We start from the raw sequence: 101,073 nt of genomic DNA, 5'->3' as shown, positions 1-101,073 counted from the left end.
ACCCCCCCCCCCCCCCCAACCCCCCCCCCCCCGGGTTTGGGGGGGGGGGGGGGGGGGGGGCCGCCCCCCGCGACGGGTCCGGGCGGAGCCCGGGGAACGGGCGAAGGGCGGGTAGGGGACCTTGCCCCGCAGGGCCGACCCAGCCGCACCCGCCCACCGGACCCCGCACCGGGACGGCAGTGGCAGCAGCCACGACCGGCCACCGCCGGACGGAGTCCGGCGCAGCGAAGCGAAGCCCGCGCAGCGGTGCGAGCGGAGCGTCACATTAGAAAACGCTCAGGCCCGTCAGGGTCGTGAAGCGGTCCAGCGCGGCGACCGCGGCGACGGAGTTGCCCTGGGGGTCCAGGCCGGGGCTCCACGCGGCCAGCGTGCACGCGCCGGGCACGACCGCGACGATCCCCCCGCCGACACCGCTCTTGCCGGGCAGGCCGACCCGGTAGGCGAACTCCCCCGCCGCGTCGTACGTCCCACAGGTCAGCATCACCGCGTTGACCTGCTTCGCCTCGCTGCGCGTCAGCAGCCGTGAGCCGTCGGCGCGCAGTCCGTGCCGGGCCAGGAAGCGGCCCGCGCGGGCCAGGTCGGCGCAGCTCATCTCGATGGAGCACTGCCAGAAGTAGTGGTCCAGCAGCATCGGGACCGGGTTGTCTATGTTCCCGTAGGCGGCCATGAAGTGGGCGAGGGCGGCGTTGCGGTCCCCGTGCTGCTGTTCGGAGGCGGCGACCTCCGGGTCGAAGGAGACCTCCGGGTTCCGGCTCTCCTCGCGGAGGAACCGCAGCAGTTCGCTGCTCGCGTCGCCCGTCAGGGTCTGGAGCCGGTCGGTGACGACGAGCGCGCCCGCGTTGATGAAGGGGTTGCGCGGGATGCCGTTCTCGTACTCCAGCTGCACGAGGGAGTTGAACGGGTTGCCGGAGGGTTCCCGGCCGACCCGCTCCCAGAGGCTGTCGCCGCCTTCGGCGAGGGCGAGGGCCAGTGCGAAGACCTTGGTGATGGACTGCGTGGAGAATGGCGTCCGCCAGTCCCCCACTCCGAACACGTTGCCGTCGAGGTCGGCGATGGCCATCCCGAACTGCCGGGGGTCGACGGACGCCAGCGCCGGGATGTACTCGGCGGTGGTGCCGCTGCCGATCAGCGGGGCGATGTCGGTGGCGACCTGCTCCAGCAGTGCCTGGTAGTCCATCTCCGGTGCCCCGTACTACGCGTGCTTCGTGCCGCGGTGCAGGGCCACGATGCCGCCGCTCAGGTTGCGCCAGGCCACCGTGGACCAGCCGGCCTTCTGCAGCAGCGCGGCGAGCGCGGGCTGGTCGGGCCAGGCGCGGATGGAGTCGGCGAGGTAGACGTAGGCGTCGGGGTTGGAGGAGACGGCGCGGGCCACCGGGGGCATCGCGCGCATCAGGTACTCGGTGTAGACCGTCCGGAAGGGGGCCCAGGTGGGCTGCGAGAACTCGCAGATCACGACCTGGCCGCCGGGCTTCGTGACCCGGAACAGCTCGCGCAGGGCGGCGTCGGTGTCCTGGACGTTGCGCAGGCCGAAGGAGATGGTGACGGTGTCGAAGACGTCGTCCTTGAAGGGGAGCTTCGTCGCGTCGCCGGCCGTCAGCGGGAGCCAGGGGTTGCGCTTCTTGCCCTCGCGGAGCATCCCGAGGGAGAAGTCGCAGGGGACGACGTACGCACCGGTCGCGGCGAAGGGCAGCGAGGACGTGGCCGTGCCGGCGGCGAGGTCGAGGACCAGCTGTCCGGGGCGCGCGCCGACCGCCTTGGCGACCTCCTTGCGCCACAGGCGGGCCTGCCCGAGGGAGAGGACGTCGTTGGTGAGGTCGTAGTTCGCCGCCACGCCGTCGAACATGGAGGCGACTTCGTGCGGCTGCTTGTCCAGGGAAGCGCTGGTCACTGGCGTTGGCCCCTCGGGTACGGGTACGGGTGCTGCGGACCGCCGACCGGACAGACGGACGGTCCGGCGGGTGCACCGTCATTCTCGCAGGCCCGCCCTCCCCCGCGCCCGCCCGCCCCGGCCGCCCGGGCCCGCCGGGGGCCGGCCCGGGCGGGTACGAGGGGGGGCTGGGCAGGTACGAGGGGTGGCCGAGGAGCGTCGGCGCCGCGTGGCGCCCGTCACACCGGGCAACGATCCGGGGCCGCGGACGTCTGGAAGGGCGAAGAGGCCGCCCACTTCCGCATGATCTTGGACCCCGTCATGACGAAACACCGCACCGCCCGCACAACCGTACGTCCCGCCCCCCGTGCGTCCCCCCGCGCAGCCGCCCGGGGCCGCCGCCGACGGGGCCGCCGCCGGACCGCCCGGTTCGTGCTCCCGTTACTGCTGTGCTCGGGCGCCGTCGCCGTGGTGGCTCTGGTGGCGGGGCTGCTGCCCCGGGGCGCCGGCCCGCGTGCGAACCTTTCCGCCCCGTCGGCGCCGGAGTCCGGGCCGCCCGGGCCCTCCGCGCCGGTGGCCGTTCCCGCGCCGTCACCTCCGGTGGCGCCGTCGGCGTCGCCCGCGGTGGTGTCCCCGCCCGCCCCGGTCACGGTCCCCGAGACGGGCCCCGGCACCTTCCGGGCCTCCACCGTCTCGGGTCCCGTGCACGGTTCCGGCACCGTACGGCGCTACCGCGTCGAGGCCGAGGACGGCACGGGCGTCGATCCGGACGAGGCCGCGCGCGCCGTCGACGCCGTCCTGGGCGACCGGCGCGGCTGGACCGCCGATCCCCAGGTCGCGTTCCGCCTGACGGGGTCCGGGCCGGTGGAGTTCACCGTACGGATCGCCACGCCGGCCACCACGGACCGGATGTGCGAGGTGGTGACCGCGGAGCTGAAGGGCGAGACGAACTGCCGCGCCGGGCACGAGGTGATCGTCAACCTCCGTCGCTGGCTGCTCGGTTCGCCGCAGTTCGACGGGCCGCCCGCCGACTACCGGGCACTGATCATCAATCACGAGGTGGGCCACGAACTGGGCCACGGACACGAGACCTGCCCCGGACCGGGGCTTCCCGCACCGGCGATGATGCAGCAGATCAGGGGCCTGCTGGGCTGCCGGTCCAATGCCTGGCCGTTCGACGCGCAGGGCAACTACACGAGGGGCCCCAGCGTCCTCTGAGCCGCGCCCGGACCTCCCTGACCTGGCGGACCTTCCTGACCTCGCGGACCTTCCCGACCTCCCGGCCGTCCCGGCCGTCCCGCTCAGCGACGGCGGTGGAGCAGCCTGCCGCCGATGACCGTGGCCACGCAGCTGGTCGGGCCCTCCACCAGCAGCTCCGCCGGACCGGCGACGGCGAAGACCGCGAACCGGGCCGGGGCGCCCGGCTCCAGGACTCCGTGGAAGGCCTCCTCGGCCGCGGTCAGGCCGGCGAGCGGGTTCAGGGAGGCCGGGCCCTCGTACGGGGCCGGCGGCACGACGGTGAGCCCGGAGCGGACGACGGCCGTCCGGACGGCCGGGCTGGTGAAGCGGCCGGCCACCGCGACCACCCCGCGGGCGAGCAGCTTCTGCGTGCCGCGCCGCGCGCTGTTGCCCCAGCGCGGCTCGGTCATCTTCAGGTCGGCCAGCGCCTCGGCGCCGCTGATCGGTTCGGCCCCGAGCTCGGTGATCTCGTACGGGTCGTCCGGGTAGTACGTGCGCTCCAGCAGCTCGTCGCCGCCGCGCACCAGCAGCCCCGGGGTCAGCACCCCGGGCCAGCTGCGGGCGCGGGCGTGCGGATAGGCCGCGGCGAGTTCCTCGTACGGGCCCACCCGGGCGATGCGGTCGCCCTCGACCAGGACCGCGCCGCGGGGCAGCGGCGGGGCACCGGTACCGGATCCGGTACCCGATGCGGTTCCGGTACCGGAACCGGTCGGTCCGGTGACGAGGAGTTCGGCGGTGTGGATGGTCAGCACGGGCGCGTCAGTTCGAGGAGATGAGCTTCAGCTCGGGGTGCGCCGTGCCGCCCTCGATGGCGGTGGAGGAGATGTGCGAGACCACGCGGTCGTCGACCGGGTCGTTCGCCGGGTCGTCGTGGACCAGGAGGTGCTCGTACGTCGTGGCGCGCTGCGCGGGGACCCGGCCGGCCTTGCGGATGAGGTCGATGATCTCCATCCGGTTCGAGCGGTGCTTGGCACCGGCCGAGGAGACCACGTTCTCCTCCAGCATGATCGAACCGAGGTCGTCGGCGCCGTAGTGGAGGGAGAGCTGGCCCGCCTCCTTGCCCACGGTGAGCCAGGAGCCCTGGATGTGGGCGATGTTGTCGAGGAAGAGCCGCGCGATGGCGATCATGCGCAGGTACTCGAAGACGGTCGCCTGGGTCCGGCCCTTGAGGTGGTTGTTCTCGGGCTGGTAGGTGTACGGGATGAAGGCGCGGAAGCCGCCCGTACGGTCCTGGGTGTCGCGGATCATCGCGATGTGCTCGATGCGCTCGGCGTTGGTCTCGCCGGTGCCCATCAGCATGGTGGAGGTGGACTCGACGCCCAGCTTGTGGGCGATCTCCATGATCTCCAGCCAGCGCTCGCCGGACTCCTTGAGCGGGGCGATCGCCTTGCGCGGCCGCTCCGGGAGCAGCTCGGCGCCGGCGCCCGCGAAGGAGTCGAGGCCGGCGGCGTGGATGCGCTGGATGGCCTCCTCCGCCGACACCTTGGAGATCCGGGCCATGTGCTCGACCTCGGAGGCGCCGAGGGAGTGGATGACCAGCTGCGGGAAGGCCTGCTTGATGGCGGAGAAGTGGTGCTCGTAATACTCGACGCCGTAGTCGGGGTGGTGGCCGCCCTGGAACATGATCTGGGTGCCGCCCAGCTCGACGGTCTCCGCGCAGCGGCGCAGGATGTCGTCGAGGTCCCGGGACCAGCCCTTCTTCGTGTCCTTGGGGGCCGCGTAGAAGGCGCAGAACTTGCACGCCGTCACGCACACGTTCGTGTAGTTGATGTTGCGCTCGATGATGTACGTCGCGATGTGCTCGGTACCCGCGTAGCGCAGCCGGCGGGCCGCGTCGGCGGCCTGGCCGAGGGCGTGCAGCGGAGCGTGGCGGTAGAGGTCGAGCGCCTCTTCCTGGGTGATCCGGCCCCCAGTGGCGGCTCGGTCGAGGACTGACTGGAGAGCGGCCTGGTCGGTCACCGGTGCGTCACCTTTCGGCTGTGTCGTTCGGCTGGCGCCCGGCTGCGGTCGAGATCCCGGACCGATCCAGCCTACGCCAGCCCCTCCGGCTCCCGGCCTCAGGGGACCGGGGTCCAGGGGACCGGGGTCCAGGGGGCCGGGGTCAGAGGACCGGGCTCAGGGGACCGGGCTCGGGGAACCGACCTCAGGGGACCAGGCCTGCGCCCAGGACGGGACCGGACCCGAGGTCGAGCCCCATCCCCAGGCCCAGGCCCGCGTAGAGCACGCCCGCCAGGGCGCCGCCGGCCATGAACGGGCCGAAGGCGATCGAGGTCCCGGGCTCCGCCCGGCGCAGGGCGGTCCGGACGAACCCGTACAGGGAGGCCGCGGCGGACCCGGCGAGGGAGCCCGCGAACAGCACGAACCACCCGTACCAGCCCAGGACCTGCCCCACGGTCAGGGCCAGGGTGACGTCGCCGAATCCCATGCCGGGCGGGTAGATCAGGTGGAACACGAAGTACACGGCGCCGAGGACGAGGCCCCCGAGCAGGGCGCGCGTCCAGGATCCGCCGGTGCCGGTGAACAGGGCGGCCACGCCGAGCGCGGCCGCGGTGGTGGCGGCGAGGGGCAGGGTCAGTACGTCGGGCAGCCGGTGCACGGCCCGGTCGACGAAGCAGAGCAGGACGGTGAAGGGTGCCAGCAGCAGCCAGGCGGCCAGCTCGGGCCGCGCCCCGACCCCGGCGCCGAGCGCGAGGCACACCAGCACGGAGGCGAGCACGGCCCCGCCGACGGGCGCGTAGCCGCCGCGCCACCGGCCCGCGGGCCCGCACCCCGGGCACACCGGGAGACCCAGCCAGCCTCCGGCCGGGCCGGTCAGCTCGTGGCCGGCCGGGCAGGCCGAGCGCCGGGGCAGCCCCACGTCGACGGAGAGCCGGTAGGCGGCGCGGGGCAGCAGCAGGCCCGTCAGCGCGCCCCAGAGCGTGACCCCGGCCACGAATCCCGCGATGCCCATGCCAGCCCCCGCCCGCCGCGTCTTGGCGATGGACGGTAGCAGGGGTGCCGGGACCCGGGGAGGTTGTCCCCAGCCACCCGTACGGCACTCCCGCACGGCACTCCCGGACGGCACTCCCGGAGGGTGCGATCGCAGGGACGCACGCACGGGACGCCCGCAGGGGACGCACGCACGGGACGCCCGCACGGACGGTGAAAGGGGAACGCATTCCCGGTAAACGCCGGGCATTGACATTCCCCTTTCCGCCGCATTCCGCTCTGCGGAAAGACGAATGCCGCCCTGCCGTCATAAGCCGCGCTAATGACCCGGTACGGCCACCGGCAGGAGCTCCACGTTCACATCGGGCGCATAGCCCGTCGTGAGTCCCGTCCGCCGCGCGAATTCGCGTACGCCGGCCAGCTGGTCGGGGCCGAAGCGGAAGTCGAGCGTCGTGAAGTAGCGCTCCAGGAGTTCCGCGTCGAAGGCCTCCCAGCGGGCCGCCTGCTCGGCGACCTTGCCGACCTCCTCCAGGGAGACGTCCCGGGAGGCGAGGAAAGCCTCGTGGACCTTCCGCACGACCTCCGGTTCACGCTCCAGGTAGTCCTTGCGGGCGGCCCAGACGGCGAAGACGAACGGCAGCCCCGTCCACTCCTTCCACATCGCCCCCAGGTCGTGGACGGCGAGCCCGAGCCGGGGCGCGTCGTGCAGCGAGGCGCGCAGCGCGGCGTCGCCGATCAGCACCGCCGCGTCGGCCTCCTGCATCATCACCCCCAGGTCGGGCGGGCAGGTGTAGTAGTCGGGCCGGACCTCGTACTTCTCCGCGAGCAGCAGCTGGGCCAGGCGTACGGACGTTCGCGAGGTGGATCCCAGCGCGACGCGGGCGCCGTCCAGCTGGTCCAGGGGGACCTGCGAAACGATCACGCAGGACATGACGGGGCCGTCGCAGCCGACCGCCAGGTCGGGGAAGGCGACGAGCTCGTCCGCGTTGCGAAGGAACTCCACGAGGGTGATGGGACCGATGTCCAGGCCGCCCTGGACGAGGCTCGCGCTGAGCTTCTCTGGGGTGTCCTTGGTCAGCTCCAGGTCCAGCAGCGTGCCGGTTCTGGCCAGCCCCCAGTAGAGGGGCAGGCAGTTCAGGAACTGAATGTGGCCGACGCGGGGCCGGCTGCGATAGACGTCCACATCGCGAGACTAGCCCCCGTGTCACCGTCAGCCGTCTGGCGGGTCTCAAACGTCCGAGTGACGTGATCTTTCCCTCTGGTCTCGGCCGGGAGGTGCGTGCTAGGCTCGACGCAAGTTGCAGTTTGGTTTCCCTTGCAGTACGAGGCCTGCGGAGAATGTGACCCGCAGGCTTTTGTAGTTTTCAGACTTCTTAGCAGGTTCTGGAGCAGGGCGACCCTTTGGCCCATAGGAGGGCTCATGGCTACCGGAACCGTCAAGTGGTTCAACGCTGAAAAGGGCTTCGGCTTCATCGCCCAGGACGGCGGCGGCCCGGATGTCTTCGTCCACTACTCCGCGATCAACGCCGCCGGCTTCCGCTCCCTTGAGGAGAACCAGCTGGTGAACTTCGACGTCACCCAGGGTCCGAAGGGCCCGCAGGCGGAGAACGTCACCCCGGCCTAGTCGCCTGGGCCAACCAGTCGCGGTTGGATATGCAGTACCCAAGGAGCCCTGTCTTCTCTGCGCGAGCAGAGTCGACGGGGCTCCTGCCTTTTTCCCGTCCGGGACGAGCGGGGCGGGCCACCGGGTCGTGCGGGGGCGGCGGGCAGGGGGACGGCTGCGGTCCAGACCAGAAACTAGGGTTCCTAGTCTTGTGCCTAGTGATCCACGTTGTAGCCTAGGCACCCTAGGGACAGCGGGGAGGATCCGTGGTGCGCGTACGGGTAGGGCTGACGGCCGAGAAGGTCACCGCCGTGGGGGCCGAGGTCGCGGACGACGTCGGACTGCACCGGGTGACCATGGCCCAGGTCGCGCGGCGGCTCGGCGTCAAGGACGCCAGCCTCTACGCGCACGTCCGCAGCCTGGAGGACCTCCGCGGGAGGATCGCCCTGCTGGCGGCGGACGAGAAGACGCTGCTCATCGCCGAGGCGACCGCCGGGCTCGCGGGACGGGACGCGCTCATCGCGTTCGCCAACGCCTGGCGGGAGTACGCCCACGAGTTCCCCGGCCGCTACGCCGCCACCCAGGCCCCGGTCAAGATCGACCCCGAGCTGGCCGCGAAGGCCGCCGGGCCCCGCCGCGCGGTCGCGCTGACCTACGGCATGCTGCGCGGCTACGGACTGGCGGAGCCCGATCTGACCGACGCCGCCCGGCTGCTGCGCAGCACGTTCCACGGGTTCGTCGCCCTGGAGGCCTCGGGCGGTTTCGCCCACGCCCGGGCTCCGCAGGCCTCCTGGGTCCGCTCCCTCGACGCCCTGCACATCCTGCTCCAGCACTGGCCCGCGCCCCGCGAGGCGGGCTCCGCATGAGCTCCCCGGCGACGGGCCGTCTGCGCGTGCCCGGAGCGAGCCTCCACTACGAAGTGCGCGGACGCGGCCCGCTCCTGCTGCTGATCCCCGGCGGCACCGGCGGCGCGGCCGCCTTCGACGGGGTCGCCGAGGCCCTGGCCACCGAGTACACCGTCGCCTCCTACGATCCGCGCGGCCTGTCCCGCAGCCCGCTGGACGCACCGGAGGCCGGGCGGGGCGCGGCCGGGCAGAGCGTGGCCGAGCAGAGCGTGGCCGAGCACGCCGAGGACGCGCTGCGGCTGCTGGATCTGCTGTCGCCCGCGGAGCCGGCCCGGGTCTTCGGCTCCAGTTCGGGCGCGATAGCGGCCCTGCACCTGCTGACCGCCCGGCCCGAACGCCTCGTACGCCTCGTCGCGCACGAGCCCCCGGTGGTGGAGGTGCTGCCGGACGCCGCCGTGCACCGCGCGCTCCTCGCCCGCGTACGGGACACCCTCGACGCGGAGGGACTCATGCCGGCGATGGCCGTGTTCGCGGCTGGACTCAAGAAAGAAGGGGAGGAGGGAGAAGAGGAGGACGGGGACGGGCAGCCGGCCACGGCCCCTCGGCCCCCGCTACCGCCCGCCGACCTTCCGCCCGCCGCGGCCGCCCGGGCTGCGCGGACGAGGGCCGACCTGCCCTATTTCCTCGGGCGCATCGTGCCGGCCTTCATGGCCTACGCTCCGGATCTCGCGCGGCTGCGGGCGGTCTCGGAACGGCTCGTGCTCGCCGGCGGCGACGAGTCCCGGGGCGAGCTGCCCTACCGTACGGCCGCGTTCCTCGCGGAGCGGTTCGGCAGGGAGCTGCTGCACTTCCCCGGCGGGCACACCGGCCTGACCACGCACCCCGCCGAGTTCGGCGAGGTGCTCGGGCGGGCCCTGCGGAAGTAGGGGACAACTCGGGGGTCGGTACCCGATGCGACTCAGGGTGTGGCGTCCGTAACGTCTTGTGCATGACCGCACCCCGAACCGCCTTCGTCGCCGCCCCCGTTCTGATGGGCGCCTATGGCGTCATCCGCATGCTCGACGGCCTGGACGGCAGTCGCGGCCCGGGCTTCGCATGGAGCCTGGGCCACCTCTGCTTCCTCGCCTCGCTGGTCCTCTTCGTCCAGGGATTCGCCGCGATGCGGGCGATGGCCGGCGGCGGCAGGGTGGCCGGCGTGGGCCTGTGGACCGGCGCGGCGGGAGCGGTGGCGCTGGCGGGGCAGTTCGCGATCGACCTCGTGGTCGGCTTCATGTCGGCGGACCGGGGCGCCATGGATGAGATGTTCAGCAGGATCCAGGACATACCCGGCATGCTTCCGGTGGTCTACGAGTTCGGTCCGCTGCTGTTCTTCGTGGGCCAGCTGATTCTGGTCTCCCAGCTCGCGGCCCGCCGCGTCCTGAAGCCGTGGGCGCCCGTACTGGTCCTCGTCAGCGCATGCGTGCCCCTGATCGGCAAGGACTTCATACCCCTCGGAGCCGCACTGCTCCTGGTCGCCTTCGCCCCACTGCGCCCGGACCGCGAGACCGTCACGGCCGACCCGAAGGTGCCCGTCGCCTGACCGGGCGGAGCCACGAGGGCCGGCCGGCTGCCGAGCCCCGTTGTGACGGGGCCCGGCGGCGTCCGGGCCTGGCGGTGCTAGGCCTTGTGAGCCGGGGGCTCGGTGGCCGGGGGCTCGGTGGCGGGCGGCTCGGTAACGGTGACGTCCAGGAAGAGGACCACCGTGTCCGAGATCCGCACGCGCAGCGTGTACGTGCCCGCGGCGACGCCCGTGGTGGACAGTTCCGGCAGGGCGATCGTGCCGTCGGCCGCGGTGACCGGGAGCGCCAGCTCCGTGAGCTTCTTGGCGTCCTTGTCCAGGAAGTACGGGGTCTCCCCCGCCTTGGCCGGGTCCGCCGGGACCCACGTGCCGTCCTTGTCCTTGGTCCCGAACCCGGCCGTGGCCTTGGCTCCGGCGACCGGCTTGCCCTTCGCCGTCACCAGGAACTGCACGCCCTTGATCCCGGTGCCGGCCTCCGCCGTGAGCGGCTTGCCGGCGTTCGCGTCGCTGCGGACCAGCTGGTCCGCCTCCGGGACGGGTACCGGCTTGGCCGGGGTGACCTTGCCGCCGATCCGCAGGGAGACCTCGACCGAGACGGCGTAGCCCGTGGCGCGCAGGGAGAAGGTGCCCGCCTTGGCGCCCGCCTTCAGCTTCGGCACCCTGACCAGGCCGTTGGCGTTGGTGCGCACGACCGCGAAGTCCTTGCCGTCGGCCGCGAAGGTGGTGCGGCCGGTGGTGTCGTCGTCGACCGAGATCACGATGGCCTGGTCGACGGCCGGCATGCCGTCGCTCAGCAGCGCCTTGATGAGCGGGGTGCGCGCGAACTCGGTACCGGCCTCGGCGGTGAGCGTGGGGGAACCGGCCAGGATCAGCTTGTCCAGGGTCGGGACCGGCGTCGGCGTCGGGGTCGGAGTGGGGGTCGGCGTCGGAGTCGGAGTCGGTGTGGGCGTGGGGGTCGGCGTCGGGACCGGCGCGGGCGGCGGCGGCAGCTGCGGCGGGTTCGGCGTCGGGTAGTTGCCGGAGGGCGGGTTCGGCACGGGGGTGGCGCCCTGGCCGGCCTGGTACTGCCGCATGTAGCCGAGCACGGTGTTCACGTACTCGCGCGACCTGTTGTAGCTGAGGATCGCCTTGTCGATGTCGCCCGCGTCGGTGAGGTTGCGCTGCCCCGCGCAGAGGTAGAGGCCGGCGCCCAGCGCGGCGTCGTACATGTTGTTCGGGTCGCGCTTGCCGTCGGCGTTGCCGTCGGCGCCCCAGGTGGACCAGGTGGAGGGGATGAACTGCATCGGGCCGACCGCGCGGTCGTACTCCGGGTCCGCGTCCCACTCGCCCTTGTCGGTGTCCTTGATCTCGGCGAAGCCGTTGCCGTCCAGGCGCGGCCCGCGGATCGGCTTCTCGGTGTAGCCGTCGGCCTTGAGCCCGTAGCCGGAGGCGTGCACGGACTCCACCCGGCCGATGCCCGCGAGGAGTTCCCAGGGCAGGTGGCAGCCGGGGAGCGCCGCGGCCACCGATATCCCGGCACGCTTGTAGGCGTCGAGGGCGGTCGCGGGTATGCCGGCGGCGGCCCCGCCGGGGGCGGCGGCACCGGGGGGCGCGGGCGGCGGGTCGGCAACCAGGTCCGGGAGCTCCAGCCGGGCGTCACCGCGATCGGTGGCCTGGGGGCTGTCGGGGGTCGGTTCGGCTTCCCCCGCGCCCGCGATCGGTGTGTTGGTCACGACCGCGGCAGTGGTCAGGCTGGCCGCGAGGGCGGCCGTGCACATGACTTTGCGCGAGGTGTTGACGAGGTGACGGTGAAGTGGCTTCACAGTGCGGCGATCCCCCCAGAGCGGCAGCCCCTCCGGACCACCGTAAAACGTTCAAAAAAGTCAGATATCGCTCCGCACGCCCCGACATCTTCGTGCGGACGGCCGCGAACGGGCCGTGGAGGTTAACTGTCTATCAGTTCTTCGCACGCGACTCACCGTCGCCCAGGGAGATGTGCCCCACCATTCTCCCGACCTTCACGGGACCTTGGCCGAACGCGAACCAAGGGACTTAGGTCCCTGCCCGATTCGCACCAATGGCACCTACTTGAGCGCTCTACGATCTTTATCCTTGGGGAATGGCAACCAGCAAGAAGGACCAGCGGCGCGAGGCCCGCGAGCGCATGCGTGAGGAGCGCGAGGCCCAGGCCCGCCGCGACAAGCTGCGCGGGCGCGCGATGATCGGCGGCGCGCTGGTCGCCGTACTGGCCCTCGCGGTCGGCATCGGCGTGTACGCGGCGAACTCCTCGGGCTCCGACGACGAGGCCGCGGGCAAGCCCTTCGTCCAGCCGGCCAACACCACCGGCAAGGACGGGATCGTGATCCCGTACGGCAAGGCCGACGCGAAGAACGTCCTCTCCGTCTGGCTCGACCCGCGCTGCCCCTACTGCGCGGGCGTCGAGATCGGCCTCGGTAAGACCATCAAGGAGCAGGCGGACGCGGGCACGTACCGCGTCGAGTACCACTTCGCCACGTTCCTGGACAAGGCGCTCGGCGGCGGCAAGGGCTCCAAGCGGGCGGTCAACGCCCTGGGCGCGGCGGTGAACGAGAGCCCCGAGAAGTTCATGGAGTACCTCCAGGTGCTCTACCAGAACCACCCGGAGAAGGAATCGGACGACAAGTTCGGCTCCACGGCCACCCTGCTGGACCTCGCGAACCAGGTCCCGGGGCTGCGCACGCCCGCCTTCAACAAGGCGGTCAAGGAACTCACCTACATGCCGTGGACCGAAAAGGCCGGCCAGGCCTTCTACGACCAGAACATGCAGGGCACCCCGGACGTCTCCATCAACGGCACGAAGCTCACGGTGAACTCCGGCAAGGGCATCGACTCGATCACCCCGGACGAGTTCAAGAAGCTGATCGCCGCGAACCTGAAGTAGCGGGCCGGGCGGCCGGGTCGGATCTAGACCTGCTCCTCCGCGGCAGCCTTGGCCTTCTCGTCCAGCTGGTCCCCGTAGCCGCCGGCCGTCCAGACGTGGTGGCGGAACCGCTCGGGCGTCGCCACACCCGCCCAAGGTCCGCCGGAGGGGAAGAACACCCCGTCGCACTCGGAGCAGAACCGGGCCCCCGCGGCGGCCCCGGCAGCCCGGTCGGCGCCGGCCCGCACCCGCCGCTTGTCCTTGCCCTCGCTCCGGATCACGGCAACCGTCCCGACCATCACGAGCAGCGCGGCGACGATCCCGGCCGGCAGCAGCCACGGCCAGCCCCGGTCGTCGGCGTAGTACGCACCCCCGCAGGCGACCAGCCCGGCGATCACGGTGCCCTCGACGAAGTTCGCACAGCCGTCACCCGTCGTGTTCGGAGCCAGGGCCAGCCGTATCTGGTCCTTGCCCCGCCGCACCTCGGCCACCGGGACGGTGTCCCCCGTCCCACAGCCGGGGCACATCACCGGACCGCCGTGCGCTTCCCCGTTGTTCGTCATGGGCCCCATCATGACGTTCCCCTGGCCAACGGCCGCGGCCAGGCGTCTCCTCCGGCCCTGATCGGCCGGTCGCGGAAGCGCGGGACGAGGGGGCCACTGCCCGTGGCCCCCTCGCATTCCGTTTGCGCTTCGGCCTGCTTCAGCCCAGCAGGGCTCTGACCGCCGTGATGACCGGGACTCCGGCTTCTCCGATCAGCGTCGCAATTCCGGAGAAGGTCGCGAGGATCCTACGGAATCTCGCCTCGGGGGGATTCCCCCCGAGTTCCTCCACCGCCGCGTCGACTTCCGCCCGGTCGCTTTCGCCCAGGTGCTGCCTCATCGCCCGGACTTCTTCGAGGAGCCTTTCCAGCGCGGAGGCCTCCGGCGCGCCTCCGCCGACGTATTTGCCTCCGGCCACGATGTCCCCGGATCCCGAGTGCGTGGCCTTTCCGATGCCTCCGGCACCGGTCACCGTGTACTGGTCGCCGGCCATCATCGACCGCCTCCCCGGATGTCGCCGGAGCCGCTGTGCTGGGCCTGCCCGATGGCCCCGGCTCCGTAGACCTTGAACTGGTCGCCCATCACCGCTTCCTTGATGTTGATCGTCACCGGGGCGGCGTCCGGCCGGCCGATGGCCTTGGTGATCTCGTAGACGAGGTTCTCGATCTCGGCGCGGTCCAGGGACCACACGGCCTCGCGCTGGATGCCCGAGGTGTTGAGGACGAGGCCGTACACCGGAGGCGTCCCGATCACCTTCACGAGCTGCCACACCAGCAGCCCGAGGACGGCGACCACAATGATTCCGGCCACGTTCCCGAAGACGGCCACCGCAATGGCTCCCAGGACGATGCAGAGCAACGCCCGGCGGATGAACGTGCGCCAGGCCGCTCCCTTGTCCACCTCCAATACGCGCTGCCCCACGTGGGAGATGTTGTGCAACGGATAAGCCTCACCGTCGACCCACAGCACCCCCTCTTGCACACGCACTTGCACCGTCGTATTACTACCCGCCATTTCGCGCCCCCCTGGCTCTTTTTGGCGTTGACGGCTCGAAGTGTAGGACGGGTCCGACCGGCCAAGTAGGGATTGGACCATTTCGACGTAGTCATGATCCATTCGGCATTCCGCTTGACCCGGAGACCGACTGGATGCTCGTCGCCCGCGTACGGAGATCCGCTGCGGGTAGTGAGGGGTGGACCCGTAGCCTCCGGGGATGCCTCTCCACCAGAGCGGGGTCTCGAAGCAAGGCTGGAGGTCGTGCGCTACTTCAACGACGACCGGCAGGACGAGGCCGGGCAGCCGCAGGAGAGGGACCGGCACAACCTCTTCGGCTGGGCACTCGACCGCGAAGCGATCGCGTTTCTCGCCGCTACCGGCGCTTATCTGGACGTCGATGAGTACGACATGACCCCTTCCCCGCCATCGGCCTGAGCACCGGTGCGGTGCTCGGCACCTTCGGTGCGGGTCGCGGCCCGGGTACCGGGCCAGGTCGGCCGGCGGGGTCTCGGTCCCGAAGACCTTGAAGGCGACGGCGCACGACTCGGCCGCGGCCGCCTCGCTCGTACGGAGGTAGTCCGGGTCGTCGCTCCGGCGCGCCCGCAGCTGCGGCGGAGCCGTCGAGGTCCGTACGGACGGCCTCCCTGGTCAGTGGCGCCCGCGGTGGGGCCGTTTGTGCAGGTCGGCGTGGGTTTTGGTGGGGGCCAACCGCCGTGACAGTCCGGTGACATGGAGCAGACACTTCGCCTACACAGGCTCCGTAATTTTCTTCTTGCAGCCCCGCCAAGCCCCGACAGTCGAAAGTCCGTCCGGCAGAGGAGGTGCCGTGCCTCTTCCCTCATCCGCCCTTTGCCATCACGGAGTACTCCATGTCGATCCGCACCCGCTCCCGCCGTCAGACCCTCCTCCGCTCCGCCGTCGCCACCGCCGCCCTCGCGGGGGCCCTGTTCGCGCCGGGCACCGCCTTCGCGGCCGACGCACCGAAGGCCGACGCCCCCAAGGCGGACGCCCCCAAGACCGTGGCTCCCAAGGCCGATGCGGCGGGGCAGGGGCTGGGCGGGGAGCTCGTCAAGCACCTGGTCCTGGCCAACGGCACCAAGGCGGACCTGTGGCAGCGGGGCAAGGGCTCGTACTGGCTGGACGTCTACAACGAGAACAGCAGCCAGCTCGGCAGCCTCCGCGTCGGCGGTCAGGGTGAGCAGGCGGAGGACGGCGACCAGATCGCCGGCATGTGGGTCGTCCTGAACGGCAAGGGCCAGGTCCAGTCCTGGAAGAACCCGGGGTCCGGGCGCTTCGCGCAGGGCGGCAGCGAGACCCGGCAGGGCTGCACGGTGACCCGGCACATGTCCACCCCCCTCGTCGGCGTCAGCCTGGAGATCTCCAACGGCCCCGCGGGCCCGGTCGCGAAGCTCATCGACGCGAAGGGGTCCCGGACCCTCGCCACGCTCACCCCGGCCAACCCGGTCGGCCTGGCCGGCGGCGTCCGCATCAAGGAGGCCTGGGAGCCGACGGCGCGTCAGCTTCAGGTGCACGTCGCCGACGGCGTGGTCCCGTGGCTGGGCGTCAGCTTCCCGGCCCCCCTCAAGGACTGCGGCGTCAAGCCCTCCACCCCGGCGGCCAAGCCCTCCGCCGCCCCGAAGCCCGCGGTCTCCGCCCACGGGGGCGCGCAGACCGTCGTGGTCCCCAAGGGCGGCGTGGCGGCCGGTGCCGAGGTGGCCGGCTCCACCAACAGCACGTCCGCGTGGATCGCGGCCGGAGCGGGTTCCGCGGTGCTCGGCGCCGGCGGTTTCCTCCTGCTCCGCCGCCGCTCGGCCCAGCAGCGCTGAGCTCCCGCTCGGCCCGGCAGCGCCGGGCCCAACCTGCCGCCCCCGTGAGGCCCCCCGGCCTCACGGGGGCTTCCGGGGTGCTCCGGGGGCTCCTGGCGGCTTCCGGGGGCTTCGGCCCGTCCGTAAGCCGGCTGGGAGGGATGCCACGGGGGTGCGACCCTCGCAGCCACCGGCCGGACCGGCCGGCCAGCGGCCCCCGGAGCACCCTGGCCCGCCCGGCTCCGCTACCCGCCCGGCTCCGCTACCCGCCCAGCTCCGCTCCCCGTACGGCCCGCTCCCCGTACAGCTCCTCGATCTCGTGCGCGTACCGCTCCGCCACCGCCCGGCGGCGGAGCTTCAGGGTCGGGGTGAGGGTGCCCGCCTCCACGGTGAACTCCCCGGGCAGGACGCGGAAGGCGCGGACGCGGGCCGGGCGGGAGACCGTGGCGTTGGCCGCCTCGACCGCTTCCGCGACGAGGGCCCGTACGGCGGGGTGCTCGCCGGGGGCGGCCGGGTCCAGGGTCACCGCTTCGCGGGCCGCCCAGGCGGCGATCTCCTCCGCGTCCAGGGTGATCAGGGCGACCGGGTGCGGGCGGCGGTCGCCGATCATGACCGCGCGCGAGACGTAGCGGGAGCGCTGGACGGCGAACTCCAGCTCGGTGGGGGTGATGTTCTTGCCCGCCGAGGTGATGATCAGCTCCTTCTTGCGGCCGGTGATGGAGAGGTAGCCGTCCTGGTCGAACTCCCCCAGGTCACCGGTGTGCAGCCAGCCGTCCGGGTCGAGCGCCTCGGCCGTGGCCGTGTCGTTGGCGTGGTACCCGGGGAAGATCATCGGGCCGCGGGCCAGGACCTCCCCGTCCTCCGCGATGCGGACCTCGCAGCCGGCGATCGGGCGGCCCACCGATCCGTAGCGGATCCCGTCCGGGTGGTTGAGGCTGATGACCCCGCCCGACTCCGTCATGCCGTAGCCCTCGAAGACCGTGATCCCGCAGGCCCGCAGGAAGTCGAGGGTGGCCGGGGCGATCGGGGCGCCGCCCGTCAGCGCCCATTTCAGGCGCCCCCCGAAGGCACCCCTGACCAGGGAGTACAAAGTCTTCTCGGCAGCCTCGTACGCGGGGCGGTCCGCGTCCGGAAGGCGTCCCTCCGAGGCCAGCACCCCGAGGCGGACCGCCTCGGCGAAGCGGCCGGTGCCGCCCTCCTGGGACTCGGCGAGGGACAGGACCACGGAGTGCAGCTTCTCGAACAGCCGCGGTACGGACGGCAGATGGGTCGGCCGGGCCTCGGCGAGCTCCCCGATGACGTCCTCGATGCGGCCGCCGAAGTAGCAGAGCTCCCCGCCCTCCAGGAGAGTGGTGAACTGGATCAGCTGGGCCAGCAAGTGGGCGAGGGGGAGGTAGAGGTACGTGGAATCCCCGGGACCGCCCTTGATCAGGGGGAGGGTGGCGTCCTGGATGGCGCCGAGGTTGGCGTGCGTGAGGCGGCACCCCTTGGGCAGGCCGGTGGTGCCCGAGGTGTAGACGATGGAGGCGTCGGCCGAAGGGTCCACCGCCGCGGCCCGGGCGAGGAGTTCGGCTTCCGGCGCCGGGCCGGGGAGGGCGCGCAGCCCGTCCATCTCCACCACCGCGCGCAGCCCCGGGAGCTTCGGGCGCAGCGCCTCCACCCGCGCCGCCTGCGCGGGGTCGTCGCAGACGGCCACCACGGCGGCGGAGTCCGACAGCACCCAGGCGAGCTCCTCCTCCCCCGCCGTCGGGTACACCGGCACGAGGACGGCCCCCGCGGCGAGGACCCCGAAGTGGGTGTACGTCCACTCCGGGCGGGTCTCCGCGAGCACCGCGACGCGCTCACCGGGGGCGACCCCGAGCCCCAGCAGTGCGCACCCGGACTCCCGTACCCGGGCGCGCAGTTGACCGTAGGAGACGGTGTCCCAGCCGCCGGGGCCTGCGCCCTTGTGGCGCAGGGCGGTCTCGGCCGCGTACCGCTCGCCCGTCCACTCGGTGAACACCGCCAGCGTGCGCGGCCGCACCGCGCCGCCGGCCTCGCTCCCGCTCATCGGGCCCATCGGGCTCACCGGGTCCATCGGGTCCATCGGGCTCATCGCGCTCGCCTCCCCCTCGGGTCGTACCGATGACGCTAGGCACCGCAGAGGCGTCCGCGGCATGACCGGAAGCGTCACCCCCGCTGACCTCAGCGCTCATTGCGGCTACCGTCGGACCCATGGGGAGGCGGACGGTCACCGTGCACCACGTGCGTGCCGTGCTCGCGGGGGCGCGCGGCAGCGGGCTCGACACCGTGCCCCTGCTCCAGGAGGCGCAGATTCCGCCGCTGCTGCTGGGCGACGACCGGGCCCGGGTCACGCCCGCGCAGTTCGCCCGGCTGTTCCGGGCGCTGTACCGGGCCACGCAGGACGAGTTCCTGGGCCTGTCGACCGTCCCCAGCCGGCCCGGGACCTTCGCGATGATGTGCAGGGCCGCGCTGGGCTGCCGCGATCTCGGGGCGGCGGTGGAACGCTCCGCGACCTTCTACGGGCTGTTCCCGGGCGGGCCGGAGCTGGCGCTCGAAGTCGAGGGCGGGCAGGCGTGGTTCGCGGTGCGCAACGAGTTCGCGCGGGACGAGGAGCGCTTCCTCACCGAGTGCGTGCTCGCCATCTGGCACCGGCTGAGCAGCTGGCTGATCGGCCGGCGCATCCCCCTGGCCCACGCCTCCTTCGCGTATCCGGCGCCCCCGCACGAGGAGGAGTACGAGCTGCTCTTCGACTGCCCGGTCCGCTTCGGCGAGGCGCGCACGGGCGCGGCCGTGGCCTTCGACGCGCACTGGCTGACGGCACCGCTCGTACGGGACGAGGCCGCGCTCGACGCGATGCTGCGGCGGGCCCCCTTCGACCTGCTGTCCCGGCCGGCGTACGGGACCACGGTCGCGGAGCAGGTCCGCCGGACCCTGACCCAGGCCCTGCACGGCTCGCCGCGGCTGCCGGAACTGGGCGAGGTGGCGGCGCGCCTGGCGGTGTCCCCGGCGACGCTGCGGCGGCGGCTCCAGCAGGAGGGCACGTCCTTCCAGCAGCTGAAGGACCACGTGCGGCGTGATGCGGCGATCGCCGGCCTGGCGGAGAGCCGCGAACCCATCGCGGAGCTGGCGGCCCGGCTGGGCTTCTCGGAGGACACGGCCTTCCACCGCGCCTTCCGCCGCTGGACGGGCACCACCCCGGGGGCGTACCGCATCGCGTCGGGCGGCTGAGGCGCGCGCCGGCGCCGGCGGGCCGGGCCTCTCCAGCCGGGCGCGCCGGGACTAGCGAGTCGCGCCCGGGACCTGGAGGGCCGCGCCCGGGACTAGCGGGTCGCGCCCGGGACCTGGAGGGTGAACAGGCCGCATTCGCAGCCGCCGTTGCCGGTGGCGCAGGAGCCCTTCGGCGTCGTGGTGACCGGCGCCTGGGCGGCCGGGGCCGGGGCGGAGCAGCCCGTGGGGGCGGCTTCGGCGCAGGTGTTGCCGGCGCAGGAGCGGCAGGCGTTCATCTCGCAGCTGCGGCAGGCGGAGGCCGGGGCGTTGCAGCCGCGGCAGGCGCTGACGGCGCACGTGGCGCAGGCCGCGCCGGCCACGTCGCAGGAGGTGCAGGCGTTCATCTCGCACGCGGTGCAGGCGGTGGCGGGGGCGGTGCAGCCGCGGCAGGCACTGACCCCGCAGGACACGCAGAGCTGCGTACCGCTGCCGCAGCCGCCGCGTTCGGTCCGCTCGCCGCAGGCGCAGGCACGGGCTCCGCGGGTGCCCGGGGCGGACCGGCCGTCGCGGCGGACCGTGCCGGTGTCGGCGACGCGCAGGGCGGTGCGCAGGGTGGGGGCGGGACCCCGGTGGATGACCCGACGCTTGGCCGTCTGTCGCACTGCCGCGTTCATCTGGTGCCTCCTGGGCGGGGTGGGAATCGCTTTCCGAGGCGGACTCTAACAATTAACTCGTATATGAATGCAAATCGGTACGATAGAAGAAAGGCTTGCCTTCCCTAAGAAGGCAAGCTTTTCTTGGCGATTGGGCGAGCCATTACCCACTCTGGATCCATTCGATTAGCAAATGGATGGTGCGACTAGGCCCAGCCCAGCAGCTCCAGGAGCCGGCCCACCGCCTCGATGATCGGCCGCCCGACCTCGCCCGCGAGGGTGGCCAGGCCCAGGACGGCCATCAGGGCTCCGTGCCGCGCCTCCGGACCGCTGTCCGGGGAGACGATCACCGGCAGGTTGGTGTCGATGGTGCCCGCACCGGCCGGGGTGACCTGCGGGCGGAGCTCCAGGAGCAGCCGCTCCAGCTGCTGGATCGCCTCCTGCGGGGTAGTGGGTGCCACCGGCTGGCCTCCGATGGTCGGGGACTGGTTCTTGACGATCCCGATGTTGCGCTCGCCGTTCACGGTGACGTTGTCGCCGTAGTGGTACGAGGTGCTGCTGCCCTGGCCGCCGGCACTGTCCGTCGTCATTTCTTCACCACTCCGATGTTTCCCGAGCCGTTGATGTTCGCGGTGTCGCCGACGTGGACGTAGTGCCCGATGTTCACCGTCGGCTGGGCCACGTAGAGGGAGAACTCCCTCTCCGGGTGTTCGATGGCGTCGACGATCCGCGCGACCAGCCTCCGCAGCTCGGCCCGGTCCCCCAGGGTCACCACCGCGCTGGGCGCACCGGAGGTTTCCACGCTCATGACGTACAGGTCGGGCTTGTTCAGCCGGCGCACGAGGGCCGAGACGAGAAAGGCCACCGGGACGGCGGCGGCGAGCATGCCGGGCGGGTTGCCGGCCCTGCTGAACGCCACGAAGAGCACCACCAGCAGCAGGATCCACGGCAGGAAGGTGGCGACGGCCTTCTTGCGGTCCGGACTGAGCACGAAGGTGTGCACCCGGACGACGTTGTGCAGCGGATAGACCGCCTCCCCCACCCACAACAGGCGGTTGCTGACCCGCAGTACGAGGTCGGGTGCGGCGAACTCCTCCGTACGCGACTTCGGTTGGGGGGGTCGGATCCGGCACCCACAGCGGGGTCAGCGGCGGCGGAGGCTGGAAGGACGCCTGCTGCGACGCCTGCTGCGACGGCTGGGGCGGTGGCTGCTGCGGCGGTGGCTGCGACGACTGGGACGGAGGCTGGTGGGACGGAGGGTGGTGGGGTTGCTGCTGCGGGAGCGGCGGTACCGTCACGTCCTCACCACCCCGGTGTTGCCCACGCCGCCGTAGACGTTCACGTTGTCGCCGAGGTGGTAGCTCTTCAGGTTGATGTCCACCCGGTCCATGCGGAGGGAGAACTCCGTCTCCGGGTGGTCGATGGCGTGCACCACGTGCTGGACGACCGCGTCCAGCTGGCTCGCGTCCGGCATCGTCACCAGCGCGAGCGACGCACTGGCCACCTCCACGACCATGACGTGCAGGTCCGGCCTGCTCAGCCGGTAGACGAGCAGGACCACGAGGGCGATCCCCCCGATGAACCCGACGCCCCACAGCGCCTCGGCGGTGGAGCCCGCGCCGTCCTCGTAGCCGTAGTCGCCGTACGAGGAACTCGGGCCGTCGTCGCTGAACTGCGCCAGCAGGGCGCAGAACACGGCCAGGACGGCCCCCCAGATCAGGAACCGGACGACGGCCTTCGCCCGGTCGGGCGTCAGGACGGCGGTCTGCACGCGCACGATGTTGTGCAGCGGATAGGCGGCGGGCCCCACCCACAGCAGCCGCCTGCTGATCCGCAGCTGGACGCCGCGCGCCCCCGCGCTCGGCGGCAGGGGCGGGAGGGGCGGCAGGGCCGCCTGCCGCGGTGGGTGTGCGGGTGGTGGTGGCGGTGGTGGTGCTGCGACCCCGTTGGATTCCATGGCTCCCCCAGTCGAACGCGCAGCCGACGGAGACTGCGCGGGGAACCATTAAGCACCCGGACCCCCGACTGCGTAAGCGTCAATTACTCGTCAACTCATCATTGGGCAAAGTGAGTTGAGATCATTCGACCTTCCGGCGGGATCGTCGCCGCCCCGGCATCGCCGCCGCGATCGCCACAACTCCCCCACATGGCGCGTCCATGCCCAGCCCGCTGGTCCGCATGGCTGAAATCCGCCCGGCGCGGCGCGCGTTCGTCCCGCATCCGCGGTCACGGCGACAAGGTGAGCGGCGCGGCAGGGATGCGGCCCCGGGTCAGGAAAGCTGAGCTGTGCGGTCAGCGACGTTCCTACCGGTCGGTCACTACCTTCTCCTCACCTACCACCCCCACCCGGACCCTTGGGAGAGCCGCCCCATGCGCATCCGAAGCTCAGCACTCGCCGCAGTGGCCGCCCTGGCCCTCTCGGCCGCGATCCCCACCACCGCCACCGCCCAGGCCGCCACGCAGGCCGCCGCCCAGGCCACCACGCAGGCCGCCGCACGAGAAGGGGCCGCAGCCCGCCCCGGCGACATCGTCAGCAGTGCGCCGTCCGCGTTCCACCCGCTGCCGGGCCAGCCCACGAACACCAAGGCCTGGAAGATCCACTACAACTCGACCACCGCCGACGGAGCCCCGAACGTGGTCTCCGGCACCGTCATCGTCCCGCAGGACGGCCGCACCGGCCCGCGCCCCCTGATCACGTACGCCGTCGGCACCGTCGGCATGGGCGACTCCTGCGCGCCGAGCAACAACCTCCCGTACGGCACCGCCCTGGAGGCCAACCTCATCCAGCAGCTCACCCTGCGCGGCTGGGCCGTCGTCGTCACCGACTACGAGGGCCTCGGCACCCCCGGCGTGCACACCTACACCGTCGGCCCCTCCGCCGGCCACGCCGTCCTCGACGCCGCCCGCGCGGCCACCCGCCTCCCCGAGGCCGGGCTGTCCGCCACGACGCCCGTCGGCATCATGGGGTACTCCCAGGGTGGCCAGGCCAGCAGCTGGGCGGCCGAGCTGCAGGGCTCGTACGCACCGGAGTTGCAGGTCAAGGGCACCGCGACGGGCGGCGTTCCGGCCGACCTGCTGAAGGTGGCCGACTTCAACAACGGCTCCTACGGCTCCGGCCTCATCTTCATGGCCGCCGCCGGCCAGGACGCGGCCTTCCCGGAACTGAAGCTCGACTCCTACCTCAACCCCGCGGGCAAGCTCCTGGTCGGCGCCATGAAGGACAACTGCGTCGCGATCGACTCCATCGCCGGCTCCTTCAAGCGGATCTCCGACCTGACCACCCGCAACCCGCTCGCGCAGCCCGACTGGCAGGCCCGGCTGAACCAGAGCAAGCTCGGGCGCACCGCCCCGGCCGCGCCCGTGTACCAGTACCACGCGCTCGGCGACGAGCTCATCCCGTACGCCGTCGGCAGCCGGCTGCGCTCCGACTGGTGCGCGCGGGGCGCGAACGTCGAGTTCGACACCATCTGGATCGGTGAGCACGTCAGCGGGGTCATCACCCAGTCCCTGGCGGCGGGCAACTGGCTCGCGGACCGCTTCGCGGGCCGCTCCGCACGCCCCAACTGCTGACCACCCGGCCATCCGGCCTGGCGGGCGGCTACTTGCCGGCCAGGCCGAGGTTGGCGCCGGAGCGCAGGTCCGGGAAGCCCTGGGCGAGGACGGCCCCCGCCGCCAGGCACGCCTGGCGGTCCGGTGCGTCCGCCGGGTTCTTCGCGCAGCCCAGCTCCTGATACCTGACGGCGGCCTTCTGGACCTTCTGCGCCGCCGAGGTCAGCGTGGCGAACCCCGGACGGCCGCCGATCGTGGTCAGGGCAAAGGCCGCGTCCTCGTCCGTCGCCCCGGCCGCGTCCGCGCACTCCTGGGTGAACAGCCTGGCCGAACCCGCCGAGCAGGGCGATCCGCTGCCGGAGCCGAACCGGTCCTCGTCCAGGGTGAGTCGCGCCCCCAGAAGGGATTTGACCTCCTCGGCGACGGCCGCCTTCCCGGACGCCGGGGCTCCGGAGGCGCCCGCCGAAGGGGCGGCCTCCACGCTCATACCGCTGCCCCCGGCACTGCCGTCGATGCCGTCACCGCCACCCGCAGCGGCGTCACCGCCACCGCCGCCGCCACTGCTGCACCCGGCGAACAGTGCGATCCCGGCCACGGCGCCGCAGGCTGCCCACCACACCTTTTTCCGCACCACGCGTCGTTCCCCCCACCGTCGGACATCGAGCGCGTCACCCTAACCCCGCACCGATCAGGAGTCCCCGGCGGGGCAGGAGCGCGTCCCGGAGGGCAGCCGGCCGTCGATCAGGAAGTGGTCCACGTACCCCTGTACGCAGCGCGAGGCGACGTACCCGGTGTGCCCGTCGCCCTTGTAGTCCACGATCACGGTGTTGCCGAGCCGCTTCGCCGTCTCCTCCGTCCACTCGTACGGGGTGGCCGGATCCCCGCGGGTACCGACGAGCAGGATCCGCGGGATCCCTGCGGGGCGGTCGATGCCGCGGATGAAATCGGTGCCGGCCGGGCGCCCGTAGCAGGCCAGCGCCGTCATCAGCTGACGCGGCCCGAAGATCGGCGAGGCGGCCAGGAAGACCGGCTGGAGCGCCTCCAGCTCCTGCGCGACGGCCACCGGGGAGGCCTTGGCGTCGCCGCGGTCCGGGTCGTCGGCGCAGTTCACGGCGACGAGCGCGGCGGAGGCGTTGTCGGGGGGCACGGCGACGGCCCCGGCGACCTCCTCGCGGGGCGGCGGCGGCTCCTGCGGACCGCCGAGCTGCATCAGCCCCACCGGGTCCCCGTTGCGCACGACCAGGGCGAGCGCGTCCGCGAGGTCGGGCCACGCCTTCTGCGAGTACAGGGCGACCCCGATGGCGTCGGCCACGTCCTGCCCGGTGAAGCGCAGTCCGCCCTCGCCGGTCAGCGGGGTTGCGTCCAAGCGGGTGACGAGGGCCCGGACCTTCTCCTTGGCGGTACGGGTGTTCGTGCCGTAGACGCAGTCCTGCCGGTGGGCGCACCAGACGAGGAAGTTGTCCAGGGCCCGCTGCTGGCCGACCGCCGACAGCAGGGCCTGCTCGGCGAGCGGCTCGGTGAGGGTGTCGACCCCGTCGAGGACCATGCGGCCGGTGCGGTGCGGGAACAGGGCGGCGTAGACCGCGCCGAGGCGGGTGCCGTAGGAGAACCCGAGGTAGTCGAGCCGGTCCTCGCCGAGGGCCTGGCGCAGCAGGTCCATGTCGCGGGCCACGCTGACGGTGCCGACGTACGGGAGCACCTGCCCGGAGTCGAGCGCGCAGCGCTGGGCGACGGCGCGGAGGGCGGCGAGCTCGGCGGCGGGCCCCGCGGGGGCCGCGCCTCCCTCCGGGGCGCTTCCGCCGCAGGTGACGGGGGCGCTGCGGCCGACGCCGCGGGGGTCGAAGGCGACGAGGTCGTAGCGCTTGTTGAGCTCCGCGAAGGCGTTGGGGTCGGTGGCGAGGGTGGAGACGCCGGGGGCGCCGGGGCCGCCGAAGTTCAGGACGAGGGAGCCGATGCGTTTGGCGCGGGGGCCGGTGGCGGGGAGCTGCGCGAGGGCGATGCGGACCGTGCCCTTGGCGGCGGCCCTGCCCTTGGCTTCGTAGTCGAGCGGCACGGTGAGGGTGCCGCAGCGCATGCCGTCGGGCACGGGCTTCTCGGGGCACGTGCCCCACTCGATCCCCGTGGGCGCGGGGGCCCGCCCGGGTGCCGGGCCCGGCGCAGCGGCGAGCAGGGCGCCGGCGGCCAGGGCGGTGCCGAGGGCTCCGGCGGCTATTCGGGTACGAGCCCGCGCAGCCGAGCGGGCTCCGGAACGGGAACGGTGCACTGCACCCTCCTGGAGCGGCCCCCCGGACCAGTGAGCCCCACCCTAAGCGCGCCCCCCGCCCCCCCGCCCCGCGAGCCGCTCACCCATCCGGCCCCTTGACGCCCGAGCCCGACACCGCTGCGCGGGGCCTGTCCCCTACCCGCCCTTCGCCCGTTCCCCGGGCTCCGCCCGGACCCCTTCTGGGGCTCCGCCCCGGACCCCGCTCCTCAAACGCCGGAGGGGCTGGATTGTGCCGCTGCGCGGCACACCCCCCCGCCCCGCCCACCCCCCCCCCACCCCCCCCAACCCCCCCCCCCCCCGGCGTTTGAGGCGCGGGGGCCCGGGGGCTGGCCCCCGGCAACGGCGCCGCACCCGGCAACGGGTCCGGGCGCAGCCCGGGGAACGGTGGAAGGGCGGGTAGGGGACCCAGCCCCGCAGGGCCCACCACGCCGGCGGCCGGGGCCGGGGGGCCGGAGGGCTCAGGCCCCCCGGTACAGGGAGTCGATCTCCCGTGCGTAGTCCCGCGCGACCGCCCCCCTCTTCAGCTTCAGCGAAGGCGTCAAGTGCCCCCGCTCCTCCGAAAAGTCACCCTCCAGCACCACGAACCGCCGGATCGACTCCGCCCTCGACACGAGCCGGTTCGCCTCGTCCACCGCCCGCTGGAGGTCCGCCCGCAGTTCCTCGTCGGCCACCAGCTCCCTGATCGGCACGCCCACCTTCTTGTGCATCTGCCGCCAGTGCTGGAGCCCTTCCGGTTCCAGGGTGATCAGCGCGGTGACGTAGGGCCGGTTGTCGCCGACGACCATGCACTGGCCGACCAGCGGGTGGGCCCGTAGCCAGTCCTCCAGGGGGGCGGGGGCCACGTTCTTGCCGCCGGAGGTGATGATCAGGTCCTTCTTCCGGCCGGTGATCGTCAGGTACCCGTCCTCGTCGAGCTCCCCGATGTCCCCCGTGGACAGCCAGTGCTCGCCGCCCACCGCCACCCCGCTGTTCCAGTACCCCGCGAACACGTGCGGCCCCCGCAACAGCACCTCCCCGTCGTCGGCGATCCGTACCGCCGTCCCGGGCAGCGGCCACCCGACCGTGCCCAGCCGGGGCCTCAGCGGCGGGGTGACGGTCGCGGCCGCGGTCGTCTCGGTGAGCCCGTAGCCCTCGAAGACCTCGATGCCCGCGCCCGTGTAGAACGCGGCGAGGCGCCGGCCGAGCGGGGAGCCGCCGCTGAGGATGTACCGCACGCGCCCGCCCAGCGCCGCGCGGATCCGCCGGTACACGAGCGGTTCGTACAGGGCCCGGGCCAGCCGCAGGCCCAGCCCGGGCCGCTTGCCCTCGGCCAGCTCGCCGAAGCTGCGGGCGATGCGCGCCGCCCGGTCGAAGGAGGAGGCCCGGCCCATCGTCTCGGCGGTCGCCCGGGCGGTGTTGTAGACCTTTTCCAGGACGTACGGGATCGCCAGCAGGAACGTCGGCCGGAAGGCGGCCAGGTCGGCGAGGAGGTCCTCGCCGCGGATGCTCGGCGCGTGTCCAAGCTTCACCCGCGCCCGCATGCAGCCGACGGCCACCATCCGGCCGAAGACGTGCGACAGCGGCAGGAAGAGCAGGGTCGAGGCCGGGTCCTTGCTGACCGACTTGAAGACGGGGTGCAGCAGCTCCACCGAATTGTCCACCTCGGCGAAGAAGTTGGCGTGCGTCAGCACGCACCCCTTGGGCCGGCCCGTGGTCCCGGAGGTGTAGATCAGCGTCGCGACGGACTCCGGCGCGCATCCGGCCCGCCGGGCCGCCACGACCTCGTCGGGCACGTGCTCCCCGGCCTTGACCAGCCGGGCCACGGCCCCGGTGTCGAACTCCCAGAGGTGGCGCAGCCAGGGCAGGTTGGCCCGCTCCGAGCTGATGATCCGCGCCTGTGCGGTGTCCTCCACGGCGCAGGCGACGGCGCCCGAGTCCTGGATGATCCAGCGCGCCTGGATCGCGGAGGAGGTCGGGTACACCGGTACGGTGATCAGCCCGGCCGCCCAGCCCGCGAAGTCCAGCAGGGTCCACTCGTAGGTGGTCCGCGCCATGATGGCGAGCCGGTCGCCCGGCCGCAGCCCCTCGGCGATGAGCCCCTTGGCGACTGCCTGCACCTCGCGGGCGAACTCGGCGGCCGTGACGTCCCGCCAGGTCCCGTCCCGTTCCTTGCGGGCGAGTACGGGTTCCCGCGGCGCCTCCCGGGCATTGTCGAAGGGGATGTCCCCGAGGGACCCGCTGACCGGCACCGGTGCGAGCGGGGGCACCCACACCTGGCGGACCCGCCCCTCGACCACGGTCTTCACGGGCTCGACGGGCTTGGGGGAACTGACGGCCCTCACCAGGCTCGATTCGGCGGTCACGGCGTGCCTCCCTTGCCGGACGGAGTGTTACCGCCGGTAATTTACTCAGCGGTAACCACTCCTGAACACCCTTGTGCCCGGCCTTTCACCGTTGCTCCACGCCACGCGGCCCACACCCGCACTCCATGGGCACGAAAACCGCCCCGCCCGGATGCCAATCGGCACGGTCCCGTGGTGGCCGAGGGTGGCGCTGCGCCAGTGGCTGTGGACCTGGGCGGATGGCGGCAACGTCTGGGACGAGGCGCTGGCACAACCCGATTAGGGGCTGACCGGTGGCCGTCAGGCCATCGCCCTCAGGCGCCCTGGTTCCCGTACCCGCGCATCCGCAGGGAACGTACGGCGGGCAGCCCGATCAGGGTGTGCTCGAAGGCCCACTCGTGAGGTGTCAACGGGTACCAGGGGAACGACGGCAGGGGGTAGTCGTCGCGCAGCACCCCCGGCGGAAGCACCCCCGTGGCGGGCATGGGCGAGGTCTCGCCCGGGTGGACGAGGTAGGCCCAGATCCCGCTGTCCAGCGGCACCACGGCCCCGTCGTCGCCGGGCGGGCGCCAGGCCGCGCCCGTGAGGGGGTGGCGGGGGACGAGGAGGACGTCGGGGCGGGGTCGGGGCGTACCGATCCCCGGGCCGGCCAGCCCCACCGACCGGCCACCGGGGCCGACGGGGAGGTACCGGGCGACCGCGTGGCCGAGCAACTCGGCGACACGGCCGTCGGGAAGGGTCACGGGACTGCCGCCGGTGGCCACCACCAGGTGGGCAAGCGCAACCCCGACCGCCGCCTCCCAGCGACGGCTCCACGACCCGTCGGGTTCGACGGGCGGCACGCGGTGTTCGGCGCGCTCCAGGTCGTCCCAGCCGGGAGGCGGAACGGCGGGGAGCCCCGAGGGGCACCGTACGACCGCTTCGGGCTCCAGCCAGACCGTCTGCCACGATCCGCAGTCGTCCACACGGGTCGCCACGGCCCGCCCGCACCCCTCGCAGGCCAGGTTGGGACCGGCCCGCCCGTCCACTCCCCGGCAGTAGCCCTCGCACTTCTCCGGTATCAGGGCCATGGACCGGGAGTCACCGGGGGCGATGACGATCCTGTTCCGCGCACCGAAGGAGACGAAGTACGCCGGTGCGTACACGTCCTGGCGGGCGGCCAGCTCCTCGCCGACCTCCTCCCACGACCGCCACGGCGGTCCGGTGGGCCGGGGGTCGACGGCGTAGGCCGCGGGCTCCATCAGGGCGGGGTGGAGTTCCTCCCACCCTCCGTGGTGGGTGTGGACGGGGAGAGCGATCCGGGACACCGGCGCCGTCAGCTCCGTGCCGCACCCCGCGCACGCGAACACGTCCAAGCAGTTTCCCCTCGCCCCGGTTCCCCGCGGATTGTGTCCCGCGCCGGGGGGCGGTGCCACTGGATTTCGGCTTCACCGGATGTCGGCCTGGCCCAGGCTCGATGCCTCAGCCGCCGTTCCAGACCGTCACCGCGACTTCGAACTCGGCGGGACCGGGCACGGCGGTGACCGTCAAGTAGCCGAGGCGGCCGTTCTGCGTCCTCAGGCAGGCCATGTCCCCCGGCTGGACCGCGAGCGAGCGCCACGCCAGCAGCCCCTGCTTCGCGGCGCAGTCCTGGTAGCCCGGCGGCTTCACGCCCTCCCACGCCAGGATCGCGTGCCCCTCGATCTCGCCGGGGTGGCAGTCGCACTCCAGGCCGAGATCACCGAGGACCGCGTTCGAGGGCGGCACGCTGTCCAGCCACCAGCCGACCGGACCGCCGTTGCTGTAGAGCAGCAGATCTCCCGTCCAGCGCACCTTCGGAACCTGGGCCGGTTTCGACGGCTTCGGCGGGACCGGGACGCTCGACGAGGCCGGAGGCGCGGGGGAGGCAGAAGGTGGCGGATCCGTGGGCGACGGATGCCCCGACGCCGAAGGAACGGACGGGGGCGCGGCGGCGTCGCTTCCGGCGCTCTCCCCCTGACCGGCCTCGTTGTGGTCGTGACCGGCGCACTCGGCGCCACTGCTGCAGTTGTTCTGCGTGCCGATCTCCGTACCACCGCATCCCGCCAGAGCGAGAGCCAGCACAGCGCACGCCGCCAGCGCGGCACCTCTGACGGCCCCCGGTCTCCGTGCCCGCATCACCCCTTCCCGTTGATGTCGTGACCCGCGCACTGGGATGAGTTGCTGCAGTCGTTCTTGACGGCACCCTTGTCGGAGTTCGCAGTAAGGAACATCGCCGCCGCGGTGATCAGCGCGGCAACGATCGTGCCCATCACGGACAACACGGCGATCCACTGATTCCTGGTCAAACTGGCCACTATCCGTCCTCCCCCTCAGCGACTCCCCACGAGAAGAGCACTGTTCGAAACGCATCCGACGCGCGAATGGTTCCGTAATTCCCTTACACGAAGGGCGAGTTCGGGGATCAGCCGCCCTCAGGCGGCCGCCGCTGCCTCGGCCGGCGGGCAGGTGCGGCAGCGGCCCGGCTCGGGCGCTCTGAAGGCCCGGTCGCAGCCGTCGCAGTTCTGGAGCGGGTCCGGCCGCCGCCAGTCGCCCGCCACCCCCGCCGCCCCCGCTGCCAGCGGCCGCACCGGAGGCAGCGGCGGCGGGAGCAGGGCACGGAGCCGGTAGTCCAGTACGGAGGCCGCGTTGCGCAGCGGCTCGGGGAGCCCGGCGGACAGTGCCCGCTCGATGCCGTCGGGGTCCACCCCGCGCTCCAGCCAGGCCGATACGGCGGGCGCCAGCCGCGCGATGTCGCGCTCGGAGAGCAGCAGCCGGGGGTCCCGGCGCCGCAGCCCGGCGAGCACGGCGACCGCCTCGGGTTCGGGATCGCGTTCGGGATCGCGTTCGGGTTGCGACTCAGGTACGGGTACGGGTTGCGACTCAGGTACGGGTACGGGCGCGGGTTCGGGCTCCGGAGCGGGCACGGGCGCGGCGGTCGGCTCCGATTCCTGCTCCTGCCCCTGCCCTTGCTCCCGCTCCTCGACGGGCTCCGCCACGGGCTCCCCCTCCGGCGCCGGAGGCGACGAAGGTGTGTGCGGCGGGCCGCCGGAGGAGGATCCGGGCTTGTTGTACGAGTAGGTCCGCGTCACGACCCGCCCGTCCTCCAGGCGTTCGCGGCGCCGCGCCAGGTAGCCGTGCCGTTCCAGCTCCCGCAGGGCGGTACCGAGCCGGATCTCCCCCTCCGGGAAGCGCTCGGCGAGCGCCTTGATTCCGACGGGCGCACCGTCGGGCAGCGACTGAATGTACGCCGCGACCCCGATCGCCGTCGCCGACAGCTCGCGGTGCTGGAGGAGGTGGTTGCCGATCACCGTGTAGTGAGTCGCGTGCCACGTGTTGACGTGGATGACACCGGATCGGGGGGTCCCGGCCCGAACTCGGGTCGATGCGCGCGAGGGCGCGCTAGGGTGCTCAAGAGCCATGGGGAAGGTTGTGCTTCCTGCTTGGTCAGGCCCTCGACCGGGATGCCAGTCCCGCCGGGGGCCGTCTCATGTCTGGTGTTGTTGTCGGGGCGAGCATATGCCCGGCAACCAGTCTGAAATCCAGCCCAGTTGGCACAGTTCACCCGACCGAGCGACGAGGTCCGCGAGCGGGCCGGACGCGGACCGGTTGGGTTGGGTTGGTTGGTTTTTTCCACCGGTTCTTTGGTCTTTATGCGTCGCGCGCCGCCGGACCGCGGAGCCCCGCGACCCGGGTGCCGAGGCGGACCTCCGCCCACACCACCTTCAGCGGCGCCGGCCCCTCCCGTACCCCCCAGCGTTCCGCGAGCGCCTCGACCAGCGCGAGCCCGTGCCCCGCGTCGCGGATCCCCGGGATCCGGTCACTCCGTGCGTCCGCCACCTCGATGAGGAGCCGGCCGGGGGTGACGGTGAGAGCCAGCCGGAAGTCCCGCCCCGGGACCCGCCCGTGCGTGATGGCATTAGCCACGAGCTCGGCGGTGATCTGCGCGGGACCCTCGAAAGGGAGCCCCCAGGCACGGAGTTGCTCGACGGCGAGCATGCGGCCGAGGCGGGCGCCGCGCGGGGTGGCGGACAGCTGGACGTGGAAGTCCATGAGTTGAGTCATCACGTCACTCAGCGTGGCCGTCCGTGCGTACCGTGAGAAGCCGCACCAGCCGTACGTCCCGGGTTTGTCCGGCGCTTGTCCGGCCCTGTCCGGGCTGTCCGGCACCGCCCGACGGGTACGGGGCGCGGAGGACATCGGCTCGTCGGAGGTGGGCGCGCATGAGCGTGGACAGTGACGGTACGGAAGACGCGGGCTGGGACGTCGATCCCGAGGACGAACAGGGCGTGGCGGTGCTCTCCGCGCTCGGTCGTCAGCTCAAGGCATGGCGCGAACAGGCGGGCATCCGCGCGGCGGACTTCGGCCTGGCCATCGGATACGGGGAGGACCAGGTCCGCAAGGTCGAGGGCGGCAAGCGGATCCCGCGCCCCGAGTACCTGGACAGGGCGGACGAGGCCCTGGGCGCGGGCGGGAAGATCGCCGCGATGAAGGAGGACATGGAGACGGTCCGGTACCCGAAGAAGGTCCGAGACCTGAAGAAGCGCGAGAGCAAGGCCGTCGAGATCGGCACGTACAACAACCACAACATCTATGGTCTGTTGCAGACCGAGGAGTACGCACGGGCACTGTTTCGGACATCGCGCCCCGCATACACGCCCGACGAGATGGAACGCATGGTGTCCGGCCGCATGTCACGCCAGTCCATCTTCCAGCGGTCTCCCGGACCAGCGCTTAGCTTCGTCCAGGAAGAGGTCACGCTCCGCCGCCCGATCGGGGGCACAATGGTGCTTCGCCGACAACTCGAACACCTCTTGGAGGTAGTCCGGTTGCCGAACATCGAGTTCCAGGTGATGCCAACGGCCCGTGAGGACCATGCCGGCATGGAGGGGCTGATCGAGCTCCTGAAATTCGCCGACGGGTCGGCAGTGGGCCGCGCTGAAGGGGCGTTCTACGGACGCCCGGTCTCCGATCCCAAGCAGCTCCGAATCCTTGAGCTGCGCTATGGCATCATCCGAGCTCAGGCACTCACGCCCCAGGAATCACGGGCCTTCGTCGAGGAACTGCTGGGAGAAACATGATCCACCACCCCGAGTTGGACTGGTTCAAGAGCAGCTACAGCAGCAGCAGCGACGGCAACGACTGCGTCGAGGTGGCCCAAACCCCCTCCACCATCCACGTCCGCGACTCCAAGGACATCCACCAGCCTCACCTCACCCTCAACCCCCACGCCTGGGCCGACTTCGTCGCCTCGCACGCCCTTCCAGCGCTTCGTTCCTAGACTCCGCGCATGGACATCGTCACGTGCACCCAGTGCTCCGCCACCGGCCTCGAAATGGGGCTGCTGGACGACGCCTCCAGCCCCAGCGGGTTCACCCGCTGGGTCGAGGGCGAGCTGCGCACGGGGGCGTTCGGGCGGTTCATCAAGGGGAGGAAGCGGTTCCGCGTCGAGGCCGCCCGCTGCCCCCGGTGCGGGCACCTCGAACTGTTCGCCACCCAGCCCAGCGGCTGACCCGCGTATCAGGCGATCTCGATGCTGAACTGAGCGCCCAGTTCCTCGAAGCCCAACGCCGCTGCCACCCGCCGGGAGGCGGGCGGGCGGGCGCGCCACTGCGGCAGCAGCCCGGCGGCGAGGGCGTGGGCGACCGCGGCCGAGCCCGTCACCCGCGCCAGTCCGTGCCCCCGCGCCTGCGGAGCCGTCAGCACGCCGACATGGGCCACCTGCCCCGGCCAGGTCCGGAATCCGGCAGCGGCGACCAGCCGGCCGTGCCCGTCGCGTACGGCGAACACCGGTGAGGTGATCTCGTCGAGCGCGGCCTCACCCGCGTCCTCGGGGCCGGCCGCCCGCTCCAGGTCCCGTACGTTTGGATGACCGGCCGCCAGCCGCTCCACTCTCACCGCATCCGCCTCCACCGGCCGGAACCCGGACGGGGACACGTACGCCAGCGCCGCCGGCCCGAGCACCCGGGCCACCGGCAGGACCTCCCGTACGGACACACCATCCACGACGGCCTCCACCGGCAGCCCCTCCAGCGCGGCACGCACCAGCCCGGCCGCAGCGTCGTCCGGCGCGGTCACGAGCGCCGAGCCGCCCAGGGCCACCGCCCCGACCCAGCCGGCCGGACACAGCCCGGACCGCGGAGAGACCACCACCCGCACACCGCCCGGCGGCGGCGCGCACGCCACCGGCACCCCGGCCAGTTCCTCCCAGACCGCCCGGGCCCGCACGACCAACGGAATCACCAACGGATCCACCGTCACCCCCCTCCCCCGATCCTGCCCCCGCGGGCAGCCGCCCGCCGGGAATTCGGTTGGCCCGGCGGCCACCGTCCTCGCATCATCTCGGCATGGACGACACCCCGTACCAACTCCCAGTTCCCCTCACCGCGTTGCGCGCCAAGGCCGCCGAGGCGGGTTTCACGCTGTCCTGCGAGGACCGCACCGGCAGCCTCCTCGCGGTGCTCGCCGCCGCGCGGCCCGGGGGGCGGATCCTGGAGCTCGGCACCGGTGCGGGCGAGGGCGCCGCCTGGCTCCTCAGCGGCATGGACGGCGGCTCCCGCCTCACCACCGTCGAACTCGACGACACCGTCCAGGCCATCGCCCGGGAGGAACTCGGCTCCGACCAGCGGGTGACCTTCGTGGCCGGGGACGCCGGCGCGTGGCTGGACGGCTTCGAAGGTGCGCCCTTCGACCTCGTCTTCGCGGACACCTGGCCGGGCAAGTTCACCCACCTCGACCGGGCCCTGGAACTCGTGGCCCCCGGCGGGATCTACCTGATCGACGACCTGCTCCCCCAGCCGGGCTGGCCGCAGGAGCACGCGGCCTCCGTCGTACGCCTCCTGGCCGAGCTGGACGGCCGCGAGGACTTCCGCTGCGTCCGCCTGTCCTGGGCGAGCGGCCTGCTGATGGCGGTCCGGGTCACCTGACGCGTCCGCCCCCCTATCCCCCTCCCCACCTACCCGGCGGACTCCGCGAAGACCTCGCCCGTCACGTACACGGCGTCCCTCAGGAGCTCCTCGGTCACCCGGACCCCCGGGAGCCGCTCGGCGAGCGCGAACACCGCAGCCTTCTCGTCGACTCCGGGGTCCGGGTCACCCGACGGGTTCAAGCCGAGCTCGCTCAGTGCGCCGTTCAGCTCGTCGGGGGTGCTGCCGGCGCGGTCCGCCGGGGACTCGAAGGTCAGCCTCAGCTCCCCCGCCTCGTACCAGTGGAAGAAGTCCATGGGCTTCCCGCCGTTGCTCGTGTGCGAGACGGCCCGCGATCCAGCGGACAGGGCCTCCATGAACCGCGGCCGCGTGCCCACGTCCCCGCCGAACTCCATCACGAGGGTCCAGTCCCCTCCCTCGCCCGGCACGGCGAAGGCTCCCGCGAGGAAGGAGTCGGGCGAGTACCCGTATACGTCGAGGAGCTCGTCGTGCGCGGAGACCAGGCCGTCGAACCCTTCGCACACGTCCGCCGGTTCGGCACCCACCACCTCCAGCACCCGCGCCGGCGCGAGGCCCCGTACCAGCGTCAGGGTGTACCCGCCCTCCAGCGCGTACGCGAACAGCGAGGGCGAGGCCCGTATCCAGCCGTAGTCGGCCGCGGTGGCCGGGGCGCGGGAGGCGCCTGTGCCGCGGGGAGCGGGTGACGCATGAGAAGTGGCTTCGGTCATGCGCCGTATTCTCTCCGCGCCCACTGACAGCCGGGAGCAGGCTGTGCAGGGGTGGGCCCCTGTGGTGGGATGCGGACATGGAGGCCGTGCTGACCAGCTTGATCGCCGTCTCGGGAACCCTGCTGGGTTCGATCATCACCCTTGCCGTGCAGCGCCGGACGAGTGCGCAGGCGGAGGTCTTCGCCCGTTCCCGGCAGCTGCGGCAGGAACGCCTGACGACTTACAGCGCCTACGCGGGAGCGGTGACGGCCCTCAAGCAGGCCACGGTCGCCCTGTGGTTGCGCCTGCAGGAAGCTCCCGACGACCCCGGGACCCATGAAGCCTTCGCCGAGTGCGACCGGCTCGGCGCCGCCGCGGAGAACGCCCAGTTCCAAGTCCGCCTGCTCGCCAAGGAGCCCGCGCTCGTGGCCCTCGCCGTCTCGGCCTTCGATGCCGTGGGCCCCTGCGCACGGCATCCACCCCGGCCGAACTGGCCCGCCGCGAGCAGGACCTGCTGGACGCCCTCAACGCCTTCATGACCGCGGCCACCACCCAGATCCACTGATCCGTTGATCCAGTAGCCCAGTAGCCCGGTGATCCGCTGATCCCGCCGGCCCATTGACCCGCAGACACCATTGCCCCGCGGACGCACCGCAGCCCCCGCCCGGACGGGGGCGGAGGCTGCGGTGGGTGTGCGGGGTGCGGTGCGGGGTCAGGCGGAGACCAGGACCTTGTCCTTGTCCGCGGCCGCGTCGGAGTCCGCGTCGGCGGGCTCGGCCGGGGCCTCGTCCAGCGGGGAGCCGGAGGCGGTGGCGTAGGCGACCTTGTCCAGGATGCCTTCGCGGGCCGCGACGATGACCGGGACCAGCGCCTGGCCGGCCACGTTGGTGGCGGTGCGCATCATGTCGAGGATCGGGTCGATCGCCATCAGCAGGCCCACGCCCTCCAGCGGGAGGCCCAGCGTGGAGAGGGTCAGGGTCAGCATGACCGTGGCGCCGGTCAGGCCGGCCGTGGCGGCGGAGCCGACGACCGAGACGAAGGCGATCAGCAGGTAGTCGCCGATGCCGAGCTGCACGTCGAAGATCTGCGCGATGAAGATCGCGGCGAGCGCCGGGTAGATCGCGGCGCAGCCGTCCATCTTGGTGGTCGCGCCGAACGGGACGGCGAAGGAGGCGTACTCCTTCGGGACGCCGAGGCGCTCGGTGACCTTCTGGGTGACCGGCATGGTGCCGACCGAGGAGCGGGAGACGAAGGCCAGCTGGATGGCCGGCCAGGCGCCCTTGAAGAACTGGAGCGGGTTGACCTTGGCGACGCTCCACAGGAGCAGCGGGTACACACCGAACATCACGAGCGCGGAGCCGACGTACACGTCCACCGTGAAGGTGGCGTACTTGCCGAGCAGGTCCCAGCCGTAGGTGGCGATCGCGGTGCCGATGAGGCCGACGGTGCCGAGCGGGGCGAGGCGGATGACCCACCACAGCGCCTTCTGGAGCAGCTCCAGCACGGACTCGGCGAGGTTCAGCACCGGCTGGGCCTTGGTGCCGAGCTGGAGGGCGGCGATGCCGGCGACGGCGGCGAGGAAGACGATCTGCAGGACGTTCAGCTCGGTGAACGGCGTGATGATGTCGGTCGGCACGATGCCGGTCAGGAAGTCCAGCCAGGACCCGTGGCGCTTCGGCAGCTTGCCGTCCTGCGGGGTGAGGCCGGTGCCGGAGCCCGGGTTGGTGAGCAGGCCGATGGCGAGGCCGATGGCCACCGCGATCAGCGAGGTGATCATGAACCAGAGCAGCGTGCGCGAGGCGAGCCGCGCGGCGTTGTTGACCTTCCGGAGGTTCGTGATCGACACCAGGATGGCGAAGAAGACGAGCGGGGCGACGGCCAGCTTCAGGAGCTGGACGAAGATGTCGCCTATCTGCTCCAGGGTCGTACCGAGCCAGCTGATCTCCTGGCTGCGGGAGACCCAGCCGAGGAGAACGCCGAGCACGAGGCCGGTGACGATCTGGGCCCAGAAGGGGAACTTGAACGAGGACGACTTCTTCGCCGGGGCGGAGGCCTCGGCGGCAGGGGTCTGCGGTGACGCGGACACGGACACTCTCCGGGTGGATCTGCGGTTTCTGCGGTGGGGTGGTGGTGCGGTGCGGCAGCACCCGGAAAAGCCAAGAGCCGGGCGGGCGGGACCGCTGCTGTGCCAGGGCTGGTCGCGGGACTCAGCGACAACAGCAACAGGCCGCGGACGCGCGGCGGCAGAGGTCGACGTGCAGGCGCGCCACGAGCGGAACGCTCGGGGTCATCTGGGGCGCGGCTGTCGTCAACATGTTGAACACGCTAACACTTCACCTTTGGGAATCTCAAAGCCTCCCTTTGGGTCGACTTCGAGCGACGGGACGGCCGCAGACCGGAAACCCCTCCGAACCCCCCGCAAAACGCCGAAAGCCCCGGCATCACGGGCGGTGAGCCCGGTGCCGAGGCACTTCGGTGTGTGATGAAGCTAACTGCTCCGCAGGGAGCCGGCCCCGCCGAACTAGCGGGCGCGCGCGGCCTCGTCGACCGCGTCGTCCTCCTGGCTGCGGTTCGCGGCGAGCTTGTCCTTCGCGCCCGCGACGCGTCCGGCGATGGTCGCGGACATCTCGTCGCGCTGCTTGCGCAGCAGCACGAAGGAGAGCGGCGCGGAGAGCACGAGGGCCAGCAGCACCACCCAGGCGGGGTTGGCGTCCCCGAGACCGGAGGGCACCCAGCCCAGCCGGACGAGAAGGGCGACGAGGACGAGGCACCCGACGAAGATCCCCAGACGCATCGCGGTGTAACGGATCGTCGCGCTCGGCTTGAGGGACACGGTGACCCCTGCTCTCTGTGTCGTCCAGGTCGGATTCGTGCCCGTCCAGTGAAGCACGTCGGACCTACGGGCACGGGCGCCGGGGGTAGTGGACGGGCACCGGCTTCGGCGCGGGCGGTACTCGTCACCCCAGCGGCAGCAGCATCGTGATGTCGTCGCGGTCGTCCCCCGGGGCCACCCGGATCGCGTCGGGGACGCGGCCGACCTCCTTGTAGCCGCAGGCTGCGTAGAAGTGCTCGAGGCCCAGCCCCCCGCGGCAGCCGAGGCGGATCGCCTCGATGCCCTCCATCGTGCGGGCGGCGTCCGCGACGGCCTCCATCAGGGCGCGGCCGGCGCCGCGGCCCTGGAGGGCGGGGTCGACCATGACGGTGTAGACCCAGACCCAGTGCTGCTGCAGCCGGTGCCGGTTGGGGGCCAGCACCGCGGTGGCCCGCAGCCGGCCGGTGGCGTCGCGCCCCAGGAGCAGGCGGCTGCGGCCCTCGGCGGCCGCGGCGAGGTGTTCGGCGACCTCCGGGCGGACGTCCTCGACGGAGACGGGCGCCACGAAGCCCACCGCGCCGCCCGCGTTGGTCACGTCGGTCCAGAGTGCGGCGAAGTCCTCGGCCAGGGCGGGGTCGAGGGCGGGGTCGATGACCGGGTCGAAGGTGAAGGTAAGGGTCATGTGGTCAGATTAACTATTACTTCGCCGCGTGCGCAAAAAGGCCCCGGCCCCCACGAGGGGGACCGGGGCCCGGAGCAGTTGCCGGACGGGCCGGCCGTCAGACCCGCATCGCCTGCGGGGTCTCGCGGAGCTCCGTGTCCGGGCCGGGGTACTCGCGGATGATCTCGTAGCGCGTGTTGCGCTCGACCGGGCGGAAGCCCGCCTCGCGGATCAGTTCGAGCAGGTCCTCGCGGCCCAGCTTGTTCGGGGTGCCGTAGTTGTCGGCGTCGTGCGTGATCTTGTACTCGACGACCGAGCCGTCCATGTCGTCCGCACCGTGCTGGAGGGCGAGCTGCGCCGTCTGCACGCCGTGCATCACCCAGAACACCTTCACGTGCGGGACGTTGTCGAAGAGCAGCCGGGAGACCGCGAAGGTCTTCAGCGCCTCGGCGCCCGTCGCCATCGTCGTGCGCGCCTGGAGCTTGTTGCGGACCTTGCCGTCCTTCATGTCCACGAAGTCGTGCTGGTAGCGCAGCGGGATGAAGACCTGGAAACCGCCGGTCTCGTCCTGCAGTTCGCGCAGCCTCAGCACGTGGTCCACGCGGTGGCGCGGCTCCTCGATGTGCCCGTAGAGCATCGTCGCCGGGGTCTTGAGGCCCTTGGAGTGCGCGAGGCGGTGGATGCGCGACCAGTCTTCCCAGTGGGTGTTGTGGTCGACGATGTGCTGGCGGACCTCCCAGTCGAAGATCTCCGCACCGCCGCCGGTGAGCGATTCCAGACCGGCCTCGATCAGCTCGTCCAGGATGTCGGAGGCCGACAGGCCGGAGATCGTCTCGAAGTGGTGGATCTCGGTCGCCGTGAACGCCTTCAGCGAGACGCTCGGCAGCGCCTCCTTCAGCGCGGAGAGCGAGCGCGGGTAGTACCGCCACGGCAGGCTGGGGTGCAGGCCGTTGACGATGTGCAGCTCGGTGAGGTTCTCGCCCTCCATGGTCTTGGCCAGGCGGACGGCTTCCTCGATGCGCATCGTGTACGCGTCCTTCTCGCCCGGCTTGCGCTGGAACGAGCAGTACGCGCACGAGGCCGTGCACACGTTCGTCATGTTGAGGTGACGGTTGACGTTGAAGTGGACGACGTCGCCGTTCTTGCGCGTGCGCACCTCGTGGGCGAGGCCGCCGAGCCAGGCCAGGTCGTCCGACTCGTAGAGGGCGATGCCGTCCTCACGGGTCAGCCGCTCGCCGGAGCGAACCTTGTCCTCCAGCTCACGCTTGAGCCCAGCGTCCATGCCGGTCCTCTCCTCTGTCCTCTGCCACCAGGCCCGCCCTGCGCGGTCCGCGGCGCGGTACGTGTGCCGCACGTGGTGCCCCACAACCGCGCCCCAACCGTACTCTCAGCGCACTCAGGCTTCTTCCGGCAGGCCCCCGACCCGGTTCTCCCACTTGGTGGAGAGCACGATCGTCGTACGGGTGCGCGAGACACCCTTGGTGCCGGAGAGCTTGCGGATGATCCGCTCCAGCCCGTCCACGTCGCCGGCCCGGACCTTGAGCATGTACGAGTCGTCGCCGGCGATGAACCAGCAGTCCTCGATCTCCGAGAGGTCGCGCAGCCGGCGGGCCACGTCCTCGTGGTCCGCGGCGTCGGACAGCGAGATCCCGATCAGCGCCGTGACGCCGAGGCCGAGCGAGGCCGCGTCCACGGTCGCGCGGTATCCGGTGATGACCCCGGCGGTCTCCAGCCGGTTGATCCGGTCCGTGACGCTGGGGCCGGAGAGGCCCACGAGCCGGCCCAGCTCGGCGTACGAGGCGCGTCCGTTCTCACGAAGTGCCTGGATGAGCTGCTTGTCCACCGCGTCCATATACCTGGAGCCTTCCATTATTCGGCAATCCCTCAAGTTTACGTATAGAATCTAAGGTGCACAGGGTCGACACCCTGTGAATCTTTCAACAGATCAACGACGATCTGACAATTTTCAGGAGTGGTTCACCGTGTACACGATCGAGATGGCCTACGCGCACATGCGACAGCTCCAGGAGCTGGCCAACCGATCCCGCACCGACCAGCCCGTCGCCGCGCACCGCGTCGACAAGATGCGCAAGCCCGGGCGCGCCAAGAAGCGCTAAGCGCCACCGCCCGCCCCCCGGGCCCGCCCGGGAGCGGGGGGCCGGGAGCCACCGAGCTCCCCTTCCCACCGGCGGTACAGCCCGTGCGGCACCCCTGCCGCGTCGAGCACCCGCCCCGCGACGAAGTCCACCAGATCCTGGATGTGCGTCGCACCCGCGTAGAACGCCGGAGAGGCGGGCAGCACCACTGCGCCCGCCTCGTCCAGGCTCACCAGATGCTTCAGCGTCTGTCCGCTCAGCGGGGTCTCCCGCACCGTCACCACCAGCCGGCGCCGCTCCTTGAGCGTCACGCTCGCGACCCGCTGGAGCAGGTCCTTCGACAGCCCGAGCGCCACCCCGGCCACGCACGCCGTGGACGCGGGCACGATCAGCATCCCCTTCACGGGGTACGAGCCGCTGCTCGGTCCGGCCGCCAGATCCCCCGCCGCCCAGTGGCGCACGCCGTCCAGATCCGGGCGCGCGAAGGTTCCGGGCTTGCCGTCGGCGCCCCGTTCCAGCCACTCCCCCAGATCGTCCCGCCAGTGCGCGTCGCGGAAGGCGATCCCCGTCTCGTCCAGCAGCGTCAGGCGCGAGGACCGGCTCACCACCAGGTCCACGCTCTCGCCCGCCGCCAGCAGCCCGCGGATCACCGCAGCCGCGTACGGCGTCCCGGACGCCCCGGAAACCCCGACCACCCACGGGGTGCGCTTGCCCTCAGTCATACCTCCGAGACTATCCGGCCACCGCCGACGGGCACTGGCTAAGGTGTCCGCACGTTCAAGGGGTGGACACGGCGGAGGGGTCGGCATGAGCGGAAGCAGCACACACCCGGGCGGCACGGGTCGTACGGGCTCCTTCGCCTGGAGCCGCACCGGCCGGGCCGTGGCCGCCGCGAAGCTCATGGTGGGCTGGGTGGCACTGCTGTGGCTGATCGAGGCCGTCGACTACGCCACCGGCCACGCGCTCGACTCCTACGGGATCACCGCGCGGGAGGCCGACGGCCTCAGCGGGATCCCGCTGGCGCCCTTCCTGCACTTCGGCTTCGACCACGTCGCCTCCAACAGCATCCCGCTGCTGGTCCTCGGCTTCGTCACCGCGCTGAGCGGCATCGGCCGCTTCCTGGCCGTCTGCGCGGCCATCGTCCTCGCCGACGGCTTCGCCGTCTGGCTGATCTCCCCGCCCCACACCATCACGGCGGGCGCCTCGGGCCTGATCTTCGGCCTCTTCGGCTACCTGCTGGTCCGCGGCTTCGTGGAACGCAGCCCCCTCGGCGTGGCCGTCGCAGTCGTCATCGCCGCCGTCTGGGGCACCACCTTCCTGGCCGGCGCCCTCCCCACCGACTCGGTGGTCAGCTGGCAGGCCCACCTCTTCGGCCTCCTGGCCGGCGCGGCGGTCGCCGCGGTGGCCCGGCCCCGGCCGGAGGTGGCGGCGCTCTAGCCTGCGGCGCCGGGGTCGACGGGGAGCTCGGCGGTGTCCACGGCCACCTTCCCGATACCGGTCTCCACGGTGACCGTCTCCCCGTACGGGATCACGTCGCGGCCCCGGTAGCCCTCGGGCCCGGGGTTCCACAGGGTGGTGCACTGCGCCTCGTACGGGTCGAAGATCAGGTAGTGCGGGATCCCGCGCCGGGCATAGGCCCGGTCCTTGACCTCGTAGTCGTTGCGCACGCTGCTCGGGGAGACGACCTCAGAACTCCCTACGTTGTCGCCGTCGAAGGGGACGGCGACATCGCGACGTATACCCGTCCGAGCTACAGCGACAGCCCCCGCACCACCAGGTCCGCCAGCGCGCACACGAACAGGGCCATGCCGATGAAGCCGTTCACCGTGAAGAAGGCGCGGTTCAGGCGGGACAGGTCGTGCGGGGTGACGATGGTGTGCTCGTAGACGAAGGCGGCCACGACGATCAGCAGGCCGAGCCAGAACAGCCAGCCCGCGTCCGTCGCCACCGCGTACCAGGCCAGCAGGCCCGTTGTCACGACGTGCGCGCCGCGCGCGCCCCACAGGGCGGCCGGGATGCCGAAGCGGGCCGGGACGGACTTGACGCCCTCCGCGCGGTCCGCGGCCACGTCCTGGCAGGCGAAGATCAGGTCGAAGCCGCCGATCCAGACGCCCACCGCGAGGCCCAGGATCACCGCATCCCAGGACCACTCGCCGGTGATCGCGATCCAGGCCCCGACCGGGCCCATCGCCTGGGCGATGCCGAGGATCGCGTGCGGGAAGTTCGTGAACCGCTTCCCGTACGGGTACACCACCATCGGTACGACGGCGATCGGCGCCAGCATCAGGCAGAGCGGGTTCAGCAGCGCCGCCGAGCCGAGGAACACGGCCAGCGCGATCCCGGCGCCGGTCCACGCGGAGCGCACCGAGACGGCGCCCGTCACCAGCTCGCGCCCGGCGGTCCGCGGGTTCCGCGCGTCGATCTCCCGGTCGATGATCCGGTTGGCGGCCATCGCGAAGGTCCGCAGCCCCACCATGCAGACGGTGACGAGCAGCAGCTTCGTCCAGTGCATCCGCTCGTCGAGCGTGTACATGGCGGTGAGCGCGGCGATGTAGGCGAAGGGCAGCGCGAAGACCGAGTGCTCGATCATCACGAGCCGCAGGAACGCCTTCACCTTGCCGACCGGCTGCGGCGCCGGGCCGGACGAGCCGAGCAGTTCGTCGGCGGTCGTCATCATGCGAGGGCTCTCCGGAAGTCTTCGAGGTCGGCCAGCAGGTCCGCCGCCGGGAGCGCCCCGAGCTCCAGGGTCTGGGGGGCGTCGTCTTCGTGGCCCTCGGGCGGGGTGACGTGGGCGGTGACCACCCAGTCCCCGCCGGCCGGGCGGGCTTCGAGACGCAGGAAGTTGCCGGCCTCGGCGGTGAAGGGCTCGGCCGCCGCCAGGGAGCGCTGGAGCTGCTCCGCGAAGTCGTCCGCCTCGACGTCCCGAGCGCCGGGCAGTTCGAAGCCGCCGCCCTCGCCGTCCACGTCGAACATCAGGGCCCAGGTGTCGCCGGACCCGGCGAACTCCTCGGGGCTCACGCCCGCCTGCTCGGCGGCGATCAGCACACCGGGCTGCGTCGGGTCGATCTCCGGGCGCACCAGGGCCACGTAGGCCGTGGAGGTGCCGATGTAGAACTCCGGGCCGTCCACTGCGATCGGGCTCACAGTCCGTACTCCTTCCAGCGGCTGTCGACCAGGGCGGCCGTCGCCGGGTCGGACTCGACCATGTCAGGCCAGCCGCCGTCCCGGGTGTAACCCTCCGTCGGCAGCTTCTTCGTGGCGTCGATGCCCGCCTTGCCGCCCCAGAACTGCTGGTAGGAGGCGTGGTCCAGGTGGTCCACCGGGCCCTCCACGACGGTGAGGTCGCGGGAGTAGTCCGTATTGCCGAGCGCCCGCCAGGAGACCTCGTGGAGGTCGTGGACGTCGCAGTCCTTGTCCACCACGATGATCAGCTTGGTCAGCGACATCATGTGCGCGCCCCAGATGGCGTGCATGACCTTCTGCGCGTGCTTCGGGTACTTCTTGTCGATCGAGACGATCGCGCAGTTGTGGAAGCCGCCCGACTCGGGGAGGTGGTAGTCCACGATGTCCGGGACGATGATCTTGAGGAGCGGGAGGAAGAAGCGTTCCGTCGCGCGCCCGAGCGGACCGTCCTCCGTCGGCGGCCGGCCGACGACGATCGACTGGATCAGCGGACGCTTGCGCATCGTCACGCAGTCGATCGTCAGCGCGGGGAACGGCTCCTGCGGGGTGTAGAAGCCCGTGTGGTCGCCGAAGGGGCCCTCGGGGAGCGTCTCCCCCGGCTCCAGCCAGCCCTCGATGACCACCTCGGCGTGGGCCGGGACCTGGAGCGGGACGGTCTTGCAGTCCACCATCTCGATCCGCTTGCCCGCCACGAACCCGGCGAAGAGGTACTCGTCGATGTCGCCCGGCAGCGGCGCGGTCGACGCGTACGTCACGGCCGGCGGGCAGCCGAAGGCGATCGCGACCGGCAGCCGCTCGCCGCGTGCCGCGGCCACCGCGTAGTGGTTGCGGCTGTCCTTGTGGATCTGCCAGTGCATGCCGATGGTGCGCTTGTCGTGGCGCTGGAGGCGGTACAGGCCGAGGTTGCGCACGCCCGTCTCCGGGTGCTTGGTGTGCGTCAGGCCGAGGTTGAAGAAGGACCCGCCGTCCTTGGGCCAGGTGAAGAGGGCCGGCAGCTGGTCCAGGTCCACGTCGTCGCCGGTGAGGACGACCTCCTGGACGGGCGCGGACTCGCCCTTCACCTTCTTCGGCGGCACGTGCACCATCGAGCCGAGCTTGCCGAAGGCCTCGCGGACGCCGATGAAGCCCTGCGGCAGCTCCGGCTTGAGCAGGCCGCCGATCTTCTCGCTGATCTCGGCGTACGACTTCAGGCCGAGGGCCTTGAGCAGCCGGCGGTCGGTCCCGAAGACGTTCATGGCCAGCGGCATCGCCGAACCCTTGACGTTCTCGAAGAGCAGCGCGGGTCCGCCCGCCTTGTTCACTCTGTCGACGATCTCCCCGACCTCCAGGTACGGGTCCACTTCGGCCTTGATGCGCTTGAGGTCGCCCTCCCGCTCCAGAGCCCGGAGCAGCGAGCGGAGATCGTCGTAAGCCATGGGGGCAATTGTGGCATCCCCGCTCAGAGCCCGGAGCGCGGCGGGGCCTCTACCCTGGGAGAGTCCACGGCGGACCTGTCCGGTCCGCGCCGTTCTTCTGGGGGTCGGTCCCACACCGTGCTGCGCTATCTGCCGTTCCTGCTGATCATCGCGCTGACCATCTACGCCTTCATCGACTGCCTGAACACGCCGGAAGAAGAGGTCAAACACCTTCCGAAGGTCGTCTGGGTCCTGATCATCCTGCTCTTCTCGATCGTGGGTCCCGTGGTGTGGCTGTTCGCGGGCAAGAAGCGGGTGCCCGGCGGCGCCGGCGGGCGGCCACGGCAGGGCCGCCGCACCTGGGTGGCCCCCGACGACAATCCGGAGTTCCTGAAGTCCCTGCGCGAGGAGCAGGACCAGAAGGACAAGGACACGGACAAGGACTAGGCCGGCAGGCCGGCAGGGCCTACCGGGTCAGGGCGCCGACCAGCCACGGCATGTGGCGCCGCTCCGCGGCGATGAGCACTTCCTCAGGCGGGCGCGTGGTGGCGGGTCTTCGCCGCGCGCTGCGCCGCGTGCGCGAAGGCCCGTACGGCTCCGGTGTCCTCGCCCGCGCGCCAGACCAGCCCGTACCCGACCGGTTCGGCGTCGGCCACGGGCACGTGGGTGACGCCGGGCCGGGCGTGGTAGGCCGCGGCGTGGGCCGAGGTCAGCAGGGCGCCCCGGCCCGCCGCGACCATCATCAGCGCCTCCTGCAGGTTCGTCACCTCCGGGCCGCGCCGGATCGGCCGCCCGCCCGGGGTGCGCGCGGGGGTCTGGTGTTCGCGCAGGTACGCGGGCAGGTCCCCGGCCACGGACAGCAGCGCGACCCCCGCCAGCTCCTCCAGCGTCACGGAGTCCCGCGCGGCCAGCGGATGCCCGGCGGCCACGGCCAGCGCCCGCGCCTCGGTGAACAGGGTCGGCCCCTCTCCCAGGTCGGGTTCGCGGACCGGGAACTCGGCGAAGGCCACGTCGAAGGCCCCGCCGCGCAGTTGCCCGTACGGGTCGGAGAGCGGGACCTCGCACACCTCCACGCTGATGCCGGGGTGCGTGGTGCGCAGGGCCTGCGCGGCGCGCAGGACGAGCTCGCCGGCGGGCGGGGTGGTGAAGCCGACGTGCAGCACCCCGTCCGCGGCGCGTGCCGTGGCCGCGGCCCGGTCCAGGGCGGCGGCGATGCCGCGGTGGTGGGGTTCGAGGTCGGCGCGGAGCTGGGCGCCGAGCGAGGTGAGGGCGACGCTGCGGCTGGTGCGCAGGAAGAGCCGGGCGCCGACGCGGCGTTCGAGGCGCTGCACGAGCTGGCTGACGCGGGCCCGGGAGAGCAGCATGCGTTCGGCGGTGCGGCCGAAGTGCAGTTCCTCGGCCAGGATCAGGAAGCAGTCCAGCTCATCGCGATCGGTAAGCATGGCTGAACGAACGTTGAGATCTTCGCCGTTGTTCCCGTGCGGGTGGCGGGCGAGGGTGGTTGAGCCGGCAACTTTCCGCTCTTCCTTCCCTCTTTTCCCTCCCTCCGTCCTGCGAGGTCTGTTCATGGAAACCATCCGCGGGCGCCGGCTCGGCGTCCTGCTCGTCCTGTGCGGCGCCATCTTCCTCGAAGGCATCGACGTCGCGATGCTGAACGTGGCCCTGCCCTCCATCCGCGCCGACCTCGGCCTCGAAACCGGCACCCTCCAGTGGGTGATGAGCGCCTACGTGCTCGGCTACGGCGGCTTCATGCTGCTCGGCGGCCGCGCGGCCGACCTCTTCGGACGCCGCCGGATGTTCATCGGCTGGCTGACGGTGTTCCTGCTCTTCTCCGGGCTCGGCGGTCTCGCCACCGAGGGCTGGCAGTTGATCGCGGCCCGCTTCGTGACCGGGGTCGCCGCCGCCTTCATGACCCCGGCGGGCCTCTCGATCATCACCACGGGCTTCGAGGAGGGGCCGCAGCGGGACAAGGCGCTGCTGGTGTACTCGGGCACGGCCGCCGCCGGGTTCTCCGTCGGGCTGGTCGCGGGCGGGCTGCTCGCCGCGGTGGGCTGGCGCTGGGTGTTCTTCGCTCCCGTGGCGCTGGCCGCGCTGATCCTGGCGGGCGCGCTGGCCTTCGTACCGAAGGAGGCGCCGGCCGCACCGCGCGAGCGGGGCCGGATCGACGTGTGGGGCGGGGTGCTCGTGACCGCGGGCGTCGTGCTGCTCGTCCTCGGCGTCGAGGAGCTCGCGCCGCTGCCGGCGGTGGCGGGGCTGGCGCTGCTCGGGGCCTTCGTCCTGGTCGAGCGGCGCACGGCCGAGCCCCTGGTGCGGCTCGGCATCCTGCGCTCGCCCGGGCTGCTGCGGGCCAACGCGGCGGCGCTGCTGTTCTCGGCCGCGTTCTTCGGATTCCAGTTCCTGGTGGTGTTCTACCTCCAGGAGCTGCGCGGCTGGTCCACCCTGCAGACGAGCCTGGCGATGCTGGTGATCGGGATCGACGCGGTCCTGTCGCCGACGGTGGTGCCCAAGCTGGTGGCGCGGTACGGGAACGGCCGGCTGATCTTCACCGGGCTGCTGCTGGCGGCGCTGGCGTACGGGCTGTTCCTGCCGCTGGGCGCCGACTGGTCCTACCTGCTCATGCTGCCGAGCCTGATCGTGCTCGGGCTGGCCTTCGCCCTGGTCTACGGGCCGCTGACCATCGTCGCGACCGAGGGGGTCGCGGAGGAGGAGCAGGGCCTGGCGGGCGGGCTGCTCTACACGGCGTTCCAGTTCGGCGCGGCGCTCGGGCTGGCCGGGGTGACGGGGGTGGCGGCCGGCGCCGCCGAGCCCCTGGACGGGTACCGGGCGGCGTTGCTCGTGCCCTTCGCGGCGGTACTGGTGGCCGCGGCCGTCAGCCTGCCGGGGCTCCGGCAGGGCTCACACCGCCCAGGGCAGGGGCCGGGCGCCCTCGGCGCCGGGGACGGAGACGAGGCCGTCGCAGCGCATGGCGACGTACACCTCGGTGTCCGCCAGGGCGTGGACGTGGCGCAGGACGTCCGGGGGTAGCACCACGGCTCCGCCTGCGGCGACCGTCTCGGTGCGGCCGCCGCAGGTGACGGCCAGGGCTCCGGCGGTGACCGTCCAGACCTGCTCGCGGCTGACGGAGTGCTCGGGCCCGGTGATCCCGGCGGGGATGGCGGCGTGCCAGGTGCTCAGCTCGGCGCTGCCCCGGCCGGGGGAGGCGAAGCCGGTCATGGTCGCGTTCGGGGTGGTGATGACGTGGTCGGGGGACGGGGTGATGACGCGCACGGCGGACCCTTCGCTTTCTTCTCCGGCAGAGTGAGTCAAGCTGCTTTACTCACACGAGTAAAGCAGCTTGACTCACCTGTGTCACCATGTTTCCGTGACCACCCACGAGAACGCCGGACCTGATGACGCCGTACCGGACGCCGCTGCACCCGACGCCGCCGTACCGGACATCGAGCTCGCCTTCCTCCTCGGCCTCGGCTTCCAGCTCCTGCTCGGCGAGTTCACCCGCCGCCTCGAAGAGGCCGGCCACGCCGACGGACTGCGCCCCCTGCACGGCATGGCATTCCAGGCCCTGGGCCCCTCCGGCGCCACCGCGACCGAGCTCGCCGAACGGCTCGGGGTGACCAAACAGGCCGCCGGACAGCTCGTCGACGACCTGGAGCGGCGCGGCTACCTGCGCCGCACCCCCCACCCCGGGGGCGGCCGCCGCAAGCTGGTGGTCCTGACCGGGGCCGCCACCGCCCACCTGGGGGCCGCCGGCCGGGTCCTGCACGAGCTGGAGGCCGAACTCGGCCGGGGCAGCGTCGACCTCGGGACCCTGCGCACCGAACTGGGCCGCCTGGTCCGCACCCTGAACGGGGACGGCCCCCTCCCGCCGCTGCGCCCCGCCCTGTGAGGGCGGGAACGCCGGAGGGGCCGGGCGCCTTTCGGCCGCCCGGCCCCTCCTGTGCTGCGTCCGACGCGGACTAGACGCCCGCGTACGAGTGCTTGCCGTTCAGCAGGATGTTCACGCCGTAGTAGTTCCAGATCCAGCAGGCGAACGCGAAGAGCGCGAGGTACGCGGCCTTGCGGCCCTTCCAGCCGGCCGTGGCACGGGCGTGCAGGTAGCAGGCGTACGCCACCCAGGTCACGAAGGACCAGACCTCCTTGGGGTCCCAGCCCCAGTAGCGGCCCCACGCGTCGCCGGCCCAGATCGCGCCCGCGATGATCGTGAAGGTCCACAGCGGGAAGACGGCCGCGTTGATGCGGTACGAGAACTTGTCGAGCGAGGCCGCCGACGGGAAGCGCTCCATGACCGAGGTGGCGAACCGGCCCGGCTTGCCGCCCTGCACGAGCTTGGCCTCGTAGGAATCGCGGAAGAGGTACATGACCGCGCCGGCCGCGCCGATGTAGAAGACCGCACCGCAGATGATCGCGGTGGAGACGTGGATCAGCAGCCAGTACGACTTCAGCGCGGGAACCAGCTGGTCGCTGTCGGTGTAGAGCACCGTGGTGGCGATGCCCAGGTCGAGCAGGACCGTGGTGACCAGGAACAGGCCGAGCCAGCGGACGTTCTTCTTCAGCGCGAGGAGCAGCAGGTACGCGCCGACGGCCACCGTGGAGAAGGTGATCGAGAACTCGTACATGTTGCCCCAGGGGGCCCGCTCCACCGACAGGGCGCGGGCCACGACCCCGCCCCCCGCGAGGAGGAAGCCGAGGGTGGTCAGCGAGACCGCGATGCGCCCGTACAGGTCGCCCTGGACGGTGCCGCCGGCCGCGCCGGGGCCGTCCGGGACGTCCCGGCTGCCGGCGGCGCTGCGCGTGACCACCTTGGGCTTGTCGAGGACGGCGGTGCCGGCCTTGCCCCGCACCTGGACGGCCGGGGCCGCGGCGGCCTCGGCCCCGGACGCCGCCCCGGGGCTGGTGAGCGCGGCGGCCGTACGGGCCACCTTGCTGCGGCTGCCGAAGATCCACTCGGCGATGTGGGCGAAGAAGGCGAGGGTGTAGACCGCCATGGACGCGTAGATCAGGTTGTTGCTGAGGTGAGCCAGACTCTCGTTGGCTGCGGCCGCGAGCTGCATCACGCGCGCTCCCCTTCGACTTCTTCGGCAGGCTGGGCAGGCTGGTTGGGCTGGGCGGATTCGGATTCGGTGGCGGCGTCAGGTGGTGCGGGCGCCGCGCTCGGCGCCCGCTCGTGGAGCGCGCCGGCCAGCGCCCCCAGCTCCTCGGGGAGCTTCGCGGACTCGCTGCGGCCGAGGCCCGCCATCTCGACGACGGTCACGCCGTCCTTGCCGCGGACCGCACGCACCCAGATCCGGCGGCGCTGGATGAAGAGGGAGCCCGCGAGCCCCAGGATGGCGGCGACAGCGCCCGCGAGCGCGAGGGCGCTGCCGGGCTGGTGGGTGATCGAGAAGGTCGCCCAGCGCTCGATGCCCTCGAACTTCACGGTGCCCTGGCCGCCGGGCAGCTCCATGCTCTCCCCGGGCAGCATCCGCTTCGCGAGCGGCTTGCCGTCCTCGGTCTTGAACTGCTCCATCTTGGAGGTGTCCAGCTGGTACACGTTCTGCGGCAGGCCCGAGTCCACCCCGAGGCTGCCGTGCCAGGCGTTCAGCGCGAGCGCCGGGAAGTCCAGCTCCGGGAACTGGGAGAACATCGTGCCCTGGCCGGCGCCCGCGAAGGTCGGCACGAACATCGCGGCGAAGCCGAGCTGCGTCGGCTTCCCGTCCTTGTCCTTGTAGCCGTCGGTGACCTTGACGGCGCCGGTGGAGGTGAGGTTGCCGTCCTGCGGCAGCATCGGCACGGCGTCCTTGTAGATCACCTTGCCGGTGGAGTCGGTCACCGAGATGACCGGCGCGTAGCCGTGGCCGAGCAGGTAGACCTTGGAGCCGTCCACCTCCAGCGGCTTGTTGACCTGGATCTCGCGCTTCTCCGGCTTGCCGTGCGCGCCGTTGCTGAAGGTCACGTACGCCTTGAAGTCGCGCGGGGTGCCCTTCTGCGGGCCCGTGCGCTCGAAGGTCGCGTCGAACTTGTCCAGGGTGAAGGAGAAGGGCGGCAGGTCGTCGGGGTCGAAGAGGCTGCCCGACTTGAAGTCGTCGTACTGGGTCAGCGTGTTCGAGAAGCCCTTGCCGCGCAGGACGAGCTTGCCGCCCTCGGACTTGAAGTACTGGCCCCAGGCGAAGGCGATCAGCATGACGATCAGCGCCACGTGGAACGCCAGGTTCCCGGCCTCGCGCAGGTAGCCCTTCTCCGCGGAGACCGATCCCGTACCGGCCTCCGTGCGGAAGCGGCGGCGGCCGAGGAGGCCCCGCGCGGAGGCGAGGACCTCGTCCGGGGAGGAGTCCGTGCGCCACGTCGTGTACGCGGGCATCCGGTCGAGCCGCTTGGGCGCGGCCGGCGGCCGGCCGGTGAGCTGGCCGACGAACTGCCAGGAGCGCGGCAGGATGCAGCCGATCAGGGAGATGAACAGCAGCAGGTAGATCGCGGAGAACCACACCGAGCTGTAGACGTCGAAGAGCTGGAGCTTCTCGGCGACGGTCACCCAGGAGGCGTGCTCCTTCTTCCAGGCGGCGACCTTCATCAGGTCGACCTGGTTCTGCGGGATCAGCGAACCCGGGATCGACGCCAGGGACAGCATGAACAGCAGGATCAGCGCCACCCGCATCGAGGTGAGCTGCCGCCAGAACCAGCGGGCCCAGCCGAGCACCCCGATGCCCACGGGGCCGCCGGGGGCGTCCTCCAGGGGGGCGGTGGACAGCTGCGCACCGGCGGCCGCCTCGGCCGAGGCCTCGGCGGAAGCGGAGGCCTCGGCGGAAGCGGCGCCGGCGGAAGCGGAATCCGCAGGCTCCGCGGACTCCCGGGCATCGTGCGGCGCCTCGGTGGACGCCTTGTCGGTCGTACTCATGTCCGTGTAATCCTCAGATCCCCACCGTGAAGCCTTGGGTCCAGCTCTGCATGTCGCTGACGATGCTGCTCCACAAACCTGTGACGAGCAGCAGGCCGGTCAGGATCAGCATGCCGCCGCCGATCCGCATCACCCACGCATAGTGCTGCTTCACCCAGCCGAAAGCGCCGAGCGCCTTGCGGAAGGCGAGCGCGGTGACGATGAACGGCAGCCCCAGTCCCAGGCAGAACACCACGGTCAGCAGCGCGCCGCGGCCCGCGGTCGCCTGGTCCAGGGAGAGGGTGCCGACGGCGGCGAGGGTCGGCCCCATGCAGGGGGTCCAGCCGAGGCCGAAGAGCACGCCGAGCACGGGTGCGCCGATCAGGCCGACGGCCGGCTTCTTGTGGAAGCGGAACTCGCGCATCGTCAGACCGGGGATGGCTCCCATGAAGAACAGGCCGAGCAGGATCACCAGCCCGCCGAGGACCTGGGAGATGACTTCCTTGTTCGCGTCGAGGGTCTGTCCGAAGTAGCCGAACAGCGCGCCGGTCGAGACGAACACGGCCGTGAAGCCGAGGACGAACAGGCTCGCGCCGCCGAGCATCCGGCCGCGCCTCGCCTCGGCGAGGTCGGCTCCGCCGACGCCGGTGACGTAGGAGAGGTAGCCGGGGACGAGCGGCAGCACGCAGGGCGAGAAGAAGGAGACCAGGCCTGCGAGCAGGGCGATCGGCAGGGCCAGCAGCAGGGCGCCGTTGAGGACGGTCGTGTTCACGCCGGTCTGTTCGGCGGCGAGCACGACGTCGGAGAGCCCGGTGAGCCCGGTGATCCCGTCGGGGCCGGTGAGCCCGGTCGGTCCGGGGAGTGCGGTGACCACGGGGTCACTTCTCCGCGAGGAGCGGGTCGATCATCGAGCGCAGCTGCTTCTCGTTGACCGCGGCCAGGGTGCGGGCGGCGATCTTGCCGTCCTTGTCGAGGACCAGCGTCGAGGGGATGGCCTGCATGTTGAGCGTGCCCTTGGGGAACCGGAGCATCAGCTTGCCGTCCGGGTCGAAGAGGCTCGGGTAGGTGATCCCGTAGGTCTCTTCGAAGGAGGCCGCGTTCTGCTTGGTGTTGTCGCGGGTGTTGATGCCGACGAAGGCGACGGGCTGGCCGGCCGCCTCCAGCTCCTTGGAGACCTTCGCGAAGTACTGGGCCTCGGCCCGGCACGGCGGGCACCAGGAGCCCCAGACGTTGAGGACGACGACCTTGCCCTTGAGGGTGGTGGTGTCGAGCGTCTTGCCGTCGACGGTCTCGCCGTCGAGCTTGGGGGCCTCGGTGCGGTCGCCCTTGGCCACCGTGGAGATGCCGGTGGCCCCGATCACGTAGTTGCCGCCGGCGGAACCGGAGGATTTGCTGCCGCCGTCCGCATCGCTGCACGCCGTCAGGGTCAGGGCGCTCGCGAGGGTCACCGCGGTCAGCAGGATGGCGCGTCCGCTGGTCGAGCGGCTGCGGCGGGGGGCGCGGCTAAGGCTCATGTGAAAAGTTTCGCATGTGCGGTTTGCGGATCTTCCGCGCCCCCCGGGGGGTCTGTTAAGCCGCTGGTCAGGTGGTGACCGGGGGCGGGTCAGGCCGCGGCGAGATACGTGCTCCAGCCACCGGTCGGCGCCTGGCCGGGGCCGAGGGTGCGCAGCCTGGCCAGCACCTTGGGGTCCTGGACGTCCAGCCAGTCGGTGAACTGCCGGAAGGATACGAGGCGTACATCCTTTTTGTCCGCCATGCCCTTGAGGGCCTCCTCGACGGCGTCCATGTAGATGCCGCCGTTCCACTCCTCGAAGTGGTTGCCGATGAACAGGGGTGCGCGGTTGGTCTCGTAGGCCCGCCGGAAACCGCCCAGGTAGGAGGCGGTGGCCTGGGTGCGCCAGGCCGGGTAGTTGGACGGGACGCCCTTGGTGGTGTTCTTGGACTGGTTCGCGAGGATGTTGTAGTCCATCGACAGCACCTCGAAGGAGTGCCCGGGGAACGGCAGCGACTGCAGCGGCAGGTCCCACAGGCCGCCGCGCTTGACCGGCCACTGCTGCAGGCCCCCGGGCGAGCTGGAGTCGTAGCGCCAGCCCAGCTTCTGGGCGGCCGGCAGCAGGTTGTCCTGGCCGAGCAGGCAGGGGGTGCGGGCCCCGACGAGCTCCTTGCGGTAGTCGAAGGGCAGCGGCTCCAGGTCGGTCCAGCCGGTGTTGGTGCGCCAGTTGGTGACGAAGGACACGGCCTGGTCGATCTCGTTCTGCCAGTCCTCCGGGGTCCACCGGGCGACCGAGCCGGAGCCGCCGCAGAAGTGCCCGTTGAAGTGCGTCCCCACTTCGTGGCCGTCGAGCCAGGCCTCCCGCACGTACTTCAGGGTGTTGCGGACGTTCTCGTCCTTGAGGTAGCCGATGTCGGAGGCGCCGACGGGGTTGTTCGGCGGCCGGTAGAGGTCCTTCTTCGCCTCGGGCAGGAGGTAGAGGCCGGAGAGGAAGAAGGTCATGGCCGCGCCGTGGTCCTTGGCGAGCTTGAGGAAGCGGGGGAAGAGCCCGTTGCCGATCTCGCCCGCGCCGTCCCAGCTGAACACCACGAACTGCGGCGGCGTCTCGCCCGGCTGCAGGGGTACCGGAGCGGCCGGCTGGTGCGGCTGCGGTCCGGTGTCGGCGGTGGACCCGTCGCCGATGCGTTTGACCACCGGGCCGGACGGGCCGCCGGGCCCCGGGGTGGCCGAGGGGCCCTCGGCTCCGCTGCTGCCCGTGCCGGACGGCCCGCCGACGCTGCAACCGCCGACGCCGGCCGCGGCGACGGCCCCAAGTCCGATCCCGAGCACTCCTCTTCGGCTGAAGTCGCGCATGTTGCTCATGGAAAGTCATACAAACGGACAATCCAGCGAAGTCCAGAGGCGACACGGCAGGTTCAAGCCACTTGTATGAAATTAGGGCGAATCTTGAAGAAAGAGACATCCGGTGAACGGTGTGAGCCGGTCACGACTGGGCAGGGGAAACGCCTCCGGGGGCGGCCCGGCGGACCGCCCCCGGAAAACGGGCCGGACTACGCCCCGAAGGCCTTCGACTTGCCCTTCACCGGCTTCGCACCCGCGAGGAGGTGTGACGGGACCAGGTCCCGGGCCGGCTCGCTGTAGCCCACCGACACCAGCGCATCGCCCTGGTACGTGAACGAGGTCAGCGAGGCCAGCGTGCACTGGCGGCGGCGCGGGTCGTGCCACAGCCGCCGCTTCTCCGCGAAGCTCCGTACGATCCAGATCGGCAGCTGGTGGCTGACCGCCACCGCCTCGTGGCCGCGGGCCGCGTCACGGGCCGTCTCGATCGCGCTCATCATCCGCACGACCTGCTCGACGTACGGCTCGCCCCAGGACGGCTTGAACGGGTTCGTCAGGTGCTTCCAGTTCTCGGGCCGGCGCAGCGCACCGTCGCCGACACCGAAGGTCTTGCCCTCGAAGACGTTGCCCGCCTCGATCAGACGGCCGTCGGTCGCCAGGTCCAGCCCGTGCGACTTCGCGATCGGCGCCGCCGTCTCCTGGGCCCGCTCCAGCGGGGAGGCCACGACGTGGGTCACGTCCCGGTTCTCCAGGTGCTCCGCGACCCGGTCCGCCATCGCGCGGCCCAGCTCGGAGAGGTGGTACCCGGCGCGGCGGCCGTAGAGGACCCCGTCCGGGTTGTGCACCTCGCCGTGGCGGACCACGTGGACGACGGTGATCTCGTTGCCCTCACCGGCGGTTCCGGCTGCGGCTTCGGCTGCGGCGCTCATGCGGTGGCCTCCGCGGCGGCCCGGGCGGCGGCCGGCAGGGCGGCCGCGATGCGCTCGATCGCCTTGTCGTCGTGGGAGGTGGACACGAACCACGACTCGAACGCCGACGGCGGCAGGTAGACGCCCTGCGACAGCATCGAGTGGAAGAAGCCGTTGAAGCGGAAGGCCTCCTGCTTCTTCGCGTCGTCGTAGTTGCGGACCTCGTCCTCGGTGAAGAACACCGAGAACATGTTGGAGGCGGTCTGCAGCCGGTGCGCGACGCCCTCCTTGGTCAGCGCCTCGGTCACCAGCCCCTGGATCTGGAGCGACACGACGTCGACCTTCTCGTACGCCGCCTCGTCCAGCAGCCGCAGCTGCGCCAGACCGGCGGCCGTCGCGATCGGGTTGCCGGACAGCGTGCCCGCCTGGTAGACGGGACCCGCGGGCGCCAGGTGACCCATGACGTCCGCCCGGCCGCCGAACGCCGCGGCCGGGAAGCCGCCGCCCATGACCTTGCCGAAGGTCATCAGGTCGGGCGTGACCCCGTCCACGCCGTACCAGCCGGCGCGCGAGGTACGGAAGCCCGTCATGACCTCGTCGGAGATGTACAGGGCGCCGTTCGCCCGGCACAGGTCGGCGAGCCCCTGGTTGAAGCCCTCCCCCGGGGTCACCACGCCCATGTTGCCGGGCGCGGCCTCGGTGATCACACAGGCGATCTCGCCCGGGTGCGCGGCGAAGGCCGCCCGCACCGCTTCGAGGTCGTTGTAGGGGAGCACGATGGTGTCCCCGGCCTGCGCGCCCGTCACCCCGGGCGTGTCCGGCAGCGCGAAGGTCGCGAGCCCGGAGCCGGCGGCGGCCAGCAGCGAGTCCACGTGGCCGTGGTAGCAGCCGGCGAACTTCACGATCTTGGCGCGGCCGGTGAACCCGCGGGCGAGGCGGATCGCGGACATGGTCGCCTCGGTCCCGGAGGACACCAGCCGGACCTGCTCCACGGGAGCGATGCGCGCGACGATCTCCTCGGCGAGCGCGACCTCCCCCTCGCCGGGGGTACCGAAAGAGGTGCCGCGGACGACGGCGGCCTGGATGGCCTCCACCACGGCCGGGTGGGCGTGGCCGAGAATCATCGGCCCCCACGAGCAGACGAGGTCGACGTACTCGCGCCCGTCGGCATCGGTCAGGTACGGACCGGTACCGGACACCATGAACCTGGGCGTTCCGCCCACGGCGCGGAAGGCGCGCACGGGAGAGTTCACGCCGCCAGGCGTCACGAGGGACGCGCGGTCAAAGAGAGTCTGCGAGACTTTGGCTTCATACGGGTACGGGTAGCTCACACCAGCCATGGTCTCAGAGGCCGCGACTGACTTGCGGACGGGCGTTTCACCGCGCCACCCCGGGGGAGGTCACTGCCATGATGATCAGGCTGCGTGGCGGGGGCCACGGGGCCGGGGCAGGCAAGACACGTCGGGTGGAGATATGCAACGCGGTGGTGGACCGGGCGAGGGCACGGACGGCCTGGACCCGCAGCGCGCCCGGGAACGTCGCCGCGGCAAGCACCGCCGTCGCGCCACGGACGCGGCAGAACACGTACCGGGCCCGACGCAGGACCCCGACGGCTTCCCCAGGGGCCGCGGCATGGGCGTGACCTACAAGTACTTCGGCGCCCCCGACGGGGCCACCGCCGCGCGCGTCCCCGTGACCATGCGGCCCGAGGAGCTCGGCGGCGACGAGCTCGGCATGGGCGGCATGTTCACCAAGATCAAGCCGGAGACCGTCGCGGCGATGGTCCTGACCGGCATCGAGGGCATACCCCTGCACAAGGTGCCCCCGCTGGAGCTCGTCGTCCTCCACCCCGACTACGCCGTCGTGAAACTCCCGATGACCGTCGTCGACCCGCTGCGCGGCATCGGCGAGGAATCGGTCGGCGCCGCCGCCTTCATCTGGTCCACGGTCCCCGACCGCGGCGGACCCCGCGACGCCTTCAACGTCTACCAGCTGCTCCACGAGTGGCAGGATTTCAGCCATCGCCTCCACGAGGCGGGGCACCAGCCGTACTGCCTGGTCTGGCCGTAGGCCGGGGGCCGGCCGGGGCGCCGCTCGGGGCACGGGCCGGGTCGTCGGTCCGGGCGCAGGCCGGGTCATCGGTCCGGGCGCAGGCCGGGTAGTCGGTCCGGGCGTGGGACGAAGGGGGCCGCGCCCAGGGCGCGTACGAAAGCCGGCCCCGGGCGCGTAAATCCGAGGCCCCGCCCCGCCCCCCGATGGCATATTGGGCCCCGTGAACGGACCCGGCATTCAGCTCACCCTCGCCCCCGAACTGCACGTGTTCGCCGCGCCCGCGCGCCGCGGCACCCGCGTGCCGACCACCACCGACGGCGTCTCCAGCCTCGGCCACGTCGTCGAATCGGTCGGCGTCCCGCTCACCGAAGTCGGCCGGATCCTCGTCGACGGCGCCGAGACCCCGCTCGCCCACGTGCCACAGGCCGGCGAATCCGTCGAAGTCTTCGCCGTCGACCGCCCCCAGCACCTCCCCGGCGCGCCCGGCGCCACCCCGCTGCGCTTCCTCCTCGACGTCCACCTCGGCACCCTCGCCCGCCGCCTGCGGCTCCTCGGCGTGGACGCCGCGTACGAGAACGAGGACATCGGCGACCCCGCCCTGGCCACCCGCTCCGCCGCCGAGCAGCGCGTCCTGCTCTCCCGCGACCGCGGACTGCTGCGCCGCCGCGAGCTGTTCGCCGGGGCGTACGTCTACAGCGACAACCCCGACGAGCAGCTCCGCGACATCCTCGGCCGGTTCGCCCCGGCCCTCGCCCCGTGGACCCGCTGCACCGCGTGCAACGGAACCCTGCGCGCGGCAGACAAGGACAGCGTCGGCGACCGGCTGGAGAGCGGCACGCAGCGCTCGTACGAGGTCTTCGCCCAGTGCACCGACTGCGAGCGCGTCTACTGGCGCGGCGCCCACCACGCCCGGCTGGAGCGGATCGTCGACGAGGCCGTGGCCGAGTTCGGCGGCGTGGGCACGCCGTAGCCGCGGGCACTCGCGCCCGGGCCTCCGCGCGCCCCGGCCGACCGTCAGACCGGCCGGCCCGGCCGCCCGCCCGGCCGGCCGCCTGCCCCCTCAGAACGCGTACGAGTCCCCCGTGTCCAGGGCCAGCACCGCGTGCTCGTTGTTGGTGTGGTTCCGGTCGGTCGCGCCGCCGTTCCACCACGTGTCGACCCGTACCACCACCTCCGTGGCCGGCTCCTTCAGCCGCAGCACCAGTCCGATGTGCCGCCCCCGCCCGTGCAGCGGCAGCTCCCCGGTCTCGCACACCACCTCGCGCAGCCCGGCCCGCGCGCAGCCCTCCGCCAGTTCCTGGCGGGCGGCGAGCTCGGCCGACAGCCGCAGCCGTACGGTCGCGTTCGCCAGCGCGGACGGACCCTCGTTCTCCGGGACCAGCAGGATCCGCAGCCGGCCCCCGTCCAGGGCGACCCGCCCGTGATAGGCCACGTCGGCCTCCGGCCCGGCCCCGGCGCGGGCGTTGCCCACCCCGCTCCCCACTCCTCCGAGCAGCACCAGCAGCCCGGCCAACACCACACTCCGTACGGCACCTCGGCGCACCGCGACCACCTCCACGCGCGGACGCTAACCCTCCCGCCCGCCCGATGGTCGGACCATCACACGAACGTGGGCGAGCCCTCCTCCCCCGCGCTCCCCCACTCCCCCATTCGCCCCGCATAGGGTTCCGGCCATGCTCATCGCCCGCTCCGCCGCCCTCTTCGTCCTCGCCGCCCTCCTGGAGATCGGAGGCGCCTGGCTCGTCTGGCAGGGCCTGCGCGAACACCGGGGCTGGGCCTGGATCGGCGCCGGAGTCATCGCACTCGGCCTCTACGGGTTCGCCGCCACCTTCCAGCCCACGGGCGACTTCGCCCGCGTGCTCGCCGCCTACGGCGGGGTCTTCGTCGCCGGATCCCTCCTGTGGGGCGTGGTCGCCGACGGCTACCGGCCCGACCGCTGGGACATCGCCGGCGCCCTGATCTGCCTCGCCGGCACCGCGGTGATCATGTACGCCCCGCGCGGCCGGTGACCTGCGCGGTGACCCGCCTATGCTGGCCAGTACTCACCCGTACGAACGCACGAGGAGCCAGCATGAGCACGGCCACCCGAACCGCCGTAGTCACCGGCGCGAGCAGCGGCATCGGCGCGGCCACCGCCCGGCAGCTCGCCGCGGCCGGCTACCACGTCGTCCTCACCGCCCGCCGCAAGGACCGCATCGAAGCCCTCGCCGCCGAGATCACCGCGGCCGGCCACTCCGCCACCGCCCACGCCCTCGACGTCACCGACCGCACCGCCGTCGACGCCCTCGCCGCCTCGCTCGACCGCTGCGACGTGCTCGTCAACAACGCCGGCGGCGCCATCGGAGCCGACCCCGTCGCCACCGGCGACCCCGCCGACTGGCGCACGATGTACGAGGTCAACGTCATCGGCACGCTCCACGTCACCCAGGCCCTGCTCCCGGCCCTGACCGCCTCGGGCGACGGCACGGTGGTGGTCCTCTCCTCCACCGCCGGCCACGCCACCTACGAGGGCGGCGCCGGCTACGTGGCCGCCAAGAACGGCGCCCGCGTCCTCGCCGAGACCCTCCGCCTGGAGATCGTCGGTCAGCCCGTCCGCGTCATCGAGATCGCCCCCGGCCTGGTCAAGACCGAGGAGTTCGCGAAGACCCGGTTCCGCGGCGACGCGGAGCGGGCGGAGAAGGTCTACGCCGGCGTGGCCGAGCCCCTCTCCGCCGACGACGTGGCCGACACCATCACCTGGGCGGTGACCCGTCCCAGCCACGTCAACATCGACCTCCTGGTGGTCCGCCCCCGCGCCCAGGCCTCGAACACGAAGCTCCACCGCGAGCTGTAGCCGGCAGGCCCTTACGGCACCAGCCCGGCACTCTTCAGGTGCGGCATCAAGGCCGCCGGCTTCAGCCCGGCGGCCTTCGCCGCGTCCAGGGCCCGCTTCAGGTCCGCGCCGAGCGTCGGCGTGAAGTGCAGCAGCACGATGTCACCGGCCTGCAGCTGAGGCGTGGCCGGCGTCTCGCCCCACGTGGTGAAGTCGTGCGTCCACGTGATCAGCGCCTTGACCCCGCACGCCTTGGCGGCCAGCCGCACGTCGTCGTTGACCGTCCCGTAGGGCGGCCGCAGCAGCTTCGGCTCCCGCCCGAAGGCCGCGGCGACCTGCTCCCCGGCCCCGCACACCTCGGCGTCCTTGCCGGCGGCGTCGAGCGAGGTCAGATCGGAGTGATTGACGGTGTGGTTCTCGACGCTCACCGACCGCCCCTGCGCGATCAGCCCGGTGAAGTACTGCGCGTCGTACGAGAACGCCCCCGGCAGCAGGAACAGCGAGGCGGGCACCCGCTGGTCCACGAGCGTCTGCGCGACGGCGGGATCGTGCGCCCACCCGTCGTCAATGGTGATGAACACGACCTTCTCCGAGGTCGGCACATGCGACACGACGGGCGGCAGCCCGACACCCCGCGCCCCCGCAACAGCGGCCGGAGCAGCGGCCCCGGCCCCGGCGGCCCCGGCGGCCTGAGCCCCGCCAACGGTGAGCGACAACGACGCGAACGCGGCAAGCACCGCACGAGATCTCCACATGCGGCACACCTTGGTCTAGACCAACTCCCACCGTCAAGACCCCGGACGACGACTCAAGTCCGCCGAATCCACCTGCGCCTTAACGGAGTTGGCAACTCCGGCCACCCCCCGGGCCGGATGTGCCCGTACGGGTGAAGTCGTGCGAAATGTCGGCGCGCGCGGCTACGCTCCGGAAGCGTGAGCCGTGAAAAGGAGGAAGCTATGGCCGTGATACAGCACGAGACCACGATCGCGGAGGCCGCCGATCGACTCTCCAGGGAGCTTCCCGGACACCGAGTGGAGATTCTCCACGGGAGGCTCACCGTGACACCACCTGCGGACGGGTCACACGCCCTGTCGCTGAGCTGGCTCATCGAGAAGTTCTACGACGCCGGTGCTCGAAAGGCGGGTCTTCGGTACGTCCAAGGCATCGGGCTCTGGCTGCCGACCGGGCCTGACGATTACGCCATCCCGGACTTCTCCCTCGTCGAGGCGGACTTCCGGGACCACAAGGTCGAGAAGAACTGCTTCGCCCCCGACGTCTTCCGACTGGTGATCGAGGTGACTTCGTCCAACTGGGCGGACGACATCGGCACCAAGGCCGAGGGCTACGCCCGGGCCCACGTCCCCGTCTACGTCATCGCCGACCGACACCACGACGAGGCCGTCCTCTGCGCGGACCCGCGCAACGGCAAGTACCGCCTCCGCCAGAGCTACAAACGAGGCACCTCCATCCCACTCCCCGAATCCGTCGGGGTAGCCCTGGAGCTCTCGGTGGACCTCCTCCTCGACGGAGACGAGCCCTGAGACCGCACGCGGAAGGGCTCGGACCGACCTCGGTCCGAGCCCCTCCACCCCCGCCCACCTGCGGGCCTCAGCCCTTGATGCAGATGACCTGCTTCAGCTTGGCGACGACCTTGACGAGGTCCGTCTGCTGGTCGATGACCTGCTCGATCGACTTGTACGCGCCGGGGATCTCGTCCACGACGCCGGAGTCCTTGCGGCACTCCACGCCCTTGGTCTGCTCGGCCAGATCCTTCGCCGAGAACCGCTTCTTCGCCGCCGTCCGGCTCATCTTCCGGCCCGCGCCGTGCGAGGCCGAGTTGAAGGACTTCTCGTTGCCGAGGCCCTTCACGATGTACGAGCCGGTGCCCATGGAGCCGGGGATGATCCCGTAGTCACCGCTGCCGGCGCGGATCGCGCCCTTCCGGGTGACCAGCAGGTCCATGCCGTCGTACCGCTCCTCCGCCACGTAGTTGTGGTGGCAGCTGATCTCCCGCTCGAAGGAGACCTTGGCCTTGCGGAACTCCTTGCGGACGACCTCCTTGAACAGGCTCATCATCGCGGCACGGTTGAACTTCGCGTACTCCTGCGCCCAGAAGAGGTCGTTGCGGTAGTCCTGCATCTCCGGGGTCGCCGCGAGGAACACCGCGAGGTCCCGGTCGACCAGGCCCTGGTTGTGCGCGAGCCCGCGGGCCACGCCGATGTGGAAGTCGGCCAGCTCGTTCCCGATGTTCCGCGAGCCGGAGTGCAGCATCAGCCAGACTGAACCCGACTCATCGAGACAGAATTCGATGAAGTGATTACCGGATCCGAGCGTTCCAATCTGCTTTGTGGCACGTTCCCGCCTGAATTTGACCGCATCACTGATGTAGTCGAAGCGCTTCCACAGATCTTCGAACCCTTCCACCGAGAACCCGTACAGCCGCCCCGGATCCACCGCCTCGCGGTGCATCCCCGCGCCCACCGGGATCGCCTTCTCGATCTGCGAGCGCAGGCCCGACAGGTCGCCCGGGAGGTCGTTCGCGGTCAGGGAGGTCTTCACCGCGGACATGCCGCAGCCGATGTCGACGCCGACCGCCGCCGGGCAGACCGCGTCCTTCATGGCGATGACCGAGCCGACCGTGGCGCCCTTGCCGTAGTGCACGTCCGGCATGACGGCGAGGCCCTTGATCCAGGGGAGGCCGGCGGTGTTCCGGAGCTGGCGCATCGCGCTGTCCTCGACCGACGCCGGGTCGGTCCACATCCGGATGGGAACCTGCTCCCCGGGCACTTCTACGTATGACATTTCACCCTCAACACCCCGTCACCACCACAAAAGTCACTGAACGCAAAAAGCCTCGCTCATGGCCTCAAATACGACATGAGACCGGCGCCGGCACCAGCGTGTGCGATAGACATTGTGTCCATCCGCGCCCCAGCCGCGGCAACGCAATTTCCCGAAGGGAGCCAGTGGAACGTGCAGCGCAAGGTGGTACGAGTACGCCGAGTACGTGGAGTCCTGCCAGCCATCGCGATGCTCACCGCCCTCGCGGCGGGTCTCACCGCCTGCACCGACGGTGGCGGATCCGGAACGACCATCGACGCGAAGGCCGGGGCGAACGCCGGTACGGGCGCCCAGCCCGGCAAGTACCGCAGCCTGCCCATGCCCTGCAAGGCCGCCGACGCCAAGAAGGTCAAGGCGATGCTCCCGGCCGCCGAGGCCCTCGCCCCCGAGGCCCGCGAGGCGCTCTACGCCGGGGTCGCGGATGCCTCCTACGACGCCGACCGGCGCGTCGGCTGCCGCTGGACCGCGCAGACGCCCACCGAGACCCGGCTGCTGTTCGTGGGCTTCGAGCGCGTGGTGTCGTACGACCGGGCCTCCACGAGCGACGACGACAAGGCGCGGCAGGTCTACGGCCGCCAGCTCACCGCCGCCAACCTGCCCGCCCCGGTGCCGTCGTCGAGCCCGACGCCGTCCGGGTCCGGGGCGCCGGCCCCCGGAGCGCCGACGCCGAGCACGGGCGCGAGCACGGGCGCCAGTACGGGACCGGGTGCGAGCGGCGGCCCGAGCGGCGGCCCGAGCGGCAGCGCCTCCCCCGCGCCGGAGCTGGGCTCCCGCGTCCTCGAAGGGCTCGGCAACGAGTCCTTCCTCGACGACAAGCTCGCCGCCGCCGGCGCCTCCGCGGCCCAGGCGCGCACCGTCCGCATTGTGTTCCGTACCTCGAATGTCATCGTCACCGTCGAGTACAGCGTCCAGCCCGCACTGCCCGGCGCGATCCCGCCCAGCGGTGAAACCCAGGACAGGGCACGGCAGTTGGCGCAGGCCCTCGGGGAGCGGTTCAACGAATAGCCGGTCCCGTCCCAGGGGGGCGTGCGAGGCCGTCGTGACGGCGCGCACAGCAGCCGGGCGCCGGGTCGGGCTACGGTTGCTCGGGTCCCGCGCCCGCAAGAGGGACCGAACGAGACCGCCAGCGGGACCGAACGAGACCGCACGAAGACCCACAACGTCTGAAGGAATCATGCACCGATCAGCCTCGCGCCTCACCCGCGTCCTCGCCTGCGCAGCCGTCCCGGTGATCCTCACGGTCGCCGGCTGCTCGTCCGACTCGGGCAAGGAGTCGGGCACCGACAGCGGCAAGAAGTCCGGAGCGTCCTCGTCCGCCGCCCAGCCGAGCGCCAAGCCCTCCAAGGAGGCGCTGGAGAAGGCCGTCTACTCCACCCTGCCGGAGCCCTGCAAGGCGGTCGCCGCGAAGACCGTCGAGACGATCGTCCCCAAGGCGAAGGACCCCAACGGCACCGCCGCCAAGTCCAACGACCTCGCCAGCCGTGCCACCTGCACCTGGAACGGCCTGGACGAGGCCGGTCTGAAGGGCTCGCAGTACCGCTGGCTCTCGATCTCCCTGGTCCGCTACGACTCCCTCGCCTCGGTCGGCACCGGCAGCAAGCGCGCCGAGGGCGAGTACGCCAAGCAGGTCGAGAAGGCGAAGGCCGTCGAGGGCGCGGAGAACGTGAAGCCGGAGGAGGCGGGCGGCATCGGCGACCAGGCCACCTCCGTCACCTTCACCACGAAGAAGGACGGCGACTTCTTCAACACCTCGATCATCGCCCGCACCCACAACGTGGTCGTCACCCTCGACTACAACGGCACGGCCTACGAAGGCGCGGCCGCTCCGGACCAGGCCAAGCTGCTCCAGGACGCCATCGCGGCGACGAAGGAGACCGTGGCCTCGATCGCGGCCGCCAACGAGGCGAAGGCGCCCGAGCAGTCGGCGCAGCCCGAGCAGCCGGCGCAGCCCGAGCAGCCGGCGCAGCAGCCCTCGCCTTCGAACTCCTAGCGCTTCAGGGCGCAGTGCGCCGTCGGCGGTCCGGACCCGGGGCCCGCAGGCCCTGGTCCGGACCGCTGGCGTCCCCTTGCCCGTACGCGCGTACGCTGTGCCCTGCCGTAGCTCGACAAGGGGAGGGGATCGCGGGTGGCCGCGATGCAGCTGACTCGTACGCACCGGATATTGATCGGTGTGGTGGTCGCCGGAGCCGTCGTCATCGCGGGGATCGGTTTCGCCGGTTCGTACTCCGCCGTGCGCGCCCTGGCCCTGAAGAAGGGCTTCGGTTCCTTCTCGCTGGTCTTCCCGATCGGCATCGACATGGGCATCTGCGTCCTGCTCGCGCTGGACCTGCTGCTGACGTGGATCCGGATCCCGTTCCCGCTGCTGCGCCAGACGGCGTGGCTGCTGACGGCGGCAACGATCGCCTTCAACGGCGCGGCCGCCTGGCCCGACCCGCTCGGGGTCGGGATGCACGCGGTGATCCCGATCCTGTTCGTGGTCACCGTGGAGGCCGCCCGGCACGCGGTGGGCCGGATCGCGGACATCACCGCCGACCGGCACATGGAGGGCGTCCGCCTCACGCGCTGGCTGCTCTCCCCGGTGCCCACCTTCAAGCTGTGGCGCCGGATGAAGCTGTGGGAGCTGCGCTCCTACGAGCAGGCCGTCGGCATGGAGCAGGACCGGCTGATCTACCAGGCCCGCCTGCAGGCGCGCTACGGCCGTGCCTGGCGCCGCAAGGCTCCCGTCGGGGCGCTGATGCCGCTGCGGCTGGCCCGCATAGGGGTTCCCCTCGCGCAGACGGCCCCCGAGGGCCTGGCGGCGGCGGGCATCGACCCGCTGCTCATCCCGCCGCCCCCGGCCGCGGACCCGGCGGCTCCGGCCCTGCCGGCGGGCGCCGAGGGCCCGCAGCAGGCGGCCGCCGGTGCGACCGCGCTCACGGCCCCTGCCCCGGCCGCTGCCGCTGCCCCTGCCGAAGCCGAGGCCGACGGCGCGCAGCAGCAGCACCAGCTCGCCGGGCCCGGGCCGCAGTACGCGGAGGGTCCGGGCGGGGTGCCGGTCGCGCAGGGTCACCCCGACGGGCCCGCCTTCGTGGTGGACCCGACGGCGATGCCGGCGGCGCACAACAGCGCCTGGTTCGCGGCGCCCCGCGCGCCGCAGGCCGCGTACGAGGGCGGCTACAACCCGCAGTACGTCGAGGGCCTGGAGCCGACACCGGTGATGCCCCCGACCGGCCCGGAGCTCCAGGAGCAGGAGCAGCAGGAGCAGCCGCGGGAAGAGCCGGAGCTGCGGGTACCGGGCCCCCGCCAGGAGGAGGTCTTCGCCGAGGGCGAGCCGCCGAGCGACGACGACGTGAAGTTCGCGGAGGCGGCGTACGAGGTCTTCCGGTCGCACCTGGAGGAGAACGGCGAGGTACTGACCGCCGAGCAGATCGACATACTGCTGGCCGACCGGTACGGCGTGGTGCATCCGCGCAGCGCCTCGCTGATCCGCAAGATCTTCCCGCAGCTCAAGCAGCGCTACCAGACCGAGCTGGAGAACGAGCACATCGCGTAGCCCCGTAGGCCCCGGACACGGGAAGGGCCCGCACCCCCTGGGGGGTGCGGGCCCTTCTCACGTGCACTCAGACGGCGAGCAGCTTGCGCACCCGGTCCGCCCCGACCGCGAGCAGCAGGGTGGGCAGGCGGGGTCCGGTCTCCCGGGTCACGAGCAGGCGGTACAGCAGCGCGAAGAAGGTGCGCTGCGCGACCTTGAGCTCCGGCGTCGGCTTGGCGTCCGGCTCCAGGCCGGCCATCACCTTCGGCACGCCGTAGACGAGCGTGGTGAGCCCGTCGAGGGACCAGTGCGAGTCGAGCCCGTCGACGAGGCGGCGCAGGGACTCGCGGCCCTCGTCGTCGAGGGAGGACAGGAGCTCGGCGTCGGGCTCCTCGCGCACCAGGGTGCGCTGGTCGGCCGGGACCTGGGTGGTGATCCAGTTCTCGGCCCGGTCCAGGCGCGGGCGGACCTCGTCGAGGGAGGTCAGCGGCCGGTCGGGCTCCAGGTCGCTGAGGATGCGCAGGGTCTGCTCGTCGTGTCCGCCGGTGATGTCGACGACCGAGGCGAGCGTCCGGTACGCCATGGGGCGCGGGGTGCGCGGCAGCTCGTGGGAGGCGACGCGTACGGCGCGGGCGTGGGCGGCGGCGTCGGCGGGCAGGACGGTGCCGTCGGCGACCTTGGCCTCCAGCTTGTCCCACTCGTCGTAGAGCCGCTGGATCTCCTGGTCGAAGGCGATCTTGAAGGACTGGTTGGGCTTGCGGCGGGCGTAGAGCCAGCGCAGCAGCTGGGGCTCCATGATCTTCAGCGCGTCGGCCGGGGTGGGGACCCCGCCCTTGCTGGAGGACATCTTGGCCATGCCGCTGATGCCGACGAAGGCGTACATCGGGCCGATGGGCTGCTCGCCGCCGAAGATGCCGACGATCTGGCCGCCGACCTGGAAGGAGGAGCCGGGCGAGGAGTGGTCGACGCCGGAGGGCTCGAAGATCACGCCCTCGTAGGCCCAGCGCATGGGCCAGTCGACCTTCCAGACCAGCTTGCCGCGGTTGAACTCGCTGAGCTTGACCGTCTCGGTGAACTCGTCCTCGGTGCAGACGTAGGTCAGTTCGGTGGTCTCGTCGTCGTAGGACGTCACCTTGGTGAAGTCCTTGCCGCACTCGGCGCAGTAGGGCTTGTACGGGAAGTACTCGGTGCCCTCCGCGCTGCCGTCGTCCTCGGCGGCCGCGCCCGAGCCCTCGGCGGCTTCCAGCTCGGCCTCGTCGACCTGCTTCTGCTGCGGCTTCTTGCCGCCGGGCTTCTGCTTGGTCCGGTACTGGTCGAGGATCGCGTCGATGTCGCCGCGGTGCTTCATCGCGAACAGCACCTGCTCGCGGTAGGTGCCGGCGGTGTACTGCTCGGTCTGGCTGATCGGGTCGTACTCGACGCCCAGCTCGGCCAGGGCCTCGACCATGGCGGCCTTGAAGTGCTCGGCCCAGTTCGGGTACGCGGATCCGGCCGGGGCGGGCACGGCGGTCAGCGGGCGGCCGATGTGCTGGGCCCAGGACTCGTCGATGCCGGGGACTCCGGCCGGGACCTTGCGGTACCGGTCGTAGTCGTCCCAGGAGATCAGGTGGCGGACCTCGTGGCCGCGGCGGCGGATCTCGTCGGCGACCAGGTGCGGGGTCATGACCTCGCGGAGGTTGCCGAGGTGGATCGGGCCGGAGGGGGAGAGGCCGGACGCGACGACGATGGTTTTGCCCGGGGCTCGGCGCTCCGCCTCGGCGATGACCTCGTCCGCGAAACGGGAGACCCAGTCGGTCTCGGTGCTGCTCGGGGCGCTCTGAGCCACGACACGTCCTTCGTTCTCGAATGCTGGCTTCTCGCCATTCTCCCAGACAGAACGGAGCGCTCTGTGGTTCATCGGCGCCCCCTGGCCGCCGGGTGGCCGCCGGGTGGCCGCCGGTATATCCCGGGATGTGGACAGCCCTCGCGTGGGATACTCGGTCCTTGTCCGAAACCCCAACCGAAACCCCCAGTGCACGCTCGGGCACGACCTCACAGGAACGGCAGCTCATGGCCTCGGTCCCTTCCCTCGCTTCCTCCGTCAACCAGCGCGTCGCCGACGCACTCGCCTCCGCCCTGCCGGACGCCGGTGCGAGCGACCCGCTGCTGCGACGAAGCGACCGGGCCGACTTCCAGGCCAACGGCATCCTGGCGCTCGCGAAGAAGGCCAAGGCCAACCCGCGCGAGCTGGCGACCACGGTGGTCGAAGGCATCGACACCGGTGACCTGATCCAGGAGATCGAGGTCTCGGGCCCCGGCTTCCTCAACATCACCATCACCGACAAGGCGATCGTCGAGACCCTGGCGGCCCGCGCCGCCGACGACCGCCTCGGCGTGCCGCTCGCCGCGAAGCCGGGTACGACGGTGATCGACTACGCGCAGCCGAACGTGGCCAAGGAGATGCACGTCGGCCACCTGCGGTCGGCGGTCATCGGTGCGGCCATGGTCGAGATCCTCGAATTCACCGGCGAGAAGGTGGTCCGGCGCCACCACATCGGCGACTGGGGCACCCAGTTCGGCATGCTCATCCAGTACCTGCTGGAGCACCCGCACGAGCTGGACCACAAGGCGGAGGACGGCGCCGAGGTCACGGAGGTCTCCGGCGAGGAGGCCATGTCCAACCTGAACCGCCTCTACAAGGCCTCGCGCACGCTCTTCGACTCCGACGAGGAGTTCAAGACGCGGGCCCGGGCCCGGGTGGTGGACCTCCAGGCCGGCGAGCCGGAGACGCTGGCGCTGTGGCAGCGGTTCGTGGACGAGTCGAAGATCTACTTCTACTCCGTCTTCAACAAGCTGGACATGGACATCCAGGACCCCGACGTCATCGGCGAGTCGGGCTACAACGACATGCTGGTGGAGACCTGCAAGCTGCTGGAGGACTCGGGCGTGGCCGTCCGTTCCAACGGCGCGCTCTGCGTGTTCTTCGACGACGTCAAGGGTCCGGACGGCAACCCGACCCCGCTGATCGTCCAGAAGTCGGACGGCGGCTTCGGCTACGCCGCGACCGACCTCTCGGCGATCCGCGACCGGGTGGGCGAGCTGGGCGCGACCACCCTCCTCTACGTGGTGGACGCGCGGCAGTCCCTGCACTTCAAGATGGTCTTCGAGACGGCCCGCCGGGCCGGCTGGCTGAACGAGGACACCAAGGCCGTGCAGCTGGCCTTCGGCACCGTGCTGGGCAAGGACGGCAAGCCGTTCAAGACCCGTGAGGGCGAGACGGTGCGGCTGGTGGACCTGCTCGACGAGGCCGTCGAGCGGGCGACCGCCGTGGTCCGCGAGAAGGCGGAGAAGGTCGGCCTGACCGAGGCGGAGATCGTCGAGAACGGCCAGTACGTGGGCATCGGCGCCGTGAAGTACGCGGACCTGTCCACCTCGGCCGCGCGCGACTACAAGTTCGACCTGGACCAGATGGTCTCGCTGACCGGTGACACGTCCGTGTACCTGCAGTACGCGTACGCCCGGATCGGCTCGATCATTCGCCGGGCGGGCGACCGCAAGCCGGTCGCGCACCCGGAGCTGGAGCTGGCCCCGGCCGAGCGTGCGCTGGGCCTGCACCTGGACCACTTCGGCGAGCTGATCGGCGAGGCGGCCGCGGAGTACGCCCCGCACAAGGTGGCGGCGTACCTGTACCAGCTGTCCTCGCTGTTCGCGACGTTCTACGAGCAGTGCCCGGTCGTGAAGCCCGAGCCCGAGCTCGTCGTCGGCGAGAACCGGCTGTTCCTGTGCGAGCTGACGGCCCGCACCCTCAGCAAGGGCATGTCCCTCCTCGGCATCCGCACCCCCGAGAAGCTCTGACCCGAGAGTCTCTGACCCGAGGATCTCTGACCCGAGGATCTCCGAACCGCACGAAAGGGGCCCCGGGGAACGCGCTCAGCGTGTTCCCCGGGGCCCCTTCGGCACATCCCCGCTAGCTGATCGCGCGGATCGTGTTCCAGCCGCTCGCGCCGACCGTGGTGCGGGTCCCGTCCACCGGGTTGCCCGCGCCGTTGGTCTCGCCGGCGTAGAACATCAGCGTGCCGGTGCCTTCGTTCGTGGTCGCCCACAGGTCCGCGATCCCGTTGCCGTCGGCGTCGCCCGCACCGGCCAGCAGCGGCCGGTTGCCGGTCCCGTAGCCGTGGCCGTACTCGGTGCGCTCGCCGAAGGTGCCGTCGCCCCGGCCCCGGTAGAGCCACAGCTTCTCGTCGTTCGCGTCGCGCGCGAACAGGTCGGCCCTGCCGTCGTGGTCGGCGTCGCCGGCCGCGCTCAGGCTCATCGGGGACCAGCCGCGCAGGCCGATCTGGACGCCGGACTTCACGCCGGGGTTGGCGGCCGGGTCGCCCGCGTACAGCCACAGGGCGTCCCCGAGGGTGGCGATCACGTCCGGGTAGCCGTCGCCGGTGGCGTCGCCGACGCTGACGACGCGGGAGTCGGTCGGGAAGCCGGTGCCGATGCGGACCGGGGAGGCCAGGGTGCCGTCGCCGCGGTTCGGGTAGACGCGCAGTTCGCTGCCGACCCGGGCCACGATGTCCTCGGTGCCGTTGCCGGTCCAGTCACCGCGGTGGGAGACCGAGGCTCCGGCCCAGCCGCCGCTGCCGATCTCGGCCGGGCTGCCGGTGACGGAGCCGTCGCCCTGGCCCGCGTAGAGGCGGAGCTTGCCCGCGTCGTCGACGGCGACCAGATCGGACCGGCCGTCACCGTTCATGTCGCCGACCGCCGGGGCGCCGCGCAGCACGGCGGTGACGGGGGCGTGGTCGGAGACGCCGTTGGGGGTCACGCCCGCCTGGTTCGGGGTGGTGTCCATCCGCGCCGAGTCGATGGCGCAGGAGGCGAAGCGGCTCGCGCCGGCCGCCTTCGTGGTGAAGAGGTGGTCGAGCTTGTTCCAGGAGTGCCCGCCGGTGCCGACCGTGTCCCAGCCGTGGTACGTGTACCCGTCGATGCAGTTGTCGTAGGCGCTGGTCAGCGTCTCCATCCCGGTGGCGGCCGCGTTGCGGTTGAAGTCGCCGCCCAGCACGGTGCCGCCGGGGGCGTGCGCGTCCACGAACGCCTTGACGTTCTTGATCTGCTGGGCGGCGCGGCCCGCCTGTCCCGGAATGATGTGGGTGGTGCAGGGCGTGGTGCTCCAGCCCTCCACGGCCACGCACAGCGCCGGGAGGGTCTGTGCGTCGTCCGGGGAGTCGGGCAGCGTGTCCTGGGACCAGGAGTCGGTGACGGTCCCCTTCACGGCCAGCAGGATGCCGAGGTCGCCGGTCAGGCCCCCGCGGCAGTCGGTGCGGCCGTCGGGCCGCGCGCCCTTGGCGTGCCGGATGGACCATGCGGCGCCGAGGCGCTCCTGGAGCAGCGCCATGTGGCTGCCGGCGGCGCCGCCGCAGACCTCCTGGAGCATGACCACGGTGGCCCGCCGCTCGTCGACGACCTTCTTGACCTCGTCCATCTTCGCGGCGGGCTCGTTCCGGGAGGGACAGAAGCCGTCCACCCCGCGGGGGCTGCCCGCCTCTCCGCAGATGTTCCAGGACACGACCCGGATCTCGTTCTGCGCCGGGGGCGCGGCCTGGGCGGCCGGCGCGGCGACCAGCGCGGTGCCCAGCGTCGCGACGGCCGCCGCGACGGACACGAGCGCCCGTATGGACCTCTTGGATCCCTGCATTTCCCACCCCTTGCGTGACGGATGCCCGGCGGAACTCCCGCCGGGCAACGTCTCCATGGTCACGGGTGGTCGTCCCCGGGCCACGGGCAGGGTCGGGGAACAACCACCCCACGCCCAAGGACCGCTTTCACCCGAACAGCCCGGTTGGGGTGCTATGCCCCGGGTAGGGGACGGCCCGTCCATCCCCTACCCACCCCCACGGAGGGCCCCGTGCCCGACATGAACGGTCCCTACAAGCCCGGCACCCCCTGCTGGATCGACCTGATGGTTCCCGACCAGCAGGCCGCCATCGACTTCTACGCCGACCTCTTCGGCTGGCAGGGCGAGATCGGCCCGCCCGAGACCGGCGGGTACTCCGTCTGCACGCTCAAGGGCAAGCCGGTCGCCGGGATCATGAAGGCGATGAACCCGGACGGCTCCGTCCCCGACCCGATGCCCCCGACTGTGTGGACCACCTACCTGGCCACGGACGCCATCGACGCCACCCTCAAGTCCGTCACCGATGCGGGCGGCACGGCCGTCATGCCCCCGATGGACGTCATGGACCTCGGGCGGATGGCCGTCATCGCCGACCCGACCGGCGCCGTCGTCGGCCTGTGGCAGGCGGGCACCTTCGACGGGGCCGGCATCGTCAACGAGCACGGCGCGCTCATCTGGAACGAGCTGAGCACCAGCGACATCGCGGCGGCGTCGGCGTTCTACAGCGCCGTCCTCCCCGTCACCACGACCCCGTCCGAGATGCCGGAGGCCGCCGGGTACACGGAGTTCCAGGTCGACGGCCGTGCGGTGGCCGGAATGATGGACCTGACGAACCTCCCGCCGGGCACCCCGCCGAACTGGATCCCGTACTTCAGCGCCGACGACGTCGACGAGATCCAGGCCGCCGCCACCCGCGCCGGAGGCAACGTCATCGCCCCCGCCTTCGACATGGCGGCCGGCCGCATGGCCGTCCTGACCGACCCCCAGGGCGCCGTCTTCGCCGTGATCAAGGCCCGCCCGGAGATCGTCGACTGACGGTCGCCGAGCCGCAGGACGGGTTCAGCAGCAGCGGAACTCGCACCAGACGACCTTGCCCGGCGCCCGGGGCAGCACGCCCCAGGCGTCGGCGAGGGCGCCCACGAGCACGAGCCCCCGTCCGGGTGACCCTTCCCGGATCCGCGACAGCCCGGGGCCGCTGTCGTGAACCTCGACGCGGACGGTCCCGTCGTACGTGAGCAGCCGCAGCAGGTAGCCCCGGCCGCGCGGGACCCCGTACCGCAGCGCGTTGGTCGCCAGCTCGCTCACGCAGAGCAATGTGTCGTCCTGCCGGGAGGCCCGGCCCCACGCGGCCAAGGTGTCACGTGTGAAGTGGCGGGCAGAGCTGATGGTTTGGGGTGAGCGCACGTAGAGGCGCTCCTGAACCAGGGCGGGTTGAGTATGCAGATTCACGTGCCGATCGTCGCGTTACGTGACTAGCGTGTGGCTGAGCGCCAACCCGTACTCAGTGATGAGTACGGGTTGGCACGGGGTAGTTCAGCCGCGAGGGTGGGGAGTTCATCGTCATGCCACCGAGGAAACGCGCACGGCCGAACGCGACGACCATGAAGATGGTCGGGAGGATGGTGGCCGCGGCCCGGATCGCCAAGAACCTGACACAGAAGCAGCTTGGCGTGTTGGTGCAGCTGGACGAAGAGACCATCGCATCCATCGAGCAGGGGCGGCGGACGTTGATGCCGAACGTCGCGGAGCTCATGGATCAGCACTTGGGCCTCCCAGGACTGCTGACCGTCGCTGCTCACGGGATGCCCGAAAGGGATCCCACGCCCACCTGGTCCGACGAGTACATGGACCTGGAGAAGGACGCCATCGCGTTCTCCTGGTACGAGGTCGGCGTACTGCCAGGGCTCCTCCAGACCGAGAACTACATGCGGGCCCTGTTCCGCGGTCGCGTCCCAGCCTTCCTTCAGGAGGAGATCGAAACCCTGACATCCCGCCGACTGGCCCGGACCGAGCTCCTACACTGCGAGCGGCCGCCGAGCCTTTCCTTCGTGGTCTCGGAAGGCGCTCTCCGCGACCGCATCGGTGGGAACGCCGTCTACGCCGAGCAAGTGCGCCATCTGCTCACGTGCATGGAGTTGCCGCATGTCACGCTCCAGGTACTGCCCTTTGGCCAGACGTCCCATCCCGGCCTCTCTGGTTCATTCGTCATGCTGGAAACGCCGGACCACGAACACCGCACCTACGTCGAATCCCAGCGCAGCAGCCAGCGCGTCACCCATCCCGACGACATCAGCATCCTGACCCTGCGGTATGCAATGCTGCGAACTCAGGCCCTCAACGCCGAAGAGACCGCGTCCTTTTTGGGCCGTCTGCTAGGAGAGCTATGAGCACTGCGCCGAGGTGGTTCAAGTCCAGCTACAGCACCGACGAAGGCGACGCTTGCATTGAGGTCGCGACCAGCGCGACCCACGTCCACGTCCGGGACTCGAAGGTCCAGAACGGCCCCGTCCTGGACCTGGCCCCCGCGGCCTGGGCCGCCCTCACGGAGTGGACCGCTCGCTGATCAGCGCGGCCAGGCCGTCCAGGATGCGGTCCAGGCCGAAGCGGAACTGGAAGTCCGGCTCGTCCGCGCCCGAGAACGCGTCGGATTCCAGCAGGCGGGTCACCCCCGGGTGGGTGTCGGGGGCGGTCATCAGCCGCAGGGTGCGTACGTACTGGCCCAGGACCTGGTCCGGTGAGACGCCAGCCTTCACGATGGCGTCCATCATGTCCGCGACCATCGTCGCCTCGTTGCGGACCAGGCCGCCGATCAGGATGATCGCCGAGACCTTCTCGCCCTCCCTCAGGGCCGCACCGGCCATCGCCGCGAGTCCGCGTTCCATCCAGGCGAGCTGGTTCGGGCTGACCGGCGCTCCGGTGAGCGGGATGCGCACGATCCAGGAGTTGGCCATCAGGACGGCCCGCTGCGCGTACGCCCACTCCGCCAGCAGCTCCCGCCAGCCGGAAACCCCGGAGGGCTCCGGCGGGGTGCCGACGCCGGCGTCGGCCATCAGGATGTAGAGCTCTTCCTTCGCCGTGACGTACCGGTAGAGGGACATCGTCGAGACGCCGAGTTCCTTGGCCACCCGCCCCATCGAGACGGCGTCCATGCCCTCCGCGGCGGCCAGCGCCACCGCCGCCTCCACGATCCGGGCCAGGGTCAGCGTGGGCCGCGGGCCCTTGCCGGGGCGTTCGCGCAGGCCCCAGGCCATTTCCAGGCTCGCCGGAAGCCCGGTGCCTGCCACCGGTTCCCTCTCCGGCTCCTTCGCCATGGCCGCCCGCTCCCGCCTTCGTCGTTGACCCACATCCTAGTTCTGTGTATTACTTACACAGAAGCGCGTACTACATACGCAGAAGAAGGGAGCGTGGTCCGCGATGGCCACGAACGACCTCGGCATCCACGCCACCGGCCTGACCAAGTCCTACGGCGGACTCCGCGTCCTCGACGGCATCGACCTCGCCGTCCCGCGCGGCAGCGTCCTGGCCCTCCTCGGCCCCAACGGCGCCGGGAAGACCACCACCGTCCGGATCCTGGCCACCCTCACCGCACCCGACCCCGGCTCCGGCACCGCCCGCGTCGCCGGGTACGACATCACCGCCGACCGCGCCCGCGTCCGCCGGCGCATCAGCCTCACCGGGCAGTTCGCCGCCGTCGACGACCTCCAGACCGGCACCGAGACCCTCCGCATGGCGGGCCGCCTGCGCGGGCTCTCCGCCCGCGCCGCCCGGGACCGCGCCGACGAACTCCTCGCCCGCTTCGGGCTCACCGAAGCCGCCGGACGCACCGCGAAGACCTACTCGGGCGGCATGCGCCGCCGCCTCGACCTCGCCGCGAGCCTGGTCGCCCGGCCCGAGGTGATCTTCCTGGACGAGCCCACCGCCGGGCTCGACCCGCGCAGCCGCCAGGACCTGTGGGAGCTCGTACGGGAACTGCGCGCCGACGGCACAAGCGTGCTCCTCACCACCCAGTACCTGGAGGAGGCCGACCGGCTCGCCGACCGCGTGGCAGTGCTGGCCGGCGGCCGGATCGCCGCCGAAGGCGCCCCCGCGGAGCTCAAGTCCCGGGTGGCGGGCCACCGCCTCGACCTGACCCTCGCCGACCGGGCCGCCTACGACGCCCTGGCCCCGCGCGCGGCCCGGCTCGCGGCGGGGGACGCAGACGGCGCCTCCGCGGAGGGCCTGGCCCTGGCCCCGGAGGAGCTCGGCCTCAGCCTGCCCACCGACGGCAGCGCCGCCCACATCCGGTCCCTGCTCGACGCGCTCGACCCGGACCGCACGGCCGTGGACCGCTTCACGGTCCGCGGCGCCACCCTCGACGACGTGTTCCTCACCCTGACGGGAGCCGCTCCATGACCACTCCCCTGACCGCCCCCGTGGCCTCCTCCTCGACGGCCCGCCCCGGCACCACCGCGACGGCCCACGCCCTCGCCGCCCGCTGCCTGCGCATCAGCCGCCGCCAACCGGACGTCCTGATCGGCGCGTTGATGCTGCCGGTCATGCTGATGCTGATCTTCGTCTACTTCTTCGGCGGAGCCATCGACACCGGGACGGCGTACGTCACCTACGTGGTCCCGGGAGCGATGCTGCTCTGCGCGGGCTTCGGCGCGGCGAACACCGCCGTCAGCGTCGCCACCGACATGAAGGAAGGCGTGATCGACCGCTTCCGGTCCCTGGACATCGGCGGCATCCCGATCCTGGCCGGGCACGTCGCGGCCTCGGTCCTGCGCAACCTCGTGTCCACCGGCCTGGTCCTGGCCGTCGCCCTCGCCATCGGCTTCCGCCCCCAGGCCTCGCTGCCCGGCTACCTGGCCGCGGCCGCGCTCCTGGTCGCGTACATCACCGCGATCTCCTGGCTGGCCGCGACGCTCGGGCTGCTCGCCGGCAGTCCGGAGGCGGCGGGCGGCTTCACCTTCCTGATGATGTTCCTGCCGTACCCGTCCAGCGCATTCGTCCCCATCGACACCATGCCCGGCTGGCTCCACGGCTTCGCCGACCACCAGCCGCTCACCCCGGTGATCGAATCCCTCCGGGCCCTGCTCCTCGCCCGGCCCGCCGGCGACGCCCCCTGGGTGGCCCTGGCCTGGTGCGCGGGCATCGGCCTGGTGTCCGTAGCCCTGTCGGCCGTCGTCTTCGAACGGCGGACGCGGTAGGCCGGCTTGCGGAGCGGCAGCGGCACGGACGGGCGCGGTACGCCGGCACGGCGCACCGCGCCCGCAGCTCGGCACATCAGTGGGTCAGCGGATACGAGTGCCGGCCCGTCGCCTCGTCGATCTCCGTGTGGGCCTTCTGCAGCATCTGGGACGCGATGTCCATGAGGGCACGCGCACCCGCGATCTCCTCCCCGACCCGCAGCTGCTCCGGGTCGGAGGGATGACGCATGGCATAGCCGTGCGCCCGTATCTCGGAGCCGTCCCCGAGCCTGACCAGGGCCGCCGCACTGGTGCGGTCGCCCTCCTCGGTGAATTCCAGCTCCACATGCCACCCGACGAGCGTGGACATGATCCATCACCTCCAGGGGGTCACCCTGCCTCCAGGGTGCGCCTGTGGGGGAGGCGATGCGAATCGGGGTGGGGGGTGGGGTGGGGTGGGTGGGTGGCTGGCTGGCTTGGGCTGCGGGTTGGGCGGGGGCGTTGACAGGGTCCGGGGGGAGCCCGGCAGTCCAGTGTCCTTTCGGTGCGGGCCGGTCCCTCAAGGGCGCTCCTTCGTCGCGTCGCTTCGCGATGGCCTTCGGCCACCCTTGACCGACCGGCCCACCCCGAAACGCCACAAGACTTCCGGGATCCCCCCGGGGAACGGCCGGGAGGGAGGAGTGGGGAGGAGCGGCCTCGTCGGAGATGCGCAGCCCTGCTCGGCTGGATGGGCATCCACGCACGGCCCCGGCAGGACCGTGACCTCGGCCGGTACGGACGCGCGGGGCGGTCAGAGCATCCAGGGCCGGGCGTCTGGACACCCTTCCCGTGACCGTCGACCGCCACCCAGAGCGACCGGCCGGCGTCAGCTGCTACCGCTCCGACCGCAGCCACTGGGCGACCTCGGTCGCCCAGTACGTCAGGATCGTGTCCGCGCCCGCCCGCTTGATGCCGAGCAGGGTTTCCAGGATCGCCCGCTCGCGTTCGATCCAGCCCTTCTCCGCCGCCGCCTCGATCATCGCGAACTCGCCGCTGATCTGGTACGCCGCCACCGGGACGTCCACCGCCTGCGCGACCCGGTAGAGGATGTCGAGGTAGGGCCCGGCAGGCTTGACCATCACCATGTCGGCGCCCTCCTCCAGGTCGAGCGCGAGCTCGCGCAGCGACTCCCGGGCGTTCGCCGGGTCCTGCTGGTAGCTCTTGCGGTCGCCCTGGAGCGAGGAGGCGACGGCCTCGCGGAAGGGGCCGTAGAAGGCGGAGGAGTACTTGGCCGTGTACGCGAGGATCGAGACGTCCTCGTGGCCCGTCTCGTCGAGCGCGTCGCGGATGACGCCGACCTGGCCGTCCATCATCCCGCTCGGGCCCACCACGTGGACGCCCGCGTCGGCCTGTACCTGCGCCATCTCGGCGTAGCGCTCCAGCGTCGCGTCGTTGTCCACGCGGCCGTGCTCGTCGAGCACCCCGCAGTGGCCGTGATCGGTGTACTCGTCCAGGCACAGGTCGGACATGATGACGAGGTCGTCGCCGACCTCCGCCTTCACGTCGCGGATCGCGACCTGCAGGATCCCGTCCGGCTCGGTGCCCGCCGTGCCCCGTGCGTCCTTGTTCTCGTCGGCCGGCACGCCGAAGAGCATGATCCCGGAGACCCCGGCCTCGACGGCCTCCACGGCGGCCTTCCGCAGCGTGTCCCGGGTGTGCTGGACCACGCCCGGCATCGCCGAGATGGCGAGCGGCTCGCTGATGCCCTCCCGGACGAACGCCGGGAGGATCAGGTCCGAGGGGTGCAGCCGGTACTCCGCCACCATCCGCCGCATCGCCGGGGTGGTGCGCAGCCGACGGGGCCGCGAGCCGGGGAAGGATCCGTACGTGCTCATCTTCTAGTCGCCTCTTCGAGCTTCGACAGCAGTCGGGACCAGCCTAGGGGGTGTCTTGTCGATCAGGCCGGGTCAGGGAGCGGGGTCTGGTGCCGTGCATCGCAAGGCGGAGGAGGGAGTCGACGCGAATGGGGTCTCCCCTGCTCGAGCGGAGCCGAGAGCTTGGGGAAGTCGGCGAGTGACGACAACGCGGCGAGGCGCGGTGCCAGACCCCGCGAGCCCGGCCTGATCGACAAGACACCCCCTAGGCCCCGGCCCCGGGCCGCCCCGCACCGTTGCGCTGCTTCCAGTCCCAGAGGCCGTTCGCCCGGTGGTCGGACGGGTGGAACGGTCCGAGTTCCTCCGCCCTCGCGTACGCCCGCGGGGTGTCCGGGTGGTCCCGCAGGGCCAGTCCGTAGGCGCCGAGCAGCCGGGGCATCGTGTCGTCCGCGTCCAGGAGGGACAGCAGCAGGTCCGTGGCATCGGCCGTGCGGTCGCCGGATTCCCCCAGGCGCTCCGCCGCCGCCAGCCTCATCGGGCTCCGCGGGTCGCGGACCAGGTCGCGGATCACGCCGTGCATGGTGTCCACGTCCTGCCGGGACGCCAGAAGGCTCAGGGCGGCGCAGTACCGCACCTCGTCGTCGGGGTCGCCCGCCAGGAGCAGCAGGGCCTCGTACGCCGCGCCCGTGAACGGCCCGCCATCGGGCCGGCCCATGCAGTCCACCGCCCGCAGGCGCACCCCGGGATCCGGATGGGCGGCGTACCTCAGGCCGAGGGAGTCCAGCCTCGGGTGGGCCACGTCGTGCTCGGTCAGGGCCCACAGCACGAGCGCGAGCACCTCGGGGTCCGCCTCCACGTCCGCCCAGTCGGCGAGGAGTTCCCGGTCCTCGTCGCCGTACGGATACGCGTCGGCCCCCAGGCACCACTGCCGGGTCAGCAGCCAGTCGGCGGCGAAGCGGCGGTGGACCGGGGACGGGTGGTGCCGCAGGGCCGTCACCACCTCCCGGCTGCCCTCCGCCAGGCGGTCCTCCAGCCGGAACCTGGCCGCAGACCAGTCCACGTGGGAGGAGTCGGTGTGCCGGACGGCCCGGGCCACCAGTTCCTCCAGGGGGATCTGCACAGCGAACACCCCCTCCAGGGTGGTCAGTACCGCGCCGTGTCCCGCGCGCACCGTCAGCCCGCCGAGCGTGATCTGCTCGACCAGGACCCACGCCTCCTCGACCGTCGAGATGTGCGCCGGACCCGCCGCCCCCGTCAGCCGCCGCAGCTCCGCCTCCGCGCCCGCCCCGTGCCACCGCCGGGCCGCGTCGAGCAGCCGTGTGCGCTCCGCCTCCGGCAGGCGCTCCCCCGGGTCGGGGAGGTCCTGGGACCACAGCAGCGCCCCGACGACCGCCCGGGAGCCGCTCTCGACGGCCCGCAGCAGCGGGGTCGTACCGTCCGGCAGCACCCGGTCCGGATCCGCGCCGGCCTCCACGAGCGCCTCGGCCGTCTCGTACGCGTACGCCGCCACCGCCGCGCACAGCGGCGGCAGTCCGTCCTCGTCCGGGGCGTCCGGATCCGCACCGCCCGCCAGCAGCCTCCATACCGCCTCCGTGTCGCCCGCCCGTACCGCGTCCCCCAGTGCCGTCATGCCCGGAACATGCCACACGGGCCGGGAAGGCACCACGGCATTAGGCGGACGCTACGAGGGGCCGGGGTCGGGCCGGTTCCGGAACTCCCACCGCCACAGCCCGGCCAGCCGGTGGTCGTTCTCGTAGCCGGGGCCCAGCGGGCCGACCTTCGCGTAGGCCTCCGGCGTGCGCGGGTCGTCGCGTACCGCCAGGCCGTGGGCCGCGCTCAGCCGGACGTCCTGATCGGCCGAGTCGAGGCACCGCACCAGCAGCTCGGCGACCTCCGGCACAGCGCGGGTGACGGACCCGAGGCCACGAAGGGTCCGGCGCACGACCTCCGGGTCCGGGTCCCGCAGCAGGTCCGGCAGGAGTGCCAGGTCCTCCTGTTCCGGGTGCTCGCCGGCCAGCACCCCGGCGGCAGCGGCCCGCACCTCGCCGTCCTCGTCGCGGCACAGCTCCCGCAGCGCCCGCCGCACCTCCGCAGACAGCACCCGCGGCACGTCCACGGCCACCCAGTGGTCGAAGAGACCCGGCACCCAGCGCCGCACCCCCGGGTCCGGATGCCCGGCGCGGCGCAGGCCGATGGCCTCCCGGGTGGCCACCTCCGCCTCACCCAGGGCTTCCAGCACCCGGGCCAGTACGTCCGCGTCCGTCTCCTCCGCCTCCCACTCGACGAGGATCCGGTGGCACTCCTTCTCGTACCAGCCCGCGTGCGCGGTGTCGGCCCACCCCCACAGCCGGTACCGGATCACGTCGACCACGAACCCCCGCCGCACCGGATCCGGGTCGTGCCGGAAGGCCACCGCCTCGGCCCAGGTCTGTGCGCTGACCCGGCTGTTCAGGACGTGGAGCGAGGCGTTCTGGTCCACGTGGTCCCGGCGCGGGGACCGGACCCCGCGGGCCACCAGTTCCGCCACCGGGGCCAGGATGCGGAACTCCCACTCCAGGTCGGTCAGGACCGCTCCGTGTCCGGCCCGTACGCTCCGCCCGCCGAGGGTGATCTCCGGGACGCTGTCGTACTCCGAGTCCGTCACCCATGCGACGTCCGCCGGTCCCGCCGCCCCGGTGAGCCGCCGCAGCTCCGCCTCCGCGCCCGCCTCGTACCAGCGCCGGGCCGCGTCCAGCAGCCGGCCCCGCTCCGCTTCCGGCAGCCGCTGCCGGGCGTCGTCGCCGAGCAGCGCCGTCACCAGCGCCGGGGAGCCGCCCTCGACGGCCCGCAGCAGCGGGGTCGTACCGTCGGGCAGCACCCGGTCCGGGTCCGCGCCGGACTCGACCAGGGCCGCGGCCGCCTCGTGGTCGTACGCCGCCACCGCCGCGCACAGCGCCGCAGCCGCTTGATCGGGATCCGTCGTCACGGCCCGAACATGCCACAGGGCCCGGGTGCACATCGCACCCGGGCCCTGCCACCTAACACCTCTAACGCGCTCATCAGGTCGTACGACGCCTGCGCGCCCCCGGCCGCCGCTCGCTCGGCCGGTACACGCTCTCCCCGGCCTCCTTCGCGGCCTCGCGGCGCGCGGCCCCGTACTCCGCCAGGGCCTCCGCCAGCTTGCTCACGCTCGGCTCCGGCGACAGCACGTCGACCCGCAGCCCGTGCTCCTCGGCCGTCTTGGCCGTGGCCGGGCCGATGCACGCGATGACGGTGACGTTGTGCGGCTTGCCGGCGATGCCGACGAGGTTGCGCACGGTGGAGGACGACGTGAAGAGAACGGCGTCGAAACCGCCGCCCTTGATCGCCTCCCGCGTGTCCTGCGGCGGCGGCGAGGCGCGCACCGTCCGGTAGGCGGTGACGTCGTCGACCTCCCACCCGAGCTCGATGAGCCCGGCGACCAGGGTCTCGGTGGCGATGTCGGCGCGCGGCAGGAAGACCCGGTCGATCGGGTCGAAGACCGGGTCGTACGGCGGCCAGTCCTCCAGCAGTCCGGCGGCGGACTGCTCGCCGCTGGGCACGAGGTCGGGCTTGACGCCGAACTCCACCAGCGCGGCGGCGGTCTGCTCGCCGACGGCGGCGACCTTGATTCCGGCGAAGGCACGGGCGTCGAGCCCGTACTCCTCGAACTTCTCCCGCACGGCCTTGACCGCGTTCACCGAGGTGAAGGCGATCCACTCGTACCGGCCCGTCACCAGGCCCTTGACCGCCCGCTCCATCTGCTGCGGGGTGCGCGGCGGCTCCACGGCGATGGTCGGCACCTCGTGGGGCACCGCGCCGTACGAACGCAGCTGGTCGGAGAGCGAGGCTGCCTGCTCCTTGGTGCGCGGCACGAGCACGCGCCAGCCGAACAGCGGCTTCGACTCGAACCAGGACAGTTCCTCGCGGCGCGCGACGGCGCCGTGCTCCCCGACCACGGCTATGACGGAGCGCGCGCCCTCCGGCGACGGAAGGATCTTGCCCTGCTTGAACACCTGGGCGATGGTCCCGAGGGTCGCGCTCCAGGTGCGCTGGCGGGTCGTCGTACCGGCCACGGTCACGGTGAGCGGGGTGTCGGGCTTGCGCCCGGCGCCGATCAGCTCGGACGCCGCCGCCGAGACGGTCTCCAGCGTCGCGGAGACGACGAGGATGCCGTCGCTGGCGCCCACCTCGCTCCAGCAGCGCGGGGAGGCGGTCCGCGCGTTCACGAACCGCACGTCCGCACCCTGCTTGCCGGCCAGCGGAACACCGGCGTACGCGGGCACGCCGACGGCGGTCGCGACACCGGGGACGACCTCGAAGGGGATGCCGCCGGTGGCGCAGGCGAGCATCTCCTCGGCCGCGTTCCCGTCGAGCCCGGGGTCGCCGGTGACGGCACGGACGACCCGCCTGCCGGAGCGCGCGGCCTCCATGACAAGATTGGCGGCATCTCGGATGACCGGGACTCCGGCGGCTGCTGACTTCTCGTCAGCAATCGTCAGCTGTGGCGTGTCCACCCCCGCGCGCGCATGCGTACGTACGACCTCGAGCACCTCGGGCTCCGCGATCAGTACGTCCGCGGCGGCCAGGGCCTCCACGGCGCGCAGCGTCAGCAGTCCCGGGTCGCCCGGGCCGGCACCGAGGAAGGTGACGTGCCCCTGGACGGCGACGGACGGAAACGCGGAGGTGGTTGGGCTTGTGGGGTTCAAAGCGACCGCTCCCCCATCAGACCGGCCGCGCCCTTGGCCAGCATCTCGTCCGCGAGTTCGCGGCCGAGCGCCATGGCCTCGTCGTACGACTGGGGCACGGGACCGGTGGTGGACAGCTGCACCAGCGTGGAACCGTCGAGGGTTCCCACGACTCCCCGCAGGCGCATCTCATTGACAATCTGCCCGTCGGCCAGCAGGTCGGCGAGCGCGCCCACGGGGGCGCTGCAGCCGGCCTCCAGGGCGCCGAGCAGGGCGCGTTCGGCGGTCACGGCGGCCCGGGTGTACGGGTCGTCGAGCTCGGCGAGCGCGGAGATCAGGTCCGTCTCGGACGCCAGACACTCCACGGCCAGGGCACCCTGGCCGGGCGCGGGCAGCATGTTGTCCACGGAGATCAGGTCGGTGGCCTCGTCGCCGCGGCCGATCCGGTTGAGCCCGGCGGCGGCCAGCACGACCGCGTCGAGCTCACCGTCGCGCACGAAGCCGATCCGGGTGTCGACGTTGCCGCGGATGGCGACGGTCTCGATGACCTTCCCCAGCGAGCGGGCGTACGCGTGCAGCTGCGACCTGCGGCGCGGCGACCCGGTGCCGATGCGCGCACCGTCGGGCAGCTGCTCGAAGGTCAGGCCGTCGCGGGCGACGAGCGCGTCGCGCGGGTCCTCGCGCTGCGGCATCGCCGCGATGACGAGCTCGTCGGGCTGCGTGGTGGGAAGGTCCTTCAGCGAGTGCACGGCGAAGTCGACTTCACCGCGCACCAGGGCCTCGCGCAGGGCGGTGACGAAGACGCCGGTGCCGCCGATCTGCGAAAGGCTCTCGCGGGACACGTCACCGTAGGTCGTGATCTCCACGAGCTCGACGGGCCGGCCGGTGATCGCCCGTACCGCCTCGGCGACATGCCCGGACTGGGACATGGCCAGCTTGCTGCGCCGCGTGCCGAGCCTCAGCGGCTGGTCGAGACGTGGATTCATGATGCCCGTCCTGAGTCGTGGTTCTTGTCAGCCTCGTCGGCCCGGCTGACGGAGGCCACCGTCTGCGGGTCGAGATCGAAGAGTTCGCGCAGCGCCTCGGCGTACCCGGCGCCGCCGGGCTCGCTCGCGAGCTGCTTGACGCGCACGGTCGGCGCGTGGAGGAGCTTGTCGACGACGCGCCGGACGGTCTGAGTCACTTCAGCCCGCTGCCGCTCGTCGAGATCGGGTACCCGCCCGTCGAGCCGTGCCACTTCCATGGCGACGACCTCCGCGGCCATGGCGCGCAGGGCGACCACGGTGGGCGTGATGTGCGCGGCGCGCTGGGCGGCCCCGAAGGCGGCCACCTCCGCGGCCACTATGGCGCGTACGGCGTCTACGTCGGCGGCCATGGGCGCGTCGGCGGACGCCTCGGCGAGCGACTCGATGTCGACCAGCCGCACCCCGGGGATCCGGTGCACGGCGGCGTCGATGTCGCGCGGCATGGCCAGGTCGAGCAGCGCGAGCCGGACCGGCTGCGCGTCCAGCCGGCTCCGTACGCCCTTGCGCGGCTGCTGCCGCTGCGCGGCGGCCTCGCCCTGGTCGGCCCAGGTCCCGTGCAGCTCCAGCGATCCGGCGTCCACCCCGGCCAGCGCGGCCCGCCCGTCGGCGGTCCGCCCCGGGTCGGAAGCCAGCGCCTCGAGCCCGACGGGACACCCGTCCCGCTCCTCGACGACCACCTTGCTCCGCACGGCCCCGGCATCGGCGATCCGCCGCCCCTCACCCGCGAGCACGGCAAGCCGCGCCACGAGCGCGGCGTCGGCCACATCCAGCCCCGCCGGCGTGTGAGGCGCAGGGGTCCGGGGACTGGTCCCCGGCAACGGCGCCGCACCCGCATCGGGTCCGGGGCGAAGCTCCGGCGAACGGTGGAAGGGCGGGTAGGGGACAGCCCCCGCAGGGCGCTCCTCCATGGCCACGGCCACGTCGTCCCCGGTCAGCACCAGCCCCGTCGCCCCCGTACAGGACACGACGACGTCGACCCGCGCCAGCTCATCCGCGACACCGGACATCGCAATGGCCGAAGCGGCCACCCCGGTGCCCGAGGCAACCAGAATCTCGGCCAACCGCTCCGCCCGCTCGGCGGTCCGGTTGGCGACCACGACCTCCGCGACACCCACCCGCGCCAGCGTCGCCGCGGCCAGCGAGGACATCGACCCGGCCCCGATGACGAGCGCCCGCTTCCCCGCGGCCCACTCCTCCACCGGCACCCGCACGGCGAGCTGCTCCAGACCGAAGGTCACGAGCGACTGCCCCGCCCGGTCGATCCCGGTCTCGGAGTGCGCCCGCTTGCCGACGCGCAGCGCCTGCTGGAAGAGGTCGTTGATCAGACGGCCGGCCGTGTGGAGCTCCTGCCCCAGCGCCAGCGCGTCCTTGATCTGCCCGAGGATCTGCCCCTCGCCCACGACCATCGAGTCCAGCCCGCACGCCACCGAGAACAAGTGGTGGACGGCCCGGTCCTCGTAGTGCACGTACAGATAAGGAGTGAGCTCCTCGAGAGCCACCCCGCTGTGCTGCGCCAGCAGCGTCGACAGCTCGGCGACACCGGCGTGGAACTTGTCCACGTCGGCGTACAGCTCGATCCGGTTGCAGGTGGCGAGCACCGCCGCCTCCGCCGCCGGTTCCGCGGCGAGCGTGTCGTGCAGCAGCTTGACCTTGGCATCGGCGGCCAGCGAGGCCCGCTCCAGCACGCTCACGGGCGCGCTGCGATGGCTCAGCCCAACGACGAGCAGACTCATGCCGGCATCACCGCCGGAACGTCCCCGTCGGGTCCGCCCTTCCGCGCGACGGCGGCGGCCCGTCCGGCGGGCGGCACGACGGCGGCGGCGGGAGCCGCCCCGGTGCCGGTGCCCGCGGCGGAGCCTCCGGCGGCAGCGGCGGCGGCCGCTTCCTCACCGGCCTTGCGCTGCTCGTGGAAGGCCAGGATCTGCAGCTCGATCGACAGGTCGACCTTGCGCACGTCGACGCCCTCGGGCACGGACAGCACGGTGGGCGCGAAGTTCAGGATGGAGGTGACACCGGCGGCGATGAGCCGCTCGCTGACCTGCTGGGCGGCGCCCGCAGGGGTCGCGATGACCCCGATGGAGACGCCGTTCTCCTCGATGATCTTCTCCAGGTCATCGGTGTGCTGCACGGGCATCCCGGCCACCGGCTTGCCGGCCATGGCCGGATCGGCGTCGATGAGCGCAGCCACGCGGAAGCCGCGCGACGCGAAACCGCCGTAGTTGGCCAGGGCGGCGCCGAGGTTTCCGATGCCGACGATGACGACGGGCCAGTCCTGGGTCAGCCCGAGCTCGCGGGAGATCTGGTAGACGAGGTACTCCACGTCGTAACCGACCCCGCGGGTCCCGTAGGAACCGAGGTAGGAGAAGTCCTTGCGGAGCTTCGCGGAGTTGACTCCGGCGGCCGCGGCCAGCTCCTCGGAGGACACCGTGGGCACCGATCGCTCGGAGAGCGCGGTGAGGGCGCGCAAGTACAGCGGAAGCCGGGCGACAGTGGCCTCGGGAATACCTCGGCTGCGGGTCGCCGGTCGGTGAGTTCGGCCAGTTGCCACGATGCTCCTGCGGGATGAGCGGGGCTGCAGGTGGCCACTTGTCCCAGGACCACCCCGTCGAATGCAGGCTATGTCTTTGTGAACGCGTGCACAAAGATTGTGTCCGCTTTGTCCGACCAAAGTGACCGGGGTCACGCGCCTTGGGCGTATGGACCGGGAACCGGCGACACGCCGAACCCGTTCAATTCCCGAAGGGGGCAAAACGGTACACACTCCTCACCAATACGCCCCCGAGACCCCATAAATCGCCCATGATGGTAACCGCCCGACGGCTCAAGCCCGCAATGCCCGTCGGAGCCGGTCAGGGTTCACCCTCCAGAAGGTGTGCTGTTCACCGTCCACCAGCACGACCGGAATCTGCTCCCAGTGCAGGCGGTACAACTCCTCGTCCTGCGAAATGTCCTTCTTCTCCCACTGTGCGCCCGTCTCGGCGCAGACCTTCTCGACGACTTCCTGGGCGTCATCACAGAGATGGCACCCCGGCTTCCCGATGAGCGTGACCAACCGCTCCTCCGGACGCTTCTTTTCGGCACGGCGCAGCAAAGGGCTCATGCCCCCATTCTCCCGCGCCCGCACGCCGACCGGCCCGGGTCCGACGCGGTGAAGAGTTCACACCCCCGACTCCCATCGGTTCGGGAACTCCCGAACACAGTGGCTATGCTCGCGTCATGGCCGCTCTGGGATGGCTCACCCCCCGTAGGCGCTCCGCCACCGCGCGGAGCGTGCTGGCAGGCGAGGCCTCGGCCGAGGCCGCCCGCAAGTCCGCACTGGCCGACGATCTGCTCGACGGCCCGGACTTCCCCGCAGCCGCCGAAGCGGAACGCGCGGCGCAGGCGGAGCCGGAGGCTCCACTGGAGCTCGCCGGGGCCGATGAGCCCGAAGAGCCCGCCGAAGCCGAGTTCCCCGTCGCCGGCGACGACCTGGCCGCCGCCTTCTTCGACCTCGACAACACCGTCATGCAGGGCGCCGCGATCTTCCACTTCGGCCGCGGCCTCTACAAGCGCGAGTTCTTCCGCCGCCGCGAGCTCGCCCGCTTCGCCTGGCAGCAGGCCTGGTTCCGGCTGGCCGGGGTCGAGGACCCCGAGCACATGCAGGACGCCCGCGACAGCGCGCTGTCCATCGTCAAGGGACACAAGGTCTCCGAGCTGATGTCCATCGGCGAGGAGATCTACGACGAGTACATGGCGGAGCGGATCTGGCCGGGCACCCGCGCCCTGGCCCAGGCCCACCTCGACGCCGGCCAGAAGGTCTGGCTCGTCACGGCCGCCCCCGTCGAGACCGCCACGATCATCGCCCGCCGGCTCGGCCTGACCGGAGCCCTCGGCACCGTCGCCGAGTCCGTGGACGGCGTCTACACCGGCCGGCTGGTCGGCGAGCCCCTGCACGGCCCCGCCAAGGCGGAGGCCGTCCGCGCCCTGGCCGCCGCCGAGGGCCTCGATCTCGCGCGCTGCGCGGCGTACAGCGATTCGCACAACGACATTCCGATGCTGTCGCTGGTCGGACACCCGTACGCGATCAATCCCGACACAAAACTGCGCAAGCATGCCCGCACCAACGACTGGCGCCTGCGCGACTATCGGACCGGCCGCAAGGCCGTGAAGATCGGCGTCCCGGCCGCCGCGGGCGTCGGCGCGATCGCGGGCGGCACCGCCGCCGCCATCGCCCTGCACCGACGCCGCAAGTAGCGCCTACCGGGCCCTGCCCGGCCTCCCGCGCCACCACGCCCGGCACCCTCCCCCGCCCGGCACATTCGCTCACCTCTACCCGCGCCCCCGGCGCGGCACTCCGCCCTGCCCCACTCGGTCGCGAGCCACCGTGGAAGCAGGCATTCCGCGCATCCAAGTGATCAAGAATCGATCACCATCTGTGCCTGAATATGCCCTCGACACGCAACAGAAGTGTCGTAACCGGTGATTTGAGCAACTGGGTGTAGCGCTGCCTGTACGAAGCGTTATTCTCCTCAAACGCATGCCACCGCCATCTGTCGCTACGACGGGTGAACGGTCCCGCACTGCACGTGATGGAAGCTCTGCCTCTGGGAGTCCCGTGTACCCACCTGTCGGGGTTGACGCCTCGGGCCTGGCTACGCTGCGCGCAACGGTCCTCGACCAGCTGCGCGGCTTCGTCCCCACCGCGTACACCGCCCCCGCATTCGCCACCGCGGTCCCCGCCGGACTCGGCCCGGCCGGTCCTTGCTACGCCCTGACCGACGGCGGGGCAACGGTGGGCAGACGCGGTCGCGCCGGCGGCTCGTCCGCCGGGGGCGCAGCCGCCGGGACCACCGCGCCCGCCGCCCGCCGTCCCACCGCGGACAGCGACCAGGCCCGCATGATGGACCTGGTCGAACGCGCCCAGGCCGGCGAGGCCGACGCCTTCGGCCGCCTGTACGACCAGTACAGCGACACCGTCTACCGCTACATCTATTACCGCGTCGGCGGCAAGGCGACCGCGGAGGATCTCACCAGCGAGACCTTCCTGCGTGCGCTGCGCCGCATCTCCACCTTCACCTGGCAGGGCCGCGACTTCGGCGCCTGGCTCGTGACGATCGCCCGCAACCTGGTCGCCGACCACTTCAAGTCGAGCCGCTTCCGCCTGGAAGTCACCACCGGCGAAATGCTCGACGCCAACGAGGTGGAACGGTCCCCCGAGGACTCCGTCCTGGAGTCCCTCTCCAACGCGGCCCTGCTGGAAGCCGTACGGAAACTCAATCCGCAGCAGCAGGAGTGCGTCACCTTGCGCTTCCTGCAGGGCCTCTCGGTCGCCGAGACGGCCAGGGTGATGGGAAAGAACGAGGGCGCGATCAAGACCCTCCAGTACCGGGCGGTCCGCACGCTGGCCCGCCTCCTCCCCGACGACGCCCGCTGACGCCGCCCCCCTCTCACATTCCGGTACCCCTCCCTGATGACCTTGATGACACCGACGACAGTGACGACACTGCCGATTCCCATGACGCTGTGGTCCGATCATCCTTCGTCCGTAACCCAAGTGCCGCGCCGCTCGTTGTGGGGAATGCAGGCTCCCTGTGGACAAGCCCTGACCGAAGCCGCTCACTCGAAAGTGTGGATGTGCTCAAGGAAGGCAACCTTCCGGACACCTTGGGGAGTCGATCGTCATGACGAGAGGAGGTGCCGCCAGTGATCGCGAACGTGACTCCGCACCGGCGGGCGAACGCCTTCGCCCAGGCCCTGGAGGAGCGGACCCCGTCCGACCTTTCGGAACCGGACCCGGCGGCCGAGCAGTCCGAGGCACCTGCCGAACCTGCCGACCACGACCGGTTGTTGGCCCTGGCGAGCGTGCTCGGCGAAAGAATGCCGCGCCCGGTGCTGGACCCCGAGGTCAAAGTGGTGCAAAGAGCCCAGCTCATTGCCGCCATGGAAGCCAAGGTGATGGAAGAGAGGGCCGCAGGCGGCGTGGCCGCCGACCCTCAAGTGCCCGAACAGCGGACCGGCCGCGGCGCCCACCGGGCGACCTCGCTCCGGAAATTGCGGCCCCGCTCCCGCTGGTCCAAGGGCATTGCGGCAGGCGGTCTCACCGTAGGTGTGGCCGCAGGGGCCTTCAGCGGAGTGGCCGCTGCCAGCACGGACGCCCTGCCGGGTGACCACCTGTACCCCGTGAAGCGGGGCATGGAGGACATCCGGCTCGGGATGGCCGACGGCGATTCGGACCGGGGCGAGCTCTATCTCGACCAGGCCTCGAGCCGCCTGTCGGAAGCCCGCCGGCTCATGGAGCGCGGCCGCCTCGGCGCGCTCGACCACGAGTCGCTCGGCGCGATCCGCCGAGCCCTCGCGGGCATGAAGCACGATGCCTCGGAGGGCCACCGGCTGCTCCAGGCCGCCTACGAACGGGACGGCTCGCTCGGCCCGATCCAGGCGCTGTCCTCGTTCTCCCGTTCACACCGGGACGCGTGGGCCAAGCTCCGGGGCAACCTCCCGGCGCAGCTCACGGACGTGGGCGGTGAGGTGGAGTCGGTCTTCCAGGCCATAGACCAAGACGTGGAGCCGCTCCAGAGCCTGCTCCCGAAGCCTCCGGAACAGACCCGCGGCTCCGGACCTTCCACGAAGCCGAGCGCCCCGGCGGGCAAGCAGCAGACGGCGCCCTCCTCGGGCAACCCGTCCGCGGCCCCGACGCCGTCGGCATCGGGTTCCCCGAAGTCTCCGCCCCCGGACGGCGGCGGCCTCCTGGGCGGCACGGGCAACCTCCTGAACCCGCCCGCGGGCCAGGGCCAGTCCACCCCGTCCGAACCGGCCGGCACTCCCACGCCCGCCCACCCGGACATCACCCTCCCGCCCCTCCTCCCCGGCCTGCTCCCGGGCCTGGGCATCAAGGCGGAGGACGCCGACTGACGACGAACGCCGGTGGGGCTGGACATCCAGCCCCACCGGCGTTCGTTCGCGTCGTGCCCGCCCGTCAGAACCCGCCCGTCAGAAGAAGACGGACCTCCGCTGCACCAGCAGCTTGTACAGCGTGTGCTGGATCTGCTCCCGCACCTGATCCGTCAGGTTGAACATCAGCATCGGATCCTCGGCGGCCTCCGCCGCGTACCCGTCCGTCGGGATCGGCTCCCCGAACTGGATCGTCCACTTCGTCGGCAGCGGCACCGCACCCAGCGGCCCCAGCAGCGGGAACGTCGGCGTGATCGGGAAGTACGGGATCCCCAGCAGCCGCGCCAGCGTCTTCGAGTTCCCGATCATGGGGTAGATCTCCTCCGCCCCCACGATCGAGCAGGGCACGATCGGCGTCCCCGCGCGCAGCGCCGTGGACACGAACCCGCCCCGCCCGAACCGCTGGAGCTTGTACCGGTCCCCGAACGGCTTCCCTATCCCCTTGAAGCCCTCGGGCATCACGCCCACCAGCTCCCCGGCCTCCAGGAGCCGCTGCGCGTCCTCCGCGCACGCCAGGGTGTGCCCGGCCTTCCGCGCCAGCTCGTTCACCACCGGGAGCATGAACACCAGGTCCGCCGCCAGCAGCCGCAGGTGCCGCTGCGCCGGGTGCTGGTCGTGCACGGCGACCTGCAGCATCAGACCGTCCAGCGGCAACGTCCCGGAGTGGTTCGCCACGATCAGCGCACCGCCCTCCTTCGGGATGTTCTCGATGCCCTTGACCTCGACCCGGAAGTACTTGTCGTACAGCGGCCGCATCAGGGACATCAGGACCTGGTCCGTCAGCTCCTTGTCGTAGCCGAAGTCGTCGACCTCGTACTCCCCGGTGATCCGGCGCCGCAGGAACGCCAGCCCGCCGGCGATCCGCCGGTCCCAGGCGTCGCCCGCCGGCTCCGTGACGGCCTCCACCACCGGCTCCGGCCCGACCGGCTCCGCGACGGGCGCGAGCGGCACCTCCGGCGCGACCCGCACCCGCCGGGCGGGCGAGGACCGCCGTCGCGGCCGGTCCTCGTCGAACGGAATGACCTTGGCGTCCGCCACTATCGCTGCGCTCCATCCATGTCCACGTCCAGCACCCCGGCCACCCGGTCCACGGCCCGCGCCACCCGGTCCGGGGGCAGCAGCCCGCCGCTCCGGCTCCGCGTGAAGTCGGCGAAGGTCTCGGCGGTCGTATACATCGGCTCGAATCCCAGCACCTCCCGCATCTGCGCGGTCTCCACGACCCGCCCGTGCGTGAGGAGCCTTATCTGCTCGGGCGAGAACTCCGTCGCCCCGACCGCCCGCAGCGCCGCACCCACCCAGGTCACCGCGGGCAGCAGCAGCGGCACCGTCGGCCGTCCCAGCCGCCGCGCGCACTGCGACAGCAGCAGCACCCCGTCGCCGGCGATGTTGAAGGTCCCGCTGAGCCCGCCGGGCCCGCTGGTCTGCGAGGCCAGCCGCAGCACGTCCAGTACGTCGTCCTCGTGCACGAACTGCAACCGCGGGTCGTAGCCCAGCACGGTCGGGATCAGCGGCATCGAGAAGTACTCGGCGAGCGCCGAGTCGGCGAAGGGCCCCAGGATGTTGGCGAACCGCAGCACGCACACCGCGACATCGGGCCGCCTGCGCGCGAAGCCGCGTACGTACCCCTCGACCTCGGTGGCGTCCTTGGCGAAGCCGGCGGTGGGCAGCGACTTCGGCTGCGTGGTCTCGGTGAAGACGGCCGGATCCCGCGAGGTGCCCCCGTACACACTGGTACTGGACTTGACCACGAGCCGCCGGACCGTCGGGGACTTCTGGCAGGCTCCCAGGAGCTGCATCGTCCCGATGACGTTGGTCTCCTTGACCGTGCCGTACGAGACGGAGCCCGCGCCCGTCCCCGCTCCCCCGGTCACCGCGAGATGGACCACCGTGTCCACGGCGTTCTCGGCCAGCACCCGGGCGATCGCCGACTGCCTGATGTCCGCACGGACGAACTCGGCCGAGCCGAGCCGGTGCGGCGGGGTCACCGCGTCGACCGCGATCACCCGCTCGACCTCCGGGTCCCGCTGGATCCGCCGCACGAAGCGGCCCCCCAGCTGCCGGGCAGCCCCGGTGACCAGCACGACCTTCCCCACGAGCTCAGCGCCTCCCTCGAAGAAGTCCCCCGGCTGCACCGCAGCCCCTCCACCAGAATGGTGGAGGGGCTGCGGTAAACACGTACAGCTGCCGTTTACTTCTTGTTACGGCGCTGGACGCGGGTGCGCTTGAGCAGCTTGCGGTGCTTCTTCTTAGCCATCCGCTTGCGCCGCTTCTTGATAACAGAGCCCACGACTACCCTCGCTCACTTCTCTTTATTCGGTGCGGGGCGTCGGGGCCCACACGACCTACGTCGGCCTAGCCTACCCGCCCGAGCTCTGAGCTTGTAATCCGAGTGCCCCCGAGGGGTAACCGCGCGCTCCCGGCCCTTGCCCTCAGGCCGATTCCACCCCCACGAAGGACTCGCGGAGGTACTCGTGCACCGCATTCTCGGGGACCCGGAAGGACCGTCCCACCCGGATTGCGGGCAGATGACCGTTGTGCACCAAGCGGTACACGGTCATCTTCGACACTCGCATCACCGAGGCGACCTCCGCCACGGTCAGGAACTGAACCTCACTGAGAGGCCTCTCGCCAGCAGCCATGACACACCTTGACCTTCCGCGCATGACGGGCACCGGCTTCCCCTCCGGTTACGCCCCGTCGTCGCACGCTCACTCCCCAGAGTAGGGGCGTGTGATACGAGTGGGGAAGAGGAGCTACGTCCACTCCTGACGAAGCGACAGACTCGCCCGATTGAGTACATAGCGAGTGAGCGGTCGGTAGTAGTCCGCACGCACCGCGTCATCAAGTGGAACCGCCACCGACACCTGCCCCTCGGCCTCCCCCACGAACAGAGCGGGATCATCGGTATCGGCCAGCCCGATCGCCTCCACACCGAGCTGACCTGCGCCGCAGACCCACCCGTGGTCCCCCACCACCAGCTCCGGCAACGGCCCGCCGGCCTCCGCCAGCGCCCCGAGCGCGATCCGAACCGGCAGCGGCGAATGGGAGTGTGCGCCGGTGTCACTCCCGTCCGGCCGCGCGCCGTCTTCCCGCACCAGTGCGACCCCTCGTACGTAATCGATGCGGTGCGTGCGTACGCCGAACCGGGTCTGCATGTCCACGGGTGCCCCCCGCGCCGGAGTGAGGACTTCACATCCCGCCGCCGACAACGACCCCGCCAAAGTGGCGTAGAAGCCCAGGAGCCGGTGCGGGTGACCGGTCCCGAACAGCACCGGCGCCCGGGCCGCCGCCACCGCCCGCAGCCGCTCCGCGAAGGCCTCCAGCCCCGCCACCGTCAGCTCCGGATCGATCGAGTCCGGCCCGCTGACGTGCGCGGGATCCGCCGAGACCCCGCACTTCTGCGCCATCAGCCGCAGCAGGTCCCCCTCGCCCCACCCCCACGCGGGATCCAGCCCCAGCAGCACCCGCGGGTCCCGCGCCGCGAACAGCCGGTAACTGCGCAGGCTTTCCTCCCGAGAGGTCGCGACGGGCCCGGCCAGGCGGGCGGCCAGCAGATGCGCACGCAACGCGCCGGTACTCAACACCCTCCCGATGCTCCCGCACCCACCCTGACGGCTCACCAGTTCCGGCCAATCCCACACCCGTTGGCGTAACCCCGGGCATGTTCAGCCGTCCGGCGTTTGAGGACCGGGGTCTGGGGCGGAGCCCCAGAAGCGGTCCGGGCGCAGCCCGGGGAACGGTGGAAGGGCGGGTAGGGGACGGCCCCGCAGGGCTCAGGCCAGCAGCCCGCGCAGCGGGAACACCGCCCGCCGGGTGGCCAGTACGGCCTGGTCGATCCGGTCCGCAGGGTCGTACCCGGCATCCCAGCTCCGCCAGTCGGGCACCCGCCCGTCCGTCATCCGCCCGGGCGCCAGCCCCCCCGTCCGCGCATACACCGCATCCCGCCAAGACCCCGGCACAGCCGTCTCCCCCGGAATCGGCCGATGCCCGGCGATCGCCACCAGATGCGTCCACGACCGCGGCACCACGTCCACGACGGCATACCCGCCCCCGCCGAGGGCCAGCCACCGCCCACCCTCCACCCAGGCGTGCGCCAGCTCATCGCACGCCTCCATCACCGCCCGCTGCGCGTCCAGCGACACCGCCAGGTGTGCCAGCGGGTCCTCGACGTGCGTATCGGCCCCGTGCTGCGTCACCAGCACCTGCGGCCGGAACTCCTCCAAGAGCTCCGGCACCACCGCGTGGAAGGCCCGCAGCCACCCCTCGTCCCCGGTCCCGGCGGGCAGTGCGATGTTGACCGCCGACCCTTCCGCCGCCGGCCCGCCCGTCTCCTCCGGCCAGCCCGTCTGCGGGAACAGCGTCCGCGGATGCTCGTGCATCGAGATCGTCAGCACCCGCGGGTCGTCCCAGAAAGCCGCCTGGACCCCGTCCCCGTGGTGCACGTCCACGTCCACGTACGCGACCCGCTCGGCCCCCAGCTCCAGCAGCCGGGCGATCGCCAGCGCCGCGTCGTTGTACACGCAGAACCCGGCCGCCCCGCCGGGCATCGCGTGGTGCAGCCCGCCGGCGAAGTTCACGGCGTGCCCGGCCTCCCCGCGCCAGATCGCCTCGGCCGCCGCCACCGACTGCCCGGCGATCAGCGCGGACGCCTCGTGCATCCCGTGGAAGGCCGGATCGTCCGCCGTCCCCAGCCCGTACGAACCGTCCGCGACCCCGGGGTCGGCCGACACCTCGCGCACGGCCGCCACGTAGTCCTCGCGGTGGACCAGCCGCAGCGTCGAGTCACCGGCCGGCCGGCCCGCCCGTACCTCCAGCTCCCGGTCGAGCCCGAAGGCCCGTACGAGGCCCATGGTCAGTTCAAGGCGCACCGGGTCCATCGGATGGCCCGGCCCGAAGTCATACTTCGTTACCGCCTCGTCCCACATCAACAGCCCGGTCACCGGTTCGCCGCTCATGCCGGACACCGTATCGGGCGGGCTCCGGGGCGAACGAGCGGGCGTAGAAAAGAGTGACGAGCACCAGCACCATCGGCACGAGCATCGCCCCCCGGTAGCTCCAGGCGTCGCCGATCCCGCCGACGAGCGGTGCTCCGATGAGGAATCCGACGTAGTTGAAGATGTTGAGCCGCGCGATGGCGGTGTCGGAGGAGTCCGGGAACAGCCGGCCCGCGGCGGCGAAGGTCTGCGGCACGATCACGCACAGCCCGAACCCCAGCAGGGTGAAGCCGAGCATGCCCACCCACGCCCCGGGCGCCACCGCGACCACGGCGAACCCGCCCGCCGCGACGACCGTCCCCATCCGGACGACGGCCACGGCCCCGAAGCGCCGCACCCCGAGGTCCCCGACGGCCCGCCCGAGCAGGGTGGTCACCATGTAGACGTTGTACGGGACGGTGGCCAGCTGCTCGGAGCTGCCGAGCACGTCCTGGAGGTACTTGGCGCTCCAGTTCGAGACCGTCGAGTCCCCGATGTACGCGCACGCCATCACCAGGCACAGCGGCAGCAGCAGCTTGAAGCCGCCCGGCCCGAGCCCCTTGGCGGCGCCGGATCCGGCCGTCTTGGCGTCCTGGTCCACGTAGAACCGGCTGGCGAGCAGCGCGAGCGGCAGCAGGACCACCACGGCGGGCACGTACGAGCTGAAGAGCGAGAGGTGCCAGTGCGCCCCCGCCCACGCGGCGGAAGCGCCCAGGATCCCGCCGAGGCTGTACGAGGCGTGGAAGCCGAGCATGATGCTGCGCCCGTAGGCGCCCTGCAGGCTCACCCCGAGCATGTTCATGGAGGCGTCGAGCGCCCCCACGAACAGCCCGAAGGCACCGAGTGCGAGTGCCACGTGCCACATCTCGCTGCCGGCGCCGACCCCCAGCAGGGCGAGCAGCACCAGGGGCTGTGCCCACCGCAGTACGGTGCTGGGCGCGACCCGCTTCACCAGGTGCTCGGTGACCACGCTGGACACACCGGCGAGGATCGGCACGGCGGCCAGGAACACGGGCAGCAGTGCGTCGGATATCCCGTACCGGTCCTGAATGGCGGGGATCCGCGTCACGAGCAGGGCGAAGGCCACGCCCTGCACGAAGAAACTGAACCCCAACGCCCCGCGCCCGCGGCGCAGCCGCACGTCTGCTGTCATGGCGGCTCAGCGTAGGCGCCGGTCCTACCGGTGGGTAGAGCGATCACATATCGATTGGGTCAGTGCGAGAACCCACCGCTGTAGCCGGTGTAACCGGTCTCGGAGCCGGCGCTCTCCGCCAGCCCCAGCAGCCCTGCGAGCTGGTTCATGTCGCCGAAGTAGCCGGTGGCGCCGGGCAGCCGGTCGGCCGGCACCATCGCGGTGTACCCGAACACGTCCATCCCGGCGGCCAGCGCGGCCTGGACGCCCAGCGGGCTGTCCTCGACCACCACGCACCGGCCGGGCGCCACACCCATCTGGTCCGCCGCGTGCAGGAACAGGTCCGGGGCCGGCTTGCCCTTGCCCACGTCCTCCGAGCTGAAGATCCACTCCTCCTCGAACCACTCGTCGAGCCCGGCCGCCCGGTGCCCGACCCGGATCCGCTCGTGGGTCCCGGAGGACGCGAGGCAGTACGCCGTCCCGCTCTCGACCAGGGCCGCCAGCACCCCCTCGACCCCGGGGACCGGCTTGAGCTCCCGCTCGAAGGCGGCGAAGGTACGGGCGTGCAGCGTGCTGTCGAAGTCGGCCGGCAGCGCCTGCCCGGTCCGCTCCCGCACCAGGTCGTGGACCCGGTGGACCGCGGCGCCCATGTAGTCGCGGAGCGACTCCTCGTACGAGGTCGGGTGGCCCAGCTCGGTCAGGTACCCGGCGAGGATGCTGTTGGCGAGCGGCTCACTGTCCACCAGCACGCCGTCGTTGTCGAAGATGACGAGGTCGTAGCCCATGCGACAACCCTACGAGCCGAAAGTGCCAATCCAACCGGACCCCATGCCGGGCATCCGCAGGACATCCAAAGAACCTGCGCTCACCCGGCCCGGTGCCCGGGAGCCGTCGCGACCGGGTCGACGGCGCCGGGCCAGGTCCTGCGATAGCCCTCGCGCAGCGGCCCGCCGACGAGGTCCAGTACCTCGGAGGCGGCCGCGGCCAACCCCGCCGGGTCTCCGGTCGCGCACACGTGCAGATGCCCGTCGAGCAGGGCCTTCCCGAGCCGCGGGTCCGCCTCCTCCAGCCGGCGGGGCAGCCACTTCCCGCCGCCGCTCCACGCCCGGCGGTGGTCGAAGAGCAGCTCGGCCGCCCCGGCAAGAACCACCCCGGCGACGGCCACCCGCTCGACGGGGTCCTCCGCGTCACCCAGATCGTCCAGGGCGTCCGTCAGCCCGTACCGCCTGCTCTCCACCGCATCTGCATCCCACACCGGCGGCCCGAGCCGCAGGACCGCCTCGGCCGAGGCCCGGGCCCGTCCCGCCTCCCCGTCCCGGTCCACCAGCACGACACCGCTCGCGTACATGAGGGGAAGCACCGCACGCCGGGTGGTGACGTCCGCGGCGAAGAGCTCGGCCAGCCCGGCCCGCGTGTGGACGAAGAGCTCCACCAGGCGCCCCTCGAACCGCAGCGTCTCCCGGTAGGTCTCTCCGCCGTCCTCGACGAGCACCGCGATGTCGAGATCGCTCGTGGACCTCGCCCTCCCCGCGGCCGAGGAGCCGGCCAGGATCACGGCAAGGGCATCCGGAAAACGTGCGCGGGCGATGCGTCGCGCCTGCTCGACGAGGTCTGCGGGGTCTGCGGGGTCTGCGTCCATGCCGGCAAGGATTCCACCGGTACCGAAGCACCGGCCAGCGATTTTTGCCCGTGAACGCAGAAAAGCCCCGTACCGGTTTCCCGGTACGGGGCTTTTCTACAATGATTGTTCGGCGGCGTCCTACTCTCCCACAGGGTCCCCCCTGCAGTACCATCGGCGCTGAAAGGCTTAGCTTCCGGGTTCGGAATGTAAA

106 protein-coding genes, 1 rRNA gene and 1 pseudogene are annotated in these 101,073 nt (G+C 71.8%); 37 read left to right on the top strand and 71 right to left on the bottom strand.

The window, feature by feature from the left end; all coding sequences use genetic code 11:
- Nucleotides 1-265 precede the first annotated feature (265 nt).
- Both ACIA8F_RS27725 and ACIA8F_RS27720 read right to left on the bottom strand, forming a co-directional pair.
- Nucleotides 266-1,177, bottom strand: a complete 912-nt coding sequence (locus tag ACIA8F_RS27725; protein ID WP_399382739.1) for a glutaminase — start codon at nt 1,175-1,177, stop codon at nt 266-268.
- 15 nt (nt 1,178-1,192) lie between these two features.
- A complete protein-coding gene (locus tag ACIA8F_RS27720; protein ID WP_399382738.1) occupies nt 1,193-1,888 on the bottom strand; it encodes a demethylmenaquinone methyltransferase in 696 nt (231 codons plus the stop codon).
- 411 nt (nt 1,889-2,299) lie between these two features.
- On the opposite strand from ACIA8F_RS27720, the gene ACIA8F_RS27715 reads away from it, so the two are divergent.
- Nucleotides 2,300-3,085, top strand: coding sequence for a DUF3152 domain-containing protein (locus ACIA8F_RS27715; RefSeq protein WP_399382737.1), 786 nt, complete (start codon nt 2,300-2,302; stop codon nt 3,083-3,085).
- An 83-nt stretch (nt 3,086-3,168) separates the two neighbouring features.
- Here the strand turns inward: ACIA8F_RS27715 and ACIA8F_RS27710 are convergent, their stop codons facing one another.
- From ACIA8F_RS27710 to ACIA8F_RS27695, 4 genes are all read right to left on the bottom strand, one after another.
- Entirely contained in the window at nt 3,169-3,858 is a 690-nt protein-coding gene (locus ACIA8F_RS27710; RefSeq protein WP_399382735.1) for an imidazolonepropionase-like domain-containing protein, read from the bottom strand.
- Nucleotides 3,859-3,865: 7 nt separating this feature from the next.
- Nucleotides 3,866-5,065: a cyclic dehypoxanthinyl futalosine synthase gene (gene mqnC, locus ACIA8F_RS27705; RefSeq protein ID WP_399382734.1), complete on the bottom strand. Its 1,200-nt coding sequence runs from the start codon at nt 5,063-5,065 to the stop codon at nt 3,866-3,868.
- Between the two features lie 184 nt (nt 5,066-5,249).
- On the bottom strand, nt 5,250-6,056 hold the full coding sequence (locus ACIA8F_RS27700) for a prepilin peptidase (protein ID WP_399382732.1): 807 nt from the start codon (nt 6,054-6,056) through the stop codon (nt 5,250-5,252).
- 297 nt (nt 6,057-6,353) lie between these two features.
- Nucleotides 6,354-7,217 carry a menaquinone biosynthetic enzyme MqnA/MqnD family protein gene (locus ACIA8F_RS27695; RefSeq protein ID WP_399382730.1) on the bottom strand — a complete coding sequence of 288 codons (864 nt, stop codon included), beginning with the start codon at nt 7,215-7,217 and terminating at the stop codon, nt 6,354-6,356.
- A gap of 237 nt (nt 7,218-7,454) precedes the next feature.
- Here ACIA8F_RS27695 and ACIA8F_RS27690 point away from each other — a divergent pair, with 237 nt between their 5' ends.
- The 4 genes from ACIA8F_RS27690 to ACIA8F_RS27675 all read left to right on the top strand — a co-directional run bounded on the left by ACIA8F_RS27690 (nt 7,455) and on the right by ACIA8F_RS27675 (nt 10,061).
- The gene (locus ACIA8F_RS27690; RefSeq protein WP_112451444.1) at nt 7,455-7,658 is read left to right on the top strand and encodes a cold-shock protein; all 204 of its coding nucleotides are present in this window, start codon (nt 7,455-7,457) and stop codon (nt 7,656-7,658) included.
- A 248-nt stretch (nt 7,659-7,906) separates the two neighbouring features.
- Nucleotides 7,907-8,503 (top strand): TetR/AcrR family transcriptional regulator, encoded by a 597-nt coding sequence (locus ACIA8F_RS27685; protein WP_399382728.1) that lies wholly within the window; start codon nt 7,907-7,909, stop codon nt 8,501-8,503.
- A complete protein-coding gene (locus ACIA8F_RS27680) occupies nt 8,500-9,408 on the top strand; it encodes an alpha/beta fold hydrolase (protein ID WP_399382726.1) in 909 nt (302 codons plus the stop codon). Before ACIA8F_RS27685 ends, ACIA8F_RS27680 begins: the two co-directional genes overlap by 4 nt.
- Nucleotides 9,409-9,470: 62 nt before the next feature.
- Nucleotides 9,471-10,061, top strand: a complete 591-nt coding sequence (locus tag ACIA8F_RS27675; RefSeq protein WP_399382724.1) for a hypothetical protein — start codon at nt 9,471-9,473, stop codon at nt 10,059-10,061.
- Nucleotides 10,062-10,138: 77 nt separating this feature from the next.
- Here the strand turns inward: ACIA8F_RS27675 and ACIA8F_RS27670 are convergent, their stop codons facing one another.
- Nucleotides 10,139-11,842, bottom strand: a complete 1,704-nt coding sequence (locus ACIA8F_RS27670) for a hypothetical protein (RefSeq protein WP_399382723.1) — start codon at nt 11,840-11,842, stop codon at nt 10,139-10,141.
- A 296-nt stretch (nt 11,843-12,138) separates the two neighbouring features.
- Between ACIA8F_RS27670 and ACIA8F_RS27665 the strand changes: the two genes are divergently transcribed.
- Nucleotides 12,139-12,939, top strand: coding sequence for a thioredoxin domain-containing protein (locus ACIA8F_RS27665; RefSeq protein ID WP_399382721.1), 801 nt, complete (start codon nt 12,139-12,141; stop codon nt 12,937-12,939).
- A 23-nt stretch (nt 12,940-12,962) separates the two neighbouring features.
- Here ACIA8F_RS27665 and ACIA8F_RS27660 read toward each other — a convergent pair whose 3' ends face one another.
- The 3 genes from ACIA8F_RS27660 to ACIA8F_RS27650 all read right to left on the bottom strand — a co-directional run bounded on the left by ACIA8F_RS27660 (nt 12,963) and on the right by ACIA8F_RS27650 (nt 14,447).
- Entirely contained in the window at nt 12,963-13,481 is a 519-nt protein-coding gene (locus ACIA8F_RS27660; protein WP_399382719.1) for an MrpF/PhaF family protein, read from the bottom strand.
- A 139-nt stretch (nt 13,482-13,620) separates the two neighbouring features.
- Entirely contained in the window at nt 13,621-13,956 is a 336-nt protein-coding gene (locus ACIA8F_RS27655; protein ID WP_399382718.1) for a hypothetical protein, read from the bottom strand.
- A complete protein-coding gene (locus tag ACIA8F_RS27650; protein WP_399382716.1) occupies nt 13,953-14,447 on the bottom strand; it encodes a DUF6232 family protein in 495 nt (164 codons plus the stop codon). Before ACIA8F_RS27650 ends, ACIA8F_RS27655 begins: the two co-directional genes overlap by 4 nt.
- Before the next feature lie 270 nt (nt 14,448-14,717).
- Between ACIA8F_RS27650 and ACIA8F_RS27645 the strand changes: the two genes are divergently transcribed.
- Complete coding sequence (locus ACIA8F_RS27645) at nt 14,718-14,891, top strand: hypothetical protein (RefSeq protein WP_399382714.1); 174 nt, start codon at nt 14,718-14,720, stop codon at nt 14,889-14,891.
- 434 nt (nt 14,892-15,325) lie between these two features.
- Nucleotides 15,326-16,282, top strand: a complete 957-nt coding sequence (locus tag ACIA8F_RS27640; RefSeq protein ID WP_399382712.1) for a hypothetical protein — start codon at nt 15,326-15,328, stop codon at nt 16,280-16,282.
- 241 nt (nt 16,283-16,523) lie between these two features.
- Here the strand turns inward: ACIA8F_RS27640 and ACIA8F_RS27635 are convergent, their stop codons facing one another.
- Nucleotides 16,524-18,356, bottom strand: a complete 1,833-nt coding sequence (locus ACIA8F_RS27635; RefSeq protein WP_399382710.1) for an AMP-dependent synthetase/ligase — start codon at nt 18,354-18,356, stop codon at nt 16,524-16,526.
- Nucleotides 18,357-18,475: 119 nt separating this feature from the next.
- Here ACIA8F_RS27635 and ACIA8F_RS27630 point away from each other — a divergent pair, with 119 nt between their 5' ends.
- Nucleotides 18,476-19,492 (top strand): AraC family transcriptional regulator, encoded by a 1,017-nt coding sequence (locus ACIA8F_RS27630; RefSeq protein ID WP_399382708.1) that lies wholly within the window; start codon nt 18,476-18,478, stop codon nt 19,490-19,492.
- A gap of 92 nt (nt 19,493-19,584) precedes the next feature.
- Here ACIA8F_RS27630 and ACIA8F_RS27625 read toward each other — a convergent pair whose 3' ends face one another.
- The 4 genes from ACIA8F_RS27625 to ACIA8F_RS27610 form a co-directional block, all read right to left on the bottom strand.
- Nucleotides 19,585-20,145: a hypothetical protein gene (locus ACIA8F_RS27625; RefSeq protein ID WP_399382707.1), complete on the bottom strand. Its 561-nt coding sequence runs from the start codon at nt 20,143-20,145 to the stop codon at nt 19,585-19,587.
- Between the two features lie 185 nt (nt 20,146-20,330).
- Nucleotides 20,331-20,714, bottom strand: a complete 384-nt coding sequence (locus tag ACIA8F_RS27620; RefSeq protein ID WP_399382706.1) for a hypothetical protein — start codon at nt 20,712-20,714, stop codon at nt 20,331-20,333.
- Nucleotides 20,711-21,193, bottom strand: coding sequence for a DUF6232 family protein (locus ACIA8F_RS27615; protein WP_399382788.1), 483 nt, complete (start codon nt 21,191-21,193; stop codon nt 20,711-20,713). The genes ACIA8F_RS27620 and ACIA8F_RS27615 overlap by 4 nt, the downstream gene beginning before the upstream one ends.
- A gap of 225 nt (nt 21,194-21,418) precedes the next feature.
- A complete protein-coding gene (locus tag ACIA8F_RS27610; protein ID WP_399382704.1) occupies nt 21,419-22,081 on the bottom strand; it encodes a DUF6232 family protein in 663 nt (220 codons plus the stop codon).
- A gap of 413 nt (nt 22,082-22,494) precedes the next feature.
- Between ACIA8F_RS27610 and ACIA8F_RS27605 the strand changes: the two genes are divergently transcribed.
- Nucleotides 22,495-23,694, top strand: a complete 1,200-nt coding sequence (locus tag ACIA8F_RS27605) for a lipase family protein (RefSeq protein WP_399382702.1) — start codon at nt 22,495-22,497, stop codon at nt 23,692-23,694.
- A gap of 28 nt (nt 23,695-23,722) precedes the next feature.
- On the opposite strand, the gene ACIA8F_RS27600 is transcribed toward ACIA8F_RS27605, so the two are convergent.
- From ACIA8F_RS27600 to ACIA8F_RS27565, 8 genes are all read right to left on the bottom strand, one after another.
- Entirely contained in the window at nt 23,723-24,268 is a 546-nt protein-coding gene (locus ACIA8F_RS27600; RefSeq protein ID WP_399382701.1) for a hypothetical protein, read from the bottom strand.
- Nucleotides 24,269-24,361: 93 nt separating this feature from the next.
- The gene (locus ACIA8F_RS27595) at nt 24,362-25,936 is read right to left on the bottom strand and encodes an alpha/beta hydrolase (RefSeq protein WP_399382700.1); all 1,575 of its coding nucleotides are present in this window, start codon (nt 25,934-25,936) and stop codon (nt 24,362-24,364) included.
- Between the two features lie 458 nt (nt 25,937-26,394).
- A complete protein-coding gene (locus ACIA8F_RS27590; RefSeq protein ID WP_399382787.1) occupies nt 26,395-28,257 on the bottom strand; it encodes an AMP-dependent synthetase/ligase in 1,863 nt (620 codons plus the stop codon).
- 314 nt (nt 28,258-28,571) lie between these two features.
- Nucleotides 28,572-29,606, bottom strand: coding sequence for a hypothetical protein (locus ACIA8F_RS27585; RefSeq protein WP_399382785.1), 1,035 nt, complete (start codon nt 29,604-29,606; stop codon nt 28,572-28,574).
- 112 nt (nt 29,607-29,718) lie between these two features.
- Nucleotides 29,719-30,069, bottom strand: a complete 351-nt coding sequence (locus ACIA8F_RS27580; protein WP_399382698.1) for a hypothetical protein — start codon at nt 30,067-30,069, stop codon at nt 29,719-29,721.
- A gap of 323 nt (nt 30,070-30,392) precedes the next feature.
- Nucleotides 30,393-30,563, bottom strand: a complete 171-nt coding sequence (locus ACIA8F_RS27575) for a hypothetical protein (RefSeq protein WP_399382697.1) — start codon at nt 30,561-30,563, stop codon at nt 30,393-30,395.
- Nucleotides 30,564-30,689: 126 nt separating this feature from the next.
- Nucleotides 30,690-31,565: a helix-turn-helix domain-containing protein gene (locus ACIA8F_RS27570; RefSeq protein WP_399382695.1), complete on the bottom strand. Its 876-nt coding sequence runs from the start codon at nt 31,563-31,565 to the stop codon at nt 30,690-30,692.
- 340 nt (nt 31,566-31,905) lie between these two features.
- Entirely contained in the window at nt 31,906-32,319 is a 414-nt protein-coding gene (locus ACIA8F_RS27565; RefSeq protein WP_399382784.1) for an ATP-binding protein, read from the bottom strand.
- 158 nt (nt 32,320-32,477) lie between these two features.
- Between ACIA8F_RS27565 and ACIA8F_RS27560 the strand changes: the two genes are divergently transcribed.
- Genes ACIA8F_RS27560 through ACIA8F_RS27550 form a run of 3 tightly spaced genes read left to right on the top strand, consistent with a single transcriptional unit; the run spans nt 32,478 to nt 33,766 of the window.
- On the top strand, nt 32,478-33,335 hold the full coding sequence (locus tag ACIA8F_RS27560; RefSeq protein ID WP_399382694.1) for a helix-turn-helix domain-containing protein: 858 nt from the start codon (nt 32,478-32,480) through the stop codon (nt 33,333-33,335).
- Nucleotides 33,332-33,535 (top strand): DUF397 domain-containing protein, encoded by a 204-nt coding sequence (locus ACIA8F_RS27555; RefSeq protein WP_399382693.1) that lies wholly within the window; start codon nt 33,332-33,334, stop codon nt 33,533-33,535. Before ACIA8F_RS27560 ends, ACIA8F_RS27555 begins: the two co-directional genes overlap by 4 nt.
- Before the next feature lie 9 nt (nt 33,536-33,544).
- Entirely contained in the window at nt 33,545-33,766 is a 222-nt protein-coding gene (locus ACIA8F_RS27550) for a hypothetical protein (protein ID WP_399382691.1), read from the top strand.
- 8 nt (nt 33,767-33,774) lie between these two features.
- Here ACIA8F_RS27550 and ACIA8F_RS27545 read toward each other — a convergent pair whose 3' ends face one another.
- A complete protein-coding gene (locus tag ACIA8F_RS27545) occupies nt 33,775-34,497 on the bottom strand; it encodes a GNAT family N-acetyltransferase (protein ID WP_399382782.1) in 723 nt (240 codons plus the stop codon).
- A 104-nt stretch (nt 34,498-34,601) separates the two neighbouring features.
- On the opposite strand from ACIA8F_RS27545, the gene ACIA8F_RS27540 reads away from it, so the two are divergent.
- Nucleotides 34,602-35,180 (top strand): O-methyltransferase, encoded by a 579-nt coding sequence (locus ACIA8F_RS27540; RefSeq protein ID WP_399382689.1) that lies wholly within the window; start codon nt 34,602-34,604, stop codon nt 35,178-35,180.
- Between the two features lie 29 nt (nt 35,181-35,209).
- Here ACIA8F_RS27540 and ACIA8F_RS27535 read toward each other — a convergent pair whose 3' ends face one another.
- The gene (locus ACIA8F_RS27535) at nt 35,210-35,908 is read right to left on the bottom strand and encodes a DUF6461 domain-containing protein (RefSeq protein WP_399382687.1); all 699 of its coding nucleotides are present in this window, start codon (nt 35,906-35,908) and stop codon (nt 35,210-35,212) included.
- 77 nt (nt 35,909-35,985) lie between these two features.
- Between ACIA8F_RS27535 and ACIA8F_RS27530 the strand changes: the two genes are divergently transcribed.
- Nucleotides 35,986-36,426, top strand: a complete 441-nt coding sequence (locus tag ACIA8F_RS27530) for a hypothetical protein (protein WP_399382685.1) — start codon at nt 35,986-35,988, stop codon at nt 36,424-36,426.
- A 173-nt stretch (nt 36,427-36,599) separates the two neighbouring features.
- Here the strand turns inward: ACIA8F_RS27530 and ACIA8F_RS27525 are convergent, their stop codons facing one another.
- From ACIA8F_RS27525 to ACIA8F_RS27500, 6 genes are all read right to left on the bottom strand, one after another.
- A complete protein-coding gene (locus ACIA8F_RS27525) occupies nt 36,600-37,973 on the bottom strand; it encodes a dicarboxylate/amino acid:cation symporter (RefSeq protein WP_399382683.1) in 1,374 nt (457 codons plus the stop codon).
- Nucleotides 37,974-38,094: 121 nt separating this feature from the next.
- On the bottom strand, nt 38,095-38,202 hold the full coding sequence (locus ACIA8F_RS27520; RefSeq protein ID WP_383943539.1) for a putative leader peptide: 108 nt from the start codon (nt 38,200-38,202) through the stop codon (nt 38,095-38,097).
- Nucleotides 38,203-38,408: 206 nt separating this feature from the next.
- Nucleotides 38,409-38,681: a DUF4229 domain-containing protein gene (locus ACIA8F_RS27515; RefSeq protein WP_399382781.1), complete on the bottom strand. Its 273-nt coding sequence runs from the start codon at nt 38,679-38,681 to the stop codon at nt 38,409-38,411.
- A gap of 163 nt (nt 38,682-38,844) precedes the next feature.
- A complete protein-coding gene (locus ACIA8F_RS27510; protein WP_399382681.1) occupies nt 38,845-39,381 on the bottom strand; it encodes a GNAT family N-acetyltransferase in 537 nt (178 codons plus the stop codon).
- Between the two features lie 97 nt (nt 39,382-39,478).
- Nucleotides 39,479-40,642, bottom strand: coding sequence for an aminofutalosine synthase MqnE (gene mqnE, locus ACIA8F_RS27505; RefSeq protein ID WP_399382679.1), 1,164 nt, complete (start codon nt 40,640-40,642; stop codon nt 39,479-39,481).
- 114 nt (nt 40,643-40,756) lie between these two features.
- A complete protein-coding gene (locus tag ACIA8F_RS27500; protein WP_383943629.1) occupies nt 40,757-41,212 on the bottom strand; it encodes an Lrp/AsnC family transcriptional regulator in 456 nt (151 codons plus the stop codon).
- Between the two features lie 130 nt (nt 41,213-41,342).
- Here ACIA8F_RS27500 and ACIA8F_RS27495 point away from each other — a divergent pair, with 130 nt between their 5' ends.
- On the top strand, nt 41,343-41,477 hold the full coding sequence (locus ACIA8F_RS27495; protein WP_266905748.1) for a hypothetical protein: 135 nt from the start codon (nt 41,343-41,345) through the stop codon (nt 41,475-41,477).
- Here ACIA8F_RS27495 and ACIA8F_RS27490 read toward each other — a convergent pair.
- On the bottom strand, nt 41,474-42,178 hold the full coding sequence (locus ACIA8F_RS27490; RefSeq protein ID WP_399382676.1) for a UbiX family flavin prenyltransferase: 705 nt from the start codon (nt 42,176-42,178) through the stop codon (nt 41,474-41,476). The two genes, ACIA8F_RS27495 and ACIA8F_RS27490, sit on opposite strands and share 4 nt — an antisense overlap.
- Nucleotides 42,179-42,263: 85 nt before the next feature.
- Between ACIA8F_RS27490 and ACIA8F_RS27485 the strand changes: the two genes are divergently transcribed.
- Nucleotides 42,264-42,893, top strand: a complete 630-nt coding sequence (locus ACIA8F_RS27485; RefSeq protein ID WP_399382674.1) for a rhomboid family intramembrane serine protease — start codon at nt 42,264-42,266, stop codon at nt 42,891-42,893.
- Here ACIA8F_RS27485 and ACIA8F_RS27480 read toward each other — a convergent pair.
- Genes ACIA8F_RS27480 through ACIA8F_RS27465 form a run of 4 tightly spaced genes read right to left on the bottom strand, consistent with a single transcriptional unit; the run spans nt 42,890 to nt 46,054 of the window.
- Nucleotides 42,890-43,195 carry a Uma2 family endonuclease gene (locus ACIA8F_RS27480; protein ID WP_399382779.1) on the bottom strand — a complete coding sequence of 102 codons (306 nt, stop codon included), beginning with the start codon at nt 43,193-43,195 and terminating at the stop codon, nt 42,890-42,892. The genes ACIA8F_RS27485 and ACIA8F_RS27480 overlap by 4 nt on opposite strands.
- Nucleotides 43,196-43,206: 11 nt before the next feature.
- Entirely contained in the window at nt 43,207-44,133 is a 927-nt protein-coding gene (mqnP, locus tag ACIA8F_RS27475; RefSeq protein WP_389436087.1) for a menaquinone biosynthesis prenyltransferase MqnP, read from the bottom strand.
- Nucleotides 44,130-44,600, bottom strand: a complete 471-nt coding sequence (locus ACIA8F_RS27470; protein WP_399382672.1) for a hypothetical protein — start codon at nt 44,598-44,600, stop codon at nt 44,130-44,132. Before ACIA8F_RS27470 ends, mqnP begins: the two co-directional genes overlap by 4 nt.
- On the bottom strand, nt 44,597-46,054 hold the full coding sequence (locus ACIA8F_RS27465) for a menaquinone biosynthesis decarboxylase (RefSeq protein ID WP_266880420.1): 1,458 nt from the start codon (nt 46,052-46,054) through the stop codon (nt 44,597-44,599). The genes ACIA8F_RS27470 and ACIA8F_RS27465 overlap by 4 nt, the downstream gene beginning before the upstream one ends.
- A gap of 117 nt (nt 46,055-46,171) precedes the next feature.
- Between ACIA8F_RS27465 and ACIA8F_RS27460 the strand changes: the two genes are divergently transcribed.
- The gene (locus tag ACIA8F_RS27460; RefSeq protein ID WP_399382670.1) at nt 46,172-46,480 is read left to right on the top strand and encodes a PLD nuclease N-terminal domain-containing protein; all 309 of its coding nucleotides are present in this window, start codon (nt 46,172-46,174) and stop codon (nt 46,478-46,480) included.
- 83 nt (nt 46,481-46,563) lie between these two features.
- Here the strand turns inward: ACIA8F_RS27460 and ACIA8F_RS27455 are convergent, their stop codons facing one another.
- Nucleotides 46,564-47,475, bottom strand: a complete 912-nt coding sequence (locus ACIA8F_RS27455) for a LysR family transcriptional regulator (protein ID WP_399382668.1) — start codon at nt 47,473-47,475, stop codon at nt 46,564-46,566.
- Nucleotides 47,476-47,599: 124 nt separating this feature from the next.
- On the opposite strand from ACIA8F_RS27455, the gene ACIA8F_RS27450 reads away from it, so the two are divergent.
- A complete protein-coding gene (locus ACIA8F_RS27450) occupies nt 47,600-49,057 on the top strand; it encodes an MFS transporter (protein ID WP_399382666.1) in 1,458 nt (485 codons plus the stop codon).
- Nucleotides 49,058-49,066: 9 nt separating this feature from the next.
- Here ACIA8F_RS27450 and ACIA8F_RS27445 read toward each other — a convergent pair.
- A pseudogene (locus ACIA8F_RS27445) lies at nt 49,067-49,246 on the bottom strand (cupin); the annotation flags it as partial.
- A gap of 223 nt (nt 49,247-49,469) precedes the next feature.
- On the opposite strand from ACIA8F_RS27445, the gene ACIA8F_RS27440 reads away from it, so the two are divergent.
- Nucleotides 49,470-49,916, top strand: a complete 447-nt coding sequence (locus tag ACIA8F_RS27440) for a MarR family winged helix-turn-helix transcriptional regulator (protein WP_399382777.1) — start codon at nt 49,470-49,472, stop codon at nt 49,914-49,916.
- Between the two features lie 70 nt (nt 49,917-49,986).
- Here the strand turns inward: ACIA8F_RS27440 and ccsB are convergent, their stop codons facing one another.
- From ccsB to hemL, 7 genes are all read right to left on the bottom strand, one after another.
- A complete protein-coding gene (ccsB, locus tag ACIA8F_RS27435) occupies nt 49,987-51,081 on the bottom strand; it encodes a c-type cytochrome biogenesis protein CcsB (RefSeq protein ID WP_399382776.1) in 1,095 nt (364 codons plus the stop codon).
- Nucleotides 51,081-52,901 (bottom strand): cytochrome c biogenesis protein ResB, encoded by a 1,821-nt coding sequence (locus tag ACIA8F_RS27430; protein ID WP_399382664.1) that lies wholly within the window; start codon nt 52,899-52,901, stop codon nt 51,081-51,083. The genes ccsB and ACIA8F_RS27430 overlap by 1 nt, the downstream gene beginning before the upstream one ends.
- A gap of 13 nt (nt 52,902-52,914) precedes the next feature.
- On the bottom strand, nt 52,915-53,706 hold the full coding sequence (locus ACIA8F_RS27425) for a cytochrome c biogenesis CcdA family protein (protein ID WP_399382774.1): 792 nt from the start codon (nt 53,704-53,706) through the stop codon (nt 52,915-52,917).
- 52 nt (nt 53,707-53,758) lie between these two features.
- A complete protein-coding gene (locus tag ACIA8F_RS27420; RefSeq protein WP_399382662.1) occupies nt 53,759-54,394 on the bottom strand; it encodes a TlpA family protein disulfide reductase in 636 nt (211 codons plus the stop codon).
- Nucleotides 54,395-54,483: 89 nt separating this feature from the next.
- Nucleotides 54,484-55,725: a hypothetical protein gene (locus ACIA8F_RS27415; protein ID WP_399382773.1), complete on the bottom strand. Its 1,242-nt coding sequence runs from the start codon at nt 55,723-55,725 to the stop codon at nt 54,484-54,486.
- A gap of 197 nt (nt 55,726-55,922) precedes the next feature.
- Nucleotides 55,923-56,639: a histidine phosphatase family protein gene (locus tag ACIA8F_RS27410; protein ID WP_399382660.1), complete on the bottom strand. Its 717-nt coding sequence runs from the start codon at nt 56,637-56,639 to the stop codon at nt 55,923-55,925.
- Entirely contained in the window at nt 56,636-57,958 is a 1,323-nt protein-coding gene (gene hemL / locus ACIA8F_RS27405; RefSeq protein ID WP_399382658.1) for a glutamate-1-semialdehyde 2,1-aminomutase, read from the bottom strand. The genes ACIA8F_RS27410 and hemL overlap by 4 nt, the downstream gene beginning before the upstream one ends.
- A gap of 292 nt (nt 57,959-58,250) precedes the next feature.
- Between hemL and ACIA8F_RS27400 the strand changes: the two genes are divergently transcribed.
- Nucleotides 58,251-58,688: a hypothetical protein gene (locus ACIA8F_RS27400; RefSeq protein WP_008738524.1), complete on the top strand. Its 438-nt coding sequence runs from the start codon at nt 58,251-58,253 to the stop codon at nt 58,686-58,688.
- Between the two features lie 202 nt (nt 58,689-58,890).
- Nucleotides 58,891-59,640 carry a Mut7-C RNAse domain-containing protein gene (locus ACIA8F_RS27395; RefSeq protein WP_399382656.1) on the top strand — a complete coding sequence of 250 codons (750 nt, stop codon included), beginning with the start codon at nt 58,891-58,893 and terminating at the stop codon, nt 59,638-59,640.
- A 90-nt stretch (nt 59,641-59,730) separates the two neighbouring features.
- On the opposite strand, the gene ACIA8F_RS27390 is transcribed toward ACIA8F_RS27395, so the two are convergent.
- Nucleotides 59,731-60,228, bottom strand: a complete 498-nt coding sequence (locus ACIA8F_RS27390) for a hypothetical protein (RefSeq protein WP_399382654.1) — start codon at nt 60,226-60,228, stop codon at nt 59,731-59,733.
- 115 nt (nt 60,229-60,343) lie between these two features.
- On the opposite strand from ACIA8F_RS27390, the gene ACIA8F_RS27385 reads away from it, so the two are divergent.
- Nucleotides 60,344-60,679 (top strand): YnfA family protein, encoded by a 336-nt coding sequence (locus ACIA8F_RS27385; RefSeq protein ID WP_399382652.1) that lies wholly within the window; start codon nt 60,344-60,346, stop codon nt 60,677-60,679.
- Between the two features lie 62 nt (nt 60,680-60,741).
- Nucleotides 60,742-61,503, top strand: coding sequence for an SDR family NAD(P)-dependent oxidoreductase (locus tag ACIA8F_RS27380; protein ID WP_399382650.1), 762 nt, complete (start codon nt 60,742-60,744; stop codon nt 61,501-61,503).
- An 11-nt stretch (nt 61,504-61,514) separates the two neighbouring features.
- On the opposite strand, the gene ACIA8F_RS27375 is transcribed toward ACIA8F_RS27380, so the two are convergent.
- Nucleotides 61,515-62,063: a polysaccharide deacetylase family protein gene (locus ACIA8F_RS27375; protein WP_399382648.1), complete on the bottom strand. Its 549-nt coding sequence runs from the start codon at nt 62,061-62,063 to the stop codon at nt 61,515-61,517.
- 375 nt (nt 62,064-62,438) lie between these two features.
- On the opposite strand from ACIA8F_RS27375, the gene ACIA8F_RS27370 reads away from it, so the two are divergent.
- Nucleotides 62,439-63,023 carry a Uma2 family endonuclease gene (locus ACIA8F_RS27370; protein ID WP_399382647.1) on the top strand — a complete coding sequence of 195 codons (585 nt, stop codon included), beginning with the start codon at nt 62,439-62,441 and terminating at the stop codon, nt 63,021-63,023.
- Nucleotides 63,024-63,090: 67 nt separating this feature from the next.
- Here the strand turns inward: ACIA8F_RS27370 and ACIA8F_RS27365 are convergent, their stop codons facing one another.
- Nucleotides 63,091-64,284: an RtcB family protein gene (locus ACIA8F_RS27365; RefSeq protein ID WP_399382645.1), complete on the bottom strand. Its 1,194-nt coding sequence runs from the start codon at nt 64,282-64,284 to the stop codon at nt 63,091-63,093.
- 171 nt (nt 64,285-64,455) lie between these two features.
- On the opposite strand from ACIA8F_RS27365, the gene ACIA8F_RS27360 reads away from it, so the two are divergent.
- The 3 genes from ACIA8F_RS27360 to ACIA8F_RS27350 all read left to right on the top strand — a co-directional run bounded on the left by ACIA8F_RS27360 (nt 64,456) and on the right by ACIA8F_RS27350 (nt 67,855).
- Entirely contained in the window at nt 64,456-65,328 is an 873-nt protein-coding gene (locus ACIA8F_RS27360) for a DUF3558 domain-containing protein (RefSeq protein WP_399382644.1), read from the top strand.
- Nucleotides 65,329-65,497: 169 nt separating this feature from the next.
- Nucleotides 65,498-66,313, top strand: a complete 816-nt coding sequence (locus ACIA8F_RS27355; RefSeq protein ID WP_399382642.1) for a DUF3558 family protein — start codon at nt 65,498-65,500, stop codon at nt 66,311-66,313.
- A 135-nt stretch (nt 66,314-66,448) separates the two neighbouring features.
- The gene (locus tag ACIA8F_RS27350; RefSeq protein WP_399382641.1) at nt 66,449-67,855 is read left to right on the top strand and encodes a DUF2637 domain-containing protein; all 1,407 of its coding nucleotides are present in this window, start codon (nt 66,449-66,451) and stop codon (nt 67,853-67,855) included.
- Between the two features lie 67 nt (nt 67,856-67,922).
- Here ACIA8F_RS27350 and lysS read toward each other — a convergent pair whose 3' ends face one another.
- On the bottom strand, nt 67,923-69,659 hold the full coding sequence (gene lysS, locus ACIA8F_RS27345) for a lysine--tRNA ligase (protein WP_399382640.1): 1,737 nt from the start codon (nt 69,657-69,659) through the stop codon (nt 67,923-67,925).
- A 224-nt stretch (nt 69,660-69,883) separates the two neighbouring features.
- On the opposite strand from lysS, the gene argS reads away from it, so the two are divergent.
- Entirely contained in the window at nt 69,884-71,668 is a 1,785-nt protein-coding gene (gene argS, locus ACIA8F_RS27340; RefSeq protein ID WP_399382639.1) for an arginine--tRNA ligase, read from the top strand.
- A gap of 112 nt (nt 71,669-71,780) precedes the next feature.
- Here the strand turns inward: argS and ACIA8F_RS27335 are convergent, their stop codons facing one another.
- The gene (locus ACIA8F_RS27335) at nt 71,781-73,496 is read right to left on the bottom strand and encodes an FG-GAP-like repeat-containing protein (RefSeq protein WP_399382638.1); all 1,716 of its coding nucleotides are present in this window, start codon (nt 73,494-73,496) and stop codon (nt 71,781-71,783) included.
- 219 nt (nt 73,497-73,715) lie between these two features.
- Here ACIA8F_RS27335 and ACIA8F_RS27330 point away from each other — a divergent pair, with 219 nt between their 5' ends.
- Nucleotides 73,716-74,510, top strand: coding sequence for a VOC family protein (locus ACIA8F_RS27330; protein WP_399382771.1), 795 nt, complete (start codon nt 73,716-73,718; stop codon nt 74,508-74,510).
- 24 nt (nt 74,511-74,534) lie between these two features.
- Here ACIA8F_RS27330 and ACIA8F_RS27325 read toward each other — a convergent pair whose 3' ends face one another.
- Entirely contained in the window at nt 74,535-74,879 is a 345-nt protein-coding gene (locus ACIA8F_RS27325) for an ATP-binding protein (protein ID WP_399382636.1), read from the bottom strand.
- A gap of 197 nt (nt 74,880-75,076) precedes the next feature.
- On the opposite strand from ACIA8F_RS27325, the gene ACIA8F_RS27320 reads away from it, so the two are divergent.
- Together ACIA8F_RS27320 and ACIA8F_RS27315 are read left to right on the top strand one after the other, a co-directional pair.
- The gene (locus ACIA8F_RS27320; RefSeq protein WP_399382634.1) at nt 75,077-75,862 is read left to right on the top strand and encodes a Scr1 family TA system antitoxin-like transcriptional regulator; all 786 of its coding nucleotides are present in this window, start codon (nt 75,077-75,079) and stop codon (nt 75,860-75,862) included.
- The gene (locus tag ACIA8F_RS27315) at nt 75,859-76,038 is read left to right on the top strand and encodes a DUF397 domain-containing protein (RefSeq protein WP_399382632.1); all 180 of its coding nucleotides are present in this window, start codon (nt 75,859-75,861) and stop codon (nt 76,036-76,038) included. Before ACIA8F_RS27320 ends, ACIA8F_RS27315 begins: the two co-directional genes overlap by 4 nt.
- On the opposite strand, the gene ACIA8F_RS27310 is transcribed toward ACIA8F_RS27315, so the two are convergent.
- Nucleotides 76,016-76,786, bottom strand: a complete 771-nt coding sequence (locus ACIA8F_RS27310) for a TetR/AcrR family transcriptional regulator (RefSeq protein ID WP_399382630.1) — start codon at nt 76,784-76,786, stop codon at nt 76,016-76,018. The genes ACIA8F_RS27315 and ACIA8F_RS27310 overlap by 23 nt on opposite strands.
- 103 nt (nt 76,787-76,889) lie before the next feature.
- Here ACIA8F_RS27310 and ACIA8F_RS27305 point away from each other — a divergent pair, with 103 nt between their 5' ends.
- Both ACIA8F_RS27305 and ACIA8F_RS27300 read left to right on the top strand, forming a co-directional pair.
- The gene (locus ACIA8F_RS27305; protein WP_399382629.1) at nt 76,890-77,867 is read left to right on the top strand and encodes an ABC transporter ATP-binding protein; all 978 of its coding nucleotides are present in this window, start codon (nt 76,890-76,892) and stop codon (nt 77,865-77,867) included.
- The gene (locus tag ACIA8F_RS27300) at nt 77,864-78,664 is read left to right on the top strand and encodes an ABC transporter permease (protein WP_399382628.1); all 801 of its coding nucleotides are present in this window, start codon (nt 77,864-77,866) and stop codon (nt 78,662-78,664) included. The genes ACIA8F_RS27305 and ACIA8F_RS27300 overlap by 4 nt, the downstream gene beginning before the upstream one ends.
- 76 nt (nt 78,665-78,740) lie before the next feature.
- Here the strand turns inward: ACIA8F_RS27300 and ACIA8F_RS27295 are convergent, their stop codons facing one another.
- From ACIA8F_RS27295 to ACIA8F_RS27255, 9 genes are all read right to left on the bottom strand, one after another.
- The gene (locus ACIA8F_RS27295) at nt 78,741-79,013 is read right to left on the bottom strand and encodes a DUF1876 domain-containing protein (RefSeq protein ID WP_399382627.1); all 273 of its coding nucleotides are present in this window, start codon (nt 79,011-79,013) and stop codon (nt 78,741-78,743) included.
- Nucleotides 79,014-79,515: 502 nt separating this feature from the next.
- Entirely contained in the window at nt 79,516-80,517 is a 1,002-nt protein-coding gene (gene hemB / locus ACIA8F_RS27290; protein ID WP_399382625.1) for a porphobilinogen synthase, read from the bottom strand.
- 244 nt (nt 80,518-80,761) lie between these two features.
- On the bottom strand, nt 80,762-82,126 hold the full coding sequence (locus tag ACIA8F_RS27285; RefSeq protein ID WP_399382623.1) for an ankyrin repeat domain-containing protein: 1,365 nt from the start codon (nt 82,124-82,126) through the stop codon (nt 80,762-80,764).
- Between the two features lie 51 nt (nt 82,127-82,177).
- Nucleotides 82,178-83,461: a HEAT repeat domain-containing protein gene (locus ACIA8F_RS27280; RefSeq protein ID WP_399382621.1), complete on the bottom strand. Its 1,284-nt coding sequence runs from the start codon at nt 83,459-83,461 to the stop codon at nt 82,178-82,180.
- Nucleotides 83,462-83,534: 73 nt separating this feature from the next.
- Nucleotides 83,535-85,202 carry a uroporphyrinogen-III synthase gene (locus ACIA8F_RS27275; protein WP_383953994.1) on the bottom strand — a complete coding sequence of 556 codons (1,668 nt, stop codon included), beginning with the start codon at nt 85,200-85,202 and terminating at the stop codon, nt 83,535-83,537.
- Nucleotides 85,199-86,167, bottom strand: a complete 969-nt coding sequence (gene hemC, locus ACIA8F_RS27270) for a hydroxymethylbilane synthase (RefSeq protein ID WP_399382619.1) — start codon at nt 86,165-86,167, stop codon at nt 85,199-85,201. The genes ACIA8F_RS27275 and hemC overlap by 4 nt, the downstream gene beginning before the upstream one ends.
- Nucleotides 86,164-87,939 carry a glutamyl-tRNA reductase gene (locus ACIA8F_RS27265; RefSeq protein WP_399382617.1) on the bottom strand — a complete coding sequence of 592 codons (1,776 nt, stop codon included), beginning with the start codon at nt 87,937-87,939 and terminating at the stop codon, nt 86,164-86,166. The genes hemC and ACIA8F_RS27265 overlap by 4 nt, the downstream gene beginning before the upstream one ends.
- Nucleotides 87,936-88,754: a redox-sensing transcriptional repressor Rex gene (locus tag ACIA8F_RS27260; protein WP_399382615.1), complete on the bottom strand. Its 819-nt coding sequence runs from the start codon at nt 88,752-88,754 to the stop codon at nt 87,936-87,938. The genes ACIA8F_RS27265 and ACIA8F_RS27260 overlap by 4 nt, the downstream gene beginning before the upstream one ends.
- 273 nt (nt 88,755-89,027) lie before the next feature.
- The gene (locus ACIA8F_RS27255) at nt 89,028-89,306 is read right to left on the bottom strand and encodes a glutaredoxin family protein (RefSeq protein ID WP_399382614.1); all 279 of its coding nucleotides are present in this window, start codon (nt 89,304-89,306) and stop codon (nt 89,028-89,030) included.
- 116 nt (nt 89,307-89,422) lie between these two features.
- Here ACIA8F_RS27255 and ACIA8F_RS27250 point away from each other — a divergent pair, with 116 nt between their 5' ends.
- The 3 genes from ACIA8F_RS27250 to ACIA8F_RS27240 all read left to right on the top strand — a co-directional run bounded on the left by ACIA8F_RS27250 (nt 89,423) and on the right by ACIA8F_RS27240 (nt 93,097).
- Nucleotides 89,423-90,439 (top strand): HAD family hydrolase, encoded by a 1,017-nt coding sequence (locus tag ACIA8F_RS27250; RefSeq protein WP_399382612.1) that lies wholly within the window; start codon nt 89,423-89,425, stop codon nt 90,437-90,439.
- Between the two features lie 361 nt (nt 90,440-90,800).
- Nucleotides 90,801-91,619, top strand: a complete 819-nt coding sequence (locus ACIA8F_RS27245; RefSeq protein ID WP_266905839.1) for an ECF subfamily RNA polymerase sigma factor, BldN family — start codon at nt 90,801-90,803, stop codon at nt 91,617-91,619.
- Between the two features lie 269 nt (nt 91,620-91,888).
- Nucleotides 91,889-93,097 carry a DUF5667 domain-containing protein gene (locus ACIA8F_RS27240; protein ID WP_399382610.1) on the top strand — a complete coding sequence of 403 codons (1,209 nt, stop codon included), beginning with the start codon at nt 91,889-91,891 and terminating at the stop codon, nt 93,095-93,097.
- A 78-nt stretch (nt 93,098-93,175) separates the two neighbouring features.
- Here ACIA8F_RS27240 and ACIA8F_RS27235 read toward each other — a convergent pair whose 3' ends face one another.
- From ACIA8F_RS27235 to rrf, 10 genes are all read right to left on the bottom strand, one after another.
- A complete protein-coding gene (locus ACIA8F_RS27235; protein WP_399382609.1) occupies nt 93,176-94,174 on the bottom strand; it encodes a lysophospholipid acyltransferase family protein in 999 nt (332 codons plus the stop codon).
- Nucleotides 94,174-95,229, bottom strand: coding sequence for an NAD-dependent epimerase/dehydratase family protein (locus ACIA8F_RS27230; protein WP_399382607.1), 1,056 nt, complete (start codon nt 95,227-95,229; stop codon nt 94,174-94,176). Before ACIA8F_RS27230 ends, ACIA8F_RS27235 begins: the two co-directional genes overlap by 1 nt.
- Before the next feature lie 95 nt (nt 95,230-95,324).
- A complete protein-coding gene (locus ACIA8F_RS27225; RefSeq protein ID WP_003948845.1) occupies nt 95,325-95,423 on the bottom strand; it encodes a 30S ribosomal protein bS22 in 99 nt (32 codons plus the stop codon).
- A 142-nt stretch (nt 95,424-95,565) separates the two neighbouring features.
- Complete coding sequence (locus ACIA8F_RS27220) at nt 95,566-95,775, bottom strand: helix-turn-helix domain-containing protein (protein WP_162688852.1); 210 nt, start codon at nt 95,773-95,775, stop codon at nt 95,566-95,568.
- A 114-nt stretch (nt 95,776-95,889) separates the two neighbouring features.
- Nucleotides 95,890-96,720 carry a phosphatase gene (locus tag ACIA8F_RS27215; RefSeq protein WP_399382605.1) on the bottom strand — a complete coding sequence of 277 codons (831 nt, stop codon included), beginning with the start codon at nt 96,718-96,720 and terminating at the stop codon, nt 95,890-95,892.
- 189 nt (nt 96,721-96,909) lie between these two features.
- On the bottom strand, nt 96,910-98,061 hold the full coding sequence (locus ACIA8F_RS27210; RefSeq protein ID WP_399382770.1) for an acetoin utilization protein AcuC: 1,152 nt from the start codon (nt 98,059-98,061) through the stop codon (nt 96,910-96,912).
- Nucleotides 98,033-99,262, bottom strand: a complete 1,230-nt coding sequence (locus tag ACIA8F_RS27205) for an MFS transporter (protein WP_399382603.1) — start codon at nt 99,260-99,262, stop codon at nt 98,033-98,035. The genes ACIA8F_RS27210 and ACIA8F_RS27205 overlap by 29 nt, the downstream gene beginning before the upstream one ends.
- A 59-nt stretch (nt 99,263-99,321) precedes the next feature.
- Nucleotides 99,322-100,026: an HAD family hydrolase gene (locus tag ACIA8F_RS27200; RefSeq protein WP_399382601.1), complete on the bottom strand. Its 705-nt coding sequence runs from the start codon at nt 100,024-100,026 to the stop codon at nt 99,322-99,324.
- An 80-nt stretch (nt 100,027-100,106) separates the two neighbouring features.
- Nucleotides 100,107-100,880 carry a nucleotidyltransferase domain-containing protein gene (locus tag ACIA8F_RS27195; RefSeq protein WP_399382599.1) on the bottom strand — a complete coding sequence of 258 codons (774 nt, stop codon included), beginning with the start codon at nt 100,878-100,880 and terminating at the stop codon, nt 100,107-100,109.
- Between the two features lie 107 nt (nt 100,881-100,987).
- Nucleotides 100,988-101,073: ribosomal RNA gene (gene rrf / locus ACIA8F_RS27190) — 5S ribosomal RNA — on the bottom strand; the annotation flags it as partial.

Origin of the sequence: Streptomyces sp. NPDC051563, from assembly GCF_044454225.1 — a bacterium.
Lineage (GTDB): Bacteria > Actinomycetota > Actinomycetes > Streptomycetales > Streptomycetaceae > Streptomyces.
Note: the sequence above shows the minus strand (reverse complement) of the source record. Positions and strands in the feature narration are given on the sequence as shown.

Coding starts and splice junctions, on each gene's coding strand:
- ACIA8F_RS27265 (WP_399382617.1), bottom strand. CDS start 87,939: ATGAGTCTGCTCGTCGTTGGGCTGAGCCATCGCAGCGCGCCCGTGAGC.
- ACIA8F_RS27255 (WP_399382614.1), bottom strand. CDS start 89,306: ATGAGCCCTTTGCTGCGCCGTGCCGAAAAGAAGCGTCCGGAGGAGCGG.
- ACIA8F_RS27205 (WP_399382603.1), bottom strand. CDS start 99,262: ATGACAGCAGACGTGCGGCTGCGCCGCGGGCGCGGGGCGTTGGGGTTC.
- ACIA8F_RS27610 (WP_399382704.1), bottom strand. CDS start 22,081: ATGGAATCCAACGGGGTCGCAGCACCACCACCGCCACCACCACCCGCA.
- ACIA8F_RS27355 (WP_399382642.1), top strand. CDS start 65,498: ATGCACCGATCAGCCTCGCGCCTCACCCGCGTCCTCGCCTGCGCAGCC.
- ACIA8F_RS27660 (WP_399382719.1), bottom strand. CDS start 13,481: ATGACGAACAACGGGGAAGCGCACGGCGGTCCGGTGATGTGCCCCGGC.
- ACIA8F_RS27300 (WP_399382628.1), top strand. CDS start 77,864: ATGACCACTCCCCTGACCGCCCCCGTGGCCTCCTCCTCGACGGCCCGC.
- ACIA8F_RS27410 (WP_399382660.1), bottom strand. CDS start 56,639: ATGAGCGCCGCAGCCGAAGCCGCAGCCGGAACCGCCGGTGAGGGCAAC.
- ACIA8F_RS27665 (WP_399382721.1), top strand. CDS start 12,139: ATGGCAACCAGCAAGAAGGACCAGCGGCGCGAGGCCCGCGAGCGCATG.
- ACIA8F_RS27625 (WP_399382707.1), bottom strand. CDS start 20,145: ATGAACGCGGCAGTGCGACAGACGGCCAAGCGTCGGGTCATCCACCGG.
- ACIA8F_RS27320 (WP_399382634.1), top strand. CDS start 75,077: ATGAAGATGGTCGGGAGGATGGTGGCCGCGGCCCGGATCGCCAAGAAC.
- ACIA8F_RS27565 (WP_399382784.1), bottom strand. CDS start 32,319: ATGACTCAACTCATGGACTTCCACGTCCAGCTGTCCGCCACCCCGCGC.
- ACIA8F_RS27385 (WP_399382652.1), top strand. CDS start 60,344: ATGCTCATCGCCCGCTCCGCCGCCCTCTTCGTCCTCGCCGCCCTCCTG.
- ACIA8F_RS27680 (WP_399382726.1), top strand. CDS start 8,500: ATGAGCTCCCCGGCGACGGGCCGTCTGCGCGTGCCCGGAGCGAGCCTC.
- mqnP (WP_389436087.1), bottom strand. CDS start 44,133: ATGATGACGACCGCCGACGAACTGCTCGGCTCGTCCGGCCCGGCGCCG.
- ACIA8F_RS27490 (WP_399382676.1), bottom strand. CDS start 42,178: ATGACTGAGGGCAAGCGCACCCCGTGGGTGGTCGGGGTTTCCGGGGCG.
- hemC (WP_399382619.1), bottom strand. CDS start 86,167: ATGAATCCACGTCTCGACCAGCCGCTGAGGCTCGGCACGCGGCGCAGC.
- ACIA8F_RS27250 (WP_399382612.1), top strand. CDS start 89,423: ATGGCCGCTCTGGGATGGCTCACCCCCCGTAGGCGCTCCGCCACCGCG.
- ACIA8F_RS27285 (WP_399382623.1), bottom strand. CDS start 82,126: ATGACGGCACTGGGGGACGCGGTACGGGCGGGCGACACGGAGGCGGTA.
- ACIA8F_RS27420 (WP_399382662.1), bottom strand. CDS start 54,394: ATGAGCCTTAGCCGCGCCCCCCGCCGCAGCCGCTCGACCAGCGGACGC.
- ACIA8F_RS27515 (WP_399382781.1), bottom strand. CDS start 38,681: ATGCGTCTGGGGATCTTCGTCGGGTGCCTCGTCCTCGTCGCCCTTCTC.
- ACIA8F_RS27415 (WP_399382773.1), bottom strand. CDS start 55,725: ATGCGCGACTTCAGCCGAAGAGGAGTGCTCGGGATCGGACTTGGGGCC.
- ACIA8F_RS27510 (WP_399382681.1), bottom strand. CDS start 39,381: ATGACCCTTACCTTCACCTTCGACCCGGTCATCGACCCCGCCCTCGAC.
- ACIA8F_RS27560 (WP_399382694.1), top strand. CDS start 32,478: ATGAGCGTGGACAGTGACGGTACGGAAGACGCGGGCTGGGACGTCGAT.
- ACIA8F_RS27200 (WP_399382601.1), bottom strand. CDS start 100,026: ATGGGCTACGACCTCGTCATCTTCGACAACGACGGCGTGCTGGTGGAC.
- ACIA8F_RS27380 (WP_399382650.1), top strand. CDS start 60,742: ATGAGCACGGCCACCCGAACCGCCGTAGTCACCGGCGCGAGCAGCGGC.
- ACIA8F_RS27690 (WP_112451444.1), top strand. CDS start 7,455: ATGGCTACCGGAACCGTCAAGTGGTTCAACGCTGAAAAGGGCTTCGGC.
- ACIA8F_RS27450 (WP_399382666.1), top strand. CDS start 47,600: ATGGAAACCATCCGCGGGCGCCGGCTCGGCGTCCTGCTCGTCCTGTGC.
- ACIA8F_RS27620 (WP_399382706.1), bottom strand. CDS start 20,714: ATGACGACGGACAGTGCCGGCGGCCAGGGCAGCAGCACCTCGTACCAC.
- ACIA8F_RS27675 (WP_399382724.1), top strand. CDS start 9,471: ATGACCGCACCCCGAACCGCCTTCGTCGCCGCCCCCGTTCTGATGGGC.
- hemB (WP_399382625.1), bottom strand. CDS start 80,517: ATGAGCACGTACGGATCCTTCCCCGGCTCGCGGCCCCGTCGGCTGCGC.
- ACIA8F_RS27520 (WP_383943539.1), bottom strand. CDS start 38,202: ATGTTGACGACAGCCGCGCCCCAGATGACCCCGAGCGTTCCGCTCGTG.
- ACIA8F_RS27700 (WP_399382732.1), bottom strand. CDS start 6,056: ATGGGCATCGCGGGATTCGTGGCCGGGGTCACGCTCTGGGGCGCGCTG.
- ACIA8F_RS27640 (WP_399382712.1), top strand. CDS start 15,326: ATGTCGATCCGCACCCGCTCCCGCCGTCAGACCCTCCTCCGCTCCGCC.
- ACIA8F_RS27310 (WP_399382630.1), bottom strand. CDS start 76,786: ATGGCGAAGGAGCCGGAGAGGGAACCGGTGGCAGGCACCGGGCTTCCG.
- ACIA8F_RS27335 (WP_399382638.1), bottom strand. CDS start 73,496: ATGCAGGGATCCAAGAGGTCCATACGGGCGCTCGTGTCCGTCGCGGCG.
- ACIA8F_RS27330 (WP_399382771.1), top strand. CDS start 73,716: ATGAACGGTCCCTACAAGCCCGGCACCCCCTGCTGGATCGACCTGATG.
- ACIA8F_RS27535 (WP_399382687.1), bottom strand. CDS start 35,908: ATGACCGAAGCCACTTCTCATGCGTCACCCGCTCCCCGCGGCACAGGC.
- ACIA8F_RS27550 (WP_399382691.1), top strand. CDS start 33,545: ATGGACATCGTCACGTGCACCCAGTGCTCCGCCACCGGCCTCGAAATG.
- ACIA8F_RS27295 (WP_399382627.1), bottom strand. CDS start 79,013: ATGTCCACGCTCGTCGGGTGGCATGTGGAGCTGGAATTCACCGAGGAG.
- hemL (WP_399382658.1), bottom strand. CDS start 57,958: ATGGCTGGTGTGAGCTACCCGTACCCGTATGAAGCCAAAGTCTCGCAG.
- ACIA8F_RS27210 (WP_399382770.1), bottom strand. CDS start 98,061: ATGTGGGACGAGGCGGTAACGAAGTATGACTTCGGGCCGGGCCATCCG.
- ACIA8F_RS27540 (WP_399382689.1), top strand. CDS start 34,602: ATGGACGACACCCCGTACCAACTCCCAGTTCCCCTCACCGCGTTGCGC.
- ACIA8F_RS27315 (WP_399382632.1), top strand. CDS start 75,859: ATGAGCACTGCGCCGAGGTGGTTCAAGTCCAGCTACAGCACCGACGAA.
- argS (WP_399382639.1), top strand. CDS start 69,884: ATGGCCTCGGTCCCTTCCCTCGCTTCCTCCGTCAACCAGCGCGTCGCC.
- ACIA8F_RS27500 (WP_383943629.1), bottom strand. CDS start 41,212: ATGGACGCGGTGGACAAGCAGCTCATCCAGGCACTTCGTGAGAACGGA.
- ACIA8F_RS27400 (WP_008738524.1), top strand. CDS start 58,251: ATGGGCGTGACCTACAAGTACTTCGGCGCCCCCGACGGGGCCACCGCC.
- ACIA8F_RS27725 (WP_399382739.1), bottom strand. CDS start 1,177: ATGGACTACCAGGCACTGCTGGAGCAGGTCGCCACCGACATCGCCCCG.
- ACIA8F_RS27635 (WP_399382710.1), bottom strand. CDS start 18,356: ATGAGCCCGATGGACCCGATGGACCCGGTGAGCCCGATGGGCCCGATG.
- ACIA8F_RS27655 (WP_399382718.1), bottom strand. CDS start 13,956: ATGATGGCCGGCGACCAGTACACGGTGACCGGTGCCGGAGGCATCGGA.
- ACIA8F_RS27630 (WP_399382708.1), top strand. CDS start 18,476: ATGGGGAGGCGGACGGTCACCGTGCACCACGTGCGTGCCGTGCTCGCG.
- ACIA8F_RS27370 (WP_399382647.1), top strand. CDS start 62,439: ATGGCCGTGATACAGCACGAGACCACGATCGCGGAGGCCGCCGATCGA.
- ACIA8F_RS27305 (WP_399382629.1), top strand. CDS start 76,890: ATGGCCACGAACGACCTCGGCATCCACGCCACCGGCCTGACCAAGTCC.
- ccsB (WP_399382776.1), bottom strand. CDS start 51,081: ATGCAGCTCGCGGCCGCAGCCAACGAGAGTCTGGCTCACCTCAGCAAC.
- ACIA8F_RS27555 (WP_399382693.1), top strand. CDS start 33,332: ATGATCCACCACCCCGAGTTGGACTGGTTCAAGAGCAGCTACAGCAGC.
- ACIA8F_RS27430 (WP_399382664.1), bottom strand. CDS start 52,901: ATGAGTACGACCGACAAGGCGTCCACCGAGGCGCCGCACGATGCCCGG.
- mqnE (WP_399382679.1), bottom strand. CDS start 40,642: ATGGACGCTGGGCTCAAGCGTGAGCTGGAGGACAAGGTTCGCTCCGGC.
- ACIA8F_RS27485 (WP_399382674.1), top strand. CDS start 42,264: ATGAGCGGAAGCAGCACACACCCGGGCGGCACGGGTCGTACGGGCTCC.
- ACIA8F_RS27365 (WP_399382645.1), bottom strand. CDS start 64,284: ATGTCATACGTAGAAGTGCCCGGGGAGCAGGTTCCCATCCGGATGTGG.
- ACIA8F_RS27530 (WP_399382685.1), top strand. CDS start 35,986: ATGGAGGCCGTGCTGACCAGCTTGATCGCCGTCTCGGGAACCCTGCTG.
- ACIA8F_RS27455 (WP_399382668.1), bottom strand. CDS start 47,475: ATGCTTACCGATCGCGATGAGCTGGACTGCTTCCTGATCCTGGCCGAG.
- ACIA8F_RS27195 (WP_399382599.1), bottom strand. CDS start 100,880: ATGGACGCAGACCCCGCAGACCCCGCAGACCTCGTCGAGCAGGCGCGA.
- ACIA8F_RS27605 (WP_399382702.1), top strand. CDS start 22,495: ATGCGCATCCGAAGCTCAGCACTCGCCGCAGTGGCCGCCCTGGCCCTC.
- ACIA8F_RS27220 (WP_162688852.1), bottom strand. CDS start 95,775: ATGGCTGCTGGCGAGAGGCCTCTCAGTGAGGTTCAGTTCCTGACCGTG.
- ACIA8F_RS27465 (WP_266880420.1), bottom strand. CDS start 46,054: ATGGCTTACGACGATCTCCGCTCGCTGCTCCGGGCTCTGGAGCGGGAG.